Below are 115,343 nucleotides of genomic sequence, written 5' to 3'. Positions count from 1 at the left end.
ACGTGCTCACCTGATCCTCTTGCTGATGCCCTCGGCCGCGATTGCCGTCGGCTTCTCCGCAGTCATCATCCGCATGACTCGATCGACTGTGCTCGACGTTCTTCAGCAAGACTGGGTTCGTACGGCACGCGCCAAGGGACTGCAAGAGAGGCGGGTCCTGCGCCGGCATGTGGTGCGCAATGCGCTCGGTCCCGTCCTGACTGTAACCGGCTTGCAAATGGGTACGATGCTCGGAGGCACCGTTCTCGTCGAGTACATTTTCAACTGGCCCGGCATGAGTGGTTTCCTCGTAAGGGCGGTTGAGAGCCGTGATTATCCTGAGGTCCAGGGCATCGTTCTGGTGACGGCATCGCTGTTCATCCTGCTCAACCTGATCGTGGATGTTCTCTACTCCCTTCTCGACCCGCAGGTGCGCAAATCATGAATAGTTTCTCCTCCATCTGGCGCAGCGCCAAATTTCGTCACCTAGCACTGCCATCAATCGCCCTTTGTCTGCTGCTGCTCATCGCTATCCTGGCACCCGTTATCGCCCCTTCCGATCCGCTCGCGATGGATATTAGCGGCCGTCTCGGTGCGCCTTCGGCGAGCCACTGGCTCGGTCAGGACGAATTCGGCCGAGATGTGCTGAGCCGGCTTCTCTACGGTGCTCGTGTATCGCTGAGCGTCGCAATCGCGACCGGCGTGGTGGCGGCCCTGATAGGGATTGCAGCCGGTATGGTTGGTGGTTACTTCGGCGGGCTGGCCGAAGTCCTGACGGTTCGCGTTGCGGAGTTCATGTTGGCGTTTCCGCCGATCCTGCTGGCGCTCCTCGTCATCGCCTTCACCGGCCCTGGCACGCTAACCCTCATCGCAACCCTTGCCGTCTTTTATGCGCCGGAATTTGCACGTATCGCCTATGGTGAGGTGCGCTCGGTCAAGGAGAAGGAATACGTCGAGGCAATGCGGTCACTGGGTGCAGGACCGTTGCGCATCATGCGAAAGACGATCCTTCCGAACATCGCCGCCCCCTTGTTTGTGCAATTCTCGCTGGTGGTCGCATCCGCGATCGTGGTTGAATCGGGCCTCAGCTTCCTTGGACTTGGTATCGTACCACCGACCCCATCCTGGGGCTTGATGATCCGGGGCGCGCGAAGCTATCTTGAGCTCAACCCGATGGGACTTGTCTGGCCCTGCCTGGCGCTCGTCGTCACGATCTTCATTGTCAACGCCCTGTGCGACGCAATACGCGACGTATTCGACCCACGCACGACGAAGCTTAAGCCATTTCCCGATAAGGTGGCCACCGAGAGCTCCAGTTCCAAATATGCTGCGGAGCTTCTGCCTTCAGACGTTCAACTTTCCGTTGACGGCTTGAGGACAGAGTTCGCAACGCCGACTGGCACCTTTGCAGCGGTCAATGGCATATCGTTCGACCTGAACCGGGGAGAGACGTTGGCGGTTGTCGGTGAATCCGGCTCCGGCAAATCGGTGACCAGCCTGTCGATTATGGGGCTGCTTCCCCAGAAGGTCGCTCGCATTGCAGGCGGCAAGATCAGCTTTGCCGGCAGTTCCGGTAAGGTTCATGACCTCGCGCGCGTGTCCGGGGAGACTGCCCGCTCGCTGCGCGGCGGCGACATGGCAATGATCTTTCAGGAGCCTATGACGAGCCTGAACCCGGTTTACAAGATCGGAGACCAGATCGCGGAGGCTGTTCTGGCGCATCGTGACTGTTCGCGTAACGAAGCGCGAAAGATCGCGCTCGAGATGTTGCGCAAGGTCCATATTTCTGATCCAGAACGACGCCTGGACCAGTATCCGTTCGAACTGTCCGGCGGAATGCGCCAGCGCGTGATGATCGCTATGGCACTCGCTTGCAAACCGAAGCTACTGATCGCCGACGAGCCGACAACGGCGCTCGATGTGACAATCCAGGCGCAGATCCTTGAACTTATCAAGGAGTTGCAGAAGGAAGAGGACATGTCCATCCTCTTCATCACTCACGATATGGGTGTGGTCGCTGAAGTCGCCGACCGCACCGTGGTGATGTACAAGGGTGAGGCGGTGGAAGCCGGGCTCACGGCGGATATCTTCGCACAACCAAAACATCCCTACACGCGCGCGCTGCTCTCGGCAGTGCCAAGGCTCGGCTCGATGGAGGGAAAAAATCGCCCGATGCGTTTCCCGATCGTCGATCGCGTCACAGGTCAATCAGACGCCCCGGTCGAAGTTCCGGACACAGTTCAGGACAATAAGCGCGCCGTACTGGAAGTGAAGGGTCTCACAACGCGCTTTGATATTCGCGGCGGCGTGTTTTCTTCGGTCAAAGGCCGCGTGCATGCCGTCGAGAATGTCTCCTTCGACGTCAAAGCCGGCGAGACACTCGCGCTGGTCGGGGAATCCGGTTGTGGCAAATCGACGACCGGCCGGTCTATCCTACGCCTTGTCGAGCCCCGTTCCGGCTCCGTCATGCTGGACGGTGTGGACGTATTGAAGCTCAATGCGACAGAGTTGCTCGAGCAGCGCAAGCGCATGCAGATGATCTTCCAGGATCCGTTCGGCAGCCTCAATCCGCGGCAAAACGTTGGATCCGCCATTGCCGATCCGCTCATCATCAACAGGCTGGCGACGCGCATCGAAGCCCGCGACAAGGTCGCGGATCTGCTCGAACGCGTGGGACTACAGCCTGACATGGCGACCCGCTTCCCGCATGAGTTCTCAGGCGGCCAGCGTCAGCGCATCTGCATCGCCCGGGCGCTCGCTCTCGAACCCCGGTTGATCGTCGCCGATGAAGCGGTCTCAGCGCTTGATGTGTCGGTCAAGGCGCAGGTGGTCAATCTGATGCTCGACCTGCAGGCGCAAATGGGCCTCGCCTATCTCTTCATCAGCCATGATATGGCCGTAGTCGAGCGCGTCAGCCACCGGATTGCCGTCATGTATCTCGGAGAGATCGTTGAGATCGGACCGCGTGCGGCGATCTTCCAGAACCCGCAGCATCCCTATACCAAACGGCTGCTCGCGGCCGTACCGATCGCCGATCCGGCAAGGCGCCTGCAAAAGCGCTCGATCTCCAATGCGGACCTCCGCAGCCCTGTTAGACCGGCAGACTTCGTGCCGCCCGTGCGGGAGTACCGAGAGATTTCGACTGGTCATTTTGTGATGAATTGGGACAATGGGGAATGGTGATGGCGTCATCCGATGGAGCCGGTGAAGTCATCGTCAACGCAGGAACGCCGAAACCCGATTGCAGGGTTCGGGTAAACTTCGATGTAAATAGAGAGCTACCCGGCTATCTGACGGAAGTAAGTGGAGGTCTATTTTCTTATCCATTTATGCCGACGCCGAGTTTGATACCCAAGGGGTACAAGGGGGATTTCTATGTTGAGGAATTCACCGACGACAAGATTCGCTCTCAATGGGAGGCGTGCCGCATCGACGCCAAACGATCTGATCATATTATGCGGCGGGCAAAAGCAATTGTCGGATTTCAGAACCGGAAGACCGGCAGCGTCAATCCAGTTGGCAAAGTTTCTTTGGACGGCCACATTGATCTTGAGGATGTAAGACGGCCGCGATTTTTTGGCGAAGCGCCTTACAATGAACCCATCGCCAATTTCGAACAAGCGACATCGGTCGTGGAGTTCTCTGTACCTCGCGATGCCTATGAGCGCGAGTTCCTTGATCTCCATACCGAGATAAAGCTGCGAGGTTGGTACTTACGGGGAGAAGGCGTCGAAGATGCTGAAAGTTCTAAAATAAAATCGCTCGTCATTTTCAACAATGGCGCTTTCAGCGAGACAACTGCTATCGACGATCCCGCCTCTAATCCGCTTGTGCGAAATATAGTTACAAGAAACTACGAAGTTCCTCCATTGGACACGCTCACTGAGTGCTCCGGGCTCCGCCACTGGCGTAGATGCGTTAGCGATATGATATCAGCAGGGTTCGACGTGCTTGTGACTGACAGGCGTGGTGAAGGCATATCAGGTGGCCGAAGCGCTTCGAACACCTGCGAGCAGGCCAACGATATTTTCCGCATGTTGGAGCAGTTGAACAGCGGTGCGGGTCTCCGCATCATGACACCTACCGGCCAACTTGCAGAGGGACATGACGCAGCAACTCGATTGATGAATGGAGCCTCGATTTACGAGATACCGATCATAGTTGTGGGTTTTTCCAGGGGCTCTCAAACCGCACAGTGGTTTATGCATAAAAACTTCGTTGAAAACTGTAACTTCGATGGAGGAATCACCACGCGTGCTCCGGCGGTTGGTCTAAGCAACGTCAAAGGAGCGATCCTCTTTGGTTCTAATCCAGGATCGCTTGGATACCGTGCCGTGGAGAACGATGAACATCTCATTGAGGCCGCACTGCGCGCTGAATACAGCACGTCACGCGCCACAGATAGTGATGTGCTCGCCAACATCGATAAATGGCCTGCCGCTCAATTTGTCCGGGGCACTTGGGATATCGCGGAAGGCTTGGAAGGTACGTTAGACGCTTATCGCCGAGTGAATGGCATGAAAGACATCAGCGTTTTTCTGGGGCCTCATAGTTTGAGATCGGCAGATTGTAGGACTTTAGCATATATCACAGAAAGATTTGTTGCGTTCGCACGCGCAGCTATTTCTAACGATGAGCGAAAGCTTAAAACCCTTGTCCCAAGCGATTTACGAGAGCTTGTTCTTTCAGCTCCGCATTTCTGGGAAAAAACGACCGATCTTACTAATTTCACCAAGATTTGAGGCAGGGTATCAGATGGCACAGCCCATCCTGCTCTTCTCTTGCCTTCATATCAAATGTATATGGATCTATGGATCTCGAGTACCGGCATATACTCGGTTTCCGCGCGCTAGCAATAATGTGCTACGGCCTTTGGCAGCCCTGAACTGGTAATTTCACTTCACCACGACTCCTTGCCGCAGCCGAAAGCGATGAACTCGCTTCCGCAGCTTTCGGCGCCCGCGGCGAGGTAGTGTGCCGTGGGACCAGCTTTGCCTGATTGCAGTTCTTTATTTTAAATTACTTCCGGTATCGACTTAGCGCCGCACGCATAACTTAGCGGAATACACCACATGTCCTTTGGAATTGGACTCATCAGACTATCAGCCGCAGATTTGGTCATCAGAAAATAGGGGCACTTCAACGGTACCGCGCCAGGGGAGAAGATGATGCCAAGTTCTCATGATGATTGGAAGACGAGCCGGCGCAATATTATGCGTGCAGCCGCCGCACTCGGAGCAGGATTTTTTTGTCGAACCGCTTTCGCCGACGAGAGTAACACCGGCATCGCTGAAACCTTTAGGTATGGCCTGTCAGCCTATCCCCCTGAGCTTCGTCCTTTTGAGGATACTGGCGCTGCAGGCCGCGCGGTCAAGTCACTCATGTTCCGGGGTTTGTTGAGCTTTGATGAACGGGGCTCACTTCAATCCGAGCTGGCCGAGGCCTGGGTTCTAACCGATCCTCGAACATACATCTTTCGCCTACGACCGAATGCTCTATTTCAGAATGGAGCACCCGTTACCGCCAATGATGTCAAATATTCCATCGACGCAATTCGAGCTAAGAATTCGGTAGCCGCTCTCCGCGAACAGTTTCAAGACATAGAATCGGTAGAAATCGTAGACACAAAGACCGTGAAGCTGGTTCTAAAGCAGCCAACTCCATCATTCCTTGGCCTCTTGGCAGCACCTCCGTCGGCAATCGTATTCGCCGGTCAGAGCGACGATCCAAACAAGATGGTGGGAGCCGGCCCTTACCTATTAGAGAGTTTTGAAAAAGGAGCGTCGCTCACGCTTAAAGCGCGAGCGGATTTTTACAAAGCCGGTCTTCCCAAGTCTAAAGTTATAAATTTTATCGTATATGCGGATGATAGTCTGCGTGTTGCGGCCCTTCAGGCGGGCGATGTCGATATTATCGAGTACGTCCCATTTCAAAGTATGCAAACCCTTGCTGATACTCCCGGCATCTCACTCCAATCGTCATTCGGACTATTCATGTCCTTGCAGTTCAATCTGGCGCAAGGGCCGTTTACAAACCCGCTTGTACGCCGCGCAGTGGCACATGCCATAAAGCGAGACGATATCGTTGCGGCGGCATTTTATGGACAGGGCAAGTCGCTGTACGGGCTACCAATGCCCTTGGGTTCACCCTTTGACACCGATGATCTCGCGCACCTGTGGCCTTACGATCCACCGTTGGCAAAGCGCCTGCTTCAGGAAGCGGGCGCTGAGAATGTGGCCGCAACTTTGCTTTCGACTAGCACGTACGGTTTTCACAAGGACACTGCTGAGATTATCCAACAGCATCTCGCCACTGTGGGCTTGAATATAAAGCTGGCTTTACCTGAATGGGGTGTCCGTATGAGCCAAGCGAAAGAAGGGAGATACCATTTGCTCGTTAATGGAAGTCGTTCCTTGTCGGACCCCGACGAACTGAGCGGTTTTCTCGCATCAAACGCCCCCGGCGGATCTTATGGACATAAAGATCCGGAAATAGACGCGCTACTTTCCCGTGGACGGCACGAAGCCGACTTGCCGACGCGCATAGGCATTTACAAGGAACTCCAGCGGATAGTGGCTGAAAAGACACCAATTGCATTTCTAAACTATCGAAGACAAGCTTACGCTGTACGTCAAAATTTAAAAGGCTTCAAAGCGCTCCCGGATCATCTCGTCAATCTATCCGGGTACGCTCTGGAACGGGCTTACCTGGAAAAAGGCTGATATCGACGATAAACGGTGGAGGCAGTTTGAGTCGGGCCAGTTTTGGATTTTTACAGGTGAAATCTGTGCATTGGCAGCGACCCAACTTGGTATCGCTAATCAACTCAGCCGCAAGACTATTCGAGGATGGACATTGATTTGAGCGTTTGCAATTTCAATTAACCATCGACGATTTCCGAGAACAGGCGCGCTGTCGCGTGGCGCGCTTGGGAGATGAAGGCGTCAACCAGTCTGACATCCCGAGCTTCACGTGACCGACTTAGCACCATTCCATATGAGATTACTGGGCGGAACGGTCGCGTTGTGACGCGGCCTCTTACCGGATGCGCGAGCAACGGATGCACGATCGAAATACCTCGACCAGCGGCAACAAACTCGCATACTGTCGGTGCTGTCCCAGCCTCCACGACCACGTCTACGCGGATACCATGCCCATCAAGGGTTGATTCCACCAACTGGCGCGTCTGGCTTTCAGGAGCGAAGGAAATGAACCTTTCTCCGTTGATATCCGACGGTGTGATTTCTGTCTTTTCGGACAGGCGGTGCCCTAGAGGCAGTACGCAGGCCATGGGACTATCGAGCAAAGGGCTGGACGTCAGGTTCGGGTTATCAAAGCGCTCACTTATAATCCCGATGTCAATCTGGCGGGTGGCCACCCAGTCAGCGATGTACCTAGAAGCGCCATCCTTGATAATTACGTAGGTCTCGGGATATGCCAGAAGAAAGTCAGCCACGACCCGCTGAATGAATTGACCCGAGAGACCAGGCATGACGCCGATCGTCAATCGTCCCTGTTCCTCTCTCCTGATAGTCTCGGCCGCGCGCTCTACTTGCCTTACACCGGCAAAAATGCGTTGCACCTCGTCATAAAATCGCATGCCCTGTTTGTTCGGCAGCAGCTTTCCACGTTGCCTGTCGAACAGGCTCAGGCCGACATCATCTTCGAGATGAGTAAGCAGCTTGCTGGCAGCAGGCTGTGATATTCCCATGAGTTCGGCTGCACGGCTCACGGAGCCGCATTCGATCGTGGCCTTGAATGCTTCAATTTGCCGTAGATTAATCTGTCGGACCATTCCTGTTGCCTGCCAATTCGTTGAGATTTAGGAGGGCCGCGCAACGAGTTCCGCATATTCCACAAATGGTAATATTCCCGGCATGGGATTGTCCGCACGCCACGCTATCCCGATGGAGATTTCCTGGCCGAGATCGTCCACGGGCCGCAGAACAACGTCGCGGCCGACAATTGCCTCGATCCATTCGGGGAGGAAGGTGATCCCAAGTCCTGCAGCCGCCAATGCCAGGGCGGCTGTCGTATTCGACACCCTGATGCCGGGATCCGGAACTATGCCCGCTTCGATGATCTGGTCGTGAATCGACTTGAAACTGGAAAGCTCAAAACGGTCGAGAGTGAAGACGTCATGCCCGACAAAATCGGAAAGCATGAGAGTTGAGCGGCTCGCAAGAGGCGATTGTTTTGGGATGACGGCGACAAAACGGTCCGAGATGAGAGGTCGGTAGCGAATAACATTGCCATTACTCGGCGGCCTCATGATTCCGACATCGTACTCGCCGCGCTCAAGAGCGCGTAGTATCTCGGAGGAATCAAATATCCTGACGTCAAGCCGCGTCTTTGGGAAACGTTTTCGGAAACGCCGCAGAATTAGGGGAAGTAGTCGGTGCACCGCTGGATCAATGGCGCCGATCTTGAGTTGCTCTCCACCCGGATACATGTCTCCAGCGGCCAGTTTCGAAAGAAGCACCGCTTCGTCGAGCTTCGTCAGAGCTTCGCGAGCGAGTGGCAGAAACGTCTCACCGGAAGGCGTGAGCTCCACGCTTCGGGTTGAACGAATGAAAAGCTGAACACCAAAATGTGACTCCAGCTTCCTAATCTGCTGACTAAGCGTGGGCTGCGTCATGTTCAGGCGCTTCGCGCCGCGGCCGAAATGCAACTCCTCGGCCAGCACGATAAAACACTTCATGCTCCACAGTTCGAGTGACTGGCTCATATCCCGATGATAATTCTCCATTTTTCGCCACTTATCAGAAGACGCGCTGTCACACACTGCACTGGCATTTAAAGACGAAGGCCGTCCTGAGCCTTCCACGAGACAGCGTTTCGCCATAGCTGTCAAAGTCGAAGTTTTAGGGCGCATATTCGCCAGAGTTATAGTTTTCGACAGGGGACATGCTGAGTGCTATATGCAGGGACTAACAGAAAGGGTTCACAGCAGCCTGTGAACCCTTGTCGTGCAGAGCGGAGCGGTTTAAGTCGACGCCGGGCAGAATTATCAAGAAGCAAGAACCCGGTTACCCCCAAGCCGTATGGCCTCTTCCCGAACCACGTTCTGTAGTATGTCGTCGTTCACCGGCGTGCCGGCCTTCATCATCCTCTTATGAACATTGCCGACAAGTTGACTGCGGATCCGCAGTTCGAACTTAAGCGCCATCGCTGCAAGTTTGCGCCGCGCCGCCATGGACCAAACGTGATCCTGGCGCTCACGTTCCGCGCAGAAATTGAAGGCGGGAAGATTGCGTTCTCCACGTTCCTTCCTGTTTGCTTCAGTTTTCTTTTTGTCGACATGTCCCTCGTCATCGAAAGCGACCGCGTATACTTCAGCCGCTCTTTCAGGCGACAACATGCCGTTCTCGATCTCCCTGGAGATCGCATCAAGATCGCGTTCCATCGGGTTTCCGAATCCGCCCCCGGTCGGGCTTGTGATCCTGACCACATCGCCCTGTCCCATCTCCAGGACAGAAATTTTTCCGATCGATCGCTCGTCAGCGCGGCCCGGATTTACGATGGTCTTCCCAAGAAGCCCCTGTTCGCCACCCCGAAAGCCCCAAGGCGCAAAAACGAAGCGGTTCATGTTGCGAACGGTCATAACCGCGCGGTTGGCGGTGTTCTCCATCTCCATTTCAAGTGCAGCGCCGCTTGCGAAGCGACCTGCGCGTCTGCTGTCGGGAACGATACGGATTGCCCGCATGATCATCGAGGTTTCAACTTCGATCACTTCAGACGGAACCATGCGCTGCGAGTAGCGCACCTCGGTCCCGTCAACGCCATCGCTGATCCTGCGACCACCGCCGCCGCCATGAATCGTATTGATGACATTGACCCGGTCGCGACCGGTCCGAGGGTCGGGAGCGGACACCACAATGACACCTGCCATACCGGCGCCCGCAGCTCCGACCCCTTCAGGGAGCGCCTGATTGAGGCACCCCATGATAATATCGTAGGCCCGAGTCGCCGATGCTGCACGTGAACCGCCCGAGGCGGGGAACACTGCGTTGAGAACTGTACCGCGCGGTGCATGGGCGTGGATGGCACGCAGGATGCCGGAATTACGAGGCGTGAGCGGATCCATCGTAAGGATGAAGGTGATCAGGCACTGCACCACATAGGGGTGTGTCGTGGCGCCGGTGACAAGATTGTACGCGGCCGCAAGTTGGGGATCAGTTCCGGTGAAATCGACATCCAGTTCACCGTCTCGCACCGTCAGCGTAACGCTGAAGTAAGCGAGTTGTCCCTCGTTGATCCCCTCCAGGTAGTCAGCAAAGCTATAGACACCTTCCGGAATTTTCCGAATCACCGCGCGGGCTTTTGTTTCGGAATATCCGATGACGTCACGCATGCCCTCTTCGACCATATCGCGACCGTAGCGGTCGCAGAGTTCGTTGATACGTCGATCCATGCTTTTCAGGCCTGAGATCATGGCCTGGATGTCCCCCCAAAGCTCTGCCGGGATACGGCTGTTGTCTTCGAAGATGGACTTGATGGTCTTATTGAGCACCCCTTCCTCGTAAAGCTTTGTCGGCCTTACCCGGAGGCCTTCCTGAAAAACCTCCGTGAATGCAGGAGAAATACTGCCGGGTACGGCGCCGCCGATATCCGATGCGTGAACGAAGGACCAGCCGACTGCAATCAGTTTGTCCTCGCGAAAAATCGGATATAGCAGCGTGACGTCCATCAGATGCGTGACAAGACCATCCGTACTGAAGGGGTCGTTGGTGATGACGATATCCCCGGGTTTCAGGTTTTCGCGACCGATGGCGTCAAGAGTCGGACGAAGAGGCGAGCCTATGAAAACATTCACCCCCGACATCATGGGATAGGCGAACATATCCCCATCCGGGGTGGCGAGAGCGCATTGATAGTCCTGAACCAGCTTCACAAAAGTCGTGTGAGCGGTGCGGTAGACCGCAGCTGAGGCCTCTTCGACAATTGCATTGAAACGATTGCTCATAATGGCAGTTCGAACAGCGTCCATGATAGCTCAGCTCCGGGTCATGAAAATCGCGCCATAGGCGCCTGTACGTGCGATGAAGTCCGGCGGGACAACGATCGTGGCTTCGGATTGCTCAATGACAGCGGGGCCGTGCACCGGCTCGTTGAGGCCCAGATTGGCCCGGTCGTAAACGCGAACCTCCGGGTAAACATGCCCCTGGAACCGCATCGGCCGCACGCCCTTCACCGGTTCTCCGGCTGCTACAGACTTCGGCGATGCAGGCTCGGGAATGGACATTGCGCCACGCACTCGCATGCGCAGGTCAACAAACTCGACGGGTGACGCGGGATCGGCATGGCTGTAGATCCGCTCGTGTTCCTTGTGGAAGACATCATGCATCGCCTTCATATCCTTGTTCTCCACTGCGAGATCCGGAAGGCGCACGTCAACCTGGAACGACTGTCCCACATAGCGCATCTCAGCCCAGCATTCGAAGCTCTCGGATACGAGACGTTCGGCCGACGCCTGGCGGCGCAGCCACTCCGCTGCCTTCTGCCTCAGAGCCGCAAACTTCTGCGCGATCACCTCACTATCAACGTCGAGGCCGTGGACGGTTTCCATCGTATCGTTGCTCAGTTCGGAAACGAGGCCTCCAAGCGCGCAGAACACCGACGGCGTGCTCGGAACGAGGACGCGGTTGACGCCGATTTCAGCGGCAAGAAGAGGACCCTGGATTGCTCCAGCTCCCCCGTAGACGAGCAATGTGAGTTCTTCCGGATCGACGCCCTGCCGTGCGAGATACGGCAAGACGCCTGCGACCATGTTCGAGCTAGCAACCGTGACACACATTTCCGCGGCCGTTGCTACATCGGTGCCAAGGCCTTCGGCGATTGACGCCATCGCTGTTTCGGCAGCCGTTTTATCCAGTTGCATGGCTCCTCCGAGGAGCGCTTCCGGCAGGTAGCCTGCCAGAAGATAGGCGTCGGTCAGTGTCGGTGCAGTTCCCCCGCGGCCAAAGCACGCCGGGCCGGGGAATGAGCCCGCACTCTGCGGCCCGATGCGCAAAACGCCCCCGTCGATGGAAGCAATAGAGCCGCCGCCGGCGCCGATCGCCTCGATACCTGTAACTGGCATGACAACGGGGAAATCCCCGACTTCCGCAGCCGTTGACGTGAGGGCCTCTCCATCTCGGACAAGGGAGATATCCGTGCTCGTGCCACCCATGTCCATGGTGAGAATATTCTGCTCGCCGATCGACCGACCGAGATACTGTACAGCTGTCACTCCTGAGGCCGGTCCGGACAGGAGCGTGTGCACAGGGAATGTCCGCGCTTCAGCGGCTGCCATTGCTCCGCCGTTCGACCGTGTGACGAAAAGTTGCGACCCTGGAAGCCTGTCCGCAACATAGTTTTCGACCGCGCCGATGTATTCGTTCATGCGCCGCCGGACGAATGCATTGAGGACGCTGACGATCGCACGCTCGTATTCGCCGATACGCGGCCAGATTTCGCTCGATAGACTAACTTCGGCTTCTTCACCGACGATGCGTCGGATCGCACGCTCAACGGCTTTTTCATGATCCGCATTGGCGTAACTATGGAGGAGCGCCACAGCGAAGCCCGCAGCGCCGGCATCCGCTGCCTTTCGTACAAGGACTTCGACCGCCGCCTCATCGATCGCCGTTTCTACAACACCGCCTCGCTGGAGCCTCTCGTCGACTTCGAAAACCATCGCGCGATCAACCAGCGACTTCGTGCGGTTCTCGAATATATTGAGGGGGTTACGAACGCCCATACGCTGGAGTTCGAGCAGGTCGCGGTAACCCTTGGTCACGAAGAATGCGATCTTCGGTCCCTTGCGTTCGATCACGGCATTGGTGCTGACGGTCGTGCCATGCATGACCAGCGCCGGCTCACCGTTTTCCGGATCGAGGCGTTCAAGCAGGCGCTCGAACCCTTCCTTGAACCCGTTCTCGAAGTTCGGAGGCGTAGAGGGAACTTTCAGGCTGATGATATCCTGCTCCCCTTCGCGCCATCCGCAAAAGTCGGTAAATGTACCGCCGATGTCGACGCCGATCCTAAGCATATCTTGCTACTTCTCCTGATTAGACGCGCCTTACTGGCGTTGGATAAACATTAGCTTTCCTTCTTTTGGCGAGAGAAGTTGCAATTCGCGAACATTGATTTGCAGTTCAAATAAATCCGGAGATCGAAATCAGACTTGACCAACAAAAGACCCGTAAAGTTCCTGATCAAGGCGTCCGAACGTACCCCTGCAGGTTAATCTCTCACCTGAAGAGAGCGAACGCCTCAAAGGCTATCGCCTGGGCACATTTGGATGCCCAAAATAGACAAGGAATTTTGCTGGATGAGAGGAGTCGGTTTCCGGATGCCCTTTCGGCAGTCACGATCTTCGGACAGTGACCGCAAGGTGGATTCTGAATGCAGCAGCTACCGCGGATGGGCCAAATGCTTGTCCGCACCCGCAACAGCAATCAACCGGTGGACAGCTTGATACAATTCCGCCGCCCCCCGGTCACTTTCTGCAAGGCCAGAAGCCAACGCCGAGCGCAGTTGTGGATCACTCAGGCGCTCGTATTTCGCTACCACGCCGCTTTCATCCAGGCCACGGTTCGCCAAGTCATGTGGATCGCTAACCTCCACGCTGGACATTACTATCCGACCTCTTGTCGTTTCCAGCTTTATCGATCTCTTGTCAGAAAGGTCGAAAGCGAACCTACTTTTGTAGCGAAGTTCAGGAGAATCGTCTGCGACCTCATCCCAACGCGGGCCTGGCTCGACATTTGAAATCAGAAGACTGAAGGTCGCCGGCAAGCTGAAGGCCACGTCGGCTGGGGCCAACATCGCTTGCTGGCAAAATTTCTCGACGTCGGCAGGGCCGGCTACGGTGATCGCCGCAATCTCTTCTCTCTCGTCTAGCTGAGGCAGGACCGAAGCAAGGGTTTTGAGATATTCCTGAAGATGCCAGCATGCAGGGAAATGCTTGAAGCCGACCCGCGAAATGGCGGGAAGATCCTTGCGCGTCTTTGTCAGGTCCAGTTGATCGGAGCCTGCCATTCGCCACATTCCGGTTGATCCGTCGAGTGGATTTGAAACACCAGTCTGGCCTGCCTGAACAAGATCAAGGGCCATGACCGCGCCGGCCGCGGCCCAGCCGAGATTGTTCTTCAGCGCTGGTACCGGACGTTCGTACCATTTTCCGGTATATGGAAGCAGCGAATGAGATAACGCCACCCCGACAAGCCTCTCCAGAAATTCGGGATCTTTTCCTAACGACACCGCAGCTCCAATCCCGGCTGCAACGGTGTCCCAGACGCCGACGGAGCGAACGAGCGCCGCCCTTTCCCGTGATGGCGTCGCAGCGGATGCGAGTACCCAATGCGCCTCATAGCCGGCCGCAATACCGCGCAGCAGCCGATCCATCGAAAGATTTTCCCTTGCACCAACTGCCAGGATGGCTGCAACGATCGGCGCACCGGGATGACCCAGAAGAGTATCGTCATAATCAAGGGCATTTGCAGCCTGGCCGTAGATATAGGCCGTGTGAATCGTGGAGGGAGTGAAGCTTCCTGCTCCGGTCGTACTTTCATTGCCAAACATGGACGACGCGACGGCAGCGCTTGGTTTGAAGTGCTTGAGTCCAAGACCGGCCGAGAAGCAGGTGATACTGTCAATGAGACACAATTCAGCGCGTCGGCGCACTGCGGAATCCAGATCGGCACTTAGAAACATGCCGATCCGATTGAACAGCTCAGCCATAACGGTCGGCTCGTTCACGAGAAGTCCTCCATCAGTTCCTGTTGCGTGCAGTATAAGGGGCAGCACTAAGCACTTCTGCTTGCATCGAGTCGCGGATCCAGACGGTCGCGCAATTGCTCCCCAAGAACATTGACAAGCGCAACCGTGATGACGAGCGCGGCTCCGGGTAGCGTAGCTATCCACCAGGCCGTGCTGATCAAGGCACGGCCTCCCGCGGCCATGCCCCCCCATGACGGCTCAGGGGGTTGAACGCCCAGTCCGAGGAAAGACAACGATCCTTCCGTCAGCATCATCAAGCCGAGGTCGAGGCTGGCAAAAACAATGACCGAGGGGAGAATGTTGGGAAGCAGGTGCTTTATGATGATGCGAAAGTGCGAGGCGCCAAGCAATTGTGCGCTGGCGATGTATTCCTGCCGCCGAACAACGATAACCTGACTGACGACCAGCCGCGCATATAAAACCCAGCCGGTGATCGCCAGCACGAGGATGACATTGGCGGTACTGGGTCCAAGCGCCGCAATCACGCCGATCGCGAGAACGAGCGTCGGCAAAGCAAGCTGAATATCGCCCAGCCGCATGAAAAATGTGAGAAGAGGCCCCCCGAAGTAACCCGCGACGAGGCCGATAATGACACCGGACACCATCCGGCAAATGACAGCAATAGCGCCGATACTAAGCGATACCCGAGCGCCATACATGATCCTGGTCAGGAGGTCCCTTCCCAAATCGTCGGTTCCAAGAAGATGTTTGGTTGATCCGCCAGACTGCCAGAACGGCGGCAGCAGCCGGGCCGACAGGTCTTGAGTATTTGGACCATAGGGTGAAATCCAGGGGGCCACGCAGGCAACGACCACGATCGCTCCGAGCATGAAAGCCGGAACGAGGAGCCGCAGATTGATCGGTCGAACCGTCGTTGACGATTGAGGATCAGGACTTTGGGGCAAAGAGGTCGTATCCGTCATTATCTTAGTCCCCTCGTACGAGGATCGAGAATTGCATAGAGCATGTCGATCAGGAGATTGGTGATCACCACCAGGATACCAACGACAAGCACGAAGGCCTGAATGACCGGCATATCGCGCGAGGTGATTGCTGAGAGCGCCAGTGTGTTTACACCCGGCCAGCCGAAAACCGTTTCAGTCACGACAGCTCCGCCATAAAGCCCGCCAAGTTCTAGTCCTATGACGGTGATGATCGGCAGCGCAGCATTCGGAAGCGCGTGGCCGAAGACGACGGACGAGGCCGATGCTCCTTTCGCGCGAGCGGTGCGCACGAAGTCGGAATCGAGCACTTCAAGCATGGATGAGCGCACTATTCGGGCAAAGGTTCCAACCTGAAACGTGGCAAGCGTCACTGCGGGCAGGATGAGGTATATCGGGCCTCGAAACCCGGATGTCGGGAGAAGCCGAAGCGTCGCACTGAATATCAGGATCATGACGATGCCAAGCCAGAACGAGGGCAGGGACTGGACAAGGACTGATCCCATGATAACGGAGCGGTCAAATCTGCTGCCCCGGAACGTTGCGGCCAGCACGCCGACTATCACGCCGATCGAAGCAGACAACGCCAGCGCGCAGAAGATCAACAACAGCGTGTTCGGCAGCGCATGAAGTATCAGTTCCAAGGCGGGGCGCTGGCTTTGGTAGGAAACGCCCAAGTCTCCTCGAACGGCGTGCCATAGCCATTCCAGATACTGGACGACGATCGGTCGATCGAATCCATATGTTTGCCGGATCTGTTCGATTTCTGCCGCAGTTGCATCTTCAGAAGCGAGGAGAGCGGCAGGATCGCCGGCCAGGAACATCAACAGAAACGTGATGGCCGAAACTCCCAGCATCACGAGGATGCTGAAGATGAGACGATTCATAAATCGGCTACGCATTCTACTCGCTCCCCTTTCGCATATTCAGTTCAAGGTTTCTTAGTGACGTTGACGAGATAGATTGCGCCGTCAGGCCTGGGCTTCCAATCGACCTGGTTGCTGACGCCGTAGATCGAGTCAGTGCTATAGAGGAAGGTGATCGGAGCAAGATCATAAAGGGTCTTGTTGAGATCATCGTAGGCAGCCTGTCGCGAACTAGGGTCGGTTTCACCACGGGCCTTGGCAATCTTCGCGTCCGTTTCAGGTGAGCTGAAATACATTCCACGACGAGTGCCATCGAGCTCAAGCCCAAGAGGGAAATCAGCATCCATCAAGAGATTGTTGTTCGATCTTATAAATACGTGATTCCGGCCCATTTTCCCCGGTTGCCAGGTATCGACGAAGTAATTCGGGTCGAAACGTGTCGTTACTTTGATACCTACATCCGCAAGGAAAGACGCGATGCTCTGTTGAACGGGATTGAGTTCGGCGCGATAATTATAAAACTCCAATTGCAAAGGTTTGGAGCTGCTATATCCCGCCTCAGCAAGAAGGCCCTTCGCCTTTTCCGGATCGAACGGATACGGAGAGACCGCCTTCGTGTAGCCAAAAACACCTTTCGAATAGACCTGACCGACAGGTGTCGCGAAGCCACCAAGGAGTTGTTTTGCGATCGCGGTCTTGTCGATTGCGTAGTTCAGTGCCTGGCGGACTTTTGGGTTGGCGAGCGGCCCTTCCTTTGTATTCATGCTCAGCCAAGATGTCTGATTACCATCGATCGATCGAACAGCCACCTCACTTGAAGACTTCAATGCGGCGGTCAGATCGGAAGTCACCCCCGTCGCAATGTCAATTTCGCCGCTCTGGAGGGAGCTGATCTGCGTTGCCGGCTCCGAGATAAAGCGGAACTCGACCTTGCTCGGTATCGGCTTGTCACCGCGATAGTCGCAGTTTGGCGCGAGAACGACGCTGTCTCCAACGTTCCAGCTCTCGAACTTGAATGGCCCTGTGCCAACCGGCTTCTTGCCGAACTCGACATTACCGATTTTCTCGATCGTGGATTTTGGCGTGATGTAAATGATTGTTGCCAAGGCCTTGAGGAAGGAGCTGTCCGGCTGTTTCAGAGCGAAAAGGACAGTGTGGTCTCCTTGTGCCGTTACAGATTTCACATTGCTGACGTAGCTGCGTTGCTTCGAGGCAAGCTTCTGGTCGTTCACGATACGGTTGAATGTTGCCACGACATCTGCAGATGTGAAGGCGGATCCATCGTGGAACACGACATCCTTCCGGAGCTCGATTTCGTAAGTCAGGTTGTCGGGTTGTTTGTAGCTCACCGCCAGATCCGGCTGGAGCTGCATGTTATCGTCGAGCTGAAAAAGGCCATCGAACATGTTTCGGCTGATCTGCGCGAACTGGACGAGTGTCTCGACATTGGGATCCAGCGTGTTCGGTTGAGTTGGCGAGAGAAGATTTACACTGACGGGCTGCCCGGATCCGCATGCCGCACCCGACTTTGTCTCCTGAGCGTGAATTTGTGTTACGGCACTTCCCGCAACAAGCACGATACCGGCCGCCGCGCGCCATTTTTGTCTTGGCATGATCTGTTACCCCTTTTCTTAGATGTTGAAGTGCTGCTTTTGAAGGTCCAGTCGATGTCGATAAGCGAGTTGAAGGACGCTGTTGTCGTCTCGGCATCGTTATTGCGATTTGAACTCCGTGGGCATCTCCGGCACCGCCGCCCGCAGCGCTTTGGTGTAATCCTGGCTCGGTCGATCGATGACGGCAGTGGCCTCGCCCGCCTCCACAACGCGTCCCTCAGTCATCACCACGACCCGGTCTCCAATCTGCCGTGCCAGAGCGATGTCATGGGTGATAAAAAGGTATGTAAGCCCTTCGCGATCCTGGATATCCGTCAGCAGCTGGACGATCTGCGCCCTTACCGAGACGTCAAGAGAGGTGACAGGCTCGTCGCAAATGAGGAGCTTCGGTCGTAGCGCGAGTGCCCGGGCGATGGCGATCCGTTGTCGTTGTCCGCCTGAAAACTGGTGTGGGTAACGATCGCCATAAGACGCTTTTAGGCCAACCATTTCGAGAAGATCGGTCGCGCGTCGGCGCAGGTCTGTCTTCGACGTCGTAATGCCGTTGATCAGAAGGCCTTCCGCCACCAGCTCCGAGACCTTCATTCGAGGATTGAGTGACGCATAGGGGTCTTGGAAGACCATCTGGATGTCCCGGCGAACGGCACGCCATGCTTTCGCGTCGGCGCCTACGAGTTCGTGACCATTGAACTGTATGCTCCCGCTATCAGGTGCTATGAGGCCCGCCACGCAGCGCGCCAGAGTGGATTTTCCGCTGCCGGATTCCCCGACCACACACACGGTTTCTCCTTCGCGTGCGGAGAGGGAGACTTCATCAAGCGCAAACGGACCGATTTTCCCACCGTTGCCCCAGAAAAAGGAGTGTTTGACTCCGCTCACCGTGAGAAGGTCACTGCTGGGTGAGATGGCCTCGGGCCGTCGCGTGCCGAGGGCCGGCCGCGAGGGCGCCCGCAAGGTTGGGGTGGCTTTCCAGAGTTGCTGGGTGTAAGGATCGATCGGATTTTTCGTGACCTGTTCCGTCGCGCCATGCTCGACGACCTTCCCGTGGCGCATGACAACAATCTCATCCGCCAGACTTGAGACAAGTGCGAGATCGTGGCTGATAAAGAGCAACGATGTATCGAACTCGCGCACGGCCTCGCGAAGGAGATCGACGATCTGCTTCTGAACGATCACGTCCAGCGCGGTGGTCGGCTCGTCCGCCACCAGGAGGGCTGGCTTGCAGGCCAGAGCCATCGCAATCATAACGCGCTGGCGCATACCTCCGGACAGTTCATGCGGATATTTGTCGAATATCCCTCGGCTCCGTGGCAGTCCGAGTCGTTCGAAGAGTTGCTCCACCCGGTCACGCACGTGATCGCGGTTAATCCTGCCCTCGTGTATCCGGATGGCTTCCGCGACCTGATCGCCACATCGGCGCACCGGGTTCAATGCGGAGAGAGGATCCTGAAACACGTAAGAGATGCCGGCGCCGCGTAGCGAGCGCAGTTCGGTTTCCGGCATGGTGATGAGTTCGCGGCCACGAAACTCGATTGCGCCGCCGATGGCGGCTTTGGCGGACTTGGGAAACAGGCGCGTAATCGCGAGCGATGTTACCGATTTTCCCGAGCCGCTTTCACCAACCACACCCACAGTCGAGGAACGCGCAACATCAAACGATACGTTGGAAACAGCCTCCACCTGCGCGCTGCTTTCGCCAAACCGCACAGAGAGATTGCGCACGGATAACAGCGGATGCGCTTGATCTGATTTTGCCACCTTTGTCTCAGGCATTCTCATATCCATGTTCCTGTTCGCTCCCCTGTTCCATCCAGCGATGGTTCCGTGGCGATAGTCGGTAGCGGCTTGCAGTACGCCCCAAGATGAAGAGAAGGCCGACAGGCTTCTCTAGGTTCGCTGCGATCGAAGGGACTTATGCTGACGTGGTGGCGTCATCAGACTGGCAATGAATTATGAATAGCCCTTTTGGGGGCACGCTGATCGCATGCATATGTTCACCTCTCATTCTTGTTTTATTAAGAAAACCATACAGAACAGTGCGCCACGGCAACCAATTGGAATTCAGCCGCATTGATTGACAACGCTTATCAATAGGCGAGCCCTTCCCCATAAATCGTCCAACCATTCGACTAAATAACTGAAATATCTATATTTTATGGATCTTGCATTCTGAGGTCGTTGTCCGCCTTGCATATTGATCGCGGCGTTGTTGCACGATGTAAGGAGGCAATACTTATTGGTTTGTCTCCCGAGATACGCCATGTGCGGTGGCGCCGTTGGAGGTCTGGATTTGCTCGCCAGCGTTAGGGTGCCGCTGCCCGTTTGAGCGGTAGATGCGACCGATCCCCGCCTGACAAGAAGCATCAACGCACTATAACCCAGAAGAATACAGCAATTAAAATATCGACTTTGACACTTATAGAAAACTCCAATTAATTCGCTCGGAAAATAAACAATGGAGTGGAACATGACCTACAAAATCGGGAAAAGCATAGTCGCGGCATTGGCGACATCGGCACTGATCAGCCTCGCGTTGCCCGCCGTAGCCGGTGCGGCATCGCTCCGAGTGGGAGTAAATGCAGCCGATATCGCGACCCTCGACCCCGCAAGGGCGAGCACTACCCAGGATGTGGCAATTGTGTCCTGGATCTTTAACGGCCTAGTTCGCTTCACTCCTGGTAGCGCCGACCCTGCCAAGATCGAGCCGGATCTGGCGGAAAGCTGGACAAGCTCCGAGGATGGCCTGGTCTGGACATTCAAGCTTCGCAAGGACGTCAAGTTCCACGGCGATTACGGGACCCTTACGGCCGACGACGTCGTCTTTTCGCTGCAACGTGCGAAAAACCCGGACACATCCTCCTACTCAAGCGATTATGCCGCATTCAAGTCAATCGAAGCCATTGACCCGTCGACTGTCCGCATCACGCTAAGCCAACCTGTCGCCGGCTTTCTGGGATTGGTCGCCAACTACCACGGCGGCAACATCGTCAGCAAAAAAGCAGTAGAGGCGCTCGGCGCCAAGTTCAAGGCAAACCCGATTGGGACGGGTCCTTTCATGTTTGACAAGGCCGTCACGCAGCAGTCGGTCTTTCTCAAGGCATTCCCTGGATACTTCCGCGGAGCACCGAAAATCGACGACATCCGTGTGGATCTCATCCCTTCCGATTCAAGCCGGGAGCTTGCGTTCCGATCTGGGGAGCTGGATCTTATCAATGGAAAGCGGGAACAGCGCTGGGTCGACCAGGCGAAAGTCTGGGAAAATTCTACCGTCGATATTTTCTCTCCGGGCGAATATCGCACCGTCTTCTTAAACATGGCCCACAAACCGCTCGACAACGTCAAAGTCCGTGAGGCCATCGCCCAAGCCATCAATGTTGATCAGATTGTCCAATTCGTTGGAGCCGGAGTGGCTTTGAAAGGCTGCTCGGTCGTCCCTAACAACTATCTCGGCGAAGACTGCAGCTGGACCTATAGATATGATCCGGAGGCGTCGAAAAAACTGCTGGCCGAAGCGGGTTTCAAGGATGGCCTCAGCCTCTCGGCGGTGGTCTCATCCAATTCCGCTCAACAGCCCATCATGGAAGTTATTCAGGCCCAGCTTGCCGAGGCGGGAATCAATCTTCAGATGCGGATAGTCGATCATCCGACCTATCAAGAGCAGATCCGCAAGGATCTCAGCGACGTCGTCTTTTATGGTGCCGCGCGTTATCCAGTCGCTGACAGCTACCTGAGCCAGTTCTACCATTCTGACGCATCTGTCGGAAAGCCGACCGCAGTCACCAATTTCGCCCACTGCAATGCTGGCGACGCTGATATCACGGCTGCTCGAAAGGCGACCACGGACGAAGAGCGGTTGAAGTTCTGGTCCGCAGCACAGAAGAAGATCTTCGAACAGGTATGCGGTGTGCCTCTCTTCAGCCTGATGCAGGTCTGGGTCCACAACAAGGCCCTGAACTACGGTTACGAGCTCAAGGGCTCTTTGAACCTGGCGCCACCGATTACCGAACTGACAACGATCAATCGCTGACCAGCTTTCCCCGACTTCCCCGACCGACAGCGAACAAGTGTCGCCGAGGTCGGGGATCTTTTTCATGGTATGAGTTTTGGAGTTCTGGCCGCGGCATGCACTTCTTCGACGAAGTCTGCAACCAGATTGCTGTTCCTCGCGCGCACCGGACGAATGAGCACATAGTCGAAGTCGATGACCGGCGAGAAGGGGCGCGATGTGATCCGTCCGGCGACATGCTCCAGGGCAAGAGGATCGGCGACGGTCACTCCCAAACCGGCTGCGACCATTTCCGCGACGTTTGGAGCGGTCGTTGCTTCGATGACGATATTCGGTTTCAACCCGAACTTTTCAAAGGCGGCGTCGACTTTCCTGCGCATAGTTCCAGTGGGCGCGTATGCAATGAACGGCTCTTCCCTCAGGTCCATCGGAGACAGCTCTGACTTTTCGGAAAGACTGTGTCCCTGGGGCAAGGCAACCACCGCCGATGGACTGCTTACGCGATCGACCTGAACAGACGAATGTTCCAGACCGCTGATCACGAGGGCCAAATCAAGACGACGAAGCAGGACAGCTTCGGTCAAAAATTGCGAGCTGCGAGCCTCGATGGAAATGAAGACTTCAGGATGCCGCCTTCTGAAACCTGCGATGACACGGGTAATGAATGGGCCGGACAGTGCGGGCATGGCACCAATGAGCAGATGGCCGTGCTCCTCGCGACGAATCGCGTCGACGGCGCGAGCGAGCTGGTGGACGCCACCGAAGACGCGCTCGACTTCTTCATATAGACGCATGCCGCGCCCTGTCGGCACGAGCCGGCCGCTCTCGCGCTCAAATAGCTGCAGTCCGGTATCTGCCTCCAGATCCTGGATGAGTTTGCTCGCGGCCGGCTGCGAGATCCTGAGGACCTCGGCGGCCCGACTAACGGTTCCGGCTTCGATGACAGCCATAAGCGCTTCAAGCTGTCTAAGGCTGGGTTCTCTCATGCGCCATAACCTTTGCGAATACACTACCGAATTAAACGACTTTGACTTTCTACCCCTGTTTCCTAAGCTCGGCAACAATCAATGGAGATGAAGGTGGACGCAGACGTTATCGTTATTGGAGGTGCTGTTGTTGGAGCCGCACTCGCCTATGGATTCGCCAAGCAGGGACAGAACGTCATTGTCCTTGATGGAGAAGATCAGGACATGCGCGCAGCGCGTGCCAACTTTGGTCTTGTCTGGGTCCAGGGTAAGGGTTCCAACGCACCCGCCTATCATCAGCTGAGCCGCTATAGTGCTGACCTTTGGCCGGAGTTTCTTCGTGAACTGACGGAAACAATCGGGATGCAGGTAGATTATTCCCGACCTGGCGGCATGAACTACTGTTTGAGCGATGCTGAATACGAAGCGCGCGATACGGTTATCAAGCGTACTCATAATTATGTGCCGCAGAACGACACAAGGATGGTCGATCGCCGCGAACTCGAACGCATGATGCCGGCGGTCGCCTTCGGCCCCGAGGTCGTCGGCGCGAGCTATTGTGAAGCCGACGGCCACGTAAATCCATTGCAGCTCCTTGCTGCCTTGCAGCGCGGAACCATCGCGTTGGGTGGAAAAATCATCTTCCGCAACAGCGCGGAATCGATAACACCCGGAACAAATGGATTTGCAGTCAAAGCTGCCCTTGGCACGTATACAGCATCACGCGTCGTGGTTGCCGCAGGTCTCGCAACGCCTTCCCTCACTGACCCGCTCGGCTTTAAAATTCCCTTGAGGTCCGAGCGCGGTCAGCTCCTCGTCACGGAGAGGCTTCAGCCGCTCCTGCCCTATCCCGGCAGTGGACTGAGACAGACTGCCGACGGCACTATCATGATCGGCGCGACGAAAGAAAATGATACTGATCGTGGTGTGTCTGTCGCCTCAGCCACGAAGCTCGCGCTTCGGGCCACGCGGGTAATTCCAGCGCTGGCAGAGGCTCGATTGGTTCGTCAATGGAGCGGCTTCCGGGTGATGCCTCCTGACGGCTCTCCGATCTACGCGGAATCCGAAGACTACCCCGGCCTCTTTGCGGCCACGTGCCATTCAGGTGTCACGTTGGCCGCCGCTCACACCTCTGTTGTCGCGCCGGCAATGCTTGACGGGAGGCTGTCGACCGACCTTTCCGCGTTTTCAAATGGAAGATTTAATGTTCAAAAGTGTGCTTGAGCGGCCCGGCGCGCCGTCGGATATGACCGTGCTTGTCAACGGAATCGAGACGCCCGCCTGGGATGGAGAGACGGTCGCCAGCGTGCTTCTGCGTGTTCCGGATGCGGGCCGCAGATCTCCGGTCAGCGGAAAAGCCAGGCTTCCCTATTGCCAGATGGGCGTGTGCTTCGAATGTCTGGCGATCGTCGACGGTGTCTCCTCAACACAGGGATGTCTGGTTCCAGTCCGTCAAGGCATGCGCATCGAAAGTCAGCGCGGTCCTCGGGAGATCTCGCGATGAGCTATGATGTTGCAATTGTCGGTGCGGGTCCCGCTGGTATGAGCGCCGCCGTTCGTTTGCGTGAGCTCGGTGCTTCGGTGGTTGTTATCGATGAACAACCGTCGCCGGGCGGGCAGATATTCAGAGGGATCGAGCGGAACGTCAAAAGCCCGGTATTCTCTGCACTTGGCACGGATTACCAAAAAGGACAGGCGCTCGCAGCCGCCTTCAGGACGTCGGGCGCTGAATACTTGCCCTCGACGCAGGTCTGGCAGATCGAGGAAGGCTGGAATGTTTTCCTGACTTCCGAAGGAAAAGCGCGGCGCCTTACGGCCCGCGCCGTATTGCTCGCCAATGGCGCGCAAGAACGTCCGGTGCCATTCTCGGGTTGGACGCTGCCTGGCGTGATGACCGTGGGAGCCGCGCAGATCCTTCTTAAATCCGGGGGAATGTTACCCGAAGGTAAGGTCTGGATTGCCGGAGCAGGCCCGCTACCGCTTCTTTATGTAACCCAGCTTCTTAACCTGGGAGGTCGCATTGCGGGATATCTCGACACCTCGACGTCGCCGAAACTGTCCGCCTTGAGCCGGTTACCGCGCGCGTGGCGTGATTTCGGTGGCCTTTTGAAAGGGCTGCGTTGGCTTCGCGACGTCAAACGCAGCAGTCTGATGGTCCGGGGCTTTTCTGACCTGCGCGCGGAAGGCGATGAACGTCTTGACCATCTCACCTGGGAGGTGGATGGAAAGCGCCATCGGGCCGAAGCTGACGTCTTGCTCGTTCATGAAGGGGTTGTGCCGCGTGTCCATGAAACGCTGGCGCTGAACTGTTCCCACCGATGGAACGAGGAACAAGGATATCTGGCTGCAAAGCTGGACCGATGGGGAGAGACAAGTCGGGAAGGTCTGTTCGTCGCCGGCGATGCCGGAGGGATCGGTGGATGGCTGGCCGCCACCATATCCGGAGAAATCGCAGCCCTCGGTATCGCTGGCCGCCTCGGGATTTCTTCCGAGACAGACAGGCTCCGCCAAGTCACCCATCTCGACCGGCGTCGTGATCGAGCTCTCGCGTTGAGGCCGTTCCTGGATGCCATGTATCCTCCTCCACGCAATCGGCTTGCCGATGAGGTGATCGTGTGCCGCTGTGAAGAAGTCACTGCCGGCGCCATTCGTGCGGCCGCGCGCAACAGCCCCGCCGATCCCAGTGCGGTAAAGGCCGCGACACGATGCGGGATGGGGCCATGCCAGGGCCGTCAGTGCGGCTACACAGTGCAAGCGCTTCTTGCGGAAGTTCACAATCTCCCGATTAAGGATGTCGCTTTTTTCCACATCCGCCCGCCATTGAAGCCAATCACCCTTGGAGAAATCGCGTCGCTGGAGAATGCGGAGGCCGCGAAATGAACCCGGATGTCCTGATCATAGGCGGGGGCCTGCACGGTCTTTCTGCCGCCTTACAGGCGGCCCGTCGAGGCGCACGGGTTCAACTCGTCGAGCGCCACTTTCTTGGACGCCATGCTTCAGGAGCAACAGCTGCCGGCGTTCGCACGCTCGGTCGAGACGTCGCAGAACTGCCTCTCAGCCTAGAGGCTGCGGAAATCTGGCATGACATGAAAGGACTCGTCGGCGACGACTGCGGCTTCGTTGCCTGCGGACAGTTGCAGGTTGCCGAAGACGAACAGGCACTGGCGAAGATCAAGAGCCGTATCGATCGGCTCGAGGCTATGGGCTACCATCACGAGAAGTTTGTCGGCCCAGATGAGATGCGAAGTCTTTTGCCAGGTCTTTCCCCGCATTGTGTCGGCGGCGCCTGGGTTTCCGGTGATGGTTCTGCCGACCCACATCAGACAATCCGCGCTTTTCGGGACGCTGCACTTCAAGCAGGGGTTACGATCACCGAAGAGTGCCTTGTGACGGCCCTCAACCGATCACCCAGCGGCTGGCGCGTAGAGACAACGCGCGGCGTCTTCGAGGCGAAACTCATCGTCAATGCAGCTGGAGCCTGGGCCGACGATGTATCTGCTCTTGCTGGCGATCCGATGAAACACGAGATCCGCACCTCGATGATGGTCGTGACGGAACGCTCCGTTCCCAAAATCCGGCCGGTTGTAGGATCGCTCGGAAAGAAGCTTTCGTTGAAACAAACGTCTCAAGGAACCCTTCTGATCGGGGGTGGATCTCAGGGTAGGCTTGCAGCGGACCGACAATCCGCCACCGTTGATGTCATGGCGCTCGCAGCATCGGTGCAGGCAGCGGTGCGGGTTTTTCCCGAACTGCAAGGGGTTCGGATCGTCCGAACCTGGGTGGGCATGGAAGCAATGACTTCCGACCACCGCCCAGTGATCGGCTTTTCCACTCGGGTCGAGGGCCTGATCCATGTCTTTGGCTTTTCCGGACATGGGTTCCAACTTGTGCCATCCGTCGGGCGCGTTGTCGCCGACCTGATCTGTCAGGGGCACACAAATCACAATCTGGACGCTTTCTGCGCAAGCCGCGTCTCCATCGAAAGGGTTGCCGCATGATAGGTTATGCGATCCGAAGACTTCTCCTGGCAATCCCGACTTTGATTGCCATGCTCACTCTTGTGTTCGTTCTGGTTCGGCTGGTTCCCGGCGATGCCGCCGTTGCCATGCTTGGCGATCGGGCAAGCGACGCCGCCCTTCAGGCCCTGCGCGCTCAACTTGGCCTCGACCAACCGATCGCTGTCCAATACTTCCATTTTATCTCGGATATGCTGACAGGAAATTTCGGCACGTCGATGGTGAGCGGTCGTACCGTGCTGGAAGAGGTGGCGCTGGTCCTTCCCTATACGCTTGAACTCGCCGCGGCCGCTATGCTGATCGGGACGTTGCTCGGAGTTCCGCTAGGAGTGATAGCTGCCGTTCGCCGAGATCAATGGCCGGATTATGTCAGCCGTATCCTTTCGCTCGTCGGTCTGTCCTTCCCCGGTTTCGTTTCCGCCATTTTGATGCTTCTCGCATTTGCGGTCTGGTTGCAGTGGCTGCCGGTGATGAGCCGCGCCACCAGCGATCCGGTCGACCATTTCCGTAACCTGTTGCTCCCGGCGCTGAACCTCGGGCTGATCATGACGGCTTACATCGCGCGCGTCACACGCTCTTCCATGCTCGATGTCATGGGGGAGGATTATATCCGCACTGCCCGTGCGAAGGGTGTTCGGCCCCGCAGCCTCATCTTGCGCCACGCCCTTGGCAACGCCCTCATCCCGATTGTGACCGTCGTAGGTCTGTATTTCGGCACCCTGATCGGCAATTCAGTTCTCACCGAGATCGTCTTCACCCGTCCAGGGCTCGGCAAGCTCATCCTCGGCGCTCTGCAGTCCCGTGATTACACGATGCTTCAAGGACTGATGGTCGTTTTCGCAACCTTCGTCATCATCGTGAACACCATCACGGATCTCATTTACGCCCTTGTCGATCCCAGAGTGAGTCTTGCCCAATGACCGATATCACTGTGTCTCAAGCCGTACCCGCACGGCAACCGAATCCGGTCCTGAAGGCATTCCGTAGCAATCGCTTTTCCTGGATTGGCATCGGACTTCTGGCGTTGATAATTTTGCTCGCGGTGTTCGCACCGCTCATCGCGCCATACGACCCGCTGAAGCAGAACATTCTTCATCGGCTTACCCCGCCCTCCGCACAGTTCTGGCTGGGAACCGATAGTTATGGCCGAGATGTTCTCTCCCGCCTCCTTTACGGAGCGCGCATATCGCTATCGATCGGATTTCTATCCGTCATGATTGCGATGGTGGTCGGGTCAGCGCTCGGGATTCTGGCAGGCTACATCGGCGGCATATTCGATCAGATTGTGATGGGTATCGTCGATGTCATGCTGTCCTTTCCCACTCTGCTGTTGGGCTTGATGGTCGCCGCAATGCTCGGCGCCAGCTTTGAGAATCTGATCATCGCGATTGCAATCACGGAAACCGCTCCGTTCGCTCGCGTCGCCCGGGCGCCGACGATCGCTATGAAACGGCGTGATTTCGTTGAGGCGGGCCGGTCGCTGGGTTTTTCGCCACTCCGGATCATGGGCGTTCATATCCTCCCGAACATCCTGTCCGACATTGTTGTTGTCGCTTCACTGTGGATGGCGTCTGCCATTCGAACGGAAGCCTCGTTAGCCTTCATCGGCCTTGGCGTTCTGCCGCCAACAGCCACATGGGGCGGCATGATCCGTGAGGGTTTCGAAAACATCCTGAGCGGATGGTGGCTCGTCGTGTTTCCTTCGCTTGCCATTCTCCTCACCGTACTCGCACTCAACATCCTTGGTGACGCGCTCCGTGATGCGATCGATCCGAAAACTAGGAGCGCGCAATGACGTTGCCAACTCAACATACCGCCCCCGGCCCAACTCAGGCGTCCTTGGCCCCGGTTCTCTCCGTCCAGGATCTTACGACCTCGTTCAAGGTCGAGAACGGCTGGAAACAGGTCATTCGGAATATCTCGTTCGATATCGCACCGCGTGAGACCGTGGCAATCGTCGGAGAGTCCGGCTCTGGTAAATCCGTCACCTCGCTTTCCATCATGCGGCTTCTGGCAGCACGGTCGAGCCGGGTGGAAGGAAAGGTTTTGCTTTCCGGCAGGGATCTCCTTTCGCTCCCGGAAGAGGAGATGCGTCAGATCCGCGGCAACGAAATCTCTATGATTTTTCAGGAGCCGATGACCTCGCTTAACCCGATAATCCCGATCGGCAAGCAGATCGCGGAGGCGCTCACTGTTCATAAGGAAATTTCCGCGACTGACGCCAAGGGTGAAGTCCTGAGGCTACTTGAAAAAGTTCGGATCCCGAACGCCAAGGGTCGGTACGACGAATACCCGCATCAGTTCTCGGGGGGTATGCGTCAGCGCGTCATGATCGCCATGGCGCTAGCCTCCAAACCGAAGCTGCTGATCGCAGACGAGCCCACCACTGCCTTGGATGTGACGATCCAGGGTCAGATTCTTGATCTCATCAAGACCTTACAGGAAGAGGAAGGCACCTCGGTCCTCTTCATCACCCACGACATGGGTGTCGTGGCGGAAGTGGCGGACAGAACGATCGTCATGTTCCGAGGAGACGCCGTGGAAACGGGAGCGACTGACGACATCTTCCATCGGGGAAAACATCCCTATACGCGAGCGCTTCTGTCGGCCGTTCCGCGCCTTGGCTCCATGGCGGACCGGAAGCTACCCTTGCGGTTCCCGATCGTCGATAGCAAGACTGGAGAAGAGCGGCCACTCGCCGAGGTGAACGATACCGTCGCCCGGCACAAGGCGCCGATCCTCGACGTCAAAGACCTGACGATGCGGTTCAACATACGCTCAGGCCTGTTCAGCCGAAAGGCCGGCGCGGTGCACGCGGTCGAAAAGGTCTCCTTCAATCTCTTCCAAGGAGAGACCCTTTCGCTGGTCGGAGAATCGGGTTGCGGCAAATCGACGACCGGCCGATCAATCACGCGCCTCGTGAACCCGACGAGCGGCGATGTCGTCATCGATGGTCACGACGTCATGAAGCTTGACCATTCCTCGCTTCGTAAGATGCGTCGCTCGATCCAGATGGTGTTTCAAGACCCGTATGCTTCACTCAATCCGCGACTGAGCATCGGTAGTGCTCTCGTGGAACCGTTCATTCAACACCGGCTGGGAACGACGTCGCAGGCGCGCGATAAGGCTGCTGGATTGATGGAAAAAGTTGGTCTGTCACCCGACATGATGAGGCGTTTTCCCCACGAGTTTTCCGGCGGTCAGCGGCAGCGCGTCGCGATCGCCCGCGCGCTCATGCTCGACCCGAAGATCATCGTTGCCGACGAGGCGGTCTCCGCTCTTGACGTATCGATCAAAGCGCAGGTTTGTAACCTGTTGCTTGATCTGCAACAGAGCCTCGACCTGGCCTTCCTGTTTATCTCCCACGACATGGCGGTCGTGGAGCGGGTGAGCCATCGCGTGGCAGTCATGTATCTCGGCGAGATCGTCGAAATCGGCCCCCGCGCCGCCGTGTTCGAAAATCCGCAGCATCCTTACACCAAGAAACTCATGGCGGCGGTACCTGTGCCGGATCCTGCGCGGCGCAGGATCCGGCGGGGCATCGCAAGCGACGAACTGAAAAGCCCCATCCGACCGATTGGCTACGAGCCACCTCCACGGCAGTACCGGGAAGTGTCCGAAGGGCATTTGGTCAGGATGGACGAAACAAACTGATAGCACTGTCCACGGCGACGGGGTGCGTCAACGTTATGAGAATCCGAGACAGAAACTGACCACGATATCTCGTGGTCGGCACCTAAACCGAAAGGTCATTTCGCCGATGAAGGTATCAATCGCCGGGGCAGGCGCGATCGCTATGGGATACGCAGCCTTTCTGCTGCAGCATGGGCATGAAGTCCGTGTCTGGTCTCCATCAGGCCAAAGAACGAAAGCGCTTGTCGAGGGCGCTCCATTTACGGTTAGCGGAGCCATTACCGGAGAGTTTCGACCTGACGTTTGTAGGGATGCGAAGGAGTTGGCGGAGAGCGACGTCATTGTTCTGGCCCTCCCCGCTTACGGCCATCGCTTCGTTCTCGACAGCCTTGTCCCTCACCTGGAGCAACGACACACGGTCATAATCAGTGCGCACCTCTCGTTCTCAGCCCTTTATCTCTCGAAGAAAATGGCGGAGCGCGGCATTGTGATCCCGATTGTCGTCTGGAATACCACCGTTCTGACCTCGAAAGCCCCGTCTTCGACCGAAATTAAGGTTGGAGCGATCCGCGGCGAAGTCGACATTGCGACTCTTCCCGCATCGCTTGCGGCACAATCTCAGAACATATGCGTGGAACTCTTCGGCGATCGTTTTGTCGTGAAGGACGATATTCTCACGATCGTTCTCAGCAACATCAATCCCGCAAGCCATCTCGCAACGGCTCTATGCAATCTCACGCGCATTGAGCGAGGCGAAACGTGGGGGCAGCGCGCAAATGTGACGCCCTCGGTCGGCAGGCTGGTTGAAGCTCTTGATCGGGAGCGTTTGATGATCGCGGAAGCTTTTGGGAAGAAAGTCCCTTCCATCATGGATCATTACTCCAAGTCCTTCGGTATCACCGCGGCGAGTGTTGCGGAAATCTCCACGATTCTCGTCGAGCGTGGCAAGGACCCGATGGGACCGAAGAATATCGACACGCGCTATGTGCTGGAAGACGTTCCTTTCGGTCTCATTCCTGCGCTGAAGCTTGCAGAAATGGCAAATGTCGAAGCACCTCTGCACAAAAGCGGCATCGAAATCCTGAGCGCTTGCTACGGTCGGGCATTTACTGACGACAACGACTTGCTCGCCGAGCTTGATTTCGGCGACGCGGACACAATGCAGCATCTGATGTCTACGGGTTACAAGCCGTTTAACATCACTAGCGGAGGGAGCAAGCTCAGGGACAATTAACCTGTCACCAGCGTTCTTATGAGGCCGACTGCACCGGATCTTTTCGCGCCGGATCAGGCTTGACCAGCGGAACAGCAGAGAGAGAGCCAATGAAGAAGCCTTCGACAACCAGGGGCAATGAAAGCAAAAGCGATGACAGGCCGGATCTCCTACAAAATTATGGGCCGATTGGCCTGAAAGCGGTTGCTTCGGCTTGCCTGTCGCACCCCAGAAGCGGCCGCGTCGCGTTGGAACCAGAATGCAATGTCGATAGCGACGTTGTCGCTCGGCTTTCCCGAGTAGCGGATCCAGACACATGACAAGTTGGGGATATGAACCAGTGACTTCGTCCATAGGATGCTTAAGGCCGGGCAACTGTCGGCGCGTATAGACAAGAGCGAAATTCCGACAACGCTCGTATGGAGGGTACGGAAATGCAGCACTGGCTGGACAAGCTGACGGATCTTGCCGCGATCGAGGGCGATGAATGCATCCTGAAGACCGGGCTGGCGGACATCGCCGACCATTTCGGCTTCACCGGTTATGCCTACCTCCATATCCAGCACAGGCACATCACCGCCGTGACCAACTATCATCGCGACTGGCAGTCGGTCTATTTCGACAAGAAGTTCGACACTCTTGATCCGGTCGTCAAACGCGCACGATCCAGGAAGCACATCTTCACCTGGTCGGGTGAGCAGGAACAGCCGACGCTGTCGAAACACGAGCGTTCTTTCTATGCTCACGCGGCCGATTTCGGCATCCGCTCCGGTATCACCATTCCCATCAGGACCGCCAACGGCTCCATGTCGATGTTCACCCTGGCATCGGAGAAGCCGGTGATCGATCTCGATCGCGAGATCGATGCCGTAGCAGCGGCGGCAACCATCGGGCAGATCCATGCCCGCATTTCATTCCTTCGCACCACGCCTACTGCAGAAGATGCCGCTTGGCTCGATCCGAAGGAGGCGACCTATCTGAGATGGATTGCCATCGGCAAGACGATGGAGGAGATCGCTGACGTCGAGGGGGTCAAGTACAACAGCGTCCGGGTCAAGCTTCGCGAAGCCATGAAGCGCTTCGACGTCCGCTCCAAGGCTCATCTCACCGCAATCGCGATAAGAAGAAAGCTCATTTGAATCGCGGAGATTTTGGCCGTGTGGTGCCTATAAGACTTGTATGAATTAGCAGAGAATTAACAGATCATCCTGTACATAGTCGAGAATTGGGCGTCCGATTCCCTCCGCGACGCATGGCAATGAGCGCCACCCCACAAGGGTTCCCAATTAAAACAACTGTCGTGCACCTAGCGCCGCCGCTCACCGGCCGCGCGTGAGTTGCCGTTGAGGGGCCAACTATGTTCATCGATCAGTATCTGTCCCGGTTCAAGATCAAGGCCAAGGTCCTGATCGTCGTCCTACCGTTCGTCGCAACCATCTCCGCAGTCGGCCTCACCGGTCTGTACGCATCCGGGCTTCTTCAGAGTCGAATGGACATATCGAACAGCGTCTTGCAATCATTGAGCGGCTTCAAAAACCTTTACGGTTCGATGGACGCCTTCCTGCGCGAGGCGAGTGAAGAAGGAAGGAATGGCCTCGATAACGAGGTGAAGGCACAGCGGGCTATCATCGACGGTATGCTCGAACAGATTGGAGATGGCGATGGTCAATCCATTCTTTCCGAGGCATCCTCGGGCACCGCTGGGCTTCACCAAACGATAGAAAATCTTTGGTCACTACATGAGCAAGAGGTTTTGCTTCGCCTCTCGATTGAAGGCGCGCAAAAGTCACTTATTGATGCACGATCCAAGGTAGGTGAGTCGGCACAGCAACTTGAGCAGGATCTTCGCGCCGGCCAGAGCAGTGCGACGGCGACCATGCGTGCGGCCGACAAGGTGCTGAAAGGCAGCGACCTGATGGGGCAGGTGTTGGACGATTTCGCAAAGGCGCAGGGTCCAGCAGACAAACTGCAGACCCTATCCGATGCGATGCCCCAAATAATGAAGGCGGGGCGCACAATCGAGCTTTCGCTCCCTCGTGATCAGAAGGAACTGGTGCAAACGCTGCAACAGGTGATCGCCGATCTGAAAAGCCACCTATCTGCCGAACAAGTGGCGTCAGGCGGAGAAGTCGAAGATGTTGCACGCTTACGCCGGGTGGCATCGGTCGTCCAAGCTTGGGCGTTGAAAATGATGCGGCAAGCGACCAATGTTTTCGTGGAGTTGGACGATCGGACGGCGAAAACGTCATCGATATTGGAAAAATCGAGGCGCCTTGATGCAGCGATCCAGTCCCTACAATTGGCCATGGCCGACATGGCGGTGAAAGTGGATACCGCAAATTTTGACAAGCTTCATCAGCAGATAGCCTGGGTAAACTCGAACCTCGAGACATTGATCGGCGGCGCTCAGGGTCTCGAATTCGTTTCAGGCGTTGCCTCGCTTGTGACACCGTCGATTGCCGCACTCGACTTAGACGCAGGAAATCTCGTTTCGGTAAGCGAGAAACGAGATGCACAATATGCATCAGCGCGTGAGCAGTTGGATAAAATCTGGCATCAGCTGACTAGCTTTGCCGAACTGCAAAAACAGACGGCGGGAGCCGAGCGTGAGCAGGCTAACAATATCTCTGTCGGCACCACCGGCCTCGGCATTCTGGTCTCGATCATCGGCGGCATTGCCTTGGTCCTGACCCTGCAGCGCCCGATCGGTCATATTACTGCCGCGATGCGCCGTATCGCAGATGGTGCGCTGGACACCAGCATTTCCGGCGAACAACGCTTCGACGAGATAGGCGACATGGCCCGTGCTCTCGGCATCTTCAAGGAGAATGCGATTTCCAAGATCCGCATCGAGGAGCAGAGCGACGAAGAGCGACAGGCCGCCGAGCTCGAGCGCCAGCGCAACGATGCCGAGAAGCACGAGATGGACCGCCAGATCGAATATGCGGTCAACGAGCTCGCCGCCGGTCTGGAGCGTATGTCACAGGGCGATATTTCCACGACCATTGATACGCCGTTCATCGGCCGACTAGAGCAGTTGCGCGAAGACTTCAACGGTTCGATGCTCCGCCTTCAGGCAACCATGAGCCAGATCCGCGATAACGTGCAGATGATCCAGGGCAACGGAAACCAGATGGCCCAGTCCGCCGAAGATCTCGCTAAACTTACCGAGCACCAGGCTGCCTCGCTCGAAGAGACCGCCGCTGCTGTCGATGAGATCACCGTCATTGTCCGCTCGTCTGCCGAACGCGCCATTGATGCCGAACAGATCGTGCGTCAGGCAAAGCGCAGCGCTGACGATTCTGCAGTCGTGGTCTCCAACGCGATTGATGCAATGGGTCGTATCGAATCCGCCTCCCGTCAGATCGAACAGATCATCGGTGTTATAGACGAAATTGCCTTCCAGACGAATTTGCTGGCCCTCAATGCAGGAGTTGAAGCCGCACGCGCGGGCGAAGCCGGCATGGGCTTTGCTGTCGTCGCTCAAGAGGTCCGCGAGCTTGCACAGCGTTCTGCCAAGGCCGCGAAGGAAATTAAAGGCCTCATCAATAAGTCGACCAGCGAGGTAAGCTCCGGTTCTCAGTTCGTTCAGGAGACCGGCACGGTTCTGGCGAAAATCAGTACTCAGATTGTGGCCGTCAGCCAGCATGTCGAGGTGATCGCGCGCGCAAGTCACGATCAATCCGGGGCTCTGCAGGAAGTCAACGCGACAGTCAACCAAATCAACCAAATCATACAGCAGAACGCCGCCATGGTGGAGGAGACGACAGGAGCGAGCCGCGAACTTGCCGAACAGGCCGGTCGACTTATGGCTTTAATCCATCAATTCAAAATTGATGCCGGGCCGGCCGACGCCGACTACCGCAATGCGGCTTGATGTCCCGGAGGCTACGCTTGCCTCGCGGTTTGCGTAGCCACAAGGACAGGGGTCATGAAGCGATTTATCTTTTGTGATGTTTTTGTCGTCGATTAACAATCTAGGCTCGCGCCACCGTCGGCACGACCTCGTTCCATCAATCCGTTGTGGACCATCAGTTCATCATGAAAGCTCCAGAACTCCGAAGAGAACGTGTCAACGACGGCAGATGGCACGCCGTTCGCTGACCGAACTTCCAGGAAGCCGGCATCGATAAAAATCGAGAATGGCCGCAGCACAATCCTGTCTTTGAATTCGATGGCTGCCGCGGGATCGATTATTGCAATCCCCGCGCCCTCGCGCACGAGACTGAGCGCCGTATGCGACAAGCTCACCTCGAGGGAGGGACGACGCGGAATACCGCCAATAGCCACCTCGACCCGCATGGCAAAGAGTGTGCCTGTTTCCTGTTTTATAATCCGCTCGCCAGCCAGATCCTGAGGGGTAATCCGCTCGAGACCGGCCAACCTGTGCCCCATCGGTATAGCGACGATTGCGGCAAGTGAGCGGGTTTCCAAAATAAAACCGGGGCGATCTGAGGGGCCATCGGCGTAGCCTATATCGGCCCGTCCAGACGCGACAGCTTCCATCACCATGCTCGAAGGAAGCCCCGTCAAGGACACCTGCAGGTTTGGCTTCTCGTGCAGGAATTGGGCGAGGAATCGTGGCAAAAGGCCGTTCGCCAAAGCAGGCATGGCCGCGATGCGAATGGTGCCCGCCGCCTGTCTCCCGATATCGGCCGCCAAGTTCCCGATGTGAGCGAGCCCGACAAATGCTCTGTCCACCTCTTTCCAGAGGGTTTTTGCCTCCTGGGTGGGGATGATGTGGTTGCCGCGCCTTTCGAAGAGATGAAGCCCAAGCGCATGCTCGAAGTCCTTGATAAGGCGGCTGACGGCTGGTTGGGTCACCAACATCAGCTCTGCGGCTGCTGTCATCTGCCCCGTCAACATGACCGCTCGAAATGCCTCAACCTGCCTGAGATTCATAACTTACCATAACATCTACTTATTCTCAGCTCGCCATTATGAATTTGACGGAATGCGGGCCGAATGTAAAGCTGACCCTATAAATCACAACTCTTCCGGACCAACCGGGATCAGACGTGCGGCGAAACGGTCGCGCGCAGGGAACGCTATGGATTACTTCCAACTTATGGGCTTCGGCCCTGATGGCTGGGGCTATGATATGCTCAGGGCAACCGGGATGACGGTTGCCGTGGCATTCAGCGGCTTCGCAATAGGCCTTGTCTTCGGCTGTCTTGGCGCCGCCGCAAGCTTTTCAAACTCTAGAGCGCTTCAGGCAACAGCATCTGGATACACGACCGCGCTTCGTGGCATCCCGGACCTGCTCGTTATCTATCTGTTTTACTTCGGGTCGAGCTCTATCATTTCCAGTGTCGCTTCACTATTCGGAAGTAGCGGGTTCGTTGGTGCTCCGACGTTTCTGATAGGCGCCCTCGCCATCGGTGTGGTTTCGGGTGCCTACCAAACGCAGGTCCTGCGTGGGGCGGTACTGGCTCTCAACAAGGGCGAGGTCGAGGCCGGTCGGGCTTACGGTATGGGGTCCTTGCTGTTGTTCCGGCGGATCGTCCTGCCTCAGGCAGCGCGGTACGCCCTGCCGGGCGTCGGCAACGTCTGGCAATTGGTCCTAAAAGAATCCGCCCTGATCTCAGTGATCGGCCTTGTCGAGTTGATGCGACAGGCCCAGGTCGGCTCGGGCTCGACCCGCCAGCCGTTTAGTTTCTACCTCACCGCCGCGGCGCTCTACCTGCTTATAACATTCGTCTCGGGGCAGGTTTTCCGTATGGCAGAGATGCGCTCCATGCGCGGACTGCGGAGGGGCGTGTAATGCCGTTCGATCCCGCATTTCTCTGGCAGACCTTCGTCGCTTTGCTTGCGGGCATTCCGCTTGCGCTGAAACTCGCGGTGTTCTCGGTAGCGCTCGGAACGGTTCTCGCTTTCGGCCTGGCCCTGATGCGCGTGTCTCGCCTCTGGTGGCTCGATCTGCCGGCGCGTTTCTACATATTCGCGTTTCGCGGCACGCCGCTTCTCGTCCAGATCTACATCATCTACTATGGCCTCAGCCAGTTTCCCGATCTTCGGCATAGTTTCATATGGCCAGTCCTGCGCGACGCCTACTGGTGCGCGATGGCGGCGCTCGCATTGAACACCGCTGCCTACACCGCTGAGATCATGCGTGGAGGTTTGCTTTCGGTGCCCGCTGGCCAGATCGAGGCTGCGAAAGCCTGCGGGATGGGCAGGGTAAAGCTGTTTCGCCGGATCGTCATCCCGCAGGCGATACGACAGATGCTGCCCGGCTACAGCAATGAAGTGATCCTGATGGTCAAGTCGACGTCTCTCGCGTCCACCATCACCATCATGGAAATCACCGGAATTGCCGCAAAGCTGATCTCGGAAAGCTATCGCACCGTCGAGGTTTTTGCCTGCGCCGGCGCAATCTACCTCATCCTTAACTTCATCGTCGCGCGTCTCTTCACGTTGCTCGAATGGGTTTTGTGGCCCGAGCGACGCAAAGGCAGACGCACGTCCGGTCCCATCGAACGAAAAGGCGAACTCCATGCTTAACCCCGCTCGCCCAGCTGTTCAGCTGACAGAGATCAGGAAAAACTTCGGTAACCTGGAGGTTCTCCATGGCGTATCGCTAACGGCCAACGAGGGCGAGGTGATCTCGATCCTCGGCTCGTCCGGGTCTGGCAAGTCGACGCTTCTGCGATGCGTCAACATGCTCGAAGTCCCGAATGCCGGAAGCGTTGCGATCATGGGTGAAGAAATTGCCCTGGAGCATCGTGTCGGCCGGCCCGCTCGTCCGAAGGATATCAAGCAGGTCAACCGACTGCGCGAGCGGGCCGCCATGGTCTTCCAGAGCTTCAATCTCTGGTCCCATCTGACGATACTCCAGAACGTCATGGAAGCGCCCTTACACGTTCAGGGCCGTGACCGGAAATCATGCCGCGATGAAGCCGAGGCGTTGCTTGAGCGCGTTGGTATTGGCTCCAAGCGCGATGCCTATCCATCCGAGCTTTCCGGCGGCCAACAGCAACGTGCGGCAATTGCCCGTGCCCTGGCGATGCGACCGGATGTCATGCTGTTTGACGAGCCGACGTCGGCTCTCGATCCGGAACTGGTCGGCGAAGTTCTCAAGGTCATGCGTGATCTGGCGGCCGAAGGTCGAACCATGCTGATCGTCACGCACGAAATGGATTTTGCCCGCGATGTTTCATCGCGAACGGTCTTCTTACACCAAGGTGTCATCGCTGAAGAAGGCCCTTCCTCCGAAATGTTCGCCCATCCCCGTACGGATCGCTTTCGGCAATTCCTGCGGCGCGACGGCGGTGCATCCCACTGACGATCCAGTCGTCACGGCTCGCGTCTCCAGGAAACAAATGAACAGAGGTGAACCTATGAAACTCAAAACAATTCTGTGCGTAGCGCTTCTTCTTCTAGGGGGCCAAGCGGCAGCTCAGGAGAAGTCGATCACAATCGCAACCGAGGGCGGATATGCGCCTTGGAACTTCTCCGGACCGGGCGGCAAGCTCGACGGCTTCGAGATCGATCTCGCGAATGCCCTGTGCGAGAAGATGAAGGCCAAATGCCAGATCGTCGCGCAGAACTGGGATGGCATCATCCCGTCTCTGACCGGCAAAAAATACGATGCGATCATGGCCGCCATGAGCGTTACACCAAAACGCCAGGAAGTGATCGGCTTCTCGATCCCCTATGCCGCTGGCATTAATGGTTTTGCCGTCATGGGTGACAGCAAGCTGGCAGATATGCCAGGCACCGGCGAGACCTATTCGCTCGACACCCAGGCAGACGCCGCCAAAAAGGCTATTACCGACATTTCAAGCTTCCTGAACGGCACCTCTGTCGGTGTTCAGGGATCGACTACGGCATCGACGTTCCTGGACAAGTATTTCAAGGGCTCCGTCGATATCAAGGAATACAAGTCCGTCGAAGAGCACAACCTCGACCTGACCAGCGGTCGCCTGGATGCTGTTCTGGCAAACGCAACCGTGCTCGCCGCGGCAATCGAAAAGCCGGAGATGAAGGGCGCGAAGATCGTCGGGCCGCTTTTCTCCGGTGGCGAGTTCGGCGTGGTCGCTGTTGGCCTTCGCAAGGAAGACACAGCCCTCAAGGCTGATTTTGACGCAGCCATCAAGGCAGCGAGCGAAGACGGCACCATCAAGACGCTCTCGTTGAAGTGGTTCAAGGTGGACGTCACCCCCCATTGATCGATCGCTTCCAGGGGATACGGCGTTCGCGCCGTATCCCGGACCTGCAAATACGAAACAAGCCCGAGATGCGATGTACGAAGTTGATATGACCATTATCGGGGGCGGCCTGGTTGGCGCGTCCATTGCCTGGGGTCTGGCACGCTCAGGAACGAAGGCACTCGTCCTTGACGGCGCGGATCTGGATCTGCGTGCTTCGCGCGCCAATTTCGCGCTGGTCTGGGTGCAGGGTAAGGGACTGCATGCGCCCCATTACGCTCTTTGGTCGGACGCCTCCGCGAAGAGATGGCCGACGATGGCAAAAGCCCTGTTCGACGACAGCGGCATCGACGTGGGTCTTCAACAGGACGGGGCATATACCTTCGCACTCTCCGATGAGGAACTCGAAGCCAATCGCGCGGATATGGATAGCATTGCGCTCGAAACAAATGGTCGAGCTCCGCAATTTGAAGTTTTGAATCGCCAGCAGACGCTAGACCGCGTGCCGGGTGTCGGCGCTGAGGTCGTAGGCTCGATTTATTGTGCCGCGGACGGGCACGTGAACGCACTTCGCCTCTTCCACGCGCTTCACGCCGCGATGGAAAAGAAGGGGGCCACTTATCGTCCAAACCATCATGTTCAAACAATAGAACCGACGACTGAAGGCTTCATTCTCAAGGGTGATGGCTTTTCCATGCTTTCGCGCCGTGTCGTTCTCGCCGCCGGCCTCGAAAACGAAAGGCTTGCCCCAATGGTCGGGCTGTCTTGCCCACTCAAGCGAAGCAAGGGTCAGATTCTCGTCACGGAGAAGAGCCAGACCGCCTTACCGTGCCTCTCTGCCGGGATGCGGCAGGCGGACGAAGGCGGGATCATGATCGGCGACAGCGAAGAGACCGACAGCGCGAAAATCTCGTCGTCATCCGATATCAGCGCCGTGCTGGCCAGCCGCGCCTTACGGATTTTCCCTGCCCTCTCTGATTTGAACGTCCTGCGCAGCTGGACGGGCTTCAGGGTCAAAACGGCCGACGGAGTACCAATCTACGATCATTCCGAGCGCTATTCCGGCGCTTTTCTTGTCGCTTGCCATTCTGGCGTAACCCTGGCTGCCAATCACGCGCTGATCGTCGCGCCGCAGATCGCTGCGGGTAAGCTTGAAGACGATCTCTCAGCCTTTTCCGCCCGGAGGTTCCATGCTCAACAGGCTGCATAGGATAGAGCAACCCGTCCAGTTCACGTTCAATGGCGTGGTCATCCAGGCTGAGCGCGGAGATATGCTCGCCACCGCTTTGCTGGCCGCAGGGATCGACCATGTTCGACAATCCGTCGTCAGCAAAAGCCCGCGCGCGCCTTATTGCCTGATGGGCGTTTGCTTCGAGTGTCTCGTCACAGTGGATGGCGTGCAGAACCGTCAAGCTTGTCTGACCGAGGTCGAAAACGGGATGACGGTTTTGAGCCAGATGGGCGCGCCAACATTTCCCGAGCTCGCGACAAGCGAAAAGGGGATAGTCCCATGAGCCTTCGTGAAGTTTCAACAGCATCGGACCTTCTGAATTTTTACGACCTTCTCGTCATCGGCGCGGGGCCTGCAGGTATGGCGGCCGCTGTCGAAGCGTCTGCGGCTGGCGCCCACGTTGCAGTACTGGACGAGAACCCCCGTCCGGGCGGACAGATCTACCGCGAGATCACACGAAACAATCCCGACAGAAGAACCTATCTCGGCCCTGATTATTGGAAGGGAAAGCCACTTACAGAAGCGTTCGGTCTCAGCAACGTCGATTACGCGGCGCGCGCCACGGTCTGGAGCCTGGAGAGCCCCGACGAGACGGTAGGTCAGGCTCGCAATCTCGTCGGCGTGACCGTGGCTGGCTCGGCCCAAATGATTGAAGCTTCGGCTATCATTCTCGCCACCGGCGCCCAGGAGCGACCCATGCCAGTGCGCGGCTGGACCTTGCCAGGCGTGATGACCGCGGGCGCAGCCCAGATTGCGCTCAAGGCAGCCGGAGCGGTACCGGCCGGACCTGTAGTTCTTGCAGGCTGCGGGCCGCTTCTCTATCTGCTGGCAAGTCAGCTTGTTGATGCAGGCGTATCCGATCTCACCGTCCTTGATACCGCACAATCTCCATTTCGGGCGAGCGTGCTCCGACACATGCCTGAATTCATGCTTTCACCTTACGTGCTGAAAGGCATAGGCCTGCTGATGAAGGTAAAACGGCATGCACGCGTGGTTTCCGGTGTCAGATCCATCGCGATTACTGGCATTGAGCATGGTGAAGGCGTAAGCTTCACCACCAACGGTGACGAACAGGTCATCCCGGCCGGCACGGTGCTCCTGCACCAGGGGGTGATTCCGTCGACAAGCCTGACCAACGCGGCAGGCTGTGAGTTGAAATGGAATGACGAACAGCGTGCGTTCGAGCCTGTCGCAGATCATGAGGGTCGGACCACCAGGCCCGGCATCTATATCGCCGGCGACGGAGCCGGGATCGCAGGTGCTCAAGCCGCCGAGGTCAGCGGACGTATCGCAGCACTGGCCGCACTTTCTGACCTTAGGCTGGGCAGCACGACGGTAGCAGCTGCGCGGATCAAATCCCTGCACAAGCAAGCCCGCCGCTTCCTTCGCGGAAGAGCGTTTCTGGATGCTCTCTACACGCCGGGCTCGGACTTCCTCGCCCCGGTCTACCCCGACACGATTGTCTGCCGCTGCGAGGAAATCACGGTGCGCAAGCTGCGGGAGGCTATCGCGCTTGGACCGCCCGGTCCCAACCAGCTGAAAACCTTCATTCGCTGCGGAATGGGCCAATGCCAGGGCCGTCTTTGTGCAGCGACCGTCACAGAAATCATGGCGGAAGAAAGAAAGGTCAGCCCCGGCGACGTGGGAACCTATCGCCTTCGTTCGCCAGTCAAGCCCGTTCGGCTTGCTGAACTTGCACATCTCCCGCACACGCCCCGCGCGCTGAAAGCGGTAACCGGCAGGGATCCTGTCGATCACGACACCAACGAAGCTGGACATTTCTCATGACAGAACGACTTATCCGGATGCCGACATTGCATCGCGTCGTCAAGCACAACGGCATCGCCTATCTCGGCGGGATCGTCGCGGACGATGAAAGCCTCGACATGGAAGGGCAAACTCGACAGGTCCTGACCAAGCTCGATGCATATCTCAAAGAGGCAGGCTCAGAACGCGCAAACCTGCTCTCCGTGACGATCTTTATCGCCGCCATGAACGTGAAGCCGCAAATGGATGCGGTTTGGAAGGAATGGTTCGCGCCAGAGGAATTGCCCGCCCGCGCGACCATCGGCGTCGCTGACCTCGGTGACACGACACTGATCGAGCTTATTGCCACGGCCCATTACTGAAACCTGCAGCCTTTTGAAAGACTGCGGAACGCGGTCCTTATTGGAGACCTCCATGGAATGCACCTTGATCGGAGCACCGTTGCAAGTTGGGGCAGGACATCTCGGTTGCGAGATGGGTCCGAGCGCGCTCAGGATCGCGGGTCTTGCCGCCGCACTTGAGGAATTGGGGCACAGGGTTCGCGACATAGGCAATCAGGGTCCGAAGTTAGTTTCGGCGATCGCGCATCCTAACACTTCTGTCCATCACCTTGGCGAAACGGTGGCATGGATCAAGATGCTTTCGACGGCAGCTTATGAGCACAGCAATAACAGTATGCCGATCTTTCTTGGCGGCGATCACACGATCTCGGCAGGAACGGTTCCGGGAATAGCACGGCGCGCCTCGGAGAACGGTCGCCCGCTCTTTGTTCTCTGGCTAGATGCCCACACCGATTTCCATACGCTGGAAACCACCGTCAGCGGAAACCTGCATGGCACTCCTGTGGCCTACTATACCGGCCGGCGTGGATTCGAGGGCTTCTATCCAGCGCTGAAGCACGCCGTCCCGCCCGAAAACTTATGCATGATCGGCATCAGGAGCGTTGACCCCGCGGAGCGGGATGCGCTGCGGTCTTCATCGATAACCGTCCACGACATGCGTGCCATCGATGAACACGGGGTCGTCAGTGTGACCCAGATGTTCCTCGAGCGCATCCGCGCCGCGAACGGGATGTTGCATGTCAGTTTCGACGTCGACTTTCTCGATCCGGAAATCGCACCTGCCGTTGGAACGACTGTCCCCGGCGGCGCGACGTTTCGCGAAGCGCACCTGATCATGGAAATGCTTCACGACAGCGGTCTCGTCACCAGCCTGGATCTCGTCGAGTTGAACCCTTTTCTCGATGAGCGCGGGAAGACTGCAAGGCTCATCGTCGATCTCGTTGCAAGTCTCATGGGCAAGCGCGTCATGGATAGACCAACCCGCGCTGCCTGAAATCTACCGTCGAATGACCGGAGGAATAATGACCGTCGATCGCAAGCTAAACGTGGTTCCGTTCGTAAGCGTGGATCATATGATGAAACTGGTGCTCAAGGTGGGTATCGATACCTTTCTCGCGGAACTGGCGGCGACGATCGAGGAGGACTTTCACCGTTGGCCCGTTTTTGACAAGACACCCAGGGTTGGCTCCCACTCCAACGACGGCGTCATCGAGCTGATGCCAACCAGCGATGGCACACTCTACGGCTTTAAATACGTCAACGGCCATCCGAAAAACACGCGCGATGGCCGCCAAACGGTCACAGCCTTCGGCGTCCTTGCAGATGCCGGGAACGGCTATCCGTTGCTTTTCTCGGAGATGACAATTCTGACCGCACTCCGCACTGCGGCGACATCCGCCCTTGCCGCGAAATATCTGGCGCGGCCGAATTCACGAACGATGGCCATCATCGGTAACGGCGCCCAGAGTGAATTCCAGGCTCGCGCCTTCAGAGCACTCCTTGGAATCCAGGAACTGCGTCTTCACGACATTGATCCAGCGGCGACGCGAAAATGCACACGGAACCTTACCGGACTTGGCTTCCACATCGTTGAATGCAAATCGGTCGCCGACGCCGTTGAGGGCGCTGACATCATCACCACTGTCACCGCCGACAAACAGTACGCCACAATCGTGTCTGACAATCATGTTGGACCGGGTATTCACATCAATGCGGTAGGCGGCGATTGCCCTGGCAAGACGGAGATCAGCAAAGAGGTTCTGCTGCGCTCGGACATCTTCGTGGAGTATCCACCGCAGACCTGGATCGAAGGCGACATTCAGCAGCTTCCCGCGTCGCATCCCGTTACGGAGCTTTGGCGGGTTATGGCCGGCAATGCGGTCGGCCGAAGGGATGATAAACAGATCACCTTGTTCGATAGCGTCGGCTTCGCAATCGAGGACTTCTCGGCCCTGCGCTATGTCCGGGGCAAGATTGCCGAATTTGAGATGTTCACCGAACTGGACTTGCTGGCAGACCCGGACGAGCCACGTGACCTTTATGGCATGCTCCTACGATGTGAACATGCCCTTAAGGTAGCCTGAGGTGGATACACCGATCATCCAAGATTGGAGGCAATGAACTTCAGCGCCAAGCGATATTCAGCAGTCATGCAGCGAAGAGGACGAGGGAAAAACTCTCCGCTCATGGACGGCGACGACATCCCCAAAGGGGTGTCGTCGCCCGTCAAACAGCAGAACCCCAGGCGGGGTTTGGACAGGGATCTTTTAGGGAAACTGCGAAATGCCGTCAGCGACATCAGTTCCGTCCGGTCACTGTCGATCGAAATCCGACGACAAGGATACTGACAACGATTAGACGGAGATGAAGAATGCAGCACTGGCTGGACAAGCTGACGGATCTTGCCGCGATCGAAGGCGATGAATGCATCCTGAAGACCGGGCTGGCGGACATCGCCGACCATTTTGGCTTCACCGGTTATGCCTATCTCCATATGCAGCACAGGCACATCACCGCCGTGACCAACTATCATCACGAGTGGCAATCCACCTATTTCGACAAGAAGTTCGACGCCCTCGATCCGGTCGTCAGACGCGCACGATCCAGGAAGCACATCTTCACCTGGTCGGGCGAGCAGGAGCGGCCGACGCTGTCGAAACACGAGCGTTCTTTCTATGCCCACGCGGCCAATTTCGGCATCCGCTCCGGCATCACCATCCCCATCAGAACTGCCAACGGCTCGATGTCGATGTTCACCCTGGCATCGGAGAAGCCGGCGATCGATCTCGATCGGGAGATCGATGCGGTTGCAGCGGCGGCAACCATCGGGCAGATCCATGCCCGCATTTCATTCCTTCGCACCACGCCTACCGCGGAAGATGCCGCATGGCTCGATCCGAAAGAGGCTACATATCTGAGATGGATTGCCGTCGGCAAGACGATGGAGGAGATCGCTGACGTCGAGGGGGTCAAGTACAACAGCGTCCGCGTCAAGCTTCGCGAGGCCATGAAGCGCTTCGACGTCCGCAGCAAGGCTCATCTCACCGCACTCGCAATCCGGCGAAAACTCATTTGAGGGAAATGGATACGGTCGATCGAGGCTCAAAAGGACAGCAACTCACTGAATTTGCGAAAAATCTTATCGGGCTGGACCGAACAGCCCGTCGGCAGACCAGTTCCGTCAAGATCGTGCCAGATGCCGCGGATGCCCAACCTCTGAGGAGCTGCAACTTCCCATTCCAAATTGTCACCAATCATCCAAGTGTCTTGAGGCGCCGATCCAAGCGCTTCCATCGCATGAAAGTACGCTCGCTCCTCCGGTTTACCAAACCCGAGTTCGCCTTCAATTTGCACGTGGTCGAAGTAGCGTGCTAGGCCGAACCGTTCGAGCTTTCGTCGCTGAATATCGGCTGCCCCGTTTGTGACCAAACCCAAACGTATCCCCATTTGCCGAAATGTAGACATAGTCGTCAGCGCCTCGTCTACGATTTGGATGCTTGCGCTTCTCGCGTTTGTAAATAGGTCGCTGAATAAAGCTCCCACTTCCTGCGATCCGACAACACCACTTCTAGCAAGCGTCTCTGTGATGACGGTTTCACGCGCTTGGCTGATCCCTCGGTACGATCCGAGGCGGGCTGCCTTTGCTTGCTCTGATGAGGACCAGAATTCCCGCAGGGCCGTCTCGACACGATCGGCAACAGCGGCCGACTCGTGCGGCCAAAGGAGATGTTCTAGCTGTGAAGCGACATCGTGCAGGATAGCCCTCCGATTACCTTCTATCAAAATAGTATCATCAAGGTCAAAGAGAACCGCGTGAGGTATCTTCAATGTCACAATAGCCAACCTAGATTCATTCTCATTCCAAATACTCAAAATTTAGGTGGAGCGCAGTGATCATAGCTCTCGCCCAGTTCAAGGGGATCGCAGATTTCCTTCAAGAAGCATCACTTCAAACGAGCAAACATCTATTCGCGGGGCTCAGCTAATTCATCAGTGTCTGCTCGAAGCGAACAAATACACTGCACCACAAGAGGCAAATCTAATCAGGTCTCAACCTGCTGTAACGGCATTCTGCTCAAGATGCGGACGGGTGGCCAAGAAACAACGTCAATGGCGTCAAAACTTAAGCTCAAGGGCTCAAACGGCAGGCTTACGAACTCCATTACCTTGTCGCGGTGCGCAACATCGACGGACGAGGCGGTCGTGAGATGCGGCGTCCAACACGATGGGAGATAGTGCGGATCGCAGAGTTGGGGATCAACATGCTCGTGCAGCTCTGCGTGCAAGTCGAGCAGTTGCTGACTTGGGCGCGGCGATAGCCACAACACAATCGGATTGACGTCGAAATAACCGATGTGATCGAACGTCAGCGAGAAGGCCCTTGTCTGTTGCAGGCTCCTTGCTGCTTCAAGCAAACTGTTGGGCGTCGCCTCACCGAAGCGCGCCAGGGTGAGATGAGGCGCGTAACCCAAAGCTTCGATCGACGAAGTGCGTTCAAAAGCAGAGGCTCGTTTCACCTGTTCCCAGAATGCCTGCACTCTGGATGAAGCGCTGATCGTTATCGCGTACATCTTTGTTTCTAAGTCCCTCCGTCGTCGACTTTTGCAGTCAAGCTGAGTTGTAGAGTGTACTTACAACCTTCCCCCGGCTGCAGGAGTGGACGATCTTCTGCGATGTCGGTACGAGGCTCGACGCCAAGGGCGTATAGACCTGATTGATACGCTCGCCAGATCGCCAGCTTGTTCAGGTGCGTACGACTGAACGACAACCCCATCGATATGTCGAGCGCAGGGTTCGAGAATATGATGGGATCGGACTCGGGAATGTCGCGACTATCTACAGAATCCACGCGCTCACCGTATTTGTCATTTGGCAGAGGTAGATCAACCAGCATTTTCGCCGCAAGAAGTTCGGGTAGACCTGTGAACTCTAGGTTCTCATCAAGAAACGGATACCCGAAATTCAGATGGTAGATCATCGCGTGATGCGACGGGACAAAGCCACGGTTCGTAACTGCATCCTCGATCGCTATTTCAGAGTCAAATATCCCAAGTCTTACGCGCCGCCGCAATTCGACAGTCTCGCCAAAAACACTTGCCTGCCTGACGATGCCTTCACAGAATATTTCGCCGCTGCCTTGATCGACACCATATCCCACCAATCGCGCTTTCTCGGTTGAGATCCTCCCATGCTGCGGCATTTTCCTCGTTTTAAGATGGGGATGCTCGTAGTGGGAAATGTCCACCTCGCGTGGTCGGCTGACGTGGTCAAGACCGCAGGTCACCATGAAGCCATCGAAGTTGCGGAGGAAACCCCACCCCTCCTCGGAGCCAGGATCAGATGGAGGGAACCGCATCTGTGTCGGTGAATTCCACCCGATGTTCAGGCCCTTGAAGGCAAGGCTGGAAATATCGAAACCTCTGTCGACCGCAATTTCGAATGATATCCCCTTTGCGTTGCGGGCAATGAGAAGCCTTTGACCGCGCGCGGGCCCATCCTCCAGTGTCATCAGTCGGATGTCTGCCACTCCTCGCAGATCTGGGGTCTTCTTCAACAGATTGATATCCATAACATCCTCGATCAGCCAAAGTAATGAGATTGTCCGAAGTCCTGCAAACCCGGCAACGCTATTCGTGGCCCTTCTGGCTCCCGAGATTGAAGATAAGCTGCTGGAGCTCTGGCTCATTCACCGCCAGAGCGGCATCCGCAGGTGAGCACCATTTTTTTAAGCGTTGGCCCTGCTCCGGGAACTCGTCTTCAACGCCCGAAACCGTCAGCAGGTGAACCTGAACGAGACAGGAAAGACGCTCATCGCGAGAAATCTTCTTGTCGTAGCTGTAGTGACCAAAAGGCTTCTTGCTCACGCGCCCTCTGATGCCGGCCTCCTCCCACGCCTCCTGTTTGGCAACCTGATGTGGCTTCTTCTTTTCCATAGGCCAACCCTTGGGGATCACCCAACGGCCGGTTTCTCGGCTTGTGATGAGAAGAACCTCAACGTCGCCATCCGCGAGTTCGGCAGACCGCACACATAGAGCCGCGAACTGCTCGGCCCTCGCGCCAATCGAACTACGACCAGATCTGGTTGCGCCGCGCCCCATCAAGCAGCAACCGCCACTTTCTCAAGCAACGGCCGCACTCTTTCAAGAAAAGCGTCACTCCCGCAGGCAAAGCGAAGCTTCTGAGGTAACTCGGTCCGATCCCAGTCGATCGTATGGGAGACACCAAGATTGCTCAGGATCGGTAAAGCCGCCATCACATCCCAGGTCGAATCTCCAAGCGACACATAGCCATCGGTTTCGCCCATAGCCACTTCGATGAGCGAGAGGGTTGCCGAACCGCAGCACCGGAAACTGATTTGAAGGTCATCAGAGATGAAACGAACGACTTCTAGCCGGTCCTCGGTCGCGACAGACGGATGAAGACCAACTCCCATAGAAGCCCGGGAAAGATCGAGAGGTGGTATCGGTTGCAAGGGCCTGTCATTCAATTGTGTCGCGACGTCCTTGCCCCCAGTCAACATCAGATCTCGCACGGGAGCGTAGATCACGCCGAAGACCGGTCGACGGTGTTCATAGAGCCCGATAGAAATTGCCCAGTTCTGGCCGCCGCGAACGAAATTGAACGTCCCGTCTATCGGATCGATGACCCACGTCCGACCCGACGTTCCATCGATCTCACCACCTTCCTCGCCATAAACACCATCATCCGGAAATGATCGCTTGAGACTGTCGATCAGAAACTCTTCGACCTGCCGGTCGGCTTCCGTCACGAGATCAAGGTGACCCTTTTTCTCGACGGGCAGATCGGCAAGCTTCCGGAAGTACTCGAGCGCCAGGTCGCCTGCTTTTCTCGCGATATCTGCAACGATTGCTTCATCCGTGGGCTTCGCATGCATATCAGCCATTGGCTTCGTCCTTGAGTCGCACGACCTGCGACACATCGTTGCTAATGAGCTGATCGAGTTGACCGTCGCGTATCCAGCCAACGACGTCGGCTTCGATATCTACCCCGTACGCCTTGAGACTCTTCAATTTGCTTGGAGGCGGAACGTGGAGGAAAGTCGCGATGCCACCGTCATGAAGCTGAATCGCTTCTCCGCTCGGAAAATGGTGGATCTCAAGGTTGATGGCATCAACTTTGGCTTCGCGTGCAATTGCGGCGGGATCGATGAGGCGCGAGTGTGACAAGCCTACGGTGGGAACCTCCGGAATAGCTTTTTTCAGCGCCCGGAGCTGAACGAAGTCGAAGGATGAAAACTGAAGGAGGTCGGCACAACCGAGCTCATCGACAAGCGCCCTGAGCCTGGGAAAAAAGATCTCATCATGACCGTAGGTCTTGAGCTCGAGTTGATAGATGATTTCATGCTGGCGCGCGAACTGAAGAGCATCTCGCAGATGTGGCACTCGCTCGCCGGCGAACTTTTCGCCGAACCAACGACCGGCACTCAAGTCGGCGATCTCAGAATAGGTCATGTTACGGATGAGCCCATGGCCATCCGTCGTGCGATCCACGGTTTCATCGTGGATCAGCACAAGCTCGCCGTCGCTGGTGATGCGTAGATCAGTTTCGCAGGTCACGCCTGGTCCGGCGAATTCCCGTGCCGCACGGAAGGCGGCGTAAGTATTTTCCGGCGCACCCTCGCTATGGCCGCGGTGGCCGGCGACGCGCATGGTATTTGGCGTCATTCTCAGCGGGTTCATTCTATTTCCTTTCGTTTAACGGAGTCGCGCGTCGAAGCGGTCGCGCAGATAGTCGCCGAGCAAGCTGATCGACAGTGTCGTCAACACGATTACGGCGCCCGGGAAAGCTGCCAGCCACCAAGCGATCGCAAGATAATTACGACCATCGGCCACCATCAAACCGAGGCTGGTAGCAGGCGGTTGAATACCAAGGCCAAGGAAGCTCAGACCGCTTTCAAGCAGGATGATTTCCGGGAAATTGACCGTGAACTGTACGATGAGCGGCCCTGCGATGTTCGGCAGCATGTGGCGCAGGTAGATACGCATCGGGGGCACGCCAACGATTCGTGCCGCCTCCGCATACCCCTCCTCTTTCGCGCTTAGCACCAGCCCCCGGGTCAATCGCGCATAGCGCTCCCAGTTCGCGAACCCGACCAGAAAAACAAACAGTAGCGGGCTCGACCCGAAGATTGCGAGAATACCCAAGGCGACGATGATGAATGGAACTGATGCCATGGCGTCGGAAAAACCCATGATCGCATTATCGATCCACCCGCCGAAATGGGCTGCGATCAGCCCCAGGCACGTGCCGATCAGAGCGCAGATAAGCGATCCGACGACAGCGATCATCAGGGTCGTCTGGGTTGCGACCAGGAGATTGCTGACAACGTCTCGGCCAAGATAGTCGGTACCGAGCACATGGGCTGCCGACACAAACGGCTTGGCGAACCGGGCCAGCGGGTCTTGATGAAGGTAATCATAGGGTGCTGTCCACCGCGCCGAAATGCCGATGATTACGACGATGGCGATCCATGCGCAGCACATTCCGATGCTGACCGGCATACGATGAAAGGGAGCCCACACGGCGCTCTTGAACGAGCGCGAAGCTGTCGCTGTCGTCATGTCAGTGCTTCCTGATTTTGGGGTTGAGAACCGCGTAGAGGACATCAACCGTCAGATTGATCGTCACCATGAAGGCCGTGAAGAGAAGAATCATCGCCTGGACAACCGATAGGTCCCCGCTGCTGGTTGCCGCGACGAAACCGCTGCCAAGCCCCGGCCACGCGAATACCGGCTCGATGAGAACAGCGCCCCCAAGCAGTCCCCCTGCGGTGAAGCCGAGAGTGGTTACCATAGGTATCGCCGCGTTCGGCAAAGCATGTCGCAGTATGATTTCCCAGTTTGGAATGCCGTCAGCGCGGGCCGCGGAGATGTAAGGCTGGCCAAGAACATCGATCAGGGTCGAACGCATGAATCGTGCAATGGCGGCTGCATTGAACAATGCGAAGGTGGCGACCGGCAGGATCATGTGGTTCCATGACGAACTTCCCGAGCTCGGCAGCACCCGCAGCCAGACGGCGAATACAAAGACGAAGACGAGACCCAGCAGAAAGTTGGGAATGCTGTAGCCAAGCACAGCTCCTGCCATGACACCCTTGTCAACGGCAGACTCCCGCCGAACCGCGGCGATAATGCCGGCTGGAATTCCGATCAGGATGCTTAAAATGAAGGCCGAGATCGTCAGAAGCAGCGTCTTTGGAATTCGCTCGCTGACGACATCGAACACGTCCCGGCCATCGGCGTAAGACGTGCCGAAATCACCTCTCAACGCGTTACCGACGTAAATAAGGTACTGCTCGACAATTGATCGATCGAGGCCCCATTTGGCTCGAAACGCCACGAGCGCTTCGGGGCTGGCAGTGTCAGGCAACATTTGTTGCGCGGCATCTCCGCTCAGGCGAAGAACGACAAAAACAAGCGTTACGGTGAAAACAAGCACGATGACGGCCCGGACCAGGCGGGCAACGATGAAAGCTCCCATCAGGCGAACTCCTTCTGCTGCAAGTCTGCCGGCAACGAAGCGATCGACCGAGGGAACTCCTCAGCCCTGTGGCATGCCACCTCCTGCCCCCCCACAGATCGAAGTGCCGGCGTCTCAACCGAGCATCTCTCTATGGCGAACGGACAGCGCGACCGGAAAGCACACCCATGCCCGGCTTTCGTAACGTCGAGTTCGCCTTTGATCGGCGGTTCGACATTGCGGACAGTCGGGTCCATAGTGGGAACAGATGCAAGGAGTGCACGCGTATACGGATGGCGCGGCCAATGGTAGACCGATCTGATATCTCCAGTCTCGACGACACGCCCGAGATACATGACCGCGATACGGTCAACGAGATGGCGCACAATGCGAAGATCATGGGTGATGAAGACGTAGGCCAGGTCTGACTGCTGCCAGAGTTCACGCAGCAACGCGACTACCTGTGCCTGAACGGATACGTCGAGGGCGGAAACAGCTTCATCGAAAACGACCAGCTTCGGATCGAGGATCAGAGCCCGAGCGATAACGACACGCTGCCTTTGTCCGCCTGACATCTGGTGCGGATAACGGTCCATCATCACACCCGACAGGCCGACCCGCTCAAGCATGGCGGCGGCTCGCTCATAGGCAACCGCACGGTTCGCCACATGATGGACAATGAGACCCTCGGCAATCTGCTCGCCGATCGTCATCTGCGGATTCAGGGCAGACAAGGGATTTTGCTGGACAAGCGAGGTGCGTATGCGGAAGTTCTTCCAGTCCTGAGCAGTCCGTTCCTTGTGGTTCACGCCTTCGAACCAGATGTCACCGCTGGTCGGTGGTGTCAGGCCGAGGAGAAGTCTTCCAAGTGTCGATTTGCCACTTCCGGATTCCCCAACAATGCCGAGCCTCTCGCGGGGCGCCAGTCCCAGGTTGATCTCCCTGGAAGCAAACAGGCTGGTGGACTTCGTGAAAAAGCCGGTTTTCTGCCCGAAGGCCTTCGACAGGTCACGTGTCTTCAGGAGGGGGGCGCTCATGCAGCCACCGGATGATAACAGGCCGCCTCATGGGCGAGGCCGACATTCGCAGGCGCAGGAAAGCGCGCCGAACATTCTGCCGTCGCACGTAAACAGCGCGGGTGGAAATAACAGCCTTGGGGAAGGTTATCGAGGAGCGGTACTGATCCAGGGATCGGGACAGGCGGTTCGAGATCCTCCTCTGCGATGCTCGGCATGCATTCGATCAGCGCGCGAGCATATGGATGGGCCGGCCTTTCCAGCAATTCCGCGACTGGTGCCGTCTCGACAATCTTTCCGCAATACATCACCGCCGCCCTGTCGGCGAGACGCGCTATAACACCAAGGTCGTGGGATACGATAATCAGCGCCATGCCGGTCTCGGCTTTCAGTTCTTCGAGCAGATGAAGGATCTGTGCCTGCATCGTCACATCGAGCGCGGTCGTCGGCTCGTCGGCTATCAAAAGCTGGGGTTTGGCTGCCAGAGCATGGGCGATCATGACACGCTGGTTCATGCCGCCGGAGAACTGATGCGGATAGGATCGCAGCCGGCTTTGGGCGCGATCGATACCGACCCGCTCAAGAAGGCGCATCGCTTCCAAACGCGCATCGTTGCCTTTCAGGCCCTGGTGGCGATAAAGAGCTGATTCCAGGTAATAGCCGATCGTATGAACCGGGTTCAGGCTGCTTGTCGGATCCTGAAAGATCATCGCGATCGTCGGCTTGCCGGATTTGTCAGGCACCGTCCGGTTCGCTCCGAACTCGATTGATCCGCCGGTTTTCGCAATTCCCCGAGGCAGCATGTTGCCAACAGCGTAGCAAGTCATGCTCTTTCCACAGCCCGACTCACCAACGAGCCCAAGTGTCTGGCCAGCTTCCAAAGAGAAACTGACACCGTCGATAATCTTGATATTGCGCGCCGGGACCTCAACAACGAGGTCACGAACATTCAACAAAGCAGTCATTCCATCCTCCCTGAGCGGTGCGCACGGATGCGCACCGCCATCTCGTTGGATTGTTGTTATTTGAAGTTAAGGTTGCCGCGGAATTCCATGGTTTCGAATGAAACGGGGCTCCACTGGACGTCTTTGCGTGCCGCGTAGACATCGTAAGGCTGATACATCAGGACAGCAGGAGCTTCTTCCTCAAAGATATCACGAAGGCGGTTGAAGGCTGCGGAACGCTCCTCGCCATCCTTCAGTTGGGCCACCTTTTCACAGAGTTCGTTGAACTCTGCGGGTGCCTTCCAACCCCAGCGCTTCTGGATACCCCGGCCAGGGCCAAATTCCGATACCATCGTTGTGAGGCCGTCCGTCAGCCACTGGCCGTTCGACCAGTTGCGGATCAGAATGTCCGAGTCCTTGGGTGTCGTCCCCGGTGCGAAGATCTTCGGCACGACGTTGATGCCGGCGGCTTTCCACATCTCGATCATCATCATCAGAGCAGGGACGGCGTTGGCGTAGTAGTTACCCATCGTATGATAGGTGAGCGGGGTGCCGTCGTAGCCGCTTTCCTTGACGAGACGCTTGGCCTCTTCGAGGTTAAACTCCATCGGCTTTCGCTTCGGATCATAGCTCGCACCGTAGTGTGGGAAATTGAAGCCGTTCGGTATGGAAGCCTTGTTCTTCCACAAGGCCTCGACCATCAGCGGGCGATTGACAGCAAGCGCCAGAGCACGACGCAATGCCTTGTTCTGGAAGATTGGCTGGTTCATGTTGAACGTAAACATGTGGACGTTCTCGATCAACGTGCCACGCGTTTCGAGGTCAGAGTAGCCGTCAACCAACGCCATATCGTCCGGCGTCAACGTGGTGATGATGTCATACTCACCACTGATCAGACCGGCCACGCGCGTTGCCGGCTCAGCTACGACCTGGTAAGTGATCGTCGAGGCCGTAGGCTTGTCGCCCCAGTAACCATCATTCGCTTCCAACGTCACATGATCGTTCGCGACGAGCTCCTTGAACTTATATGGGCCTGTACCGATCGGCTTGTTACCGAAGGCAACCGCACCGAGGCTCTTGTAATATTCCTTCGGAACAATAGGTCCGAGCCAGGAACCGAGATATTTCTCGATGAGGTAGGACGGCGTTTTGGTGCGCAGGACAACGGTGTACTTGTCCTCGACGACGGGCTCATCCCAGTTGGGCGAAAAGTTTCGTCCATTGGGAACCGTCTTGATCGCTTCGTCGCCCCACAGCCGCTCCGAGGAGAAGGTGAACGCGACATCTTCCGCCGTCATCTCGGCGCCGTTGTGGAATTTGACGCCTTGCCGAAGCTTGAATCGAATAGACTTGTCGTCAATACGTTCGAAGCTTTCTGCAAGCGCCGGCACAAGCTTGATACTGTTGCCTTTGGCGCCATCCGCAAAATAGTCGCGCCGGATCAAGGTATCAAAAATCTGGTTGATGATACGCGGACCGGTGTTGCTGATGCCGTTGATCGGCTCCAACGACGGCGGCAATCCATTGACACCGATGCGCAATGCCCGCCGCTCAGCGGCGAAGGCAAAATTTGCACCTGCGGTTGACGCGAGGGCTATCGCTCCTGCGCCGATCATCAGGCTTCTGCGGCTAGTTTTAAGCATATGGATGTCCTCTCCCTGCTCTTTCTAAAGAGTGTGATGCTTTTGCGCGGACTTCGAACCTCAGTTCGCGATGACGAACTTCTTCCGCAGCTTTTCCGGTACTGTCTCGATGATGCTTCGGGCGCCGGCATCGGTGACGATGACTCCAACGTCCTCTATCCTGGCGGTCACCGAGAGGCTCGATTTCGTGAACTTTGAATGATCCGCAACAACGATGACGCGGCTTGCGACCTCGATCATCGCCTTCTGGATGCTCGCGTTCAATGGCGACGCCGTGCAGATCAATCCCCGATCCAGATCGATCGAGCTAGCATTGAGGATTAGCTTGTCGACATTGAACTGTCGGATGAACTGCTCGGCGAGCGGACCTCTGAAGGAGCGGTTGGTTTCGGTATATTCCCCACCCACTGAATAGATGTTTTGCGTTTCGCCTCGGATCAGTTCGGCAATAATGTCTGCGCCGTTCGAGATCAGCGTCAGGCCAGCACGCCCTGAAATTTGCTTTGCGACTTCCAAGGCAGTGGTGCCGGCATCAAGCAAAACAGCGTCGCCGTCCTTTATCATCGCCGCCGCCGCCGCAGCGATCACCGCTTTCTCGGCCTGGTGCGAAACGGCTCGAGCCGCGTTAGGCTTATCTTGAGCAACCTGGGAGACGCTGACTGCTCCGCCGTGTGTCCGGCGCAGAAGACCGGCCTCATGAAGTTCACTCAGATCCCTCCGGACGGTCGCCACTGATATCTGAAAGTGGTTGGTTAGCTTGCCGATGGACAGAAACTGCTCACCTCGCAACAGCTCGACGATTTTAGCTTGGCGGTCCTGCGTCGAGTTGAACACAACACTTCCCTTTCATCCAAGAATGATCTATATCGCTCACTTTATGAGCGTTATCGTTCTTCGTCAAATGAAAGTTTGATGACAGTTTGTTGCGGCGCAACAACGTATTAAAGCGTCCAGATCTCGTTGCTGAGCATCAATGTGATCGCGTGTGCCCAGCAAAGGATTGGCCAAGTGAGCGAAACCGCTCATTGCTAACTTAGGCTAGACGGGAAAGTGCGCCTGTTTTGCCTATGAACTTCGGGGAGTTTCTATGCCACGTGCACGATCGATTGAAGCTGACCCGTCTCGAACTTCTGGAACTCCGGGAGATGCTTCCTGCCTGCGAGGCGGCGCAGGCAGGATACCGGTGGGCAGCTTTCCTCCCGGCTCGCCCACCGGTTCATTGCGTGTCCTATCACGAGTTCATTTCGACGAAATTTCGAACCAAACCGGCTTGGGCTGAGGAGGGCGACGTTGGAGTCGACAACCGTGATAATTAACCTGTTCGGAGCAGTTGCTTTGCTACTGTTCGGCCTTTCACAGGTGAAGGAAGGAGCTTCCCGGGCTCTTGGCTCGAAGCTTCGCACGGGTCTCGCCACCGGAACGAGGAGCAGCACCCGATCGTTTTTTTCAGGCTTTGTCGCGACCGTGGCGCTGCAGAGTTCCACCGCCACAGCGATGATGGTCTCTTCGTTTGTTGAGCGGGAACTGATCAAAGCCCGCATGGCGCAGGTGGTGCTGCTGGGAGCCAATGTCGGCACCGCGGTAACAGCCTGGATCGTCGCAACAGGGATCGAATGGGTCTCGCCTGTCCTGCTTTCTGTGGGAATCATTCTTTATCGAGGCGGGACGACGTCGCGTCAGGGCGCTGGAACCGCTCTGATCGGTATTGCGCTGATGTTGCTTTCGCTCCATCTTCTCAGTGCAGCAACCGAGCCGTTGCGTCATTCGCCAGCACTTTCAGCGTTCATCGGACTCCTCCACAACGCATGGCCGGTCGCGATGATCCTCTCGGCGGCGATTGCACTTGCATCGTCCTCAAGCCTCGCTGCGGTCGTTCTCATCCTGTCGATGGCGTCCACCGGCATTCTATCTGGCGGCCTTGTCGTTGCACTGGTTCTCGGGGCTAATCTAGGTGGCGCGCTCCCGCCGGTGATTGCCGCCTTGTCGGGATCGGCAGCCGCCCGGCGTGTGACGCTTGGCAACTTGCTCGTTCGCGCGATCGGCTGCGTCGTCGCCCTTCCCGGAGCCGGAATTCTCGCTGACTGGCTATCCATGCTACCCCTGCCCCAATCCAAGCTTCCTGTCGACGCGCACCTGGCGTTCAACATGGCGCTCGCGCTGCTCGCGTGGCCCTTCTCGCGGCTTATTGCCCGCTGGATGACCATTCTGATCCCTGATCAGGCCCAGACGGAGAACGGCCCAAAATTTCTCGACGTCGATGAGCTCTCGACACCGATCGTGGCCCTCACCAGTGCTACACGCGAGGTGCTTGGTGTCGGAGATCTGATCGAAAGAATGCTTTTGAAAGTCTCCGATGCTTTTGAGCAGAACAACGCATCGAGGCTAAAGGACATTTCTCAGATCGAACGTCAGGTCGACCGGCTGCAACAGGAGGTCAAGGTCTACCTGTCCAAACTTGGCCAGACCGGATTGTCAGAAGAGGAGGGACGCCGCTCGATTGTCATCATCGACTACGCCATAAACCTCGAACACATCGGCGACATCATAGAAAAAGGCCTCCTGCAGGCGGTTACCAAGAAGATCGGACACGGTCTCAAGTTCTCCGACGACGGATTTGCCGAGCTTCAGCAGCTCTTCCAGCTGACCATCGACAATCTCAGGATCGCGCAGACGATTCTGGTCACCCGCGACGTCAACCTCGCCCGCCAACTCATGGAGCGCAAGATCGAGGTGCGTCAGATGGAAAAAAGATCCTCCGAGCGCCACCTTGAACGTTTGCGCCACGGGCGCGCCGACAGCCTGCAAACCAGCTCGCTTCATCTCGACATCCTGCGCGATCTCAAGCGCATCAACGCCCACATCGTATCCGTCGCTCATCCGATCATGGACGAACAGGGCCTGCTCGGTGAAAGCCGTCTTATTGCCCGCAGTTCAACAAACTGACCTACGAAAAAAGAAACAATGCGCCTCTTACCGAGGGCAAACTATCGGAAGTTCAAATGAAGAACAAAGTACAGCTGATCACCTATGTCGATCGGTTAAGTGGCGGCGGTTTTCCCGACCTGAAGGCTTTGATAGAGGGCAAGTTTGCCGGATTGTTTGGCGGTGTTCATGCGCTGCCCTTTTTCACCCCGATAGACGGCGCCGATGCCGGTTTCGATCCCACGGATCATACGACGGTCGATCCGCGACTGGGAAGCTGGCAGGACGTGCAAGACTTGTCCCTCTCGGTGGAGATCATGGCCGATCTCATCGTGAACCACGTTTCGGCGCAATCGAGCTTATTCCAAGACTTTTTGGCGAAAGGGAAGGGCTCAGAGTTCGCGGATGTTGTCATGACCTTTGAAAAGGTCTTTCCACATGGGGCAACTGAGCAGGATCTCCTCAATATTTATCGCCCTCGCCCTGGCCTGCCGTTCTCGAAAGTGACGCTCGCGGACGGCAGCCAAAGAATGATCTGGACGACATTTACTTCGCAGCAAATCGACATCGACGTTCACAGCATCCACGGAGCCGCATATCTGGAAACAATTCTCGACCGCTTTGCCGAGGCAAAAGTGACTGCGATCCGTCTCGATGCTGCCGGCTATGCGATCAAGAAGGCTGGCAGCAGTTGCTTCATGATCGACGAAACCTACGCCTTCCTGTCGGAACTCGCCGGCAAGGCGCGGCAACGTGGGATGGAGGTGTTGGTCGAAATCCACAGTTACCACCGCGACCAGATCGAAATTGCCAAGAAGGTCGATCGTGTCTACGATTTCGCCCTGCCGCCACTCGTGTTGCATTCGCTGTTCACCGGCAAGGCAGCACCGCTGGCAAACTGGCTGCAGATCAGCCCTCGAAACGCAATCACGGTCCTCGACACTCATGACGGGATCGGGGTTATCGACGTCGGTGCACATAGCGACGGTCGTCCCGGCCTTCTGGAGCCGAAAGCCATCGATTACCTGGTCGAGGAAATTCACAGGCGCTCAAACGGACAAAGCCGACTTGCTACAGGTGCCGCGGCATCAAATCTCGACCTCTACCAGGTCAACTGCACCTATTATGATGCGCTCGGTCGCAACGATAACGACTACCTGATCGCCCGAGCAATCCAGTTTTTTGCACCAGGTATCCCGCAAGTCTACTATGTCGGCTTGCTGGGAGGCATCAATGATATGGACCTGCTGGCGACAACCGGGGTTGGGCGGGACATCAACCGGCACTTCTTTGACGAACAAGAGATCGATTTCGCTCTCGAAACTCCACTCTTCGAACGGTTGGCGGTTCTTATACGCTTCCGCAACACGCATCCCGCCTTCAACGGCTCATTCAAAGTCGCGACCGACAACTCCGGCAGCCTCGTCTTGACGTGGAGCCACGACACTGATTTCGCCGAATTACGAGTATCTTTCACCGAGCGAAGAGCACACATCACGGCGTCGGGGATAGAAGAGCTGGGAGTTTTCGAATGATGCGATCGAGTTGGCGCGGCTTCAACCATACAGCGGCTGAGGCATGTTCAACGGGAGACAACTCGTGAGCAAAATCGTCACCATCGGCTCGGATAACTTCACCCTCAACCTGCGCCTGCCCGAACTCGGCATGCCTGAAATCCTGTCCTTCGGGAAAGCGTCGGTTAAGCAGGACGACCTATTCGACATCGAGCGCTCCAGCCGCGTTAACGGCATGGATGTGGCCGTGCCGTCATCCGTCCTGCTACCGACAGGCGGCATGGGCTTTTTTGGCTGGCCCGCGATTACCGGACACCGGCAGCGACGCGATTTCACGCTTCAGTTCGGCGGATGGAAGGTCGAGCAGGAGCATCGAACCACGGTTCTGAAGGCCAGCGACATCGTTGCGAAGATTGACATCGCGATCCGCATCACCGCCCATGAATCAGGCCTCGTCTCCATGGGCACCGTTCTCACCAATCGTGGCGAAACGGATTACCAGCTAGACCGCTGCATGGCCGCAAGCTTTGCGGCACCGTCGGGCGACGTGGAATTGACGAGCTTCACCGGCATGTGGGGCCGTGAATTCCAGACCCGCAAGGAAAAGCTCGGCAACGGCATCTGGTCTCAGGAAAGCCGTCGTGGGCGCACCTCGCATGATCGTTTTCCGGTACTGTTCGTTGAAGGGTCCGGCCATCGCTTCGGCGTCACTCTCGGCTGGAGCGGCAATCATCAAATGGTCATCGACCGCACCGATTACGGCCAGCGGCTGATCCATCTGGGCGAGTTGTTCGAACCGGGCGAGATCATTCTTGGCGCCGGTGAAAGCTATGAGAGCCCGCTGGCCTATGCCGGGGCAGAAACTCAGGCCTTCCACAGCTTCGTTCGCGAAGAACTGCTGAACTGGCCGAACGGCGAGATGACGCCGCGCCCGGTGACGCTGAACACCTGGGAAGGCAACTACTTCGATCACCGGATGGATTCGCTGAAAGCGCAGGCCACCGCAGCGGCGGAACTCGGAATCGAGCGTTTCGTTCTGGACGATGGCTGGTTCGGCAAGCGCGATGACGACACCACGAGCCTTGGCGACTGGGATATCGATGCGCGCAAATATCCCGATGGTCTGAAGCCTCTGGTCGATCACGTCACCTCGCTCGGCATGCAGTTCGGCATCTGGTTCGAGCCGGAGATGATCAACCCGGTTTCGGAGCTCTACAAGGCGCATCCAGACTGGGCCTTGCAGGTGGAAGGCCGCCCGCTGCTTCAGTCGCGCACCCAGCTCGTGCTCGACCTGACGCGCAAGGAAGTATCCGACTATCTGTTCGGAAAGATCGATGCGGTTCTGGCGAACCACGCCGTTTCCTACATCAAATGGGATATGAACCGCGACCTGACCCATGCGGGTGGGCGCGACGGTCGGGCCAAGACCTCGGCCCAGACACGGGCGGTCTACGCCCTGATGGATCGCGTTCGCGCTGCGCATCCGAGTGTGGAAATCGAAAGCTGCGCATCGGGCGGCGGTCGCATCGATTACGGCGCGCTGAAGCGCACCAATCGTGTCTGGACTTCGGATTGCACCGATGCGCTTGAACGACTGGAAATCCAGCGCGGGGCTTCCAGCTTCATTCCGCCGGAAATTCTGGGAAGCCATATCTCCGCCTCCCCCAACCACCAGACGGGCCGCCGTCACACGCTCGCCTTCCGCGCGCTGATTGCGCTCGCCTATCATCTTGGCGTCGAGCTCAATCCGTTGGAACTGGCGGATGAAGAGCGTGATGAACTCAAGATCTACATCAAGACCTACAAACGCCTGAGGCCCCTGCTGCACCAGGCTGGCGCCAATTTCCAGATCGAGCCGGTCGATGGTCGCTATGTCTGGGGCGCGGCGAGCGCTGAAAAGATCGTCGTGATCGTCGCTCAGGGGCCGCAGATGGTGAGCGAGCAGCCCGAGCCGCTCAAGCTGCCGGAGAGCATCACCAAGCTTGGCGGTCGCTGGAAGATTACCAAAACGCTTCCGGCCACGCCGGAATTCATTCGCATATCAGAAGGGCAGAAGAGACTGCTTGCCGGCGACATCAGCTTCGAGCTTTCGAGCGTCAGCCTTTCCGGCCTGCCGCTGCCGATGCTGAGACCGGAAAGCGCTCTTCTGCTGGAATTGAACCTCACACCCGAAAGCCGACACCATGAGTAAGGAAGGCCATCTTCACCACCCGAATATGATGCTTTTCAACTGCTCGCCGACTGCGCGCTGTCGGACGAAGCGTGACGACAAGGATACTGACAACGATTAGACGGAGATGGAAAATGCAGCACTGGCTGGACAAGCTGACGGATCTTGCCGCGATCGAAGGCGATGAATGCATCCTGAAGACCGGGTTGGCGGACATCGCCGAGCATTTCGGCTTCACAGGTTATGCCTACCTCCATATCCAGCACAGGCACATCACTGCCGTGACCAACTATCATCGCGAGTGGCAATCCACCTATTTCGACAAGAAGTTCGAGGCTCTCGATCCGGTCGTCAAACGCGCACGATCCAGGAAGCACATCTTCACCTGGTCGGGCGAGCAGGAGCAGCCGACGCTGTCGAAAGACGAGCGTTCCTTCTATGCCCACGCGGCCGATTTCGGCATCCGCTCCGGTATCACCATCCCCATCAAGACCGCTAACGGCTCGATGTCGATGTTCACGCTAGCATCGGACAAGCCGGTGATCGATCTCGATCGGGAGATCGATGGCGTTGCAGCGGCGGCGACCATCGGGCAGATCCATGCCCGCATCTCATTCCTTCGCACCACATCCACGGCAGAAGATGCCGCATGGCTTGATCCGAAGGAGGCGACCTATCTGAGATGGATTGCCGTCGGCAAAACGATGGAGGAGATCGCTGACGTCGAAGGGGTCAAGTACAACAGCGTCCGGGTCAAGCTTCGCGAAGCCACGAAGCGCTTCGACGTGCGCTCCAAGGCGCATCTCACCGCGCTCGCCATCCGACGGAAACTCATTTGAACAAGGTGTACCGCTAGCGTCGCGAAGCTTCCAACGGGGAGATGGTAATGTCAGATGGGCCGTGCACGTTCTATAGTTACTTACCCGCAACCGACGTCGGCGCGCCAGACTGGCCCCACGACGGAAACCAAAACCCCTTTTACGAAAATGTTGACGCCGTCCGTCGGGCAGTTCGCCAGTTGAAGAGGGAGGTGGCTAAGGACCCTGAACACAGTTGGAAACCAATTCATCTCGTTAAAATCGAAATCAGCGCGGTTTCTAGGCACAGTGTGCTTGTTTTGCTGAACGAAGGCATCTCAAGCCTCGTCAAGAATTACGAAATCCTCGAGAGGATCGACGACAACGGCTAAACCGGTACCCGAACCGCGAAGGACGTCGTGCCAACGCCCTTTGATAGCCTGAGCGGTCTTTCATCACAGAAGGTGAGGTGAGATGAAGACAGCCAAAATTAAAATTAAATGTCGATTAATCGTATAGTGCGAATATTAACATAGCGACATGGACGGAATGTCATGTCTCTACCTTGGGGACCAGCTGATGAATATTCTCGATCGTGGTGCCAATGCCGCCGCAATACTCACGGCACTTTCCAAATCGCAAGCCATGATCGAGTTCGATCTGTCCGGCAAGATCCTGAACGCCAACGAAAATTTCTGTCGAACGCTCGGGTATCAGCTCGTCGAGATCGTCGGCAAACACCACAGTTTATTCGTCGAAGCTGCCTATGCGCAGTCGCCGGACTACAAGGCGTTCTGGTCAAAGCTCGCGGCAGGTAAGTTCGATCAGCAACAATACAAGCGCATCGGCAAAGGCGGCAAGGAAGTCTGGATCGAAGCGTCGTATAATCCTGTGTTCCGCCGCGGCAAACCGGTTAAGGTCATCAAGATCGCGACGGATATTACTGCTCAAAAGCTGATGTCGGCAGAGGAGGCGGGAAAGATGGACGCGCTTTCAAGGGCGCAGGCAATCATCGAGTTCACGCCAAGCGGTGACGTCATCTCGGCCAATCAGAATTTTCTTTCTGCTCTTGGCTATTCACTGACGGAGATCCAGGGCAGACATCATTCGATGTTCTGCGAGCCATCCTACGTGACGTCCGAAGCATACCAAGATTTCTGGAAGAGGCTTGCAGAGGGTGAGCTTGTTTCCGACGAATTCATGCGGATCGGCAAGGGCGGTCGCAAGGTCTTTATTCAGGCATCATATAATCCGATCTTCGACATGAACGGACAAGTCTTCAAGGTGGTCAAATTCGCGACCGACGTCACCGGGCGTGTCGAGAATGTCGAGAAGCTAGCCTCCTGTCTGACCAGCTTTGCGGACGGCGACCTATCCCAAAAGATCGAAAGGCCGTTCATCCCGTCGCTTGAGAGGCTGCGGGTCGACTTCAACGCTGCGTCCGCCAAGCTGAAGAAAGCGATGGCAACGGTCTCCGACAACGCTCGCGCTATATCAGCGGGCTCAAGCGAGATCCGCACCGCCGCGGACGATCTTGCGAAGCGGACGGAGCAACAGGCCGCCTCCGTGGAGGAGACGGCCGCAGCCCTTGAGGAGATCACTACCACCGTGAAGGATTCCAGCCGCCGTGCGGAGGAGGCTGGACGGATGGTTGCCCGCGCACGCGAGCATGCGGAGCACTCGGGCAAAATCGTTCAAAACGCCATCGGCGCCATGGACCAGATCGAAGGGTCCTCGCGCGAGATCTCAAACATCATCGGGATGATCGATGAGATTGCCTTCCAAACGAATCTTCTCGCCCTCAACGCAGGTGTCGAAGCGGCTCGCGCCGGGGAGGCAGGAAAGGGGTTCGCCGTCGTCGCCCAGGAAGTACGCGAGCTTGCGCAACGCTCAGCGAAAGCTGCCAAGGAGATCAAGACGCTCATCACCGCGTCGGGCGGTCAGGTTCAGAATGGTGTGGCGCTCGTGACGCAAGCCGGTTCCGCCCTGCAGGAGATTGCAGCGCAGGTTCACGACATCAACAGTAACGTAATTGCCATCGTTGAAGCTGCCCGGGAGCAGTCTACGGCCCTTGGGGAAATCAATCAGGCGGTTAACACTGTCGATCAGGGCACCCAACAAAATGCGGCCATGGTTGAGGAACAGACAGCGGCCAGCCATAGTCTTGCCCGCGAGGCAGCAGCATTGTTCGAACTGCTTGAGCAATTCCGGTTCGACGACGGAAAGCACCAGTCAAAGCTTGGAAACCCTGTCCAGGATCTTCGCGCACCTCTCAAAGCGGCTCGGATAGGCGCCGGCCCGATGAGAGCTACTGGCGGCGCTACAGCACTTGCGAGGCCGAATGCTGACTGGGAGGAGTTCTGATTAAGGTCGCATCCCGTTGATTAATCGGGTAATCTATGGCCGGCACCCCTGACCGCTCTCAGTTAACGACGACCTTTGGTATGAAGCCAAGAATACTGATCAGCGTGTTCACGGCGCTCATCTGCGCATGCATCTCGATGCTCGCTTCGATGTATCGGACATGCTGTGGGCCGCCGGCTTCTTTTCCGGTCTTATAAGTCTCGGGGAGAGCCTGAAATAGCTCGTCGGCTTTCTCCACCAGTTGCCGGTGCGTCCTGATAGCATCGATCGTGATTGCTTCCAGGTCCGCCGGAGGTAATCCGCGCGTCAGCCCGATCAATGGGCGGAGCTCGACCTTATTCGTCACGATTGCATCTTCCAGTTCCATTCCTGACCTAACCCTGGTTGGTCCGCGGTGCGCCTCCGCTGACGTTGAACCCTGTGAACCCTTGCCGGGGGTTAGAATCCGAGATGAATCGGCCCTGCGACCTTTAGCCGGAGCCTGGACATACGCCGCAGGCCCCCGGACACAAGGTCAGAGGGTTCCTGGCGCCATTCCGGTCAGCGCCAACCGTTCATCTGCGGATTCTAAGCCGCAACGCAGCGCGTACTGCGTCAAGCTCACTTATAAGAGTCATTCCAGGGAGAAGCCAGTCTCGATGAAGATCGCGTACGTGCAATTTTTCACGAAGACGCGGCCGGCGATGATTTCACGCTTCTGTCGGCTTGATTTTGAGCTGAATCTTCGCTTTGACGTTGCTGGCGGCGCTGCTTGCGTCGTTCCTGGACGAGGAGGAAGGATTGCCGGGCGTTGAGCCGATCTCCTTCACTGACGGGCTCACAGGCTTTGCCATCGATATCATGGCGCAGGGCATCGGGCTGCGCGGTCGCATAGAGATATGCCGCACTATGCGTGTAACAGCGTAGCGCTTTACGGAGATCCGGCAGTGCCGCATCCGGCCTCAATCTTTTTTCGATGCCGATGTTGATCCCGATCCGGAACGGAAGCACGGTTTCCCCTTCAGCCGAAGGAAGAACCGCGATTGGCTCGTTCAGCAAGGCGTTCACCGCCTTGGCCGCTTCAAGCGAGTACCGGTCGACCTTAATCGTACCGCGGGAGGCTTTCCATGGGCTGAGGGGCTTTGTGGTCGTATCGTTCATTCATCCTGCCTGAAACGGGGAGCACTCACTGAAATTGGCCGGGTTATCGAAGAATGCTTCGCATTTCGCCTTGTTGAGCCGAACTTCCGAGTTGCCGAAATAGAAATATTTGAAGCTCTTGATGAAATGCTTGTAGCCGAGCTTGTCATAGTCCCGGGTCTGGCGGACATATGCAAAATCGAGCGTGGGGGAGCGGGAAGTCCTGCTCGAGCCGACATGCGGTGCTCGATCAGCCTCGACAATGTCGAAATGAGCGAACTTGCCGTCGGGTGTCAGAAAATACTCGATGCGCCAATTCCCGGGATCCGGTTTGGGGATCTTGATGCGGCGGGCTCTCCGGAGAATGTCGGCCGCCTGCTTCGCAAGGCCGCCCCTGAAAAAGTCATCCTGCTCCATCGCCCAGAAAAAATAGTCCGGATCCGTCAGCAACAGCTGCGGCAGCGTTTTACCCTTATATTTGCCGATTGGCATCTCTGACCACATGATCCCCTCCGCGTGCGCTGTGGGCAAGATATGGTGGGACTTCGGATTCCCTTCAATGATCCTTCCGAGCTCAATCCCGCAGGCAGCGGCAAGCCTGCGGGGCGTCTGGGCGGCGCGATACCGGTTTCATCGCACTCTGGGCAGGGCCTATCGGGCGCCAGCGCCTATCCCCGACAGGTCGATCCTGATTCCAGCCTTGTTCGGATCCGACGAGACCGCTTCGGATGAGGGATCTTCCTCTCCTGCATTTTCTCGAGAGCCGCTTTTTGTTTCGGCTTCGCCGGTTTGGGCTGAAGCGGGTTGGGAAATTTTTGCCTCGCCAGGATCTTCGGCCCGAAACACCGCCGTACCCTCAAAATAGCCCGTCTGCCAGGCGATGATCGCATCGTCCATGACTTGCGGAAGCACGTCAGCAGCAGTCGGATTGCCATACCATTTGATGACGATGCGCCAGACCTTGGCGAAGAGCACCGTGCCCATACGGATGTTTTCACAAGCATCAACTAGATCGGGCTTCAGCTGCCCGGCCTCGACGATTCCAAGGCCTGCTGGATACTGGGTGATGCCGACGCGCACGGTATTGCGGCCGAGATTGTTGCGGATCAGCGCCAGCGCCTCCTCCGGCGTCGTGGGCTTCGGCACGAGCACCACGCGGTTTCCGGACCGGACGGTGATCGCCAGAGGATCCTGCGATCCGGCGCGTGCGATGAACTGCTCGACGATCGCGGGCTTAAGGGTGGGACCGGCGCATTGCTGGATAAGGGCGGCATCGACCATCCCGGATTCTCCTGTTTAATAGTTGAAGGCCATGACGACGGGTACGCCGAACAGCTTTGCCCAGGCAGTCACACTGGCTCTTTGAATGGCGACGATTGACGTGCCATCGGTCCACCAGCCATTGCCGGTGGCAACGATGATATCGGGCGATTGCAGCATCGACTGCAGGACGGGCCAGAGGATGAGTTGCTCGTAGCAAATGATTGGCGCGATCCGCTTTTGCCCGACCTCAACGACGGGATTTCCGAAGAAGTCGGCCCGCGCGCCGCCGCCCTCCCCCATCCATCTCAACCATGGCTGCCACATCGAAACCGGAACCGGCATGCGCTCGCGATAGAGGATTTTGGCCTCGTCTGCCGAGAGCGCCACCAGGACGTTGTCGTAGCCCTCCGCCTGAATCACGGCCGCACCGGCGACCACGATCACGTCCGATCCACGCAACTCTTCCCGCCACAAGCGTTCAACCGTTGGCGTCCAGAAGCCGAGCGCGCTTTCGGGCAGCACGACGACATGTGTGTTCGGATGCGACGCAATCGTCTGGCGCACCGTTGCGATCAGGTCACGCTGATGCGCGAGCGACCCGTCCCGGCCGAGGTTTTGTCCCAGCTCAAGGTCGACGCCCGTCCACCCTTCCGATAGATTCGTTTGCGTCCATGTTGCGGCGGACCAGAGCCAGAGCGCTCCGAGCGTGATGGCAGCGGCCGGCCAGAACCTTGTCGTCATGGCAAGCAGGCCGGCCGTCGTTGCGAATAATCCCCACCATCCCCAACCGGGAAACAGCGCACCGGCCGCCGTCAGCGGATGCGCCCAGCCGATGATGCCGAAAGGCGGCACTCCCGTCAGCACCATTGCCAGCAGATAGCGCAAGGCCATCGCCGCATCCGCTCCCCTCCTTCCGTTAGCATCCTTTGCTTGATGAGCAGTCCACAACACCGCATGCACCCCGACAAACGACATCGAAGCCGCGACCCAAAGCAGAAGACCGGGCCAGAAGTCGGTGGCATAGAAATTGGCGACGCCTTGTGGCAGACCACGCGAGGCGGCGAGGAAATATCCAGCCGCGACGAGCGCTGCGATCATACGCGACGGCGACATCGCCCAGAGCGCGGGAAAGACCGTAGCGACGGGCAAAAGAAACATCTCACCGCTCCAGCCGATCCAGCTGCAGGCGATCGGAGCGACCAACAGCATGATCGGCTTTAGAACACTGGCTATGCGGTGATCCCCGCGATTACGGATCGAAGGTGAGGATCGGCCGCGCCAGACCGAGAAGCCCGGAATCCGGAACCGCGCCAAAATATCGGCTATCATAGGAACTCGCAAAGGAAGAGTGGAGAAACAGATTGTGTGGCGGCACCACGCCGCCCGGATCGGGCAAGAGCGCCCTGCCCTCACCGTCCGTTTCCCGAACGGTGGAAGCAGGCAAAGCTCGGCCATCGATAACAACCTGTTCGGTGATCTCGACATGCTGGCCGGGCAGCGCCGCAACGGTCTTGATCAGCGGCGCGAACCCGCCCGCGCATAGCCCGCGACGCAGATATCCGCGCCCGCCCGCCTTCTCGAATGCAGCAGTCACTGGCGGGCAGACGAAGACCAGATCGCCAACCTCGACCGGACGCAGAAGCGCCTCGATGCGCCAGAGCCCGAGCGGCTCGCTCGGTGTCAGGTTCAGGCGATAACCGCCCATATATGCGGTCGCCGCCAACCCTGACATGACGACGCCGGCGCTCGTCAGAAACCACAGAACCCTCCCTCGTCTCATTGCTTCAGCACCGGCGTCTGGCGCTGCGTAAGACGCTGTTCTTCCGCGAGCTTCAGCGATTGCACGGTGCGTTCGTGGGCGGCGAGCTGCTGGGCAGTGCGCATGACCGGCCAGGCCCGTTTCAACTGCTCCTTCTGCTCGTGCTTCATGCCCTCGGACAGTTTTTCATAGAGCTTGCCGGACGGCTCACGCGCTGCATTCGGCAGCAGCGTCCGCTCCCCGAAGCGTTCGGTGACAGCCTGGTTGAACCCGTCGATCTCGACCTTCGTTTCACGGTTGCTCAGCGCATAGGCCATCGCCGCGGGCAAATCGTTGCGGTCGATCGCATCCCGCACCCGCTCCAGCACCACACGTGCTGCCGGCGACAGCGCCGGAATGTCGATGGAGACCCGCTGACGCAATGCCTGCTCGTCCGTCTGCAGCCTCTGCTCGACCGTTTCGCGCATGCGCAGATATTGCTCGAGATCGCGCTTCAGCGCCGGAGCATTGACCTCGGCAATGCGGCGCGCTTCCCGATCGGCCTTGCTGGCAAGGATACCGGTCTTGCCGTTCAACGGTCCGATGGATGCCGGCTCTGCCTCAAGCTTCTGCAGGACCTGATTCGCCGCTTGCTTGTCCGCGAGAACCACATCAAAATTCATCGACCGGAAGGCAGTCTCGGGGTCGGCGAAGACATAGCGGAAGCGCGTCGACACTTCCTCCCATTGGCGCCTCAGGGCGGGATCGGCGCCGAGCTGGTCACCAACGGTATCGGCAGCAGAGTCGGAGAATGTCTTGATGCCTGCGACCATCGGTTCGGCCTCCTTCATCGTCTGGGTTTTGGGGGATTGGGCAAGGCCGAAGCGTTCGGTGAAAACGGCAAGGCGCTGGCCGAGATCGGTCAGTTTGGCCTTCTGGCGTAGCGTCCAGTCGAGCCGGTCGCGCAGAAGTGTGCGCGCCACCTGGACAATATGCAGGCCGCGGTTTTCAGCGAAGCGCAGCGCCTCGCGATAAAGCTTGCCACGGTCGTAGTCGAGCGTCGTCTCCTTGGCGTTCCTTCGGGAAAGAACCTTGGAAAGCCCACCATTGAAGGCGAAGGACCGGGTCCCGTAGTAGAGATGCAGATCCTCGCGGTGGCGGGTCATCGCCACGTAGGTGAGATGTCGGTCGAGCGAGAGCGACGCCAGCACTTTCACTCGGTCGACAGTGGTGCCCTGAGACTTGTGAATCGTCGTCGCATAGCCGTGATCGAGATTGCTGAAGAATCGCTGTTCGACGACAATCTGCCGGCGATGCTCGCCCTCGCCGACGACAGCAACGATGCGGTTCGGCACGGCCTCGACGACATGGCCGATCATGCCGTTCTTGACGCCGAGCGAACCCTCGTTCTTCAGGAAGACGATCTGATCTCCCACGTCGAACTGGCGGATGCCGTCAGCCGTTTTGAACAAATGACCCTCACCGACAATGCCGCGTTCGACCAACTTTTTGCGCGCCATGACGTTCAACATGCGAACGTCGCGACGCAGATGCGCGAGGATCAGCGTGGTCTTCGTCGGATCGTAGCTGTGGTTCCAATCCCTGATCAGGCTCGTCACGGCCTCATCCTTCAGCCGTTCGCCAGTGATCTTCGCGTTCGCGCCGTAGGCATTCAGCGCCTTCTCCACATTGCCGCGCGCCAGATCGAGCGACGCCTTGCGCATCCAGTCCTCGCGCTGGCGATAGATCGTCTCGAGTTCGGCGTAACCGATACGGTCGACGATGGCGCGGAAGGCGGCGCCCGCCTCGATCGGCTGAAGCTGTTCGGGATCGCCGACCAAAACGATCTTGGCGCCTGCCCGAACCACCGCGTCGATGAACCCCGCCATCTGCTTCGACGCCACCATGCCGGCTTCGTCCATGACGAAAACAGTTTTGCTGTCGAGCACGTCACGACCACGATCCCACCGCAGTTCCCAGGAAGCCAGCGTCCGGGAAACAATGCCTGCTTCCTTCTCCAGACCCTCGGCCGCCTTGCCTGCCAACGCACCGCCGACAACGCGATATCCGGCAAGTTCCCAGGCTTCGCGTGCCGCCTTCATCATCGTCGTCTTGCCAGCACCGGCGCGCCCGACGACGGCGGCGATCCGGGCCGGACCGGCGATCCGCTCGATCGCCACTTTCTGCTCATCCGACAGCCGCTGATGCCTTCGGAACGTTGCGTCGAGCGCCGCCTCCGAAACGCCGTGCCCCGCCCGGTTCGACAGCCACATCGCGTGGCGCGCCATCGTCGCTTCCAGCCGGATCATCGCCCGCGTGGAGTAGCGCGCTGGCACTTTCTCTCCGGTCGCAAAGTCGATCGTGTCGCGCTGCAAACGCAGAACGTCCGGGTTCAGGATGATTTTCAGCATCAACTGCTGGAAGACAGTGGGATCGTCGACATAGCGATGCAGGACTTTCGCAATGTCGCGTTCATCGAAAACGCTTTTTTCCCGCGTGATCAGCTCCAGCACGATGCCGGGATTGCGGAGAATACGGCGGGTGTTTTCCGAACGGCGTTGCTCGTTCAGCTCGATCCGCTCAAGCTCCGGGCGAACACCCTGTTGCTCCGCCTTGCGCTCGATGGCCTTGGCGCCCACACCGAGATGGATGGTGGGTTCAAGCTCGATCCCCTGCTTTTCGTAGGAGCGACCGTCGATCCTGAGATCGATGCCACCGAGCGCCAGGTGATGGTTCAGCCGCTCGAACCACCCGTCGCGAAGCACATTGAAGTCGTCTGTAGAGCCGGCCCAGAGTTCGTAGAGGATTTTGCCGGATTTGGTGCGGACCGGCTGACCATCGTCACCGATGATGGCAACCTTCTTCGACCCGAACCCGTCCTCGGTTAGCGGCCGCAATGTGGTCATCAGGTGAATGTGTGGGTTGCCGGGATTGTCATGGAAAACCCAGTCGGCCACCATGCCCTTCGCTAGGATGTGTTTCTCGACAAAATCCCGCACCAGCGCGATGTTCTGCTCGGGAGAAAGCTCCAGCGGCAGCGCAATCGTCAGGTCGCGCGCCAGCTGCGCATCGGTTCGCTTCTCGAAAGCCTCAACCCTGTTCCAGAAGGCTTCGACGGCGCTGGAAACAGAGCGATCTGCAATAAGGCTGCGTGCCCATTGCGGGGCATCGGCAGGGAGCACGAACTCCTCATGCAGCAGCCCCTGTTTGCGGGTGTAGTCGATGGTCCGGGCCTCGCGTTCGTATTCCATCCTGGCGCAGTGCCGGTAGGCCGCAGACAGCACCACGCTGCGGCCTGAGCCGCGGCTGACGATGCTGGCTGAGAAGTGGGCAATGGCCACGGCGGTAAAAGCTCCCGGTTCGAACCTCGTTCGTTCGGAGCGGCCAGGCCACAGTCAGCCTCTGAGCAACGCGTCGCATTGCGACGTATAATTGCGCCCTTGGAAGCCGCTCCTTCGGAACGGCCGGGATGATGCTCCAAAGCATCGGCGTTGCCGATGTGCAGATCTGCACATTCCATTTCATGACATCCGGAAGGATTCTGCGTCGCGAATACAACGCCAGAATCTCACGGAGACGCAAACGGAATGAAAAAACCGTCATCAAAGATCAGGGAAGAAATCGCCAGATTGCAGGATCAACTGAAACAGGCCGAGACACGCGAAGCCGAGCGCATCGGCCGCATCGCGCTGAAGGCCGGGCTTGGAGAAATCGAGATTGAAGAGGCCGAGCTTCAGGCAGCCCTGGAGGAGGTCGCCAAACGGTTTCGCGGAGGCAAAGGTGCTGCGGCCGGAAGGAAAAATGCTGGCGAGAGCCGGACCGGCAGTGATCCGTCCTCGACGCAGCAAGCTGGCGCGGATGCGGGCGGGACTGGCGAGGTTTGAGCGCATGTCGAAAGCGATGACATCAGAGGCGCGGAAAAAGGACACGCGCGAAAAGATCGAACTTGGTGGCCTGATCGTCAAAGCCGGGTTGCGTTACGAAAAGCGGGCGCTGCTGCTTGGCCTGCTGATCGACGCCAGCAGACGGATCAAGGGCGACGAAGGCGAGAAGTCGCGACTGACGGCCATCGGGGCGGAGGCTTTCGGCAATGACAGCGAATAGACTTCTCCTGCTGACGTTGCCGGCAGCGATCATGCTTGCCGCGATGGTCATGACATCCGGAATGGAACATCGGCTGGCGGCGTTCGGCACGAGCGTGCAGGCAAAGCTGTTGCTCGAAAGGGCTGGTCTCGCCCTGCCCTATGTCACGGCGGCCGCGATCGGCGTGATTGCCCTGTTCGCTGCCAACGGTTCGGGGAATATCAAGGCGGCCGGCTTGAGCGTGCTGGCCGGAAGCGGCGTGACCATAATAATCGCCATCGTGCGGGAGGCGATCCGCCTGACCGGCATCGCCGCGAACGTGCCAGCCGGGCAATCAGTGCTTGCCTATGTCGATCCCGCGACCGCGATCGGCGCGGGCATAGCTTTCATGGGCGGCGTGTTCGCTTTGCGTGTCGCGATCAGCGGTAATGCCGCCTTCGCGACCACAGCCCCGAAGCGGATCGGCGGTAAGCGTGCCGTTCACGGCGAGGCCGACTGGATGAAAATGCAGGAAGCAAGAAAGCTGTTTCCCGACGCCGGCGGCATCGTCATCGGCGAACTGTATCGCGTCGACAAGGAAAGCGTCGCCGCCATGCCGTTTCGAGCCGATGAGAAACAAAGCTGGGGTGTGGGCGGGAAATCGCCGCTGCTCTGCTTCGACGGCTCCTTCGGCTCGTCGCATGGCATCGTCTTTGCCGGCTCAGGCGGTTTTAAGACGACCTCGGTGACGATCCCGACCGCACTCAAATGGGGTGGTGGCCTCGTCGTGCTCGATCCGTCGAGCGAAGTCGCGCCGATGGTCAGTGAGCACAGGCGTCAAGCTGGCCGAAAAGTCATAGTGCTTGATCCGACGGCAAGCGGTGTCGGCTTCAACGCGCTCGACTGGATCGGCCGCCACGGCAATACCAAGGAAGAGGATATCGTCGCCGTCGCCACCTGGATCATGACCGACAATCCGCGCACGGCATCCGCCCGCGAAGACTTCTTCCGGGCATCGGCCATGCAGCTTCTGACGGCGCTGATCGCCGACGTCTGCCTCTCGGGGCATACGGAAGAAGAAGACCAGACCTTGCGTCAGGTCCGCGCCAACCTGTCGGAGCCGGAACCGAAACTGCGGGCGCGTCTGACCAAAATTTACGAGGGCTCGGAATCCGACTTCGTGAAAGAGAATGTTTCGGTCTTCGTCAACATGACGCCGGAGACGTTTTCCGGTGTCTATGCCAATGCCGTCAAGGAAACCCACTGGCTCTCCTATCCAAACTATGCCGGTCTCGTGTCGGGCGACAGTTTCTCGACCGAAGCTCTCGCCGACGGGGGCGTAGACATCTTTATCGCCCTCGACCTCAAAGTGCTCGAAGCCCATCCCGGTCTGGCGCGCGTCGTCATTGGCTCGCTGCTCAACGCCATCTATAACCGCAATGGCGACGTGAAGGATCGCACCCTCTTCCTGCTCGATGAGGTCGCCCGGCTCGGATACCTGCGCATCCTTGAGACAGCCCGCGACGCCGGCCGCAAATATGGCATCACGTTGACGATGATCTTCCAGTCGCTCGGGCAGATGCGCGAGGCTTACGGTGGCCGCGACGCGACCAGCAAATGGTTCGAGTCCGCCTCGTGGATTTCGTTTTCAGCGATCAACGATCCCGATACCGCCGACTATATCTCGAAGCGTTGTGGCGACACGACAGTGGAGGTCGACCAGACCAATCGCTCCTCGGGAATGAAGGGATCGTCGCGGTCGCGTTCAAAGCAGCTCAGCCGCCGGCCGTTGATCCTGCCGCATGAGGTTCTGCGCATGCGCAGCGATGAGCAGATCGTGTTCACATCAGGCAATCCGCCGCTGCGCTGCGGACGCGCCATCTGGTTCAGGCGTGACGACATGAAGTCTTGCGTCGGGGAGAACAGGTTCCATCCCGCTGCCTCGTCGGCGACTGCCGCCGCAGAGCAATGACGCCGACGCTGAATATATTGAAAGCAAACGTGAGAAAACATCGATGAGACATTGGAGAAAAGTCTGGTACGCGCTGATCGGCCCACTGATGATCTGGGTCGTATTCATCATTGCGGTCCCGTTCCTCGGCACGGCGGCGATCGGTTCGCTCAACGTGCTTCCACCGCTTGGCGACATGATCCTCAGGACCGCCGGCGCCTTTTGCGTTCTCGTCCTTGCGCCGCTCGCAGCCCTTGCGGAGATCGCCCCGCCCTTCGTTACGGAGGAGGAAGTCCGCTGGCGGAACCGCAACGCCGATCAACTCTTCGAAGGTAGCGTAAGCTGGGAAGATGTGCCGTTCCTGCCGCCGGTCCTTAATAGGATCCGGTCGACTAAAGCTCTTCGCCGACCGAAGGAAGAAGAGGGCGACGTAACCGCGCCATCCGCGTCAGGCGCGAAGGCCTCATGACGATTCGAACGGCAATCTTGGGTCTCGTATCCGCTCTTGTGGCCACTGTCGTTATTGGGGTGTTCGGCGACAACCGCTCGCGCCCATGGGAGCTCCTAGCACCGCGCAGCGCTTCGACCGAGGCGATGACATTTGCTCCGCCGGAAAGGATCGAGATGTTCGAAGCCCGGTTCGCGCTGTGCGATGGTCCGATTCGGGTGAACTGTATTATAGACGGAGACACATTCTGGTTCAGAGGCGACAAGATCCGGATCGCGGATATCGATGCTCCTGAAATCTTCTCACCCCATTGCCGCGATGAAAAGCATGCGGGCGAAATGGCCCGCGACCGTCTGCTATTCCTCATGAATGCCGGAGGGTTCACGCTGGTATCGGGATGGCGCGAGAAAGATCGCTACGGCCGCAAACTCCGTACCGTGACGCGCAACAATCGCTCCCTCGGTGAAGCGCTCGTTGAAGAAGGCCTTGCCCGGCTCTGGAACGAACAGGAGCGCGACTGGTGTTCGATCGATTGATAAGCGGCAACAAAATCTGGCTGAGATACCGGCCCCAACGGGTGCGACCGTATGCCGGTGCAGCCGGCCAAGCGAAAGGGGGCGTCACCGCAGGCGGAGACCGGTTACGGGCTCCGTGAGCTCAAGCGAGTAGCACCCGGCCGGCGGATGCCGGGTTCGCCCGAACATTCCTATCACCTATTCCATCAAGAAAATGAATCGACGATGACTGTTCGATTCATAGGTGTCGTTGGACCGTATCATGAACATCGACGATCATGCGGTATGGGTATTTACCACTACCAGCTCTATTGCCAGAGGATCGACGTCAACAGGAACATGGCGCGCTACTATATGCTTGCGATCCAGCCAACGCTGTTCGGGGAAATAGCGCTGGTGCGAACATGGGGACGCATCGGCGTGGCGGGTGGGGAGATGACGGAGGTCTTCGGCACGGAGAAGGATGCTGTCTCGCGCTTTCTCGAGCTGGTGCTGCAGAAGCGAAAAACGGGCTACAGACCAGTAAGAAGCTGTGGAAACCTGCCGACGCACCCTCATCCGCCCTTCCACGTCCCATGACAACGTCGCGATCTGCTGAAAAGGTTTTCCGTCTTTAACGAGGAAACCATCATGACCACAACCAATGAAATCGCTGACAAGATCGCTTCCGAACAGGGCCTGACCAAAGCACAGGCCAAGACGATCGTCGAGGCCGTGTTCGCATCGATCACGGCGGCTGCCACGTCCGGCGCGGAAACGTCGATCCCCGGCTTCGGCAAGTTTAAAATCAAGGATACCCCGGAGCGCGAGGCTCGTAATCCGGCCACTGGCGCAACGATCAAGGTTGCTGCTGCGAAGAAGCTGACCTTCCAGCCTGCGAAGGCACTGAAGGATACGCTGAACAAATAACCCTCAGCAGGACGGGCGGAACAGGCAAGGGAGCCGCCGAAGCGGCTCCCTTCAGTGCGTCATCGGCGCGGCCTGCCGTCACGCTCGAAGCTGATCTCGATCTCGACGAAGAACGGGATCTTGATCGCGAGTTTCAACGCGAGCTTGCCACCCCGGAAGAACTGGCAGATTACCTTTGCGAGGATGCTGAGCCTGCGGCCTGTGGCGTTGAGGAATTGTGCGAGGCGTTTCATGAGGTTGCTCCTTGTCGATTGCGGTTATCGCGGGGAGAAAATGCAACCGGAAAGGCAGGCTGCACCGGCAGGCCGCAACGCCAGTGGAGGACCTTTCACTGCCGGATTTCGGGCCGCGAGGAGCCGCTTGCGGCGGGGAGAATTCCGGCGGGGAAAGGTTGCTGCCTGACTGCGCGGGATGCACGATCCCCGATAGTCGATGACCGTTCTCGACACGGAGACCGTGAATGTGTTGCACATCATCGCAATGGGAGGCCGGCGGCCTCACACCGCCAGCGATATCCGCCCTCAGAAGGGCGGCACGGCGTCGATGGCCCCGTCCTGTTCGGCCATGATGACCGCCAGTTCGGCCTGAGCCAGTTCCAGTTCCGCGGCAATCTGCCGGCGTTCGTCTGGATGGCAATGGTTCATCTCGGCGCGCAGTTCTTCAATGTGTTGTTCCAGCAGCATCGTCATCTCCTTGACGTTTGAGAAAGATGACGCGGCGGGGCGTGAGGAAATGGCGGGGTCAGGGATCGCGCTAGCGACCGCCGGAGGCGGCGAGCGGAGGAACCGATTTTCTGGTGACGCCCTTTAGGGTGGCTCCTGAAAATGGGAGGTGCCGTGAAGTCCTTGAGGCCGGCATTTTCTCACGGCACGATTGATCGCTCTGAGCAGACCCCACCTCTCCGCATAGTGACCGGAGATCGGTGCGGGCTCGAAGCCCGTTCCGATCTTCATCACCAGCAGGGGTGACCCCGCCTGGTGGGCGGGGCCGGGTGTTTCGATCAGGCTTCCCGCTTCGGGCGGTTCCAGACGAGCGTGTAGTCGCCGTCCGCCTCGGCCGGCCACAGGGCTGCGTTGATCGGAGCGTTGAAGCTCGGGTCATCGAGCGTCACCGAGATGTAAGGTTCACCGTCGCCGGAGACCTTGTTCCAGCCTGCGCCGATCTCGACGCCGGCGCCTGCCGTGATGCGGAAGTCGGGGGCGTCGCGGGAGGTGCGCTCGATCGGGTTAAGGCGGGCCTTCAGGCCGACGGTGAGGGTGCGGACGTTGCCGGTGATGGTGTTGCCGTTGGTGGTGAATTCGCCGATGATAGCCATTGTCGTGATCCTTTCGGTTTGATCGGGCCGCGACCATCGCGTCCTCGATGACTGTCGAGTGGATCGGGGACGATCGCGCCGCACCCCGCAGGGGCCTGAACGAAGTGGCGGACGGCCGGGACGCGGCTTTTTTGTCTCGCGATGCAAAGCCGAAGGCGGCGGAAAAAACCGGGGCATGGCTGTTGCGGAAGGACGATCGAGGCGCAGCCGGTCTTCGATCAGACATGTCAAATCGAGGTCGCGTTGGCCGCGCCCGGTTCCAACAAGACCGAAAGGCTCTCGGGAATGGCGGCCGTCATCGCCATTATTTCCCGGTCAACCGAAAACACCGCCATCATCGCCAATGTCCGCCTTCGTCTATGCCGTGACGGCGCACCTCAACCCGATCGACCCGCCCCCTTTCCAGCGCTCCCCGTCCCTCATCATGGCCAGCGCCGGCTGAAGGTCGGGCTGAACCGGAGCCCGAACAGAGCATGAAGCTGCCATCATATGCTGACGAACACGGTGCGCCACCTTCGCTCGACCCAACACGTGGCTGATCGGGAAGAACGGAAGCAATGCCACTGGCCCCACCCTGCGCCAACGCCAGATTGATGCTCCGCCACGCCCGTCAGGCGGAGACTCTCCGTCCCGGTCGTCGGGGTGGCAGAAGGAGTGATTATCAGGGCAATCGTCAAGTTCGCCTACTACGCCGGAAAAATGACAGGCGTTTTCGCCTGCCGCGGACGCGGTCAATCGTAGATGACACGCGTCACCCAGATCGACACGCCTGTCTCGCTTCGGATGTCGGTGAGGATATCCACGAGAGAGCCGAGTTCGCCGCGTCCGACAGTTCTCGTGCGCGGATAGGAAAGCGGCAATCGTTCACAGGCCGCACATTCCTTCGCATTCGATGGGCCAGAGATCGAGTTGGCCATGGTCGGCGGCCGTTGACAGGTCGGCCGCATCAAGCGGAACGCATGAGCGATGGAGATAAACCTCGCCACGGATGCGTCGAATGCCGGTCCGCAGTGCCCGATCGACGATCACCGCGTCTGCCCAGGCTTCGGGATCATGGTCGCGTATGTGACGCCAACGTCGGTTGTCGTGAAACGGACATCCGATGCAGGCAGATTTCGGAGGCGCCGGATAATCATGTCGGCGCAGCCAAGCGAGGCAATCGCGCCTGCTCATCCGCTGTTCGATTAACGGCCAGCGATTGATCTGCCAGTCTTCGAACGAGGGCTTCATTCGGCTCGCCTCGTCTGTCGAAATCCCGATCCACTGCTCCGCGACCGCATAGTCAGGCGAGCGTTTGCGCGTGAGGCCCAACAATTCCCGGACTTTCCTGCGGATCGGTACGATCTTATAGTCCGCAGTACAGGCCCGGCGCATCATGCCGATCGATACCGTCTCGCGCGATGTCACGAGAGAGCCGATTTCGACGAGTTCACCCTCGTCGTCCTCATCCAGAACTGCGCGCTCGGTCCCAGCTGGCGTCACGGTCTTGGCAAATGCCGGTATGGAAGCCCACCGCTTGCCGGCTGCCGCATCCATGAGATTGTCACGAATATTCCCCGCCGATACAACATAGACCGGGAACGGCAAGACATTCGGCGACGTCAGCCATTCGAGGTGCTCGTAGACGGCTTTCGGCTCCCAACCGGTATCGGCGAATATCGCGCAATCCGGCATGGGTCCGATCTCCCCATGCGCTGCCATCAGCGCCATAGTGGTGGACTGGACACCTGCGCCAAGCGAAAGCGCACGCAGCCGGATCGGGGACGATCTACCCGCCCCGGCAAAATTTGAGATCTGGAGCATCAGGCAGCCTCCTGCCCGGCCGTCGCTTCCGGCTGAAGGTCATGCAGATAGGTGACAGCGCGCTGCGCGTGCGCTGCGGCATTGAAGATCGCCCGCTTGTCGGAGCCGAGGATTTCGGCCCAGCTCTGGATATAGGCGGCATGATCGGGCCGGGGCTCCAGTTCCGGCACAATGCCCAGATCGGCGCACAGCATCGCTGCACCAAGCTCCACGAGCATTTCTTCGAATGCCCTCTCGCGGCGATCTTTGTGATAGCGGCTGAGGTCCCTATTCAGCCGGGCGGGGCCGCCTGCCCAATGCAAGGTTTCGTGCGCTCTCGTGGCAACGAAAGAGGCCATGTCCCGGAATTGTTCGGGCCGTGGTAGCTGAATGTGGTCGGATACGCTAGAATAATAGGCCTTGTCGCCGCCATAGCGGATGACAGCACCGGTATTGTCGAAGAAGCGATCGGCGTGCTCGATACGTTCGAGCGGCTTTATGATCGGCTCTGGGAGACTGTAGTAATGATCCGCGAGACCGTCGATCTGATCGCAATTGAAAACGGTGTAGGCTTTCAGGAAAGGAATATCGCGCTCGACCTCCCCGCCGACCGCATTTGTTTCGGTCTTGGTGAAGCGGCTGGCATAGACGACCGTGGCACCGGTTTCGCCCTTGCGCACATGGGCACCGAGTTCATTCGCCTGGCGCAGCGTCATCCACATCACTGAAGCGAAACCGCTGGCAACGCTCTCCGACCAAAGCAAGAGAACATTGAGGCCGGTATAGGGTTGTCCGTTGTGGCGAAGCGGCCGGCTCACCCGGCCGGACAAATTGGCCGCGCTCCACGGCCGCACCCATGGCCGCACGCCTTTTTCCAGATCAGCGACAATCCTGTCGGTGATGCGTGCGTAGATGTCGGTCCGCGTGTTTGCAGTTTTCCTGCTCATTTTCAAACCTCCGTTTCAGGAGGCCGCGCTTATCGCAGCCCCGTCGCGGAGGGCCGAAAGCAGGAGTGTTCAGGGGGCATGTGCACCGGAACGGCCGAAACGTAAGTGGAGGACGGCGAAGCCGTTGCGCCTCGCCACCGGCTCCTGCAGGACCGACGAACGGGACGGGGCCGCAATAGCGCGCTCCGTCGTTTTTCGCTTTTGCTCCTTATTCGCGTTGAGCTTCGCTCTGACCGTGACACGAAAAGAGGCCGCCTCACGTTGAGGCGGCCATGTCACGGAGAAGGCGGAGCTAGATGCTCCGCCGGATTAATCTCAGCCGAGAGCGTCCATCTGTGCTTCGGCCGCCTTGCGGTCGAGCGTCTGGCCGGGATTGTCGACCGGCCGGTCGAAAGGTTTCCACTGTTCGCCGACAATCTGTTCGTAGGCTGCGACGGCGCCTTCAGCCGCCATCCGGAGCGCATGGGCCTGGATGCCCATGTCGGCTGCGAACTCACGCTTGCGCTGGGCGGCGCTGTCGTATCCGACCGGACCGTCGAGATCCTCGTCGCGAGCGTCCGATGCACTCTTGGCGGTCGCATCGCGGGCTTCGGTGACGGCTTTGCTGTAGAACTGGCCAGCGCCATGGGCCGATCCGACATAGGCTCCGACGATCCGCTGGAGATGGATCTGCATCGCCCGTTCGCCAAGGCCATCAGAGAGGCCGGTTGCGGTCTCGACGATCAGGCGTTCGTGCATGGCACGGATGCCGTCGCTGTCGAGGATGGCGGTTCCGAAGCTTTCGGCGATGCGCAGCGCCTGCGCTTCATCGGGGCATGTCAGGCGGACCATTTCGATGGTGGCGCCCTTGCGGAGCTGGACGACACGGGCTGCGGGACGGGCTGCTTGTCGGGGAGAGGTTGCGGGCTTTGCCATGATGGCTTCCTTTTCGGTTTGTCCAAAGCGTTCGGCCCCTTGGCCGTTCTGTCCTTCGGTGCGGTCGAAAGGAACCGGCGCAAGCCGGGCGGTTCAGGGTCCGGGCAGGCCAGATCGAGAAAAGCCGGTGCGCGGGCAAGCGGGGCCAAAGCCCTGCGAGGCCCGCGTACGTGTTTTGCGACAAGCGGCATGACCGGCCGCCACGCGGCGCGACAGCGGCCTTGAACCGGACGGGCGCTGGTTTAGACCGCCACAAAACCGAAGGACAGAACGGCCAAGGGGTTTATCCCGGATGCCGAAGCAGGAAAGGAAGTCATGCAAGCTACGCGACCAGATCTTCGTCAACCCGCCCGCCGCTGTTCGACAATCAGGACCTCCGATCGTTTCAGCGCCCTGCAGTCCGGCTCGATCAGACCCGCAGACCAGAGTGCGCGCAATGGTGCGATTGCAGCCTCCTGACGCGCGAGTTTGCGAGAGAGCGCGTCGATCTCCGGCTGACGCTCTGCGGTCATCGCGGCAAGATTGGCACGGTAGCGGCAGAGAAAGGATTTCGGTTCCGGCGGCCTGCCACGGCGATAGCCGGATCTGCGATGGCCAGGTCGTCGGATCAACGCGGTCATCCTGGCGGTAATCTGACGCTCGATCATCGCGATCTGATGGCGCGTTTGCCGGCAGGCGTCTTCCATTCGGCGCAATTCCGCCTGTCGATTGTGGGGAGAAATCATGCCGCGGCCTACCTTCCACGACATCGGCGGCGATTTCATCGGCCGTGACATCCTCCAGCACTGCCGAGGGATAGCCGTGAGTGGTCAACCATTGCTCTGCCGCCAGCCGGCTTGCGTCGAAGTGAACAAGCTCGGCATAGCCGCCGGGACGGTCGAAGACGCGGCAACTGCCGACCAGCGGGCGTTCGACGAGGGTGAACATCAGTCTGGTGTCCAGCGAAAACGTGCGATGGACGCGGATCGCGATCATGCCGCCGCCGCCATAATCACCTTCATGCAGCGTGAAGCTGGGCGGACGGGCTATGTCGCCGCCACCTCGTTGATCAGCCCTTCGGATCAGCCGGCCGCTGCTGTTGTTCGTCTTCCAAGCTGACAGTTTCTTGCGATGCCTCTCAGGCGGACGTGGCTGGCCGTCAGACCATGCCAAGATCGAGCCGATCGGGGCCAGAAAAGCGATATGTGCGGACATGATGATCTCCTTGGTTTGGAGTGGCTGGAAAACAAAGCCGCCGCCGGTGAAGACCACGGGCGGCGGCTATTCATTCGGAGGGGAGGTGAGTGATGCGGCTACTCCGCGGCGATCCCGTATGCGTCCTGCTCGTCATCCGGATCGCCGTCCTCGGAACCTTCCTCGGAAGGATTCGGAAGGTCGCCTTCGGCGTCGGGAGCGGTGAGGCCTTCATCCTCATCAATCGTCGCCTCGTCGGCTGCTGCATCTTCCGCGGCGTCGCCCTCGGCGTCGTTGCCGCCGGTGTCGTCATCTTCGACGACCTCCCCAGCCTTGATCAGATCGGCGATGTCCTGCGGGTCGGCTGCGAAGAGTGCTGACGCATGAACGAAGCGTTCCTGCTTGAAGTGATCGACGAGCGCCGCGCGCGTTTCCCGCACCTTCTGACGGGGAAGGACGTTCGCTTCTTTCGCCGCCGCTTCCATTGCTTGGCGAGACAAGCACAGCAGAAAATCTTCCGATCCCATGTTGGCTAGGAAGCTGTCGGCGCCGATGGCATCACCGGCGATGCGGGACACAACGCCGCTGTTGGACATGCCCCGCCGGCACGACAGCACGTCGATCAGCATCGAGCGCGCGGTCACACGCAGCGTCTCCCCATCAAAGGCGAGTTTGCCGTCCTCGCCGATCAGCCGGGCGGCATGGCGCTTGAACCGCTTCGACCCGAGCACGGCGTCGTTGGCGCCGCTATCGACCCGGACGTTCAGACCGGCGAAGGCGAGGACGAGCAACGCCATCAGCGTATCGTCCTCGATCGGGGTGCGACCGAGGGCCTCGTGCAGGGCATCGGTGCGGAAGTCGCCGATCATGTCCTGGCCCTTCTGCGTCACGTCCGGGCGGGACTTCGGCGTATCGACGATTGCGTCGTCAGTCTCGGGCAGACCGCCCGCCGTCGCTGCGTCACCTCTACCTTTCTTCTTCTCCTCGGGCATCCGGTAAGCAACCGACTGTACCTTGCCGTCACGGTCGAGATACATGCCGACATTGTCGGACTTTGACGGCTTTCCGTAGATGCGCTCAGCCCTCTTCGGCAGCTCCGGCTGGCCCCAGTTATTGACCTCGATGATGGCGCCCTTCTTGGGAAGGTTGTTGGTCATCCATTCCTGCTGCGCGCCGAGGAACGCCTCGACATTGGTCGTGTAGCGACTGTCCTGGTCGGCCGGCGCGAACAGATCCTCGAGCCATTCGATGCCATAGGCGGTCGCGAGATCATCTCCGAAGCTCGCATCCTTGGCGAACATGCGGGTCTTGGAAAGCGCCCGCGAGATGTTGTACCAGTCGGCGCGCTCGGTCTTCTTCGGCCTATGCGCCTTCCAGACCTCCTTCTGCTCGTCGAGCGAGGCGGCGGCGATCGTCCGCAGTTGTTGCTCGTTCGGCATATCGCCGAGTGCCATATGGTCGAGGGCGGCCGGAAGCACGTTAGCGAGAAGCCGAAGCTTCCTGATCTGGCGCACAGGCAGTGCAAGCGCCACGCCGATGGCTTCCTCGGTCCAGCCGAGAGCGACGAGCCGTTCGATGCCGCGCCATTGGTCGACGGGATTGAGCGGTTCCCGGGCAATGTTCTCGATCATCGAGCGCATGGCGCCATTGTCGTTCGCCGCCTCGACGACGAGGACGGTGATTTCTTCAAGTCCTGCGGCAATCGCCTGCTTCACGCGGCGGTGGCCTGCCTGGATGATGTAGCCATTGCCGCCGTCGACTTCCGGCGAGATGACCGGCGGCTGGATGATACCGACCGCTTTCACTGTCGCAAGCAGCAGCGCGTCGGACTGCGGAGACGACTTCGAGCGGCGGGTGTCGTCGGGATTGTCCTTGAGCGCTCGGGGATCGAGTTTGAGGATCTGCATGATGTTGCTCCTTCCGGGATTGCCAAGCCGGCGCTATGCCAGCTCTTGTCTGTCTTCAGTTCTTTCCGAAGACACTTCCCGGACCGCAGAGCGGACGGGCCGGTGCAACTGCGCCCGAGCGGCCCTGGCCGTCAGGGCGAGCGGGGCGGAGCCTTGCGAGAACGGCGGGCAGGGTTGAGGAGGGGGCGGTTGAGCGACAGCGTCACCAGGTTGGGCGATCTGCGAGAGGGGTTTTCTTTCTTCCTTCCCGTCTTTTCCTCGCCAGAAAAATAATTATAGTTTGCACCATGGCATATCAAAAGCAGAAAGCGCCAACCGAGCTCTGCGAGTTCGTGGTGCGTAACCTTTCAATCGTGATGGAACGAGAAAGGGCCAAGCGGAGGATGACCAAGGTTGACTTCGCCAGACTTTGCGGCATGACGCCGCCAGCTTTCCTGGCCATTCTGTCCGGTCGCGCCAATCCGACGACTGACACCATCACCCGTATTTCGATCGCGCTTGGCGTGACGATGTACGAACTCATTTATGACGATGAAGACGCGCGGGCAATCGCCACGCATCGTGGTCGTACCCTTGGGCTCAAGTCGGCCTAAGGCCCCATTCCTTCTCAAACGCGTCGTTGAAGTCCGAAACAGCATCTTTAGTGGAGGTGCCGGTCCGGCGAATGACCTCAGCCGGCGGAAGAGCGCGCACCTCTTTGGCGGTTGGCTTTTTGCCTTGCTGGCCCACGAAGAATTGTAGCCGCAAGCCTGGTAGCGGCACTGGACAGGCCGGGTCGGCTATGTTGCTTAAATGAAGGAAGATGTCCGGGCCGCCATCATCGGGAGCGATGAATCCATAACGTTTTGCGGCGTCAAACCACTTGACCGTGCCTGTGCGCATCTCTGTCTCTGTCTGTCTTAATGGGGCTTCACGAGCGATTGTTTCGCAGCCCAGGTTTCATAATTCCGCAACAGATCCTCGACGTTCGGCCATTGCGGATACTCGCGCCGCAACAGCTCCATCTGCCGCGTCAGGTCGCATGAGTTCCGCATCGCGCTTTGTCGAAACCGTTCAAGTACGCTGACTCGCATCAGAGCCAGACACTCCGGCGATTCCAGATCGCGCGGCAAATGCTCCAACAGTCCTGTGACGACGATCACCCAGTCGTTGACGATAAACGGTTGATTGTCCTCCGTCACTTGGCCCGCCATGTCCTCAAGCATCGACATGAGCGCAACGAACCGCACCGGCCATGTTTCGGCGAGGAACTCCGGCGCCATCATTTCGATCTGGGCGCGCATGTCGGGAGGAAGAATCTCACAAAATCCGTGTCTTGAATATTCAACACCCAATAGTCACTCCTCACTATCTGCAGAACATATTTTTTCAGCGTTCAGGCGCTTCTTATTCTCTTTGCCGGCTCGGAAGAGCGGGGCCACTTCTCCTCTACGAAGACAGCCTTAGCGTTCTGCCCGAGCGCGCAGGACGCTGGCGCACAAGAAATGCCCTGAAACTTCGCAATTCCATGCGGTTCCTCTGTTCAATAGCGGCAGCGATGTCTTCGAGTACAGCATCGAAAAGTCGCTCTACATCTTGACGATAGAGAGTGGATTGCGCTTCGCTATAATATCGATGAGTTCAGACTTGATCATTATTCTTCATCGCAACCCGCGTATCACGTTCTCGCGAATGGACCTTGGCCTCGACTGTGACAAGCAGGGCGGTCTCCTCGTCGGATTTGACGATGACGGTCACTTCCTGGCCTCTGCGAATCGTGTTGACTGCCTCATGAGCGGCAGCCTGTTCATCGTCTGCCTCCAAGAGCGAAGTATGGGTAACAAGAAAAAATGGCATCCGTCCTGCAATCGTATTGTTCGGCTTAGAAATTGAATGCGGGACGCTCGCGGTCAAGGCGGATGCTCAGATTTTTTGCGCACGCAAGGATCCATGCTTCATGAACGCTCCGCAAGCAGACTGGTCACTTCGGTGCGAAAAGTCGATTTCTTGGTTAGCTTGACCTCGACGAGCGGAATAGCCACGACCCGTCGGGCCAGACCATCTAAGCCGCTGCAGCCTCTGCTTCTGGGTCTCCCCGCGCCGACCTTGCCAGCGCCTCTTCGACATCACTCAATGCCTCGCGCTTTTGAGCCAGTTCATCGGTGAAGGCAAACGAACCGCTCTGCCGCGATTGATAAGACACCAGACGGTGGCGATACTCGTTCAAGCGTTGGCGATAACGCTCACGCTCCTCGTCAAACCCGTCGAGGGCATGCTCGACGCGGGAGATCGCGCCGAGCGGCGTGACGGTGACCGGCAATTCGATCTCATAATCGGCGCCAGTGCGCTGAAGCAGCGTCTGGTAATGGTAACTGTCACTGCGACCGAACTTTTCACCGGAATAGATGAGATCGAAGCCGCCAATGCTGGCAATATGAACCTCACCCTCTTGCTGCAGTTGGACGAGTGTGAGGATTTCCTTCATCAGCGCCCGGCCGGCATCCTTCCGCTCTTGAAGGGGCTGGCCAATCACGTCCATGTTGAAGGTGTCGCCACCGGTCGGAATAAGCCGCCCGATGTCCTGGCCGATCTCACCGATCCGCCGCGTTGCCGTTTCGATCTCGCGCTCAGCGTCGCGAATCTGCCGGCGGACGGCAAACAGATCGTCGTCGTGGGCGGCGCGCAGGCGCTCGAGACGGGCAATGTCGGCTTCGAGACCCGCCTTCTGCATCAGGCGTTCGTCGCCCGAGGCAATCGCCTTGGCCATCGCAAACTGGTTTGCCTGGCCTTCGTTCAGGTCTTCAAGCCGCCGGATCGATGTGTCACCGCTGAGCGCGGCCGCGATAAAGCGCGCCTTGCGCTCGTTGTTCTGCCACATGGTCGCGTCGAGAGAGCTTTGCGTGGCATAAGCATAAATATCGACCTCGTCATGCTGGTTTCCCTGGCGCACAATGCGTCCCTCCCGCTGCTCGATCTGTGACGGCAGCCACGGCACGTCGAGGTGATGGAGTGCCTTCAGGCGAAGCTGGGCGTTGACGCCGGTGCCCATCGTCTCGGAACTGCCAATCAGGAAGCGGACCTTTCCGGCCCTGATATCACCGAACAGGCGCTGCTTGGCCTCGGTTTTCTTGAAGTCCTGCATGAAGGCGATTTCCGGAGCCGGCACGCCCATTCGGATTAGCTCATCGCGGATCCAGCGATAGGCCGAGAAGCCGCGCGTCTTCTCAACATTGATCGTGCCGAGATCGGAGAAGATCATCTGCGCGGCGCCGGAAAGCTCGAACGGCTTGCCGTCCGGGCGGACATAGGTGTTCTCCTCCGTCTCCTTCCATATGCGATGGGCATTGCGCACCAAGAGATTGAGCTTGTTCTCCGGCTCGTCGTCCATCGCCGGCATGACCAGCCGCAGATCGATTGCGGCATGCCGACCATCCGTGATGACGGACAGAAGGATGTCGTCGCCGGGCTCCGGTGGACGATCGCGCTCCTCGATCGCCTTAATGCGGGCTTCAAGGATCCGCTGATAGGTCTTGAATGCCGGCGTCGGTGCGGCGGTGAGTATCTGCCGCTTGCCGGTGGCAATGTCAGGCACCTTGACATACTGGCGCAAATCCTCCGGCATCACCACGTCGGCGAAGGCACGGAACATGGCAATGAGCTCGGGCACGTTGACGAAGCTCGCAAAGCGGCTGACGGGCTTGTATTTGCCCGAGGGCTGAAGCTCCAGCTCGGTCTTCTCGTCGCCGAAGTTCGAGGCCCAGGCGTCGAACTCATGCAGCCCGCGTTCGTGCAGGGCCTGGTAGCCGAGCAGCCGCTGAATGGAGAACATCTCGCCCAGTGTGTTCGTGATAGGGGTGCCGGAGGCCAATACCAGCGCCCGACCTGGATTCTTTGTCTCGATGTAGCGGGACTTCACGTAAAGGTCCCAGGCCTTCTGCGATCCATTCGGATCGATACCCTTGAGCGTCGACATGTTGGTGGCGAAGGAGAGCTTGCGAAACTCCTGCGCCTCATCGACGACGATCTGGTCGACGCCGATTTCCGAGATGGTCAGTAGGTCGTCCTTGCGGGTCGAAAGGCCCTGCAGACGTTCCTCCAGTCCCTCCTTCAGCCGTTCCAGCCGCTTGCGCGAGACGCGGTCGTCGCTCTCGACCCTCGTCAGCAGCTCTTCATAGAGTTGCAGCTCGTCGTGGATCATCTGTTGCTCGAAGGCCGAGGGCACGCCGATGAACTTGAAGGCCGAATGGGTGATGATGATAGCATCCCAGACCGCGGTCGCGGCACGGCTGAGGAACCGGGCGCGCTTGTCCTTGGTGAAGTTGGTCTCGTCGGCGACCAGGATGTTGGCCGATGGATAGAGCGCCAGGAACTCGCGCGCCGCCTGCGCCAGGCAATGGCCGGGAACGACCAGCATCGCCTTGGCCATCAGGCCGAGCCGTCGCTGCTCCATGATCGCGGCCGCCATCGTCATCGTCTTGCCGGCGCCAACGGCATGGGCAAGATAGGTTGAACCCGACGAGATGATCCGCCATATGCCGCGCTTCTGGTGGCCGTAAAGAACGAAAGCGTCCGATGCTCCTGGCAACTGCAGATGCGATCCGTCGAACTTGCGCGGGGCGATGTTGTTGAACCGGTCATTATAATCGCGTGCCAGGCGGTCGGTACGATCGGGATCGGTCCAGACCCATGTCTGGAAGGCTTGCTTGATCTTCTGCAGCTTGTCGCGGGCGGCTTCGGTATCGACGACGTTCAGCACCCGGCGCTCGCCGCCCTCATCCTTGAAGGTGTCGAAGATCTGCGGCACGCGAGAGTTCAGGGCGTCAGCCAGCAACTCGCCGGCATGACGCCGGCTGGTGCCCCATTCCGACGTGCCGGCGCCGGTGTAACCGAGTTGCCGTGCCTCGACTGTCCAAGAGCCGAGTTCCGGCATGTGATGGATGCGGATTTCCGCCCCCATCATGTCGTTGACGAAGGCAACGACATCGGAGGCCGGGATCCACGGCGCACCGAGACGGGCGGTGATGTCGAATGGTCGCAGATCGGCAGGCTGCACCTCCTGTAGCGCCCGGACATTGCGCTGGAATGCCGGATCGAGGTCCGCTGCTGCCTGCGCCTCAACGAGCTTCGTGCGGACCGGACCCGAAAGGTAGGCATCGGAGGTTTGCCACGCGCCATCGGCAGGATTGATAAAGACGGCATCACCCAGGTCGGCAATCACACCGTGCACGTCTCGATGCAGGAGCTCGGCGATATGGTCGATATCGACGCGGCCGCTCTCGTTCAGAACCACGGCGAGCGCATCGGCGGCGCTGGTGATGACGGGGGGCGCCGGAGGCGAGATCACCCGTACGGAAAAGATCGGGCCGGGTTTGGCCGTGTCCGTTTCGAGATCATAGTCTTCGATGGAGGCAACCAGCCAGCAATCGGGATCGTCGAGGAATGGCTGCAGGTTCGGCCGGCGATGGATCTCGCGGACCTCGCCAGTCTGGTCGTCTTCGGAGATCGACACCGAGGTATGGTTGATCGGCCCGAAGTCGCGCACGAAGGAGGACCAGGCGATGCGCAGCCGCACCTGATGATCCTTCCAAGGCCGGTCCTGCTCCTGGGCTTTCAGCACTTCACGCACCGCGTCGCGGATCGGGATAAGCTTGGTGATGATCCGGGCATGTTTTTCCGGCACACCGTCGGCAGAACGGCTTTTGCGGACCTTGATCGGAACCGGAGAGCCGTCGACCATCTGCATCAGCCCGTGCCTGGTATCGACGAAGAAGCTGCCCTCGCGGACTTTCGAACCATTAGGGCGAAGATTGACGATGTCGCCGAGTTCATCCACCAGATCGATGTCGATTGCCGTCGGTTCGCCATCATAAAGGTCTTCCGGAAGAAGGGAGATGGCGGCATTCAGCGCTGTTTCGAGATCGACGCCGGTGCGCGGGCGGCAGGTGTAGGTTTCGCCAAAGGGGCCGGAGGTCAGGGCATGGTCGCCAAGGACGAAGTCGGGATGCCGCGCGAACCAGCGATTAACGCGAATTGCGCCTTCATCCTCGGTGGAAGGACGGACCTCGTCGACGTCGAGCCAGGTCTGATCGCCCTCGGGCTCGCCGGCCTTGCGCTTGCGGAAGAACAGGATATCGACCACGACATCGGTGCCGGCGTCGCGCCGGAAACTGCCTCCGGGCAGGCGGATCGCCGCGATCAGATCCGAGGACCTGGCGATGTACTCGCGCGCGGTCGTGTCAGCCTTATCCATTGTCCCGGAGCTGGTGACGAAGGCGGCGAGAGCGCCGGGCTTCAACAGGTCGATCGACCGGGCGATGAAATAGTCGTGCAGGCGAAGGCCGAGCGCCCGATAGGCTCGGTCCGAGCGAACGGATCGATCGGAGAAGGGAGGGTTGCCGATCGCAAGATCGAAGATCGGCGTCAAATCGGTGCGGGCGAAATCGCCGATGATGATCCGCGCCTTGGGCTGAAGGAGCCGGACGATACGCGCCGTGACCGGATCAAGCTCGACGCCGGTCACGTAAGCGGTATCGCGATAGACTTCCGGCATCAGTGCCGGAAACAGCCCCGTGCCAATGCCCGGTTCCAGCACCCGGCCGCCGCGCCAGCCCATGCGCTGCAGGCCCGCCCAGATCGCCCGAATAATGAACTCCGGGGTAAAATGGGCATATTGGGTGCAACGCGACAGGCTGCCGTAATCGCCATGCGACACGGCGGTTTCCAACGACGCGCCGAGATTGTCCCAGCCTTCGCGAAACTCCACCTCTCCCGGGCGTCGGAACATGCCATTTGCCAGTTCGGACGCGCCGAAGCCGGTGAAGCGGATCAGGCGCCTCTGCTGGTCGCGTGTTGCTGGAACGTCGAGCTTTTCGAGTTCGTTGGCCGACAGGATGGCAGCGACGTTGATCCGGGCGCGCTCCTTCCACGAGGCGGCCAGACCGCGGTCCTCGCCGTCCTCGAAGTAAAAGTTCTTGGGGTTGCCCTGTTTGCGGGTACCACTGGCTACAGCATTAGAAGGCCGCATCGCCGGGGCGGGCGCCGGCGGGGGTGGATCCGGATCGTCGTCGTTGGCGGCCTCGGGCGCGAAGCTGGCAAAGGCTGTGACGCCAAGTCCAAGACCTGACGAAAGCGCGTTATTGCCGAATATATCAAGGGTAAAGGGATCGTTGCTCATCAAGTGCCTCCTTGGAAACGAGCAGGCGCCGTCGCCGGCCGCGGTGGACGGGAGAGGTTCGCCGGAATGTTGGAAAAGCGACCGCGACGGGTCGTGTCAGCGGATCAGTTCGATGGACATGGAACTGTCGTCCATGATGATCCGGAGATGGGTTGCATCGGGCGCGGCCGTGATCAGCCGCTCGATTTCCATTGCGTCGAGAAACTCGACACCGTCATCACCCCCGAAATACTGTCTCTTGTAATGCCAGTAATCCGGGTTGGTCTGGGGATTGCACTCCTCGGCATAGACGACGAGCGCACGTTGGCTTCCGGCCAGCTTGCCGTTCGACATCGCGTATACGCTCTCGTCTCCAACCAGCCATAGGCCGGCGCGAGCATCGCTATCGGGGGATATCCCGTGATAGGGCACGCGATATCCCCCATTTGCGTCCGCGTCAGCGCGGCCACGCGCCAGCACGGCGCCAATATCGGTCACAGAGAAAGTGAACATATCACGCCGCCTCACGCTGCAATCGCGTCGGGCAGATAGCGCAAGTGCACCGGCAGCTTGGACGCGATCTCCGCGTCGGTCAGATCCTCGAGCAGCTTGACGTTGATCGCGCCACTCCCGAACATGCGGATGTTCCGCCTGCCGCGCTTAGGAGCTGGAAACCGGAAGTCGGAGTAACCGCGATACTCGTCGGCCGTGCTCGACCAGATATGCTCGAGGCGCTCCTGACGCGTCATTGCCCGGGCCGGCCGGGTCTCCCGCTCGATAATCGCGGTACGCATCTGCTGGGCCGAGGACGTGTCTGCAAGATCGCAATAGCCGTGAAAATAACGGATCTTGCCGTCAATCCTGAGGGTGAAGAAGACGGAAGTGATCGAACCTGTCAGAAACTCGCGCATCGCGAACATCTCGCCACGGATCCACAGTGGCGGCAGAACGTCGAGCATATAGTCGCTGGACGCCTCATCGATCTCGAACCACTCGCCAGAATAAAGCGCACTGTCGTCGCCGTCCCATCGGTTCGGTCGCTGCGCGTGCCGGTCGAACATGCGAAACATCTGCCGGCGATCGGCGATGCCCTGATAGACTTTACGGATGGGAGAGAGGGTCATGATCGGGCTCCTTCAGCCTCGTCCGGACTGAGACGCGGCGGATCCTCATGGTCGCCATCTTTTCTTCAGTCCTTCCTGACACCTCCTTCCAGGCCGCCTCTCCGTCCGGGCGGGTCAAGGGCCGGCATAGCCGGGCGAAGCTTTACCCTTGACGCGGCCGGCGGGCATGCGGCACGCCTCCCCTCTCTCTTTACATTCTTCTTTCTTTCCTCTCCTGCTCGCGAGCGCGGAGTGCATCATTCCAGTCGTCGGCCGGCGGCTTCAGCCGTAACCAGTCGCAGCCCGCTTCATCGGCAATGTCGCGAAGGCGGCCGGCAAAACTCTCACCCTGGCTGTTGGCATCGGTAGCCGCGACGAGCAGCGCACCGGTGCACGAGACCAGCTTGCGGAGTGCGACCTCCGTCGTCGGCGACCAGCCTCCGCCGGTACTGAGATAGAGGCTTCCGTCGCGCAGCCCTTCGAAAGCGGCAAGGCTCATGGCGTCGATCGCTGCTTCGGTGACGCACAGGCGCAGGGCGTCTCTGGCGCCGAGACGGAACAGCACCTTCGATCCGCCCTTCGAAAATCCCCGCCAGTCCGGGCCGCGCTCTTCCCAGCCGGTCACGGCACCAGCGTCATCGACATGGGCCGCCCACATGCTGCCGTATGGACCTTCCCGCAGGACATTGGTCTCAATAGCTGCGCGGAGGATCCTTGGCGGTACGTAGCGATCGGTGGCAAGATAGCGCCACGTCATAGACCCGCGCCATGGCCGTCGCCGACCGTCCCATCGCTCCCAGATGGAAGCTGCAGGAGTGGTATCGCGCACTGAGCGTCGCCACTCTGGCTCCTGCAAGTCGACCCCAAGCAGCGACGCGACACGTACCAGAGCATCAACAAAAGAGAAGCCCTCTACATGCTGAACGAGGCTGAAGACATCGCCCTTGGCCTCGGAGAGCGGGTCGAACCATCCTCTGCCGCCGTGTATGACGATGACAATCTCCCCGCCGCGCCGGTATTTGATTGCCCGCCGTGTGCTTTCTTTCAGATCGAGCACGAACCCCGCCTGCTCCAGCACGACGGCGCACGGGACACGATCCCGTAGGTCTTCAAGTTTCTGTTTCTCCATCCTTCTGCCGGCGCTCTTGGCGCCGCCCTTCTTGTCCGTTTCATTTCTCCCGCAATTTGCAGGACCGTTTCCGACGGCCCGCGAAGAGCAAAGGAGGCAAGGGCGCGACTGGCAACCTGCAGATCTGCACCTTGCGCAAACGGTACATGCCAGCCGCGGCGAAGCTTCCCTTGCCGCCTGCAGCTCGCAAGCGGCAAGGAAATGCCGGCTCAATGAGCCGGCCCGTACGAGAATGGATCGAACTCCGCGATGGTCTCGACTTCGCCGTCATCGAGTTCGTCGCTCGGAAGGACGCCGAACTCGCCGCCAGACCGGAAAAGCGTGACCGGGACCATAAGAGTGCGGGAAAGCTGGAAGGCGTGGTTCTGTGCGAGGTTGAGATCTGTGTTCATTGGAAGGCTCCATCTTGGAGCGGGCCGCTCCCGCTCGATGGCTCCCGTCAGTGTCCGGAACCGGTTGCGATCACCCGAAGGCAAAGCCGAGGGCCGCACGCTTGCGTAGCGGACCCCGCAGCGGGTTGATCGACGGAGATCCGGGGCTGGACCAGGAAGCCATCCATCAAGAGCGGGAATGGAACGCCTCCATGAGCCCAGTCTCGAGCTTCAAAGATCTTGCTGATTCGGAACACATCGCCGCACACCAAACTCTGGTGGTCCGTCCACACCGGTCTGGGAGTAGGTCGCCGTCATTGCAGGAGTACGGTGGAGAAGAAGCTGCACGCAGCAGGCAACCGCAAGTTCGAGGCTTTTTGGCAGGCCATCGCATTTTGCATAGGTGCGTTGCACAATTCTTGTTTGCGCATCGCACAATATCTAGGCAGTATGCCTATAGCTGATGCACGCGATGGCTTCCTCCCAGGTCCATCGCATCAGCTGTTCCCCTCTGGAGGTTTTTGACCTTCACAATTAAAGGGCCTCGGTATTCCGATGGCCCTATTTTTTGGCGCGAAGGCAGCCCGGGAAATTCATCGAAAGTCCCGCGTCTTCACCCTGATCTGATCGATGTGTCCGTACGGATCGACGATATCACGAACCCTCGGCAGCCCGCGCGGGTCCGGCGTCGGCGACCCATGATGAAACTCGTCGCCACGACCATGGGGTAGCGGAAACGCCTTGTCCCGCGACCCGATGCTGGCAAGCTCGGCAGAAAGATCAGTCAGCCGGTGCGCGACCAGATGCACGACCTCACCTTCGCGCTGGACCTTGCCATAGACGCCGATCATCCCGGCGCCGAGGACGACGCGGCGATATTTCTCAAAGGTCTTCACCCAGACGACGAGATTGGCATGGCTCGTCTCGTCCTCGATGGTAATGAACATGACCCCTTTGGCCGAGCCCGGACGCTGGCGCACAAGGACAAGGCCAGCAGCCTCGAGCCATTTACCGTCGCGGGCGTTCATGGCGTCCTCGCATGTGACGATCCGGCGTTTCGTAAGATCGTCGCGCAAAAAGCTCAGCGGGTGGGCACGCAGTGTCAGTCCGACATGGCTATAGTCCTCGACGACCTCGCCGCCTGACGTCATAGGCTTCAGTGCGACCGCCGGCTCGATCGCCTCCGGGACGACGGACTGCTCGCGTGCGGCCGCTGCGGCAAACAGCGGCAGGGGTTCATCGCGCAGCGCTTCGATCGCCCAGAGTGCCTCGCGCCTTGCAAGCTTCAGCCCCGGCTGGAACGCATCGGCTTCAGCGAGCTTCACAAGAGACGCCGACGGGACGCTTGCGCGCCGCCACAGATCATCGATCGACTGGAACTGCTTGTCTTCGCGGGCGGCAACGATCGCCGCCCCGTGCTTGTTCGCCAGTCCCTTGACCATTCGGAACCCGAGGCGGACGGCAAACCGTCCATCCTCCATCGGTTCGAGCGTGCAGTCCCAGCGCGAGGTGTTGATACAGACGGGGCGGATTTTGACGCGGTGTTTTTCGGCATCACGCACGATTTGCGCGGGGGCGTAAAATCCCATTGGCTGGGCGTTAAGAAGGGCTGCGTGTTGGTTTCCACGCAGAACTGAGCCGGTTAGGCGCATAATTTCCATTGAGAATTGAGCCATGTGAACCTTCCCCCCAACGCGGAGAGCGACGGGGGCAACGGAGTGATCCACATGGGACTTTTAAATATCATCCGTCGGATGGCGCTGCGTGAGAAGCAGTCGATCCGCGAGATCAGCCGGCGCACCGGGCTGTCGCGGAACACGATCGCGAAGTATCTGAACGCTGGTACAATCGAACCGACATTCACGGTACCAGAACGGCCTAGCAAGCTTGATCCTTTTGCCGACAAGCTGGCGGCCTGGCTGAAGACAGAGGCCGGGAAGTCGCGCAAGCAGCGGCGAACACTGAAGCAGGTTCATGCCGATCTGGTGGTACTCGGCTTTACCGGTTCCTATGGCCGGGTTGCCGCCTTCGCCCGTGATTGGCGAGCGGACCGGCAACGTGAGCAGCAGACGACGGGCCGCGGCATATTCGTTCCGCTGTCTTTCCGCCCAGGCGAAGCATTCCAATTCGATTGGAGTGAGGACTATGCCGTCATTGGCGGCGAGCGCACGAAGCTGCAGGTCGCGCATATCAAGCTATCGCACAGTCGCGCATTTTTGGTCAGGGCGTATCTGCTGCAGACGCACGAGATGCTGTTTGACGCCCATTGGCACGGCTTCCGTGTGTTCGGCGGCGTCCCTGCTCGCGGCATCTACGATAATATGAAGACAGCGGTCGATCGCGTCGGCCGCGGCAAGGAACGGCAAGTCAACGTCCGCTTCCAGGCGATGACGAACCATTACGTCTTTGCGCCCGAGTTCTGCAATCCCGCCGCGGGGTGGGAGAAGGGCCAGGTGGAGAAGAACGTCCAGGATTCTCGTCCCCGCCTATGGCAACAGATGCCCACTTCCCGGATTTGGCAACGTTGAACCTCTGGCTGGAACAGCATTGCCAGGACCTGTGGCAGGAGACAGCGCATGGGAGCCTTCCCGGTTCGATCGCGGATGTTTGGGGTGATGAGCAGCCTGCGTTAATGGCATTGCCCGCCATGTTTGACGGCTTCGTCGAGCAGAGCAAGCGGGTCTCGCCGACATGCCTGATCACCTTCGAACGTAATCGCTACAGTGTGCCAGCATCATTTGCGAACCGGCCCGTCAGCCTGCGGATTTATCCCGAGCGGCTGGTCGTTGCAGCCGAGGGCAATATCCTCTGCGAACATCCTCGGATCATAGAACGCAGCCACGACAAACCACCGCGAACGATTTACGACTGGCGGCATTACCTTGCGGTTATCCAGCGCAAACCCGGAGCCCTGCGCAATGGTGCTCCCTTCCTGGAATTACCGCCGGCCTTCCGCAAATTGCAGGACCAGATGCTTCGCCGCCCCGGCGGTGATCGTGAGATGGCTGATATCCTTGCTCTCGTCCTTCATCACGACGAACAGGTCGTCCTCCGCGCTGTGGAACTCGCCCTGGATGCTGGCGTGGCCACCAAGACCCATGTGTTGAACCTGCTGCATCGGCTGATCGACGGCAAAACCACCGATGGTCCCGATATCGACACGCCACAGGCGCTGACCTTGCTGCGCGAACCCAGGGCCAACGTCGAACGCTACGATGGCTTGCGTGTCCGGATCGTGGGAGGTCGCCATGCGTCATGATCCCGCCAGCGCCGCCGTCGTCATCATGCTGCGGAGCCTGAAGATGTATGGCATGGCCCAAGCCGTCACAGACCTGATCGAGCAAGGGGCTCCAGCCTTCGATGCGGCCGTGCCGATCCTGTCCCAGTTGCTAAAAGCCGAAATGGCTGAGCGCGAGGTCCGGTCCATCGCCTATCATATGAAGGCAGCGCGCTTTCCTGCCTACAAGGACATCTCCGGCTACGACTTCGCCGCCAGCGACATCAACGAGGCGACGGTGCGCCAACTGCACCGATGCGAGTTCATTGACGGAGCGCAGAATATCGTGCTCGTCGGCGGACCGGGCACAGGAAAAACACATATCGCGACCGCTCTCGGCGTCCAGGCAATCGAGCATCATCGTCGAAAGGTCCGCTTCTTCTCGACCATCGAATTGGTCAACGCTCTCGAGCAGGAGAAGGCCAGAGGCAAGGCAGGCCAGATCGCCGAAGCGCTGGTCCGCCTCGATCTGCTGATCCTCGATGAACTCGGATACCTTCCATTCAGCGCGTCAGGCGGAGCGCTGCTCTTCCACCTGCTGAGCAAGCTCTATGAGCGCACCAGCGTCGTCATCACTACCAACCTCAGCTTCAGCGAATGGGCCACCGTCTTCGGCGACGCCAAGATGACCACCGCTTTGCTCGACCGCCTGACCCACCGTTGCCACATCCTGGAAACCGGAAACGATAGCTTCCGCTTCAAGGCCAGCTCGGCCGCAGCAGCACAGAAAAGAGGAGAAAGGCCAATCCCTTGACCAAACCCTGATCAGAAAACCATACTCAGAGGTGGCTCACTTCTCGGTGGAAAAACCGGCTCAGTTCCGCGCGGAAACCAACAGCATCGTTTCACCAGGTTTGAGCATAAACCTGCATGGTTCACGCGAAGGCACTTCTCAGCAGGGCAGTCACGCGCCAGACAGGTCAGCCGGCCCCAGATAGGTGATGTCGATCCGGCCGACGTCAGGGGCGACCTGAGCGCGCAATAGGCCCGCTCTTCCGGGGTTGAGTGCGGCCTGCAAATTACCGAGCATGGCACCGTCGGCAGCGAGCACCCGAGGTTGACCTCCCCAATGATGAACTTGCACCAGAGTGCCTGGTGGTGGTGGCGCGCCGAGCCATGCCACGTTCGCCCAATATCGACGGTCTGACCAAGTGCGGTTTTCCTGCGGCGTAAAGCTCTGCACGAATTCTGTCCACATTGCTTTCGTCTCAAGAGTCGGCCAGTCGGGCAATGCGCTCCACGCCGTGACGGCCTCCGAACCAAGCCATTGCCGAAGCTCGTGGCCCGTCTGGAAGGCAGCGCCTGTGTCGACAACGGCCTTGATTGCCGCAAGCCTCGAATTAAAGCCGGCCTGGATAAGGAGCGATGCGGAGCGATTGAGCGTACCCGTTTCGACGGCGGCAACAGCGAGGCCCAGCTCATGGTCTTCCAGAAGAGCACCAAAGACGCCAACTGTATCGCCGTTCGCAGCGGCACGCACACGGATCGCCTCCATAGCCCAGGGAAGACGATAAACCAGACCTCCCTCGATGAATTGCAGCGTTTCGGACTCCTGGCCGGCGGCGATATCGGCAAGTGGTTGCCCCTGAAGCCATGTCCGCAGGATGTCTCGCCAGTTTGCGGGCATGGGGTCAGGGGTAAAAGGGAAGAATGTGAAAACGCGCTCCGCGAGCGCGGTGATTGCGGCGATTGCCGCCTCTGCGTCTCCTTCGAGAATGCCACCATTAGCCTGGATCAGGAGAAGATTGGCCTCTGCCGCTATCGCGTCGAGAGCATGCCCGGTTGTCAGTCCAACTCCAGCAAGGAAGTAACCGCGGCGACGTGCGGCCGTCGATTGACTCCAGATGAGCCGGCTTCGGGCAACAAGGCCAGCCTTCAAGACCTGCTGGACCTGCTCATTCTGGCGCAAGAGGCGTCGATGCCAGAGGGACGATTGCAGGATGGTGTCCAGCGCGGCTTCGATTCCCTCGTCGGGAACGTCATTTTCACCGATCAGGCTGAGGATAGCCGTGTCAAGGGTTGCGACATGCCGCTCCCAGTCGGCAAGCGCACGTACCCGATCCTCGGGCTTTTCGTTTGCGATCTCCGGGAAGGTCCAGGCCGCGGCGTTGTTGGTTACATAGTCTATGAGCTGATTAAGATCACCGCCAATGCGCGCGTGCATTCGAGATAAAAGTGCCGAAACGAGAAGCGCGAGACCGCTTTCCATGTTTCTGGCGCCAAGGTCGTTGATGAGCCTCTCCCAGTTGCGCCGCTTCTTTGGGATGTCGTCGAACATCGGGAAAAGTACAATGCCTTCAACGTCGACGTAGGCGCGACCTGCCCGGCCGATGACGTTCTTAAATTCAGAAATCTCGATCATCTCCCCGCTGCGGTGAAGCGAATGCATCACGACCGCGGTGGCGGAGAGGTTGAGCCCCTGCGCCAAGGTCGGCGAGGAGATGGTCACCTTAAGGACATTGTCGCGCAGCAGCCGTTCCACCTCCTTGCGGTAGGCCGTAGGCAGGGCACCGTGATGCAGTGCGACGCCCAGGCGAAGGCACTTGAGGATCGCACTGTTCGGCCCCAACCACTCCTCTCCGAGTGCAATGGCGGTGTTGAGCACCGCTAGGTCGGCTTCAAGCAGGGAACGCAGCGCTCCGCGCTCATGAAGGTCGACGATCACGTCTGCGAACGGCTCAACACTCCGCCGCTCCGGGCAGAAGATCAAGACAGTCTGTCCATCGTCGGCCAACCGCCAGGCCGTCGCGAGGCAGAGCTCGCGCTGATTGTCAGGAAAGAGCCGTGTTCGACGACGCTTTGGCGGCACCCACCTCGGTGGCTCGGCACCAGTGAGAAACCTCGCCACCCATGGGCGCTCATCACCGACGCGCAGGTTCAGTCGCGCGGTGGGCGAAGTCCAAACGACCTCGCCGAACCGGAGCCGGGTTGGACGCCAGTCATTTTTGATCAAACCGCCGGGGTGATCGCGTCGGAGCCAAGCAGCAAAATCATCAAGCTGGTCGCCATCGGGTAAAATTGCCGACAGGCACACGATTCGCCGCTCGTGCGCATCCGGACGTCGAAGAAGTCGCTGGATCTGGACTTCGTAGCGAACCTCGCGCTCATTGAGGCCGATCATATGGCCCTCGTCGAACACGAGGAGGCCAACGTTATCGAGAAGGCTTGGATCGTTGCGCAGCGCAAAGTCGAGCTTCTCGGGCGTTGCGACCACGATATCGCGTTCCCGGATTGCGTCCTCATCGAGGCCACTCACCCCAATGCTGCCATAGAGGGCAGAAATCGTCTTGCCGAGTGGCCCGAAGGTTCTCTGTAGGGTGGTCTCTGTCTGGGCAGAGAGGGCACGCAGAGGTGTGACAAAGACCACCTGTTTGCCACCAGCAAGGCAACGTAGGATACAGAGCTCGGCGACTCGCGTCTTTCCAGCGCTAGTAGGCAGAGAAACCACCAGGTCGTCAGACTGGTCGACGGCACGGGCGGCAGCCTCGATCTGCGACGGCCAAAGATCGACCTCGGATTTAGGGCGGCGCTGAAGAAGGGCGATGAATAGCTCGCGAAGACGTGGCCATTCGGCGGCTTCTCCGCCGGCCGGTTGGACCGGCACCCTCTCGTGAAACGTACTCGACCACAAATCCGACAGGAGATGGATAGCAATTCTATGCGCCCACCATTGCGGCAGCAGATTCAGCTCGCTGCAAATGGAGAGGCCTATTCGAAGGCGCTCCAGCGCCTGATCGAGTAGCGGCCGCTCACCTCTTTCGAGAGCTAGGAGGAATAGTGACATGGCCGCAAGAAATGCATCTGTCAGCGCTGTGTCGAGACAATCGAACACGAAGTCGTTGCCGCCTTCGGCAGGAGCTGCCGCTGCCTCAGCCTGATCAAGACCCGCCTGGAGATCGGCGGCGATTTGGGCATCGCTGCCTTCGCCCGAAACCCTATAGTCAAACACTGCAGCGCGAATAGCGGTCAAATCCCGCCGCATCAACTGCGCCAGCACCCGCTCGATCAACGAGAAGTTCTCGTCTGTGCTCACAACTGAGAGGAGAGAGTAGGCGCGGGCGGAAAGATGCGCGAGATGGTAGCTGGCGGCTGCCATGACAAGGTGGAAATCCCGATCGGCCTCCTCAGGATCACCCTTGGCTATGACGGCTTCAAGAGCGGTTGCTGCCTGTTCGAAGGCGATACGCGCTTGTGCCGCGTCGCCGCCAAGTTCGAGGAGGCGAAGGCCGAGCCCGAGAAGGGCGTAGCCGTAGGTGTGCAAATCATAGGTCAGTTGGGGCGCGAACGCCGGCGCATCCGGAGGTAACACACCATCACGCCAAATGATCGCTCTGGCCTGGCCGCGGGCGATCAGACGCCCTCTAAATCCTGCGGTTGCAGCGTCGTTGATATCGGCAATTATTGCTTCAGGCGTTGTTGGCATTGACGATCACCTGATCATAGACGGCGCCGATGAAGGCGGCATGGCCATCGACGCGAAGACCGACCCCCCACTGATGAACCTCACCTGGATAGGCTTGCAATGAGGCGGTCAACATTGCCTCCGGTGAATTTCCAGAGAATGTGAACAGAAGATGCTTCACGCTTGCAGGTGGGATTCCGTGTTTCAAAAGCGCGTCGTCGATCGCATCGGCCAAGGGTTCGTTGCCGAGTTCAAGCAGGCGTGCCGAAATGAACGAAAGGGCATGACCGGAAGGCAAGCCGCCATCCTTATTGAGGTTCTCGCGCGCTTCGGCGACGACCTGCGCCGTCAGGGCCGCCCGGCTCTTGGCCTCGGTTTTCAGGAACCGCAACCGCTGCGTTTCCGCATCCTGGAGGAGCGCGATGACATCTTCGCCCCGCATTGCCATGTTGCGGTGGTCTTTCCAACGCAGTCTCTTGATCGGCGCGTGGTAGCCGCCGCTATGGGCGTCAATCCACTCGGTCGCATAGATTTCGCCGAGGTCGCCGGAGCGAATTGCCTTAGTCGTCGGGAGTTTGCCTTCGATCAAAGCCGCAGCAGCAGGTTTTCCAAGTCGTCGGAGGGCTCGGGCGACATGTTCTTCAGAGGCGTAATGGTTGGGAATGACTGCCGCTGTCGCTTGTATCCCAGTGCCGAGGTCGGCTGCCCTTCCGGTTATGACCCTGCGAAAGTGCGCCCCAACCTCACCATCGGCAGAATCGCTCCAATCGTTGAATTGCACCAATACGCCTCCTCCGCCTGGTTAACGTGGAAAGAGGTCACGAACGCGGACAAACGGCGAGCCTGTCTCTGCGGCACGGCGAACTTTGCGCTCGAGAACCTGGGTGAGCGGAAGCTCGCGATCCAACATCTCATAAAGGTCGAGACCATCCATGCAGATGACGCGCTTGCCTCTTCCGAAGGCGACAAGGCCATCATCGGTGAAGCTGCTATTGCTAACGAAGAGGCCGCGGGTCCACGCTGCCTTCTGCTCGATCTTGCCATGAAAGGTATGCAACTCGGCGACCCCAATGGGTTGCCCCTGCCATTTGGCTTCGAGGAGATAGATTTCATTGCCAAGCTGAAAGCTGCCGTCGATCTGCTCACCGCGGAGGCGGAAGGGTTCCTGGGCGGCTAATCCAAAGGCATCGAAGAGGTCCTTGAGGAAGCCCTCAAAGGCATAACCACGCGCCTGCGCGGTGAGCGCCGTGATTTGCAGGAGATCCGACTTGGCCTTTTCGAGCTTTTGGCGATCGATTGCGATTGCCGTGGCGCCGGGCGCAGCTGGTTGCTGAGTGGGACTGCCCGAAAGTCGATTGACCAGCCCCTGGTAGCGGGTTTCAGCGTTTACGACCGGGTCTTTGCTGGCGGTGCGCGCGAGATATTCCGAACGATGTTCCCAAAGCGCCGCTAGAGTACGAACGGCAGTGGCGTCGTCGCAGTGCTGCAGGAAATAGCGAAGCCGTTTTCCCTTAGAACCTCCGTTCACGGCATATTTAGGGTCGTCGATGTTGACCTTTAGCTCTGAGGCGAAGAAGTCGGAAAAGCTCTTGTCAGAAAAGTCCAGCACGAATCCCTGCCCCCGGACGAAGTCAACGAGATCATCTATGAGACGCAGATCGATGGACCGTATAGAGCTAATGACTTCCCCCTGGCATGCAGCATTGAGTTAGCTATTAATTGTTTCTTGGAGCTTTTTGATTTTGGCAAGTATGTCGTCGAAAGAGAGTGGCTTTTCATCAAACATCATAGGCGCCATGGCACGATAATCACCACGCAAATCTTTGACGCGAGACTCGCTCGGCATCAAACATAGAGTACCTGGCTTCGCCGTGTCGTAGCTGGCCCAACTGGACCGGAAGAAGGTCGCCTTGTGCTTTGCTACAGTTGCCAGAAGATCGAAATTGCTTGCTGCTGCTTTCCCCTCCTCGGTGTCGAGAAGCATCGCCAGATCATAATAATGCCGCGAGAAATACTGCGGCGTAGCTGTTTCCGGTGGCCGGTGCGCCTCGGCATGTAGCGCGGTTGCCTTTTCCCAGAAGGTTCGCTGCGCCGAGAGAACAGTCACGGTGCTGTCCGGATCATTAAAGAAGTTCGGGAAATCGTCCGCCGCGTAGGGACGAATGACTTTCTGCTCTGTAGGCCAGGGATCCCCGCGCGCGCCGAGCTCAAGCTTCACCCGCGGCGTGATGTAGGCCATTCCTTGATATTCCGAGGTGGAGAGTGCCGTCGGATAGTGGAAGTTCACCGTCTGCGCGTCGCTGGCGTCTATGTCCAGTGACCACTCGCCGTTGGCTGGCTCGCCCAATTGCTCGACGATGGCAGACCGAAGCGCAGGAAGCAGCTTCTCAGCAATATGCCGCTCGACATCGCTCACAAGAGCTTCGATGAGTCTGTTCGCCTGCTTCTTGCTGATGCCGTCCTTTTCTGGATCGCGGTCGCCGGAATAGCCAAGCTCCGCTCGATCAAACGAAAGATCGATATCCTCGGAAAAGCGGCGGATCGCGCCAAACGCCTTGGAAAGGGATGTGCCTCCCTTGAAAACAAGAGTGGCTGCATCTTTCTCCTGCAGGCCGAAAAGGCGTTTCAAGGTCCAGCAGACCCAGAAGTCCTTTTCGATGATCGTATTGGCGACCCCTCGAACGGCGCCTGTTTCGCCGAATAGGGCAGCTCGATCATCAATCGGAAGAAGAGCTACCCTATCCATCGATTTCACCCGACACAGCATTGGCGATTGATACGAGCGTCGGCCTCATCCAGGCTGGAGCGTGGACAGCAGAGGAGGCCAGCGTCTTCTTGTCATTGGCTGACAGACGGCGCGCCGCGATCTGTGCAACATCCCTGGCACGCATTTCTCCAACATGGCGAAGCGCTTGCACGACCGTACCGGCCGCGCTGCCAGGAGCGATCAAATGTTTGGGCGAGGCGTGACGCAGATCGACTACGCGCTTTCCCAAGACGACACGACGGGAGGGGCCATCGGTAAGATAGGTGTTCTTCGCCGGAACCTGCGTGGAGAGTCCGAGTGCGTTCGCGGCGCGCGCGCCCGCAATCTGCAACTGGGAACCAGTCTCGCGGGCGAGCGCTTGGGCGATATCATCCGGGGCTGGTGAAAGCAGCCCAAGCTGCGGATGGACTTTCGGGAAATCGTACAGACCTCGCGCGAGGCGTCGGAGCTTACCGCCCTTGACCAGTCGGGAAAGCGCCTGGTCAACCGCCGCACGTCCAGCGATACCCAGGAAATCACTAGGCGTGAATACGCCGCCGCGCCCGCCAGCGCGTGCACGCTTCATAATCTGATCCGGTACTGATGTCGAAATGCTTTTCATGTGTCAGAAAATAGTGCATCTTTTTCTGACATTCAAGTTCCACGTATTAAACGCCTGCAATGGGGAGGGAAGCCTCCAGCCAATGCTGGCTTTAGGAAACATAAGACATTGACCGACGACAATCCTCCACGCTGGAGTCAACTGCGGAAAATTCGGCGCGCACTCCAGGCACGAATGCCGAAGGACAAGTTCTTCGATACGGTGCTCGAAGGCTGTTTCCGCGTGGCTCGAGATCGAGATAATCCGTTGCGGGGAAACTTCGTGGCAAGCGGCCTGCGGGAGGCGATTGGGCATGTACTCCACAGCCTCGCTCCTGATGAGGCAGTTCGAGCCTGCGTTTGGTTTGTGCAGGCCAAAGACACCAAGACTGTCACTCGCCAGCAGCGTGCAAGCTACATCGTAAAGGCAGGGCTGCCAGATGATTTCGTCAGCGACATTCTCGGGATAGATGTGCGCGACTATACCGATCCCGTCATCGAAGTGATGGATGGCCTCAACAAGGCAACGCATGTTCGCGCCGAAACCATCCTCTCCAAAGGATGGAAGATCCGTGTAATGATCCAGGATGTTTTGCTCGGCCTTGATCAGTTGCTCCAAGCCGCAGTTGAAAACCGCGAGGCTATCACCCATGCCGTGGCTGACGTGATGCAAGAAGCCGTCTTCGAAAAACTCATATCCGAGACGATCGATGAGCTTGACGAACTCTCCACCCACACCACGGTCGACGGGCATAACATCGACACTGTGACAGTGACAAAATTAGATTCCAGCGAAATCAGTTATCGCGTCGAAGGAGATGTTGAAGTTGAGCTGCAATACGGCTCCGGCTCGGACCTGAAAAACGACATCGGATTTGTACAGGACGATTCTTATCCCTATGTCGTGACAGTTACATGCGCGGTAGCTCGGCCTATGGACATTCGGTCCGACGATCTCGCGATCAGCGTAGATAACCGGAGCTTCTACGAATGAATGATGCAGAGAGATTGACGCGTGGGTTCGTTTCCCTGCTCCGAGAAAGCCCATTTAGAATCGCGCCCGAACGAGCCGATGAACTGTTGGCGCAGATGGGGGGAGAAGCGTGGGTCCTCGAAATCGTGGATGGGCCGGCAAATTTCAAGGCCTTTCCGACCTCAAAGGAAATTGAGGGCACCTACGCTGCCCTGCTGAGCCTTTGGGCTGTCGCCGCGGCGCTACGCGTCCTACAGGTCCTTATGCAAACCGCTGCTGGGATGAACCTATCGCAGGTCGTCATCGTCCCGGACGGTCCCGGCTCAGCTGCAATCGAGCTGAAGAATGCTGCTCTGGCGCTGATACGAAACGAAACATTCTCCTGGGGCGACCTACCTGTAGAGCCAGACTCAATCGCGGATCCCTCATCATAGGTCGGTTTAACCAATAATCTGTTCCTGGCTGCAGCAAGCGTCATAGTGTTACATGAATGCGGACACCTTGTACTAGGACATCTGGAAACGACCGCGCTCATGCACCAGCAGGAGCGTGAAGCGGACGGATGGGCTGTGTCCTGGATCCTTGACAAGGTTGCTGCTGATGACCAGCGCGATTTCCGGACGCTGGCCATCTGTGTAGCATTCATTTGGATCGGACTCATCGACGCCGTGCGGCAGGCGACTTCCACCCATCCACCTGCCGCGCAAAGGTTCGCCGACGCCTTCAACAAGTTTGGCAATGTCTCAACAGACAGTCCGGCGCTGGAACTGAGCTACTACGCCTTGAAAGCGTTCTTTGACCCGGCAACAGATCTACCACAGGCCGAGAACGCAAGGGATGGTTTCATCGACCGTCTAATTGACTATGGCCGGCAAACCTAACAGCGCGCCAGTGGCTTGTCTCGGGATGTTCCACCAACACAGTCAATAGGGATTGTTCAGAGCACTCCCCAAGCACGAAAACTCCCTCGGCCCGTCACTTCCCTAACGCCGAGCTCGTTGACTAGATCGAGTGCTGCACGGTGGCTTACCTTCAATTCCTTGGCGATTATTGACGAGGACACAATCGGTCGCGTCATCAGCAAGTCCACCACGCGCGGCAGACTGCTGGATGAGCGCTTTCCCTTCAGCTTGCGCTCGAGATGCTCCCTCGCCTGGCCCAACCGAATGACTTCCTTCGTGGCCAGTTCAGCACCGTTCGTCATTGCCTCCAGCCCGGCAAGCACTCGTGATACTCGTTTCGGCGATCGCCGCCGTTCGCGTGGCACCGCTTTCAGACCGGAGCAGAAGCCGAACAAGTGGGAAGACACCTTCCCGCGCGCCCGAAAATAGGAGTTCACGAGTTGGACACCAAGCCAATGCTGCCGCTGCAACGGCTCTATGCTTTCCCATGCGTCCCATATGACTGCAGCTGCCAAGGTAGGCGGCAAGGCGTCGACCTCTTGCAAAACCGCTCTCCAATCGGAAAGGCGACCCTCTTCATTCCATTCTGGATCCCGGACAACGAGTTCACCGACCGTCAGGGGATCCGCTTTGCGATCCTCACCGGTCTCAACGGCTTCGAGCACACGGGCAGAGCGATCAAGAACCGCATCGATTTCGGCCATCTCCTCCGCGAAACCGCTTTCGTCCTGGTCCGTTGCCAAGTCCGATGACAATGGACGCCTCCCCTCCCCTGCAGCCCGTCGTTCCGCAAACGCCGGTTCCCGTCCCATTAGGCTGGCGATCCCGGGCGTGCTCGTCGCCCAGTCTGGTTCAGCGCCTGCGATGCGCCGCCGCGCTCTTAAGATCGAGTGCGCGATGGTGATTTCGTGCGTCGGGGCTCGCACATCCCGATCTGCGTCGTGGAGAACCAGATCCTCCATATGGACAAGCTCGCCAACCACCCACATGCTGGCCGCTGCCTCGATGAAATGAGCCCTTTCGGCATAGCCCTGCCCGACCAGGCTACGCCGAACAATCTCGTCTAGGCGCGCGAGCTGATCCTCAGCCCTTCCAATGGCAGGAAGTAGCGTCGTCAGAGGCAAATCGGAAATTTGATATCTCATTGTTTTTAAAGATCTATCTTCACGGAATTGAAGCTAGTTTACCATTTACTTCAATCGTAGAACATATTTCTCTCGCGCGCGTACTATATAAAGAGATTGGGGACTCCCGGACTGTACGGAACAGCAGCCGGCAGGCCTCACATCGCCGAAAACCGTTGTCTTTCAGGGCTTTGTGCCGTCAAACAAGCTGACAAAAATCCTCAAGAGACGTTTACAAACGATCGGTTATCCTTATCTTCTGGTTTTGGAAAACTGCTTCGCAACTATCTCTCAGACGCTCTAAATGGCCGCTGACATGCTGAATCGAACGTCTCGTCGACCACAGGGCCGACTTATCGGGTATGCCCGCGTCTCTACGGACGAGCAGGCAACCGAAGCCCAAGAAATTGAGCTGCGCTCCGCCGGATGTGAGACGATCGTCCAAGAGCACGGTTCGGGCGCATCGCTAACCCGGCCGGCTTTGGCAAAGGTGATCCGCCACATCAACGCCGGCGACACACTTGTCGTGGTCCGTCTCGATCGACTGGCGCGCTCCGTCAGCCATCTGCTTGCCGTGATCGAGGACTTGACGACAAAGGGCGCACACTTCCGATCTCTGCGAGATCCGATCGACACTGCGACTCCGCAGGGGATGTTCTCGCTGCAGGTCCTCGGCGCCGTGGCCCAACTCGAACGCGCACTGATCTCCGAACGAACGAAGGCTGGTATCACCGCGGCAAAGTCAAAGGGCAAACTACCCGGCAATCCAGGTATTAGAGAACGTCGGCCGGAGATGCTCGCCAAAATGACGGCGGCTCAGAAAGCTGCGTATGGCGAGCGCATCCAGATCGACGTCAACAAATGGCTCCCGACCGTCAGGCGAATGCGCCCGGACCACAGCTGGGACGACATTGCGCGGATACTTAAACAGCGCGGTATGGACTGGACGCCCGAACGACTTCGCCGCGCCGTGAAATGGCTCGTGGCCGAACACCTTGCCGACCCGGGCCTGCTGAAGAAGTCATCCCCACGGCCACCCGAGGATCGCTTGATGACGCTTGTCGCGGGCATGTACGCGTCCAACTCCGAACTGACGCTGCGGGAGATCGCCATCCAGCTCGAACGTCTCCACGAGCGGACGCCTCGCGGTGGCACAAAATGGTCCCCATCCTCCGTCAAGAACCTGCTCGATCGGGCAAAGAAAACAGGTCTCGTCGGGACCGACGGGGAATAACGCGCTAATCCAACCCAAGATACTACCGCCCGCACCGAAACATATCTGAAGAGGGATAGACGATGCAAACCGCTACGATCGAAAATCGCGCCGACTTCGCACAATAGGCAACCGAGCGTGCGACCGCCGTCATAGCCGAGAAGGGCGGAGATCTTGCGCTTGCTGCACGCGGCAACGACGACACCAAAATTGCCGAGAGCGCCAATGCGATGCGTCAGGCCATCGTCGATACGCTCCTCAAGGTATTCGATGCGCTGGTCCTCGAGGACTGACCCGACCCGGCGGCTCCTAAGTTTTCGCATCTGACGCGCCCTCCCCCGCTACGCCGACTTCCGGTCTCCGCCGGACTGAACCTTCAGCAAAGCCATCAGCATCGGGCCGAGCCCGAATTCACCCCGGGCCGCTTTCCGGGTAAGGTCGCGCAGATATCCGCCGGCCGAGTTAATGTGGCCAGCCCTTTCGAGGATGCACGCGACCGCCGTCGCCGCATTTTCCGGCCCCATCACATCGCAGGCGTCCTGATACGCAGACGGACTGACCCCGAGGCTCGACCGGACCACGACGGCCGCGGTCATCAACTCTCGCCAATGGTTGATCGCGCCTCCCGGCCCATACATGGCAATTTCGGGGCAAGCCCGCAACACCATGCCCAACGGGAAAGGCCTTTTCATCTCGGCTGTCGGCTTCGGTTCTTCCACTATCGGTCCGTCCTGCTCTTTTTCAGAGCGAGGTTCAGATTCATGAAAGGATTCGGGTTTTGAATTCTGTATGTGGCAGCCATTCTGACTACCATTGCTAGCCATATTTTCAGCATTTTGCTGGATTTCCAAGAGGTTGACGATCTCATCGCGCAGAAGCGTCATTTCATCCAGTACGGAGACGACCTCATCATGTCCCGGATTGCGTGGCAGCTTGGCAAGAGCGGCGACATACATGGCCTCGATCGCCTCCCAATCCCCGTCGGCCCCCTCCTCTACCGCAGCCGTGATGAGTTTCCGAACGTCACGACGGCAGATCGTCAGCGCTTCCTTGGCACGCTTGAACAGCCGGCGTTCCTCGGCAACCAGCTGCGCCAACTGGGCCAGTTCTTCGACGCGGGCCAGAAGCGGCGCCAGGCTGAAGCCGAACGCTTGCTCGATCTCGCCTTCCTTGCCGCGATGCGCATAACGCTTTCCATTCGGGCTGTCGCGGCGATGAATCAGACCAGCATCAACGAGTGCGGCAAGTTGCCGGCGCAACGTCGTGCCGGTAATCCCGTGCGCCCGAACCGAGAGCTGAGCATTGGACGGAAAGACCACCATGCCGGACTCTTCTGACAACTGGCTTTCCGGATAGAAGCTGAGCAGTGCGTCCAGCACTGCAAGAGCTCGATCCTGGAGACCGAGCAAGCTGCGGGCTTCGCTGATGTCGCGGAACACCTTCCACTTTTCAGCGGTCTTGCCTGCCTTGATGTCTGCTGCGGCCCTCTGCCCTTTCACCAAGGCAAGAGATATCGCCCGCCGCCCAAAGGGCGTCGTCACATTTCCGATTTGCATTCGCCTTTACCTTTCAAAAGGCAAAAGAAACCCGGCCGCCTAAACGACGGTTCGACTCTTGACAGCGATTCGTGGAAATGCGATTCTCAGCCTGCTACGAATTGAGAGAGGCTTCCACGACAGTGTCGATTGGGGGCCTTTTTCTTTTGCGGTTTTTCTTCTCAGTTTTTCCCTTGCTGCTGGAAAGTCTCATAGAGGCTTTCAATATTGTTCGTGATCCAGTCACCGAACGCGATGCCGTTGGATGACGAGAGAACAAGCGTCACAGCTTTTGGCGTGACTTTCCGCGAAACGTTCACGGCGTTGTCTTTTGCATTCCAAACCTGCCGAGGCTGGGTGTTCTCTGAGCGCTTTACCGCCGCCTTTTCTTTGCCAGATCGAAGCCGCTTGAATAGTGCCTCGAACCTGTCGACCTGACCAAGGCTGGTAAACTCTTCTTCGTTGGTGAATTCCTCGGCGAGTGCCTTGTTCTTGGGGACGTCGATGAGCTTGCGAAGTTGCAACCATCGGTCACGCCCTACGCCCTTGGCCGGACCGATCGCCTCGATCAGCCGTTCTCCAAACGCCCCTGGAACAGTCAGCATCTTAGACAGTGTTTGGTAATCAACCGAAAGCGCTACCTGGATTACTTCACGGGAGTAACCAAGCTTTTCGAGGCGATCCGCGAACGTCGCCCGCTCGATAAAACTTAAGTTCGCGCGTGCAGAATTCTCCTGCCCCTGGCTAATAACGTGTGCCTGCTCATCGAGCTGACGAACAACAGCCCGGACTTTTCGGCCAAGCTCTCTCGCTACTTGCGCGCGGCGATGACCGAAAACGATCATGTAGCGATCAGATTTGTTTGGGATTGGCCGAACGAGAATAGGCGAGTCCTGGCCCCTTTCACGGATGGCGGCCAACAATTCACTATACTCCTCATCGGTCGTCGTCGAACCTTCTGCGGTCCCAGAAAGTCGGTCGCGAACGAAGGACGCCTCAAGCAGTTCCGGATCAAGCTCGACAACCACATCACCGTCATTGATCCGTTCAGCTTGTCGAGCCAACGCATCAATGGAGGATGAGAGCGACTTGGCAGCTCCGAACCGTGTAACTGGCGCAGCCGATTCAATCGTCTCATCGACCGCTTGATCGTCATTCATTACACTGTTGAAGATATTCTTCCTCGCCATCGTCATGCTCCGCCATTTAAGTCACTGTAAAAACAAACAAAAAATTCGATTTAGACCGCAGTCTATTTCCTTCGCCCCCAAGCCTCATGAATGAGGTCCCGAATTTCCCCATTGACGGCTTCCATTGCTTCCATAGCGCGGTCATAGGTTCCGCGGTTCATCGCAGACCGTTCAACTTCATACAGTGTCTGCTTTGTCAGGCCTGCATCCGAAACCGCTGTGGATTTCACCATCTCATGCTTCGCCATATGCGGGATCAGCATTGACTTCATGAACGCGACCATTTGCGCCTGCGGCATGTCGGTGGGCTCGAACCGCGTTATCAAGTAGCGGAACCAGTCAAGATCGACATCGCCGCCAGCCTGCTTCACAGTCTTGAGAATATCGCCGAGCATCAAGAGAAACTGCGACATCGACATCAGATCGAGCATCTGAGGATGCACCGTGATAAGAACGGAAGTTGACGCCGCGAGTGCAGTGAGTGTCAAATAGCCAAGCTGTGGCGGGCAGTCCAACACGACGACATCATAGCGGGGGTCCACATCTTCAAGCGCGCTCTGGAGTCGATTCCAAAAACGCTTCCCTTCGGTACCAGCTTGCATCGCGAGAGGTGTGTCGTACTCGTACTCCTGAAGCTCAAGTGACGCGGGGACAATATCAAGGTCGGGGAAATTGGTAGGTTTTATCACATCTGCGAGCGAGCAACGCTTCTCATCATACCGAATTGCCTCGTATACGGACGGGTAGTCATCCACCTCAGGCTGGATGCCATAGAGCGCTGTCATCGATCCCTGAGGGTCGAGATCGATCGCTAATACGCGATGCCCCGTCAATGCCAGGTGTTGCCCAAGATGCGCCGCTGTCGTGGTTTTTCCCGAGCCACCTTTGAAGTTCACAACGGCGAGCACCTGAAGCTTTTCGTTCGCGCGGCGACTTGGGACATATTTCTTAACATCCGAGCGACCATTCTGATCCAGCCAGTGCCTTAGTTCGCGTATTTGCTCGGCTGAGTATGTCCGGCGACCCCCAGCATGGACGGTTGGAACGACGCCTTTGCCTTCCAAGTGTAGCTTTTTCAGATTGCTCGGCGACACTCCCAAGAAGTACGCCGCCTCTGCCATCGAAAACTGGCGGAGGGTTTTGCGTGCGTCGGGCGGATAGCTTTCCATGCGCAACTGGTTAAGCTTGCGCGATATATCCTTCCCCTGAGCAAGGATAATATCGTCGAAACCAATCTTTTTCGCAGCGCTAGAAGCGACACTACTCAT

The 115,343-nt window shown here is 58.2% G+C and carries 102 protein-coding genes and 4 pseudogenes (1 of these 106 running past the window's edge); 47 read left to right on the top strand and 59 right to left on the bottom strand.

What is annotated here, in order from left to right:
- The 5 genes and pseudogenes from CFBP4996_RS26075 to CFBP4996_RS26055 all read left to right on the top strand — a co-directional run.
- On the top strand, positions 1-424 hold the end of the coding sequence (locus tag CFBP4996_RS26075; RefSeq protein WP_162936177.1) for an ABC transporter permease. 530 nt of this gene lie to the left of the window's left edge; only the last 424 of its 954 coding nucleotides appear in the window; the start codon falls outside the window, past its left edge; it ends in the stop codon at positions 422-424.
- Positions 421-1,239 (top strand): annotated as a pseudogene (locus CFBP4996_RS26070) (ABC transporter permease); the annotation flags it as partial. The gene CFBP4996_RS26075 and the pseudogene CFBP4996_RS26070, both read left to right, overlap by 4 nt.
- 78 nt (positions 1,240-1,317) lie before the next feature.
- Positions 1,318-3,162: an ABC transporter ATP-binding protein gene (locus CFBP4996_RS26065; RefSeq protein ID WP_424243868.1), complete on the top strand. Its 1,845-nt coding sequence runs from the start codon at positions 1,318-1,320 to the stop codon at positions 3,160-3,162.
- Positions 3,162-4,721 (top strand): hypothetical protein, encoded by a 1,560-nt coding sequence (locus tag CFBP4996_RS26060; RefSeq protein ID WP_137396086.1) that lies wholly within the window; start codon positions 3,162-3,164, stop codon positions 4,719-4,721. The genes CFBP4996_RS26065 and CFBP4996_RS26060 overlap by 1 nt, the downstream gene beginning before the upstream one ends.
- A gap of 423 nt (positions 4,722-5,144) precedes the next feature.
- Complete coding sequence (locus CFBP4996_RS26055) at positions 5,145-6,701, top strand: ABC transporter substrate-binding protein (RefSeq protein ID WP_080855448.1); 1,557 nt, start codon at positions 5,145-5,147, stop codon at positions 6,699-6,701.
- Positions 6,702-6,859: 158 nt separating this feature from the next.
- On the opposite strand, the gene CFBP4996_RS26050 is transcribed toward CFBP4996_RS26055, so the two are convergent.
- From CFBP4996_RS26050 to CFBP4996_RS26010, 9 genes are all read right to left on the bottom strand, one after another.
- On the bottom strand, positions 6,860-7,774 hold the full coding sequence (locus tag CFBP4996_RS26050) for a LysR substrate-binding domain-containing protein (protein ID WP_080855447.1): 915 nt from the start codon (positions 7,772-7,774) through the stop codon (positions 6,860-6,862).
- A 27-nt stretch (positions 7,775-7,801) separates the two neighbouring features.
- A complete protein-coding gene (locus CFBP4996_RS26045) occupies positions 7,802-8,728 on the bottom strand; it encodes a LysR family transcriptional regulator (RefSeq protein ID WP_279511365.1) in 927 nt (308 codons plus the stop codon).
- Between the two features lie 261 nt (positions 8,729-8,989).
- A complete protein-coding gene (locus tag CFBP4996_RS26040; protein WP_080855445.1) occupies positions 8,990-10,969 on the bottom strand; it encodes a hydantoinase B/oxoprolinase family protein in 1,980 nt (659 codons plus the stop codon).
- A 6-nt stretch (positions 10,970-10,975) separates the two neighbouring features.
- The gene (locus tag CFBP4996_RS26035) at positions 10,976-13,012 is read right to left on the bottom strand and encodes a hydantoinase/oxoprolinase family protein (RefSeq protein ID WP_080855444.1); all 2,037 of its coding nucleotides are present in this window, start codon (positions 13,010-13,012) and stop codon (positions 10,976-10,978) included.
- A gap of 365 nt (positions 13,013-13,377) precedes the next feature.
- A complete protein-coding gene (locus tag CFBP4996_RS26030) occupies positions 13,378-14,724 on the bottom strand; it encodes an MmgE/PrpD family protein (RefSeq protein WP_137396085.1) in 1,347 nt (448 codons plus the stop codon).
- 47 nt (positions 14,725-14,771) lie between these two features.
- Complete coding sequence (locus CFBP4996_RS26025; protein WP_080855442.1) at positions 14,772-15,668, bottom strand: ABC transporter permease; 897 nt, start codon at positions 15,666-15,668, stop codon at positions 14,772-14,774.
- A complete protein-coding gene (locus CFBP4996_RS26020; protein ID WP_080855441.1) occupies positions 15,668-16,588 on the bottom strand; it encodes an ABC transporter permease in 921 nt (306 codons plus the stop codon). The genes CFBP4996_RS26025 and CFBP4996_RS26020 overlap by 1 nt, the downstream gene beginning before the upstream one ends.
- A gap of 29 nt (positions 16,589-16,617) precedes the next feature.
- The gene (locus tag CFBP4996_RS26015) at positions 16,618-18,165 is read right to left on the bottom strand and encodes an ABC transporter substrate-binding protein (protein ID WP_080855440.1); all 1,548 of its coding nucleotides are present in this window, start codon (positions 18,163-18,165) and stop codon (positions 16,618-16,620) included.
- A 99-nt stretch (positions 18,166-18,264) separates the two neighbouring features.
- On the bottom strand, positions 18,265-19,938 hold the full coding sequence (locus tag CFBP4996_RS26010) for an ABC transporter ATP-binding protein (RefSeq protein WP_162936174.1): 1,674 nt from the start codon (positions 19,936-19,938) through the stop codon (positions 18,265-18,267).
- A 694-nt stretch (positions 19,939-20,632) separates the two neighbouring features.
- Here CFBP4996_RS26010 and CFBP4996_RS26005 point away from each other — a divergent pair.
- Positions 20,633-22,192 carry an ABC transporter substrate-binding protein gene (locus CFBP4996_RS26005; protein WP_080855540.1) on the top strand — a complete coding sequence of 520 codons (1,560 nt, stop codon included), beginning with the start codon at positions 20,633-20,635 and terminating at the stop codon, positions 22,190-22,192.
- 62 nt (positions 22,193-22,254) lie between these two features.
- On the opposite strand, the gene CFBP4996_RS26000 is transcribed toward CFBP4996_RS26005, so the two are convergent.
- Positions 22,255-23,157: a LysR substrate-binding domain-containing protein gene (locus tag CFBP4996_RS26000; RefSeq protein WP_080855438.1), complete on the bottom strand. Its 903-nt coding sequence runs from the start codon at positions 23,155-23,157 to the stop codon at positions 22,255-22,257.
- A gap of 81 nt (positions 23,158-23,238) precedes the next feature.
- Here CFBP4996_RS26000 and CFBP4996_RS25995 point away from each other — a divergent pair, with 81 nt between their 5' ends.
- The 10 genes from CFBP4996_RS25995 to CFBP4996_RS25950 all read left to right on the top strand — a co-directional run bounded on the left by CFBP4996_RS25995 (position 23,239) and on the right by CFBP4996_RS25950 (position 35,875).
- Positions 23,239-24,360 carry an NAD(P)/FAD-dependent oxidoreductase gene (locus tag CFBP4996_RS25995; protein WP_080855437.1) on the top strand — a complete coding sequence of 374 codons (1,122 nt, stop codon included), beginning with the start codon at positions 23,239-23,241 and terminating at the stop codon, positions 24,358-24,360.
- Positions 24,341-24,640, top strand: a complete 300-nt coding sequence (locus tag CFBP4996_RS25990) for a (2Fe-2S)-binding protein (protein WP_080855436.1) — start codon at positions 24,341-24,343, stop codon at positions 24,638-24,640. Before CFBP4996_RS25995 ends, CFBP4996_RS25990 begins: the two co-directional genes overlap by 20 nt.
- A complete protein-coding gene (locus CFBP4996_RS25985) occupies positions 24,637-26,016 on the top strand; it encodes an FAD/NAD(P)-dependent oxidoreductase (protein WP_080855435.1) in 1,380 nt (459 codons plus the stop codon). Before CFBP4996_RS25990 ends, CFBP4996_RS25985 begins: the two co-directional genes overlap by 4 nt.
- Positions 26,013-27,134, top strand: a complete 1,122-nt coding sequence (locus tag CFBP4996_RS25980) for an NAD(P)/FAD-dependent oxidoreductase (protein ID WP_080855434.1) — start codon at positions 26,013-26,015, stop codon at positions 27,132-27,134. The genes CFBP4996_RS25985 and CFBP4996_RS25980 overlap by 4 nt, the downstream gene beginning before the upstream one ends.
- Positions 27,131-28,072 carry an ABC transporter permease gene (locus tag CFBP4996_RS25975; protein ID WP_080855433.1) on the top strand — a complete coding sequence of 314 codons (942 nt, stop codon included), beginning with the start codon at positions 27,131-27,133 and terminating at the stop codon, positions 28,070-28,072. The genes CFBP4996_RS25980 and CFBP4996_RS25975 overlap by 4 nt, the downstream gene beginning before the upstream one ends.
- A complete protein-coding gene (locus tag CFBP4996_RS25970; RefSeq protein WP_170988529.1) occupies positions 28,069-28,947 on the top strand; it encodes an ABC transporter permease in 879 nt (292 codons plus the stop codon). Before CFBP4996_RS25975 ends, CFBP4996_RS25970 begins: the two co-directional genes overlap by 4 nt.
- Positions 28,944-30,806, top strand: a complete 1,863-nt coding sequence (locus tag CFBP4996_RS25965; RefSeq protein ID WP_137396084.1) for an ABC transporter ATP-binding protein — start codon at positions 28,944-28,946, stop codon at positions 30,804-30,806. Before CFBP4996_RS25970 ends, CFBP4996_RS25965 begins: the two co-directional genes overlap by 4 nt.
- Positions 30,807-30,912: 106 nt before the next feature.
- Positions 30,913-32,019 carry an NAD/NADP octopine/nopaline dehydrogenase family protein gene (locus tag CFBP4996_RS25960; protein WP_080855538.1) on the top strand — a complete coding sequence of 369 codons (1,107 nt, stop codon included), beginning with the start codon at positions 30,913-30,915 and terminating at the stop codon, positions 32,017-32,019.
- Positions 32,020-32,432: 413 nt separating this feature from the next.
- The gene (traR, locus tag CFBP4996_RS25955) at positions 32,433-33,137 is read left to right on the top strand and encodes an autoinducer-binding transcriptional regulator TraR (protein ID WP_080855546.1); all 705 of its coding nucleotides are present in this window, start codon (positions 32,433-32,435) and stop codon (positions 33,135-33,137) included.
- Between the two features lie 218 nt (positions 33,138-33,355).
- Positions 33,356-35,875 carry a methyl-accepting chemotaxis protein gene (locus CFBP4996_RS25950; protein WP_080855537.1) on the top strand — a complete coding sequence of 840 codons (2,520 nt, stop codon included), beginning with the start codon at positions 33,356-33,358 and terminating at the stop codon, positions 35,873-35,875.
- Positions 35,876-35,967: 92 nt separating this feature from the next.
- Here the strand turns inward: CFBP4996_RS25950 and CFBP4996_RS25945 are convergent, their stop codons facing one another.
- Positions 35,968-36,900, bottom strand: a complete 933-nt coding sequence (locus CFBP4996_RS25945) for a LysR family transcriptional regulator (protein ID WP_080855536.1) — start codon at positions 36,898-36,900, stop codon at positions 35,968-35,970.
- A 148-nt stretch (positions 36,901-37,048) separates the two neighbouring features.
- Here CFBP4996_RS25945 and CFBP4996_RS25940 point away from each other — a divergent pair, with 148 nt between their 5' ends.
- The 11 genes from CFBP4996_RS25940 to traR (CFBP4996_RS25890) all read left to right on the top strand — a co-directional run bounded on the left by CFBP4996_RS25940 (position 37,049) and on the right by traR (CFBP4996_RS25890) (position 46,560).
- Positions 37,049-37,762, top strand: coding sequence for an ABC transporter permease (locus tag CFBP4996_RS25940; RefSeq protein WP_080855535.1), 714 nt, complete (start codon positions 37,049-37,051; stop codon positions 37,760-37,762).
- On the top strand, positions 37,762-38,499 hold the full coding sequence (gene occM, locus CFBP4996_RS25935; protein ID WP_080855534.1) for an octopine ABC transporter permease OccM: 738 nt from the start codon (positions 37,762-37,764) through the stop codon (positions 38,497-38,499). The genes CFBP4996_RS25940 and occM overlap by 1 nt, the downstream gene beginning before the upstream one ends.
- Positions 38,492-39,280 (top strand): octopine ABC transporter ATP-binding protein OccP, encoded by a 789-nt coding sequence (gene occP / locus CFBP4996_RS25930; RefSeq protein ID WP_080855533.1) that lies wholly within the window; start codon positions 38,492-38,494, stop codon positions 39,278-39,280. Before occM ends, occP begins: the two co-directional genes overlap by 8 nt.
- 55 nt (positions 39,281-39,335) lie before the next feature.
- Entirely contained in the window at positions 39,336-40,166 is an 831-nt protein-coding gene (occT, locus tag CFBP4996_RS25925) for an octopine ABC transporter substrate-binding protein OccT (RefSeq protein ID WP_080855532.1), read from the top strand.
- 73 nt (positions 40,167-40,239) lie between these two features.
- Complete coding sequence (ooxB, locus tag CFBP4996_RS25920) at positions 40,240-41,355, top strand: opine oxidase subunit OoxB (RefSeq protein WP_080855531.1); 1,116 nt, start codon at positions 40,240-40,242, stop codon at positions 41,353-41,355.
- The gene (locus tag CFBP4996_RS25915; protein WP_080855530.1) at positions 41,336-41,659 is read left to right on the top strand and encodes a (2Fe-2S)-binding protein; all 324 of its coding nucleotides are present in this window, start codon (positions 41,336-41,338) and stop codon (positions 41,657-41,659) included. Before ooxB ends, CFBP4996_RS25915 begins: the two co-directional genes overlap by 20 nt.
- Complete coding sequence (ooxA, locus tag CFBP4996_RS25910; protein ID WP_080855529.1) at positions 41,656-43,164, top strand: opine oxidase subunit OoxA; 1,509 nt, start codon at positions 41,656-41,658, stop codon at positions 43,162-43,164. The genes CFBP4996_RS25915 and ooxA overlap by 4 nt, the downstream gene beginning before the upstream one ends.
- On the top strand, positions 43,161-43,505 hold the full coding sequence (locus CFBP4996_RS25905; protein WP_080855528.1) for a RidA family protein: 345 nt from the start codon (positions 43,161-43,163) through the stop codon (positions 43,503-43,505). Before ooxA ends, CFBP4996_RS25905 begins: the two co-directional genes overlap by 4 nt.
- Before the next feature lie 52 nt (positions 43,506-43,557).
- Complete coding sequence (gene rocF / locus CFBP4996_RS25900; protein WP_080855527.1) at positions 43,558-44,478, top strand: arginase; 921 nt, start codon at positions 43,558-43,560, stop codon at positions 44,476-44,478.
- A gap of 28 nt (positions 44,479-44,506) precedes the next feature.
- Positions 44,507-45,568 carry an ornithine cyclodeaminase gene (locus tag CFBP4996_RS25895; RefSeq protein ID WP_080855526.1) on the top strand — a complete coding sequence of 354 codons (1,062 nt, stop codon included), beginning with the start codon at positions 44,507-44,509 and terminating at the stop codon, positions 45,566-45,568.
- A gap of 287 nt (positions 45,569-45,855) precedes the next feature.
- Positions 45,856-46,560 carry an autoinducer-binding transcriptional regulator TraR gene (gene traR / locus CFBP4996_RS25890; protein WP_080855525.1) on the top strand — a complete coding sequence of 235 codons (705 nt, stop codon included), beginning with the start codon at positions 45,856-45,858 and terminating at the stop codon, positions 46,558-46,560.
- A gap of 26 nt (positions 46,561-46,586) precedes the next feature.
- On the opposite strand, the gene CFBP4996_RS25885 is transcribed toward traR (CFBP4996_RS25890), so the two are convergent.
- From CFBP4996_RS25885 to CFBP4996_RS25830, 12 genes are all read right to left on the bottom strand, one after another.
- The gene (locus CFBP4996_RS25885; RefSeq protein ID WP_233283456.1) at positions 46,587-47,318 is read right to left on the bottom strand and encodes an HAD family hydrolase; all 732 of its coding nucleotides are present in this window, start codon (positions 47,316-47,318) and stop codon (positions 46,587-46,589) included.
- Between the two features lie 209 nt (positions 47,319-47,527).
- Positions 47,528-48,055, bottom strand: a complete 528-nt coding sequence (locus tag CFBP4996_RS25880) for a 2'-5' RNA ligase family protein (protein WP_080855524.1) — start codon at positions 48,053-48,055, stop codon at positions 47,528-47,530.
- Positions 48,056-48,063: 8 nt separating this feature from the next.
- The gene (locus CFBP4996_RS25875; RefSeq protein ID WP_080855523.1) at positions 48,064-49,053 is read right to left on the bottom strand and encodes an aldose 1-epimerase family protein; all 990 of its coding nucleotides are present in this window, start codon (positions 49,051-49,053) and stop codon (positions 48,064-48,066) included.
- A gap of 58 nt (positions 49,054-49,111) precedes the next feature.
- Positions 49,112-49,582 (bottom strand): NUDIX hydrolase, encoded by a 471-nt coding sequence (locus tag CFBP4996_RS25870; RefSeq protein WP_080855522.1) that lies wholly within the window; start codon positions 49,580-49,582, stop codon positions 49,112-49,114.
- Positions 49,582-50,388 (bottom strand): inositol monophosphatase family protein, encoded by an 807-nt coding sequence (locus CFBP4996_RS25865; protein WP_080855521.1) that lies wholly within the window; start codon positions 50,386-50,388, stop codon positions 49,582-49,584. Before CFBP4996_RS25865 ends, CFBP4996_RS25870 begins: the two co-directional genes overlap by 1 nt.
- The gene (locus CFBP4996_RS25860; RefSeq protein WP_080855520.1) at positions 50,381-51,184 is read right to left on the bottom strand and encodes a glycerophosphodiester phosphodiesterase; all 804 of its coding nucleotides are present in this window, start codon (positions 51,182-51,184) and stop codon (positions 50,381-50,383) included. Before CFBP4996_RS25860 ends, CFBP4996_RS25865 begins: the two co-directional genes overlap by 8 nt.
- Before the next feature lie 15 nt (positions 51,185-51,199).
- Positions 51,200-52,066, bottom strand: a complete 867-nt coding sequence (locus CFBP4996_RS25855) for an ABC transporter permease (protein WP_080855519.1) — start codon at positions 52,064-52,066, stop codon at positions 51,200-51,202.
- Between the two features lies 1 nt (position 52,067).
- Complete coding sequence (locus CFBP4996_RS25850; RefSeq protein WP_080855518.1) at positions 52,068-52,985, bottom strand: ABC transporter permease; 918 nt, start codon at positions 52,983-52,985, stop codon at positions 52,068-52,070.
- On the bottom strand, positions 52,985-54,001 hold the full coding sequence (locus tag CFBP4996_RS25845; RefSeq protein ID WP_080855517.1) for an oligopeptide/dipeptide ABC transporter ATP-binding protein: 1,017 nt from the start codon (positions 53,999-54,001) through the stop codon (positions 52,985-52,987). The genes CFBP4996_RS25850 and CFBP4996_RS25845 overlap by 1 nt, the downstream gene beginning before the upstream one ends.
- Positions 53,998-54,945 carry an ABC transporter ATP-binding protein gene (locus tag CFBP4996_RS25840; RefSeq protein WP_080855516.1) on the bottom strand — a complete coding sequence of 316 codons (948 nt, stop codon included), beginning with the start codon at positions 54,943-54,945 and terminating at the stop codon, positions 53,998-54,000. The genes CFBP4996_RS25845 and CFBP4996_RS25840 overlap by 4 nt, the downstream gene beginning before the upstream one ends.
- Positions 54,946-55,001: 56 nt before the next feature.
- Positions 55,002-56,567 (bottom strand): ABC transporter substrate-binding protein, encoded by a 1,566-nt coding sequence (locus tag CFBP4996_RS25835; protein ID WP_080855515.1) that lies wholly within the window; start codon positions 56,565-56,567, stop codon positions 55,002-55,004.
- 60 nt (positions 56,568-56,627) lie between these two features.
- Entirely contained in the window at positions 56,628-57,401 is a 774-nt protein-coding gene (locus CFBP4996_RS25830; RefSeq protein WP_080855514.1) for a DeoR/GlpR family DNA-binding transcription regulator, read from the bottom strand.
- Between the two features lie 456 nt (positions 57,402-57,857).
- Between CFBP4996_RS25830 and CFBP4996_RS25825 the strand changes: the two genes are divergently transcribed.
- From CFBP4996_RS25825 to CFBP4996_RS25800, 6 genes are all read left to right on the top strand, one after another.
- On the top strand, positions 57,858-59,510 hold the full coding sequence (locus CFBP4996_RS25825; RefSeq protein ID WP_080855512.1) for a Na/Pi cotransporter family protein: 1,653 nt from the start codon (positions 57,858-57,860) through the stop codon (positions 59,508-59,510).
- Between the two features lie 56 nt (positions 59,511-59,566).
- The gene (gene gtfA, locus CFBP4996_RS25820; RefSeq protein WP_080855511.1) at positions 59,567-61,024 is read left to right on the top strand and encodes a sucrose phosphorylase; all 1,458 of its coding nucleotides are present in this window, start codon (positions 59,567-59,569) and stop codon (positions 61,022-61,024) included.
- Between the two features lie 64 nt (positions 61,025-61,088).
- A complete protein-coding gene (locus CFBP4996_RS25815; protein WP_080855510.1) occupies positions 61,089-63,194 on the top strand; it encodes an alpha-galactosidase in 2,106 nt (701 codons plus the stop codon).
- A 113-nt stretch (positions 63,195-63,307) separates the two neighbouring features.
- Complete coding sequence (gene traR / locus CFBP4996_RS25810) at positions 63,308-64,012, top strand: autoinducer-binding transcriptional regulator TraR (RefSeq protein ID WP_080855509.1); 705 nt, start codon at positions 63,308-63,310, stop codon at positions 64,010-64,012.
- Positions 64,013-64,059: 47 nt separating this feature from the next.
- Positions 64,060-64,362, top strand: coding sequence for a hypothetical protein (locus tag CFBP4996_RS25805; RefSeq protein WP_080855508.1), 303 nt, complete (start codon positions 64,060-64,062; stop codon positions 64,360-64,362).
- Between the two features lie 187 nt (positions 64,363-64,549).
- Complete coding sequence (locus tag CFBP4996_RS25800) at positions 64,550-66,334, top strand: methyl-accepting chemotaxis protein (RefSeq protein WP_080855507.1); 1,785 nt, start codon at positions 64,550-64,552, stop codon at positions 66,332-66,334.
- A 58-nt stretch (positions 66,335-66,392) separates the two neighbouring features.
- Here CFBP4996_RS25800 and CFBP4996_RS25795 read toward each other — a convergent pair whose 3' ends face one another.
- The 7 genes from CFBP4996_RS25795 to traA form a co-directional block, all read right to left on the bottom strand.
- Positions 66,393-66,701 (bottom strand): transcriptional repressor TraM, encoded by a 309-nt coding sequence (locus tag CFBP4996_RS25795; RefSeq protein WP_080855506.1) that lies wholly within the window; start codon positions 66,699-66,701, stop codon positions 66,393-66,395.
- A 296-nt stretch (positions 66,702-66,997) separates the two neighbouring features.
- Complete coding sequence (locus CFBP4996_RS25790; RefSeq protein ID WP_080855505.1) at positions 66,998-67,474, bottom strand: ProQ/FinO family protein; 477 nt, start codon at positions 67,472-67,474, stop codon at positions 66,998-67,000.
- Positions 67,475-67,957 (bottom strand): hypothetical protein, encoded by a 483-nt coding sequence (locus CFBP4996_RS25785; protein ID WP_233283455.1) that lies wholly within the window; start codon positions 67,955-67,957, stop codon positions 67,475-67,477.
- A gap of 147 nt (positions 67,958-68,104) precedes the next feature.
- Complete coding sequence (locus CFBP4996_RS25780) at positions 68,105-68,734, bottom strand: TraH family protein (protein WP_080855503.1); 630 nt, start codon at positions 68,732-68,734, stop codon at positions 68,105-68,107.
- 15 nt (positions 68,735-68,749) lie between these two features.
- Entirely contained in the window at positions 68,750-69,925 is a 1,176-nt protein-coding gene (locus CFBP4996_RS25775) for a conjugal transfer protein TraB (RefSeq protein WP_080855502.1), read from the bottom strand.
- Between the two features lie 40 nt (positions 69,926-69,965).
- Positions 69,966-70,496, bottom strand: a complete 531-nt coding sequence (gene traF / locus CFBP4996_RS25770; RefSeq protein ID WP_080855501.1) for a conjugative transfer signal peptidase TraF — start codon at positions 70,494-70,496, stop codon at positions 69,966-69,968.
- The gene (gene traA / locus CFBP4996_RS25765; RefSeq protein ID WP_080855500.1) at positions 70,493-73,795 is read right to left on the bottom strand and encodes a Ti-type conjugative transfer relaxase TraA; all 3,303 of its coding nucleotides are present in this window, start codon (positions 73,793-73,795) and stop codon (positions 70,493-70,495) included. The genes traF and traA overlap by 4 nt, the downstream gene beginning before the upstream one ends.
- A 246-nt stretch (positions 73,796-74,041) precedes the next feature.
- On the opposite strand from traA, the gene traC reads away from it, so the two are divergent.
- From traC to CFBP4996_RS25730, 7 genes are all read left to right on the top strand, one after another.
- Entirely contained in the window at positions 74,042-74,338 is a 297-nt protein-coding gene (gene traC, locus CFBP4996_RS25760; protein ID WP_080855499.1) for a conjugal transfer protein TraC, read from the top strand.
- Between the two features lie 4 nt (positions 74,339-74,342).
- Positions 74,343-74,558 (top strand): type IV conjugative transfer system coupling protein TraD, encoded by a 216-nt coding sequence (traD, locus tag CFBP4996_RS25755; RefSeq protein WP_162936183.1) that lies wholly within the window; start codon positions 74,343-74,345, stop codon positions 74,556-74,558.
- Entirely contained in the window at positions 74,545-76,488 is a 1,944-nt protein-coding gene (gene traG, locus CFBP4996_RS25750; RefSeq protein WP_080855497.1) for a Ti-type conjugative transfer system protein TraG, read from the top strand. Before traD ends, traG begins: the two co-directional genes overlap by 14 nt.
- 43 nt (positions 76,489-76,531) lie before the next feature.
- A complete protein-coding gene (locus CFBP4996_RS25745; RefSeq protein ID WP_080855496.1) occupies positions 76,532-76,936 on the top strand; it encodes a hypothetical protein in 405 nt (134 codons plus the stop codon).
- Entirely contained in the window at positions 76,933-77,451 is a 519-nt protein-coding gene (locus CFBP4996_RS25740) for a thermonuclease family protein (protein ID WP_245311029.1), read from the top strand. Before CFBP4996_RS25745 ends, CFBP4996_RS25740 begins: the two co-directional genes overlap by 4 nt.
- A 264-nt stretch (positions 77,452-77,715) precedes the next feature.
- On the top strand, positions 77,716-78,009 hold the full coding sequence (locus tag CFBP4996_RS25735) for a WGR domain-containing protein (protein WP_080855495.1): 294 nt from the start codon (positions 77,716-77,718) through the stop codon (positions 78,007-78,009).
- Positions 78,010-78,060: 51 nt separating this feature from the next.
- Entirely contained in the window at positions 78,061-78,339 is a 279-nt protein-coding gene (locus CFBP4996_RS25730; RefSeq protein WP_080855494.1) for an HU family DNA-binding protein, read from the top strand.
- Between the two features lie 59 nt (positions 78,340-78,398).
- Here the strand turns inward: CFBP4996_RS25730 and CFBP4996_RS25725 are convergent, their stop codons facing one another.
- The 10 genes and pseudogenes from CFBP4996_RS25725 to CFBP4996_RS25680 form a co-directional block, all read right to left on the bottom strand.
- Positions 78,399-78,572 carry a hypothetical protein gene (locus tag CFBP4996_RS25725; protein ID WP_162936182.1) on the bottom strand — a complete coding sequence of 58 codons (174 nt, stop codon included), beginning with the start codon at positions 78,570-78,572 and terminating at the stop codon, positions 78,399-78,401.
- Positions 78,573-78,860: 288 nt separating this feature from the next.
- The gene (locus tag CFBP4996_RS25720) at positions 78,861-79,022 is read right to left on the bottom strand and encodes a hypothetical protein (protein WP_162936181.1); all 162 of its coding nucleotides are present in this window, start codon (positions 79,020-79,022) and stop codon (positions 78,861-78,863) included.
- A 317-nt stretch (positions 79,023-79,339) separates the two neighbouring features.
- Positions 79,340-79,654, bottom strand: a complete 315-nt coding sequence (locus tag CFBP4996_RS25715; protein ID WP_080855493.1) for a DUF736 domain-containing protein — start codon at positions 79,652-79,654, stop codon at positions 79,340-79,342.
- A gap of 731 nt (positions 79,655-80,385) precedes the next feature.
- Positions 80,386-80,514, bottom strand: coding sequence for a hypothetical protein (locus CFBP4996_RS25710; RefSeq protein ID WP_272868910.1), 129 nt, complete (start codon positions 80,512-80,514; stop codon positions 80,386-80,388).
- 4 nt (positions 80,515-80,518) lie between these two features.
- Positions 80,519-81,457, bottom strand: coding sequence for a hypothetical protein (locus CFBP4996_RS25705; protein ID WP_080855492.1), 939 nt, complete (start codon positions 81,455-81,457; stop codon positions 80,519-80,521).
- Positions 81,457-82,383, bottom strand: a complete 927-nt coding sequence (locus CFBP4996_RS25700; RefSeq protein WP_080855491.1) for an ArdC family protein — start codon at positions 82,381-82,383, stop codon at positions 81,457-81,459. Before CFBP4996_RS25700 ends, CFBP4996_RS25705 begins: the two co-directional genes overlap by 1 nt.
- Before the next feature lie 315 nt (positions 82,384-82,698).
- A complete protein-coding gene (locus CFBP4996_RS25695; protein ID WP_080855490.1) occupies positions 82,699-83,298 on the bottom strand; it encodes a hypothetical protein in 600 nt (199 codons plus the stop codon).
- Positions 83,299-83,639: 341 nt separating this feature from the next.
- Entirely contained in the window at positions 83,640-84,023 is a 384-nt protein-coding gene (locus CFBP4996_RS25690; protein ID WP_080855489.1) for a hypothetical protein, read from the bottom strand.
- A 7-nt stretch (positions 84,024-84,030) separates the two neighbouring features.
- A pseudogene (locus CFBP4996_RS25685) lies at positions 84,031-84,492 on the bottom strand (hypothetical protein); the annotation flags it as partial.
- Positions 84,493-84,590: 98 nt separating this feature from the next.
- On the bottom strand, positions 84,591-86,378 hold the full coding sequence (locus CFBP4996_RS25680) for a ParB N-terminal domain-containing protein (protein WP_080855488.1): 1,788 nt from the start codon (positions 86,376-86,378) through the stop codon (positions 84,591-84,593).
- 35 nt (positions 86,379-86,413) lie between these two features.
- Between CFBP4996_RS25680 and CFBP4996_RS29495 the strand changes: the two genes are divergently transcribed.
- Positions 86,414-86,971, top strand: a complete 558-nt coding sequence (locus CFBP4996_RS29495; RefSeq protein WP_080855487.1) for a helix-turn-helix domain-containing protein — start codon at positions 86,414-86,416, stop codon at positions 86,969-86,971.
- Here the strand turns inward: CFBP4996_RS29495 and CFBP4996_RS25670 are convergent.
- From CFBP4996_RS25670 to CFBP4996_RS25625, 10 genes and pseudogenes are all read right to left on the bottom strand, one after another.
- Positions 86,958-87,260, bottom strand: a complete 303-nt coding sequence (locus CFBP4996_RS25670) for a cold-shock protein (RefSeq protein ID WP_080855486.1) — start codon at positions 87,258-87,260, stop codon at positions 86,958-86,960. The genes CFBP4996_RS29495 and CFBP4996_RS25670 overlap by 14 nt on opposite strands.
- Before the next feature lie 17 nt (positions 87,261-87,277).
- Positions 87,278-87,712, bottom strand: coding sequence for a hypothetical protein (locus tag CFBP4996_RS25665; protein WP_233283453.1), 435 nt, complete (start codon positions 87,710-87,712; stop codon positions 87,278-87,280).
- A gap of 94 nt (positions 87,713-87,806) precedes the next feature.
- Positions 87,807-87,917, bottom strand: a complete 111-nt coding sequence (locus tag CFBP4996_RS29575; protein WP_245311037.1) for an HU family DNA-binding protein — start codon at positions 87,915-87,917, stop codon at positions 87,807-87,809.
- Positions 87,918-87,998: 81 nt separating this feature from the next.
- Entirely contained in the window at positions 87,999-88,271 is a 273-nt protein-coding gene (locus tag CFBP4996_RS25655; protein WP_137396083.1) for a hypothetical protein, read from the bottom strand.
- Between the two features lie 148 nt (positions 88,272-88,419).
- Positions 88,420-93,531 carry a helicase-like domain-containing protein gene (locus CFBP4996_RS25650; RefSeq protein ID WP_080855483.1) on the bottom strand — a complete coding sequence of 1,704 codons (5,112 nt, stop codon included), beginning with the start codon at positions 93,529-93,531 and terminating at the stop codon, positions 88,420-88,422.
- A gap of 96 nt (positions 93,532-93,627) precedes the next feature.
- Positions 93,628-94,023, bottom strand: coding sequence for a DUF3085 domain-containing protein (locus tag CFBP4996_RS25645; protein ID WP_080855482.1), 396 nt, complete (start codon positions 94,021-94,023; stop codon positions 93,628-93,630).
- Between the two features lie 11 nt (positions 94,024-94,034).
- Complete coding sequence (locus CFBP4996_RS25640; protein WP_080855481.1) at positions 94,035-94,634, bottom strand: DUF1419 domain-containing protein; 600 nt, start codon at positions 94,632-94,634, stop codon at positions 94,035-94,037.
- Positions 94,635-94,824: 190 nt separating this feature from the next.
- Positions 94,825-95,742, bottom strand: coding sequence for a DUF3991 and toprim domain-containing protein (locus CFBP4996_RS25635; protein ID WP_080855480.1), 918 nt, complete (start codon positions 95,740-95,742; stop codon positions 94,825-94,827).
- Positions 95,743-95,951: 209 nt separating this feature from the next.
- A complete protein-coding gene (locus CFBP4996_RS25630) occupies positions 95,952-96,134 on the bottom strand; it encodes a hypothetical protein (RefSeq protein WP_080855479.1) in 183 nt (60 codons plus the stop codon).
- A gap of 572 nt (positions 96,135-96,706) precedes the next feature.
- Positions 96,707-97,723, bottom strand: a pseudogene (locus tag CFBP4996_RS25625) (helix-hairpin-helix domain-containing protein); the annotation flags it as partial.
- 117 nt (positions 97,724-97,840) lie between these two features.
- On the opposite strand from CFBP4996_RS25625, the pseudogene istA reads away from it, so the two are divergent.
- Together istA and istB are read left to right on the top strand one after the other, a co-directional pair.
- A pseudogene (gene istA, locus CFBP4996_RS25620) lies at positions 97,841-99,372 on the top strand (IS21 family transposase).
- Positions 99,362-100,144, top strand: a complete 783-nt coding sequence (gene istB, locus CFBP4996_RS25615) for an IS21-like element helper ATPase IstB (protein WP_080855477.1) — start codon at positions 99,362-99,364, stop codon at positions 100,142-100,144. The pseudogene istA and the gene istB overlap by 11 nt, the downstream one beginning before the upstream one ends.
- A 150-nt stretch (positions 100,145-100,294) precedes the next feature.
- Here istB and CFBP4996_RS25610 read toward each other — a convergent pair whose 3' ends face one another.
- The 5 genes from CFBP4996_RS25610 to CFBP4996_RS25590 all read right to left on the bottom strand — a co-directional run bounded on the left by CFBP4996_RS25610 (position 100,295) and on the right by CFBP4996_RS25590 (position 107,124).
- Entirely contained in the window at positions 100,295-103,813 is a 3,519-nt protein-coding gene (locus CFBP4996_RS25610; RefSeq protein WP_080855476.1) for a DEAD/DEAH box helicase, read from the bottom strand.
- Positions 103,797-104,576: a Hachiman antiphage defense system protein HamA gene (locus CFBP4996_RS25605; RefSeq protein ID WP_080855475.1), complete on the bottom strand. Its 780-nt coding sequence runs from the start codon at positions 104,574-104,576 to the stop codon at positions 103,797-103,799. The genes CFBP4996_RS25610 and CFBP4996_RS25605 overlap by 17 nt, the downstream gene beginning before the upstream one ends.
- Before the next feature lie 18 nt (positions 104,577-104,594).
- On the bottom strand, positions 104,595-105,401 hold the full coding sequence (locus CFBP4996_RS25600; protein ID WP_080855474.1) for a restriction endonuclease: 807 nt from the start codon (positions 105,399-105,401) through the stop codon (positions 104,595-104,597).
- A gap of 99 nt (positions 105,402-105,500) precedes the next feature.
- Entirely contained in the window at positions 105,501-106,538 is a 1,038-nt protein-coding gene (locus CFBP4996_RS25595) for a nucleotidyl transferase AbiEii/AbiGii toxin family protein (protein ID WP_080855473.1), read from the bottom strand.
- The gene (locus tag CFBP4996_RS25590; protein WP_080855472.1) at positions 106,531-107,124 is read right to left on the bottom strand and encodes a DUF6088 family protein; all 594 of its coding nucleotides are present in this window, start codon (positions 107,122-107,124) and stop codon (positions 106,531-106,533) included. Before CFBP4996_RS25590 ends, CFBP4996_RS25595 begins: the two co-directional genes overlap by 8 nt.
- A gap of 144 nt (positions 107,125-107,268) precedes the next feature.
- On the opposite strand from CFBP4996_RS25590, the gene CFBP4996_RS25585 reads away from it, so the two are divergent.
- Genes CFBP4996_RS25585 through CFBP4996_RS25575 form a run of 3 tightly spaced genes read left to right on the top strand, consistent with a single transcriptional unit; the run spans position 107,269 to position 108,992 of the window.
- Positions 107,269-108,132, top strand: coding sequence for a pPIWI-associating nuclease domain-containing protein (locus tag CFBP4996_RS25585; RefSeq protein ID WP_080855471.1), 864 nt, complete (start codon positions 107,269-107,271; stop codon positions 108,130-108,132).
- A complete protein-coding gene (locus CFBP4996_RS25580) occupies positions 108,129-108,545 on the top strand; it encodes a hypothetical protein (protein ID WP_080855470.1) in 417 nt (138 codons plus the stop codon). Before CFBP4996_RS25585 ends, CFBP4996_RS25580 begins: the two co-directional genes overlap by 4 nt.
- An 18-nt stretch (positions 108,546-108,563) precedes the next feature.
- Positions 108,564-108,992, top strand: coding sequence for a phage exclusion protein Lit family protein (locus CFBP4996_RS25575; RefSeq protein WP_080855469.1), 429 nt, complete (start codon positions 108,564-108,566; stop codon positions 108,990-108,992).
- A 56-nt stretch (positions 108,993-109,048) separates the two neighbouring features.
- Here CFBP4996_RS25575 and CFBP4996_RS25570 read toward each other — a convergent pair whose 3' ends face one another.
- Positions 109,049-110,158 carry an RHE_PE00001 family protein gene (locus tag CFBP4996_RS25570; RefSeq protein ID WP_080855468.1) on the bottom strand — a complete coding sequence of 370 codons (1,110 nt, stop codon included), beginning with the start codon at positions 110,156-110,158 and terminating at the stop codon, positions 109,049-109,051.
- 283 nt (positions 110,159-110,441) lie between these two features.
- Between CFBP4996_RS25570 and CFBP4996_RS25565 the strand changes: the two genes are divergently transcribed.
- A complete protein-coding gene (locus tag CFBP4996_RS25565; RefSeq protein ID WP_080855467.1) occupies positions 110,442-111,371 on the top strand; it encodes a recombinase family protein in 930 nt (309 codons plus the stop codon).
- Positions 111,372-111,691: 320 nt separating this feature from the next.
- On the opposite strand, the gene repC is transcribed toward CFBP4996_RS25565, so the two are convergent.
- From repC to repA, 3 genes are all read right to left on the bottom strand, one after another.
- Complete coding sequence (gene repC, locus CFBP4996_RS25560; RefSeq protein WP_080855466.1) at positions 111,692-112,906, bottom strand: plasmid replication protein RepC; 1,215 nt, start codon at positions 112,904-112,906, stop codon at positions 111,692-111,694.
- Positions 112,907-113,067: 161 nt separating this feature from the next.
- The gene (repB, locus tag CFBP4996_RS25555) at positions 113,068-114,075 is read right to left on the bottom strand and encodes a plasmid partitioning protein RepB (RefSeq protein WP_080855465.1); all 1,008 of its coding nucleotides are present in this window, start codon (positions 114,073-114,075) and stop codon (positions 113,068-113,070) included.
- A 62-nt stretch (positions 114,076-114,137) separates the two neighbouring features.
- Positions 114,138-115,343 (bottom strand): plasmid partitioning protein RepA, encoded by a 1,206-nt coding sequence (gene repA, locus CFBP4996_RS25550; protein WP_080855464.1) that lies wholly within the window; start codon positions 115,341-115,343, stop codon positions 114,138-114,140.

Source organism: Agrobacterium leguminum (genome assembly GCF_005144435.2).
Lineage (GTDB): Bacteria > Pseudomonadota > Alphaproteobacteria > Rhizobiales > Rhizobiaceae > Agrobacterium > Agrobacterium leguminum.
This window is presented reverse-complemented; position numbering and strand designations above follow the sequence as displayed.

Bases quoted from the DNA above. Each gene is read 5' to 3' on its own strand.
- CFBP4996_RS26060 (WP_137396086.1), top strand. From the start codon at position 3,162: ATGGCGTCATCCGATGGAGCCGGTGAAGTCATCGTCAACGCAGGAACG.
- CFBP4996_RS26055 (WP_080855448.1), top strand. From the start codon at position 5,145: ATGATGCCAAGTTCTCATGATGATTGGAAGACGAGCCGGCGCAATATT.
- CFBP4996_RS26050 (WP_080855447.1), bottom strand. From the start codon at position 7,774: ATGGTCCGACAGATTAATCTACGGCAAATTGAAGCATTCAAGGCCACG.
- CFBP4996_RS26045 (WP_279511365.1), bottom strand. From the start codon at position 8,728: ATGGAGAATTATCATCGGGATATGAGCCAGTCACTCGAACTGTGGAGC.
- CFBP4996_RS26040 (WP_080855445.1), bottom strand. From the start codon at position 10,969: ATGGACGCTGTTCGAACTGCCATTATGAGCAATCGTTTCAATGCAATT.
- CFBP4996_RS26035 (WP_080855444.1), bottom strand. From the start codon at position 13,012: ATGCTTAGGATCGGCGTCGACATCGGCGGTACATTTACCGACTTTTGC.
- CFBP4996_RS26025 (WP_080855442.1), bottom strand. From the start codon at position 15,668: ATGACGGATACGACCTCTTTGCCCCAAAGTCCTGATCCTCAATCGTCA.
- CFBP4996_RS26020 (WP_080855441.1), bottom strand. From the start codon at position 16,588: ATGCGTAGCCGATTTATGAATCGTCTCATCTTCAGCATCCTCGTGATG.
- CFBP4996_RS26015 (WP_080855440.1), bottom strand. From the start codon at position 18,165: ATGCCAAGACAAAAATGGCGCGCGGCGGCCGGTATCGTGCTTGTTGCG.
- CFBP4996_RS26010 (WP_162936174.1), bottom strand. From the start codon at position 19,938: ATGCCTGAGACAAAGGTGGCAAAATCAGATCAAGCGCATCCGCTGTTA.
- CFBP4996_RS26005 (WP_080855540.1), top strand. From the start codon at position 20,633: ATGACCTACAAAATCGGGAAAAGCATAGTCGCGGCATTGGCGACATCG.
- CFBP4996_RS26000 (WP_080855438.1), bottom strand. From the start codon at position 23,157: ATGAGAGAACCCAGCCTTAGACAGCTTGAAGCGCTTATGGCTGTCATC.
- CFBP4996_RS25995 (WP_080855437.1), top strand. From the start codon at position 23,239: ATGGAGATGAAGGTGGACGCAGACGTTATCGTTATTGGAGGTGCTGTT.
- CFBP4996_RS25990 (WP_080855436.1), top strand. From the start codon at position 24,341: ATGTTCAAAAGTGTGCTTGAGCGGCCCGGCGCGCCGTCGGATATGACC.
- CFBP4996_RS25985 (WP_080855435.1), top strand. From the start codon at position 24,637: ATGAGCTATGATGTTGCAATTGTCGGTGCGGGTCCCGCTGGTATGAGC.
- CFBP4996_RS25980 (WP_080855434.1), top strand. From the start codon at position 26,013: ATGAACCCGGATGTCCTGATCATAGGCGGGGGCCTGCACGGTCTTTCT.
- CFBP4996_RS25975 (WP_080855433.1), top strand. From the start codon at position 27,131: ATGATAGGTTATGCGATCCGAAGACTTCTCCTGGCAATCCCGACTTTG.
- CFBP4996_RS25970 (WP_170988529.1), top strand. From the start codon at position 28,069: ATGACCGATATCACTGTGTCTCAAGCCGTACCCGCACGGCAACCGAAT.
- CFBP4996_RS25965 (WP_137396084.1), top strand. From the start codon at position 28,944: ATGACGTTGCCAACTCAACATACCGCCCCCGGCCCAACTCAGGCGTCC.
- CFBP4996_RS25960 (WP_080855538.1), top strand. From the start codon at position 30,913: ATGAAGGTATCAATCGCCGGGGCAGGCGCGATCGCTATGGGATACGCA.
- traR (WP_080855546.1), top strand. From the start codon at position 32,433: ATGCAGCACTGGCTGGACAAGCTGACGGATCTTGCCGCGATCGAGGGC.
- CFBP4996_RS25950 (WP_080855537.1), top strand. From the start codon at position 33,356: ATGTTCATCGATCAGTATCTGTCCCGGTTCAAGATCAAGGCCAAGGTC.
- CFBP4996_RS25945 (WP_080855536.1), bottom strand. From the start codon at position 36,900: ATGAATCTCAGGCAGGTTGAGGCATTTCGAGCGGTCATGTTGACGGGG.
- CFBP4996_RS25940 (WP_080855535.1), top strand. From the start codon at position 37,049: ATGGATTACTTCCAACTTATGGGCTTCGGCCCTGATGGCTGGGGCTAT.
- occM (WP_080855534.1), top strand. From the start codon at position 37,762: ATGCCGTTCGATCCCGCATTTCTCTGGCAGACCTTCGTCGCTTTGCTT.
- occP (WP_080855533.1), top strand. From the start codon at position 38,492: ATGCTTAACCCCGCTCGCCCAGCTGTTCAGCTGACAGAGATCAGGAAA.
- occT (WP_080855532.1), top strand. From the start codon at position 39,336: ATGAAACTCAAAACAATTCTGTGCGTAGCGCTTCTTCTTCTAGGGGGC.
- ooxB (WP_080855531.1), top strand. From the start codon at position 40,240: ATGTACGAAGTTGATATGACCATTATCGGGGGCGGCCTGGTTGGCGCG.
- CFBP4996_RS25915 (WP_080855530.1), top strand. From the start codon at position 41,336: ATGCTCAACAGGCTGCATAGGATAGAGCAACCCGTCCAGTTCACGTTC.
- ooxA (WP_080855529.1), top strand. From the start codon at position 41,656: ATGAGCCTTCGTGAAGTTTCAACAGCATCGGACCTTCTGAATTTTTAC.
- CFBP4996_RS25905 (WP_080855528.1), top strand. From the start codon at position 43,161: ATGACAGAACGACTTATCCGGATGCCGACATTGCATCGCGTCGTCAAG.
- rocF (WP_080855527.1), top strand. From the start codon at position 43,558: ATGGAATGCACCTTGATCGGAGCACCGTTGCAAGTTGGGGCAGGACAT.
- CFBP4996_RS25895 (WP_080855526.1), top strand. From the start codon at position 44,507: ATGACCGTCGATCGCAAGCTAAACGTGGTTCCGTTCGTAAGCGTGGAT.
- traR (WP_080855525.1), top strand. From the start codon at position 45,856: ATGCAGCACTGGCTGGACAAGCTGACGGATCTTGCCGCGATCGAAGGC.
- CFBP4996_RS25880 (WP_080855524.1), bottom strand. From the start codon at position 48,055: ATGTACGCGATAACGATCAGCGCTTCATCCAGAGTGCAGGCATTCTGG.
- CFBP4996_RS25875 (WP_080855523.1), bottom strand. From the start codon at position 49,053: ATGGATATCAATCTGTTGAAGAAGACCCCAGATCTGCGAGGAGTGGCA.
- CFBP4996_RS25870 (WP_080855522.1), bottom strand. From the start codon at position 49,582: ATGGGGCGCGGCGCAACCAGATCTGGTCGTAGTTCGATTGGCGCGAGG.
- CFBP4996_RS25865 (WP_080855521.1), bottom strand. From the start codon at position 50,388: ATGGCTGATATGCATGCGAAGCCCACGGATGAAGCAATCGTTGCAGAT.
- CFBP4996_RS25860 (WP_080855520.1), bottom strand. From the start codon at position 51,184: ATGAACCCGCTGAGAATGACGCCAAATACCATGCGCGTCGCCGGCCAC.
- CFBP4996_RS25855 (WP_080855519.1), bottom strand. From the start codon at position 52,066: ATGACGACAGCGACAGCTTCGCGCTCGTTCAAGAGCGCCGTGTGGGCT.
- CFBP4996_RS25850 (WP_080855518.1), bottom strand. From the start codon at position 52,985: ATGGGAGCTTTCATCGTTGCCCGCCTGGTCCGGGCCGTCATCGTGCTT.
- CFBP4996_RS25845 (WP_080855517.1), bottom strand. From the start codon at position 54,001: ATGAGCGCCCCCCTCCTGAAGACACGTGACCTGTCGAAGGCCTTCGGG.
- CFBP4996_RS25840 (WP_080855516.1), bottom strand. From the start codon at position 54,945: ATGACTGCTTTGTTGAATGTTCGTGACCTCGTTGTTGAGGTCCCGGCG.
- CFBP4996_RS25835 (WP_080855515.1), bottom strand. From the start codon at position 56,567: ATGCTTAAAACTAGCCGCAGAAGCCTGATGATCGGCGCAGGAGCGATA.
- gtfA (WP_080855511.1), top strand. From the start codon at position 59,567: ATGAAGAACAAAGTACAGCTGATCACCTATGTCGATCGGTTAAGTGGC.
- traR (WP_080855509.1), top strand. From the start codon at position 63,308: ATGCAGCACTGGCTGGACAAGCTGACGGATCTTGCCGCGATCGAAGGC.
- CFBP4996_RS25805 (WP_080855508.1), top strand. From the start codon at position 64,060: ATGTCAGATGGGCCGTGCACGTTCTATAGTTACTTACCCGCAACCGAC.
- CFBP4996_RS25800 (WP_080855507.1), top strand. From the start codon at position 64,550: ATGAATATTCTCGATCGTGGTGCCAATGCCGCCGCAATACTCACGGCA.
- CFBP4996_RS25795 (WP_080855506.1), bottom strand. From the start codon at position 66,701: ATGGAACTGGAAGATGCAATCGTGACGAATAAGGTCGAGCTCCGCCCA.
- CFBP4996_RS25790 (WP_080855505.1), bottom strand. From the start codon at position 67,474: ATGAACGATACGACCACAAAGCCCCTCAGCCCATGGAAAGCCTCCCGC.
- CFBP4996_RS25785 (WP_233283455.1), bottom strand. From the start codon at position 67,957: ATGTGGTCAGAGATGCCAATCGGCAAATATAAGGGTAAAACGCTGCCG.
- CFBP4996_RS25780 (WP_080855503.1), bottom strand. From the start codon at position 68,734: ATGGTCGATGCCGCCCTTATCCAGCAATGCGCCGGTCCCACCCTTAAG.
- CFBP4996_RS25775 (WP_080855502.1), bottom strand. From the start codon at position 69,925: ATGCTGTTGGTCGCTCCGATCGCCTGCAGCTGGATCGGCTGGAGCGGT.
- traF (WP_080855501.1), bottom strand. From the start codon at position 70,496: ATGAGACGAGGGAGGGTTCTGTGGTTTCTGACGAGCGCCGGCGTCGTC.
- traC (WP_080855499.1), top strand. From the start codon at position 74,042: ATGAAAAAACCGTCATCAAAGATCAGGGAAGAAATCGCCAGATTGCAG.
- traD (WP_162936183.1), top strand. From the start codon at position 74,343: ATGTCGAAAGCGATGACATCAGAGGCGCGGAAAAAGGACACGCGCGAA.
- traG (WP_080855497.1), top strand. From the start codon at position 74,545: ATGACAGCGAATAGACTTCTCCTGCTGACGTTGCCGGCAGCGATCATG.
- CFBP4996_RS25745 (WP_080855496.1), top strand. From the start codon at position 76,532: ATGAGACATTGGAGAAAAGTCTGGTACGCGCTGATCGGCCCACTGATG.
- CFBP4996_RS25740 (WP_245311029.1), top strand. From the start codon at position 76,933: ATGACGATTCGAACGGCAATCTTGGGTCTCGTATCCGCTCTTGTGGCC.
- CFBP4996_RS25735 (WP_080855495.1), top strand. From the start codon at position 77,716: ATGGGTATTTACCACTACCAGCTCTATTGCCAGAGGATCGACGTCAAC.
- CFBP4996_RS25730 (WP_080855494.1), top strand. From the start codon at position 78,061: ATGACCACAACCAATGAAATCGCTGACAAGATCGCTTCCGAACAGGGC.
- CFBP4996_RS25725 (WP_162936182.1), bottom strand. From the start codon at position 78,572: ATGAAACGCCTCGCACAATTCCTCAACGCCACAGGCCGCAGGCTCAGC.
- CFBP4996_RS25720 (WP_162936181.1), bottom strand. From the start codon at position 79,022: ATGCTGCTGGAACAACACATTGAAGAACTGCGCGCCGAGATGAACCAT.
- CFBP4996_RS25715 (WP_080855493.1), bottom strand. From the start codon at position 79,654: ATGGCTATCATCGGCGAATTCACCACCAACGGCAACACCATCACCGGC.
- CFBP4996_RS25705 (WP_080855492.1), bottom strand. From the start codon at position 81,457: ATGCTCCAGATCTCAAATTTTGCCGGGGCGGGTAGATCGTCCCCGATC.
- CFBP4996_RS25700 (WP_080855491.1), bottom strand. From the start codon at position 82,383: ATGAGCAGGAAAACTGCAAACACGCGGACCGACATCTACGCACGCATC.
- CFBP4996_RS25695 (WP_080855490.1), bottom strand. From the start codon at position 83,298: ATGGCAAAGCCCGCAACCTCTCCCCGACAAGCAGCCCGTCCCGCAGCC.
- CFBP4996_RS25690 (WP_080855489.1), bottom strand. From the start codon at position 84,023: ATGATTTCTCCCCACAATCGACAGGCGGAATTGCGCCGAATGGAAGAC.
- CFBP4996_RS25680 (WP_080855488.1), bottom strand. From the start codon at position 86,378: ATGCAGATCCTCAAACTCGATCCCCGAGCGCTCAAGGACAATCCCGAC.
- CFBP4996_RS29495 (WP_080855487.1), top strand. From the start codon at position 86,414: ATGCCAGCTCTTGTCTGTCTTCAGTTCTTTCCGAAGACACTTCCCGGA.
- CFBP4996_RS25670 (WP_080855486.1), bottom strand. From the start codon at position 87,260: ATGCGCACAGGCACGGTCAAGTGGTTTGACGCCGCAAAACGTTATGGA.
- CFBP4996_RS25650 (WP_080855483.1), bottom strand. From the start codon at position 93,531: ATGAGCAACGATCCCTTTACCCTTGATATATTCGGCAATAACGCGCTT.
- CFBP4996_RS25645 (WP_080855482.1), bottom strand. From the start codon at position 94,023: ATGTTCACTTTCTCTGTGACCGATATTGGCGCCGTGCTGGCGCGTGGC.
- CFBP4996_RS25640 (WP_080855481.1), bottom strand. From the start codon at position 94,634: ATGACCCTCTCTCCCATCCGTAAAGTCTATCAGGGCATCGCCGATCGC.
- CFBP4996_RS25635 (WP_080855480.1), bottom strand. From the start codon at position 95,742: ATGGAGAAACAGAAACTTGAAGACCTACGGGATCGTGTCCCGTGCGCC.
- CFBP4996_RS25630 (WP_080855479.1), bottom strand. From the start codon at position 96,134: ATGAACACAGATCTCAACCTCGCACAGAACCACGCCTTCCAGCTTTCC.
- istB (WP_080855477.1), top strand. From the start codon at position 99,362: ATGCGTCATGATCCCGCCAGCGCCGCCGTCGTCATCATGCTGCGGAGC.
- CFBP4996_RS25610 (WP_080855476.1), bottom strand. From the start codon at position 103,813: ATGCCAACAACGCCTGAAGCAATAATTGCCGATATCAACGACGCTGCA.
- CFBP4996_RS25595 (WP_080855473.1), bottom strand. From the start codon at position 106,538: ATGGATAGGGTAGCTCTTCTTCCGATTGATGATCGAGCTGCCCTATTC.
- CFBP4996_RS25590 (WP_080855472.1), bottom strand. From the start codon at position 107,124: ATGAAGCGTGCACGCGCTGGCGGGCGCGGCGGCGTATTCACGCCTAGT.
- CFBP4996_RS25580 (WP_080855470.1), top strand. From the start codon at position 108,129: ATGAATGATGCAGAGAGATTGACGCGTGGGTTCGTTTCCCTGCTCCGA.
- CFBP4996_RS25570 (WP_080855468.1), bottom strand. From the start codon at position 110,158: ATGAGATATCAAATTTCCGATTTGCCTCTGACGACGCTACTTCCTGCC.
- CFBP4996_RS25565 (WP_080855467.1), top strand. From the start codon at position 110,442: ATGGCCGCTGACATGCTGAATCGAACGTCTCGTCGACCACAGGGCCGA.
- repC (WP_080855466.1), bottom strand. From the start codon at position 112,906: ATGCAAATCGGAAATGTGACGACGCCCTTTGGGCGGCGGGCGATATCT.
- repB (WP_080855465.1), bottom strand. From the start codon at position 114,075: ATGGCGAGGAAGAATATCTTCAACAGTGTAATGAATGACGATCAAGCG.
- repA (WP_080855464.1), bottom strand. From the start codon at position 115,343: ATGAGTAGTGTCGCTTCTAGCGCTGCGAAAAAGATTGGTTTCGACGAT.